Genomic DNA, 99,017 nt, shown 5'->3' with positions numbered 1-99,017 from the left:
TGTAATCTCCATTTAAAAGCTATTAAAAAGACGGGATTAATCCACGCCCAGATTAATCTTAGTAAAAATATGGGGCACTCAAAGCCGATTAGACGAAACAAGCTTCACCTGTGCTGTCAGAGTGAAGTGGGCCGAACCGATAAAGCGCAAGACGGTGCAGGTGAGACGCTTACTTTCATTTCGCTGATGGCCCATTCCAGATGCCCCCAGTTGAACCCCTCGCTGGCGTCGTGGTTGTCTTGGGCAGTCTCCATTGCCGCCGCGATTTCCTCTCGTGTCAGCGTCGGATCAATGCTCAGGAAGTCATCTGCCAGCCAGAAGGTTCCGCAGCACAGTTCGTCATCCCCGATGGCATCGAGACGCACCTTAAATTCACGTACCGTCATTTCTCTCATGTCGTTGTCCGGCGGGGCTTCCCCCGCCGCCTCCTTTCAGCCGCCGTAGTGCCCGACGTTGTTGATAACCCAGTCAGGCCCGGTCACGCAGGTGAAACCGTCCTCATCCTCTTCACCCCACTCCAGCGAGTCCCACGTCCGGCTGCGGAGGCCGGTGGCCAGCCACAGGTTGTGCAGCCGGTCGCAGTTTTCCTCGGTCAGGTTCACGCCGTCACGCAGCTGCGTGAGCCACGCTGTAAACGCGACGTTCTCCGGTGTGTTCTCCCCCGCCCCGCCACCGTCAGCGCCGGAAATGGCGCGTACGTGTCGTCCGTTACCGGACGCAGCACTCCGGCACAGCCCGCCAGTAAAAGCTGAATGCCCTGCTCTTCCGCCCGCGCATAGAGAGGGCGCACCTCTCCCCGCATCAGCGCCCGCACTTTACTCACGTTCTCCGCCAGGCCGGTCACACGCAGCCTGTTTGCACACCAATTCGGCATGATTTGCTCCTCAGTCAGTGGTTGCACGGCCTCACCTGCGCCGTGCCGACACAGCAGCCGGGCGAAAAGCGGAGCAGTCAGGGGCGGACGCGCAAGCCGCACGCGCCGCCGGAGCGGACTGAATGTCCCGCGCACGGCGGGGAACGGGTGAGCGAACGAGCGCCAGCGGCCCTTGACTGCGCAGCGGCTCGGCTAACGTGAAGGCACGGTGCAGCCTAATCATTCGAAGCCCGTCAGTGGACATGAGGATTTTTAACCGGCGTCAGGCGAAGCGATGACGCCGTTAAGCAGCCGAGCGCAGCGACATCCGTCTTAATATGACGGCCATAAGCACACTAAAGATTTAGAAAAAATGCAGAAACAACACATTTTTTGCGTTGTAATGAAAGAAAACGGTGAGGAGAAATGCACATGACGGGATGGCAGCTGAGGCTGTGGCGGAAAGGACTGTTGTGGAGCCGTGAACGGGCCGCGGCTGAACTCGGGGTGAGCCTGCGCACCTATCTGATTTATGAAAATGCCGATACAGTTAAGCGAACGGTGGCCATGGCCACGGTGACCCTGTCGCTCATTAACATCATGCCTGCACTGCGGTCCGATCAGCTGAGCAAAGACCTTCTGCTGAAGATGCTGCAGGATATGACCGGCGAGGTGGCAAAAAATAAAACTGAACAGCTTTCAGGCAGATGAGCCTGTCTGGAAGCTTTTCCTGTTCCACCCTGCTTGTAAGATAAATTCACCTCAATAATACTGTATACATGAACAGTGTTATTCGGAGGGAAATTTAATATGCGTCACGCACTCACAGCCGCCACCGGTCCGGCCGCTATTCGCCCGGAGGCCGTATCATGAAGCCTGCCACCTATGCTCAGGGCCTGATGCCGTTCTGGCCACCTCTCAGTGCGCCCCGGGTTCGCGTACCGCTCTTTGCCGAGCCCTGTGCGGCTGGCTTCCCCTCCCCGGCCGCGGATTACGTTGAAAAGGAGCTGGACCTCAACGAGCTCTGCATCCGCCGGCGCGCCTCGACCTTTTTTGTGCGCGCAAGCGGCAGCAGCATGGAAGGCCTCGGGCTTTATGACGGCGACGTCATGGTGGTTGACCGGGCCGAGGAGGCATCGCACGGGGACATCGTGATTGCCGAGGTTGAAGGGGAATTCACCGTCAAGCGACTGCAGCTGCAGCCGCGGCTCGCGCTGCTGCCGATGAATCCGGCCTACTCCGTAATTTACCCGGAGGAGCTGCAGCTACTCGGCGTGGTCACCTGGTGGTTCAACAGCACGCGCGCGCGCCGGAGGTAAACATGCCCATGTTTGGCCTGGCAGACGTCAACTCTTTCTACGCCAGCTGTGAGGCGCTGTTCCGTCCGGACCTGCGCGGTAAGCCCGTCGTCGTGCTTTCAAATAATGACGGCTGCGTCATCGCTCGTTCGGCCGGCGCCAAAGCGCTGGGAATAAAAATGGGCGCCCCATGGTTTCAGATAAAGACGAAGGATTTCGCTGAGCGCGTGCATGTCTTCAGCAGTAATTATGCGCTTTATCATAGTCTTAGCATGAGGGTAATGACTGCTCTTGAGGAAATGACGCCCCGGGTTGAGCAGTACAGTATTGACGAAATGTTCCTGGATCTGACCGGCATCGATGGCTGCGAAGACTTTGAACACTTTGGTCGGCGCCTGCGCGCGCACGTGCTGGCCACAACCGGCCTGACCGTGGGCGTGGGCATGGGACCGACCAAAACCCTGGCGAAATCCGCGCAGTGGGCAAGCAAGGAGTGGAAGCAGTTCCGCGGCGTACTGGCGCTTACGCCGGGCAACCCGAAACGCACCGAAACGCTGCTGTCCAGACAGCCCGTAGAGGAAGTCTGGGGCGTGGGCCGGCGTATCGGCAAAAGACTGAACGTCATGGGGATCAGCAACGCCCTGCAGCTGGCGCGTGCGCACCCTGCCCTCATCCGTAAAGATTTCAACGTCGTGCTGGAGAGGACCGTACGGGAACTCAACGGCGAGTCCTGCATTCCGATCGAGGAGGTCCCGCCGGCCAAGCAGCAGATTTGCTGCTCCAGGTCCTTTGGCGAGCGCATCACCTCAAAGGTGGCCATGCAGCAGGCGCTGTGTCAGTACGCCACTCGCGCGGCGGAGAAGCTCCGGGGGGAACGACAGTTCTGCCGGCGTATCAGCGTATTTATCCGGACTTCACCCCACGCGGTCAACGAGGTGTTTTACGGCAACACGGCCGGTGAAAAGCTGATGCTGCCCACGCAGGACACGCGCGACATCATTGAGGTGGCCATGCGCAGCCTGGACCGCATCTGGCTGGAAGGCCGCCGGTACATGAAAGCCGGCATTATGCTCGATGACTTTACCCCGAACGGCGTGAGCCAGCTGAACCTCTTTGACGATGCGCAGCCGCGGGCCAACAGCGCACAGCTGATGAAGGTGCTCGACGGCATCAATCAGTCCGGGCTGGGTAACGTGTGGTTTGCAGGTCAGGGAATAAGTACCGAGTGGAAGATGAAGCGTGAGATGCTTTCACCGGCGTGGACGACCCGCTGGGATGATATTCCAGTTGCACACCTCAGATAAAAAAATCTTTTGAAGTATTTGCATATTCATTTGTATATACAAATGCATATATTCTTGCATATACGTTCATTAAATGAATAGTCACTTTTTTCGATAAGATATGTATATACATAAGCATATACATACCTGTCACGACAATCACTTATATGGGCACATAACAATTAATAAATGTATATACATAGGTATATACACATTAGAATGTCACGTGTTTTCAATCAGTAAGTTAGCAAGTTTCTGGAGCATTTTATCATCGTCTAAGTAACAGGCGGCGCGTAACACTCTGGAACGGGTAATATTTTTCTGAGGAAGTAATTCCTGCATTTTCTCAACTAACATAGAAAGAGCATCATCATCGAGACCCGTAAGCCGCAGATTCATCTGTCTGCCCGTTGTAATGTTGCGCTTCTCAGCAACTCGGGTAACCCCTTTGGTTATGCGATCACTTCTTGCCAATTTCGGCCCCCTCAATTTGCTCAAGGAGTTCTTGAGTGAAAGCTTTATAATCCCTGTATGGCCGTTCATTTCTCGCAAAGAACATTACAGGACGATGAACATCGGTCGCCTGTTTAAAAAGCTCGCTCTGACGTATTTCAGTCTTGGCCACAACATATCCAGCTTCTTCAATTAATCCCTCAATTGATTTTTTCATCTTGGAGTGAGATTCGTTTACTTTTGTCTTTACAAGTGTATATACAAAAGGTTCATTTCTTCGCACTTCCTGAACCACTTGGAATAGGTCTTTAATGCCTTTAACTGCACGCTTATCCATGTCGACAGGGATGACAATTTTATCAGTGATCAGCAGGGCGTTTTCAATGCTCAAATCAATAGCAGGACGAAGATCGATGAGGATGAAATCGTAGGAATTTTTTACCTTGTTCAAACCCTCTTCAAGAATGCTTAGTCTATGGCGAAACCTTTCTGCACTTCGGGCTTCAACCGCAAGGGTTATATCAGCAGGGATGATATCTAGGTTATCAATCGTGTCATCACCGTCCATAGCAGAATAAATGAGTTTATTGATATCAAATTTAGGATCTGCAAATAGGTCCGTGATGGTGTAATCCTCATCACCACGTCCCAAATCATCGCTAAGGTTTCCCTGATGATCTAGATCAATCAGCAGGGTTTTATAGCCTGCCAAAGCTAATGAACAACCAACAGACATGCAGCTGGTAGTTTTGGCCACACCGCCTTTACTGTTAGCGAAAGAGATAATGTAAGGCTTTTTCATAATCACCACCGTGTATATACAAAAGTATATGCATATTAACTTATGGATTATCAGTGTCAATGTATATACATAAGTATATGCAAAATTAAAACTTGATATATACCTATGTATATACACACCCCATATAACATTCCTTTATATACAATGTGTTACGAATAAACTCCTTTCAGCAAATTTACAGCCTCGTTTCCCGGCATCTGGAACTGCACCCGGTGCCGGGCGGCCACGTCCAGCGCAAACACCCGTGTATAAATTTCCGTCGACTTCGCGCTTTTGTGGCCGAGCAGACTCTGCAGCGCCTTGAGCGGCGTGCCGGCGTACAGCATGTGCATGGCGTAGCTGTGCCGGAAGGTGTGCAGGGTGACCGGAACGGAGAACCTCACGCCCTCTGACGCGGCCGCCTCAACCGCCTCGTTCAGCCAGGTTCGCGCGGTACGGTCGGTGATGTCCCAGAGCCGCACCTTTTCAACCCGGCCGGTCTTCTCGCTCTTACGCTCCAGCGGAATGCGCAGGGTGGCGATCATCACCTCCAGCTGCGTCACGTACTGCGCGTCAGAGAGCGGCACCAGGCGGTGGGGCACGACGCCGGCGGCGCGGCGGCCTGCCCGGTGCTCCGCCTTATCCTCGCGCTGCTTGAGCGTGGCCAGCTGCACGAACGGGTACAGCTGGCGCAGCAGAAAGTCCCCCCGCGTCAGCGCCAGCGCCTCGCTGATGCGCGCGCCGGTGTTCCACAGCGTGGTGAACAGCATCTTACGCCGCAGGTCGGGCATGAAGTGGAGCAGGGCGCTGACCTCCGGCGCCAGCAGGTACTTCGGCAGGTCGTCGACCAGCGCGGCCATCTGCCGCAGCGCCAGCGCCGCGGGGTAGTCGATGGCCACCGGCAGCGATGGCGCCGCCGGCGCGTAGGAAATCATTCCGTTCATAGATGTGAGTCCGGTTAGAAAGGGGAGGGCGCCAGGCTTCAGAAAAAGCCATCCTCGTGTCCGCGCATCTCGCTCTCAAGATCAAGGATGTAGCGCAGTCCGTTATCGATACCGTCAAGATCGTCAGACGCCGCGGCCATCTGATCCCCGAAACGGCGTGTGTTAATATAGTGGAGACCTTCAAGGCTCCTGCCTCCCTCACGGGTGCGGGCATAGCGGAAGCCGGTTGCACCCAGATCCACCTCGTTCAGGGCCTTAACGACGGCGCTGACCCGCGTGAAATGAGAGGGCTCCAGCGTATCATCGGCCTGAAGGAGCAGCCTGCGGGCGACTTCCCAGAGCGTATTGAGGTTGTGCGTGACCTTGTCACTGCCACGGGGGCCATTATCCCTGAGCAGCCGGCGGGCCAGCCCGGTGACCTGCTTGATCTGCAATTCAATGTGATGGCGGTAGATGTAGCGGCTCGCAATCGAAACTCCCCCGACTCGCAATCAGCGCATATTTCGGCCCACATTAACTGCAAATGAAAAATGCTCCCGGCTCACATTAAGTGATAATGGGCTCGCATTTATCCTGCCCGGCTCGCAATCCATTCCGCCGGGCTCACAATAATTGCAAATCAATATCGTCATATTGGCAAACCGACCGCCAGCATTCTGTCACGTAGTTCAGCTGTGCGGGCCGGGTCCAGTTGATTGTTAAATAAGGCCCTGATTTCAGCTGGTTTTGCATCAAATTGCTCCACCATATCTTTCAGTCGGTAACCATGCCGCGTGAGTGTCGGTTCCAAGTCATCCAGTTGGCGTGACAGCACTGATTCAATCAGCGTGGCGGTAATCGGTTTTTCACCTGTCTGGTATCCTGCTTCCATCGACAGCGTCAGGTGCAACTGGACCTGCAGCGGTGTCCGAAGTTTCATCGCCAGCAGGTCAACTGCTTCGGCCGTCAGAATATCTTCCGGCTTACCCTTGCCGGTGCTGGTCTTCAGCAACCACTGAATATATTCGCGCTGGCTGCCGGTGATCCCGTCCAGCGTAAAAATATCGGTACGATAACCGATTTCCTCCATCGTCGGACGACGCAGGTCATTACGCAGTTTTGGGTGACCAGCCAGAACGACAGACAGCCGTCCACCGCCGTCTTCAACCACTTCCATCAGCCGTTTGAGCCCCGTCAGTGTATTACCGTTCAGGTCATGCGCCTCATCAACAAACAGTGCCACAGGGCGCTTACCTTTTTTGACCAGCTCCTGCAGTTCCCGCTCGCGGCGTTCACCCTGTTTGGGGATCTGCACCTGCTTATCCTGCGCCAGGTCGTAAAACAGGGCGTTAATCAGCGTGGCGAGCCGGACGCTGTGTTTGTCGACCGACAGTGAGCGGGCAACGATGATTTTGTTTTCATCGATCAGTTGTTGCTGCAGACGCCGCAGGGTGACCGTTTTACCACTTCCCACCACGCCACAGACGGCAATCAGCCGTCCTTCGCGTATCGCTCCTTTAATGTCTTTCATCAACTGCTTATGGTGAGCAGTTTCATAATACCCTGTCTGTTCAATAGACTGCGTCAGTCCATAATGTTCCATCACTTCAACCCGCATGGTCTTCTCCTGATTGTCTGTTACGAAAATAGTCTCTGATGCGGGCGAGTACTTCACTACGATTTAGCGTCTCAGCCAGAATACTGTCGATAAACACCCGGTCTTCATCCGACATCCTGGCCAGCGGTATGGCCAGATCGTCGGCAATAGCCAGTTTTGCCGCAATAACGCCAGGAAAGTGGTATTCAAATTTTCGGGTATCGAAGGGCTGATGCGGCAACTCATCAATGCGCTGCTGAGTGTCATCACTGACCACGCGGAGATCGCAGCCGGACAACGCGCTGATGGGGATGTTCAGCTGTCTGGCCAGAGCATGGACACGATCGGCCCGCTCTGCCGCTTTGCCACGCCTGAACGTCCGGTAACGGTGCAACGGCACAGGCCCCGACACCGGATAATAAGGCCCCCATGTTTCACCGGTAAACTCGACATACATCTCGTCATCAAACAGCCCCCACAGCAGGATGACGGTTTCACCCGCCATATCCGGGTCAACTTCCCATGCGGTGCCGTCTATCGTTACCCGCGCATCAACACCCACCTTGCGGGATTCAGGCTCCCGGGCGAACCGACAGTATTGTTCCCAGCTGCACATATCTCTCACGCCGTCCTGGGGGATATTTTCCAGCCAGTCCTCCAGTCGGGAGTGTTTCTCGCTGCGGTGACGCTGCGCATTGTAACGACTCAGATAGTTCCAGAGCCATTCGTTGGCCTGCAGCTCCGTCTCCGGTTTATGGAAATGGTACAGGGTTTCATGCGCCTCTTTGACGGTCCTGAAAGGACGCTCTACTTTACCTTTGGACCGTGCCGTCGTCCGGGTACCATCCTTACCTGCCGGTATATGCGTCAGCCAGTCAACCTTCAGGGACAGCATCACATTCTGGAAGACATGGCTTTTGGCCACCGGTCCGTTATCGAGGTACAGCATTTTTGGGCGGCCCTGAAAAGGAAAATCTGCTCTGACTTTCGGTGCCATAGCGTTGAAGAGAAAACGCAACGCTGACTCCGCATCTTCGCCATACACACACCGGTATTCCTGGTATGCAACACCGCTCCGGTCATCTACTACGCTGAACAGCATCAGCGTGGGTTCGCCCCGGGCAGGATCAACCCAGTCAGGCTGTTCAATATGCTTGAGATCGGACGGTGACATATCAAACTGCCAGCAGTCATTGCTGTTTTCAGCCTGAAATCTTACCGCCGGAGGCTCCCGTAACAGGCGGGGCTGATCGAGACGCCAGCGGGAAAGCCAGCGATTGACGGTCTGCTTACGAAGCAAGCCCCTGGGACTTTTTATCAATCCCTGAGCTGTCTCCACACCGTGCTCTTCCAGTAACTGTATTGCCCGTCCGGTTGACAGATGGCGACCGGATTTATTCGTTGTTCGCAGTTTCAGCGCGGCGATCAGCTCACAGTAATGTTCCAGTTCAGATGGGGGGAGTATCCGTGGCTGACCATGATCGCTTCGGTGAGCTGTGCGAGGTCTGAGGACCAGACGAAGGGCGCGATAGACCGTCGTGACTGAAATACCATACAACTGAGCGGTAGCGGCAATCTGGGTGGCACGTTCAGGGCTTTTTGGCGGCAGGCGATCGAGCCGTTGCCGCAGTTGCAACAGGGAGTCAGCCGGGATGGCGCTACGCCGGCTGCTCATAATTTTCCAGCGCCCGGTACACTGACGCCCTCCCGATCCCGAGATGACGGGCTATGGCTGTGGCCCCCATTTTCTCCGTGGTGTACAGACGCCACACTTCTGCTGGGTCTATTGAGGGTTTTCTTCCCCGGTACACGCCCCGTGCTTTCGCCGCGGCAATCCCTTCCATCTGGCGTTCACGTCGCAGATTGGTTTCAAACTCAGCGAAAACACCCAGCATATCGAGGAAGGCTTTACCTGCTGCTGAGCGCGTGTCCACTGGTTGTTCTGTTGCCCTGAGCGTTACGCCCTGCTGATTCAGGGCATATACAATATCCTGCAGGTCCTTAATGCTGCGGGCCAGGCGATCCACGCGGGTCACCATCAACGTATCGCCGGGACGCAGGAACTCCAGTAACAGCTGCAACTCGCTCCTTCCGGTCCGGCTACTTCCGCTGGCTTTTTCTGCACGAATGATTTCACAACCGGCAGCGCGGAGAATTTGTGTCTGCAGGGTAAGATCCTGATCACTGGTTGAAACGCGGGCATAGCCGTAAAGTGCCATAATGATGAAAACTGTCTCGTTTAAATCTAGATGATGAAAACGTACCACCGGGATGAGACAAAAACAACTCAAATGAGACAGAAAAACTGTCTCAACGGATTGACTGTTTTGGGTTTACCTAAAAAATACACAGTGGTATGTTCAATGACAGAAGACATTCAACAGGCTGATGTTTTCTCTACAAAGCGGTGTTTACACGAAAAATCTCTTCAGGCCTGGATGACCAACAAAAGGACTCGTAATGGCGCAAAGGCATTTGCAGGATTTTCTCAGCACACTTGAGTTACCTCAGGACGATGCAGCACTACGCTGGGTCGCCGAACAAAACCACAGAACGATGGCGAAGTTTGCCCGAAGCGGGCGTTTTCAGGAGATACAGCAAACCATCCTGCAGTCGTTAAATGATCAAGCGAACATTCCCTGGGGCAAGCATTATCACGATACCGTTTATAACTTCTGGCAGGATGATAATCATCCTCGTGGCATCTGGCGCCGCACCCACGAAACATCGTATCTGACAGCAGAGCCTGAATGGGAAACTGTGCTGGATATAGCTCGCCTTAATGAAGAGGAAGGTGCTAACTGGAGCTACCAGGGCGCAGACCTGCTTTATCCTGATTTCACGCGTGCACTGGTTTTTTTATCGGGTGGCGGCGATGCCTGCGAAATTCGCGAGTTCGACCTGATCGAAAAAAACTTTATCAGCGACGGTTTTTTGCTGCCAGAAAGCAAAAGTTCAGTCGCCTGGCTTGACGAAAATCACCTGTTGCTGGCACTTGATGCGGGTGGCGAGACACTCACGACATCAGGTTATCCACGTTGTGTCAGCCGCTGGCAGCGAGGTACTTTACCGCAAGATGCTGCCCTGATTTACGCCGGGGAAACGACCAATATGATGGTTTCCGCCTGGCATGACCCTACTCCGGGGTTTGAAAAAACACTGGTGCATTGCAGCCGGGATTTTTATCACACCCGTACATACCAGCTTACCGGGCAGGGAAAGCTGGAGTCCATAGATATTCCGGAAAATGCCTCTTGCGGTTTTTTTAATGCATGGCTGCTTGTCACGCTCACCACAGCCTGGCGAATAGCGGATAAAACCTATCCGCCCGGTGCTTTGCTGGCCACTGATTTTGCCTCTTTTCAACAGGGTCAGCGCAACTTCACCATCCTGTTCACGCCGGATGAGCATACTAGGCTACAGGGGCACAGTTCGACCCGCGATTATCTCATCCTCAACCTGACCCGGGATGTGGTCGGGAGTGTTGAAATTTTAAAAGCAGAGAGTGGGCTGTGGAATCGCGTTCAGACGCTGACATTACCGGACTTCACTGCGATTTCGGCTTCAGGCATGGATACAGAGAGCAATCGCTATCAGCTGGTGAGTCACGGTTTTCTGCAGTCCTATTGCCTGAGTTATGGCGATCTGGATGACAACACTCTCAGTGTGGTGAAGCAGGACCCGGCATGTTTTGATAAGAGCGATTTTGAAGTGACCCGGTATTTTGCACGGTCACTGGATGGTACGCGTATCCCTTATTTTCAGATCGCCACCAAAGGGCTGGAACTCACGGGTAAGCATCCCACCCTGCTGTATGGCTACGGGGGGTTCGAGGTCTCTTTAACCCCCGAATATCTGGGGGCGAAAGGATCCACATGGCTGCAAAAAGGGGGCGTCTATGTCGTGGCAAATATTCGTGGTGGCGGCGAATATGGTCCGGAGTGGCACCAGGCCGCGCTGCAACAACACCGACACCGCGCTTATGAAGATTTCGCGGCTGTGGCTAGGGATCTGGCGATCCGCAGGGTGACCTGTGCTGCCAGACTGGCGGCACAGGGAGGAAGCAATGGCGGTCTGCTTATTGGCAACATGCTGACAGACTATCCCGAGCTGTTCGGAGCACTGTTATGCGAAGTCCCGCTTCTGGATATGACCAACTACCATCGCTGGCTTGCCGGTGCCTCATGGATTGCTGAATATGGAGATCCGGACATTGCTGAGGAGCTGCAATGGCTGCGAAGCTATTCACCCTTCGATAAAGTATCTTCCGATAACAGCTATCCGCCTGTACTGTTTACCACAGGAACGCAGGATGATCGCGTCAGTCCTGCACATGCACGCAAAATGGTGGCCCGTATGCAGCAGCAGGGCCATAACAATGTCTGGCTGTATGAAGAAACCGACGCAGGCCACGGTAGCGCACCAGAGAATAGCCAGGTAGCGTTTTATCATGCTATGACCGAAGAGTTTCTGTGGCAAATGCTGACAAATCAATAGCAAAGGAAACCTGAACTTGCTGCTCGAGGGAAATTATGCTGATCGGGAAACCTATTGTCCCGGAATCCGGGGCAAAGTGATTACCAGTCAAAGGTCGGCAGACCGTCCAGTTCATCTCCCACGGCAGAAAAATGGATCATGCTGATATTGCCTTGCTTCATTCCCTGCAAGATAAGCCAGCGGGCAGCACCTGACAGCCCTTCTCGTTTCAGTTTCAGCACAGGAAATCTGACGGCATCAAGGCGGATCATAAATCCGACGCCTGTATCGTGGATCCATTCCTGAGTTTCAGTAGCGCGGGATAAATCACCCAGCAAATGGCTATCGATAAGCATCATATGCGCGATGCTGCATTCCAGAACCGGGCGCATTGCCATACTTCCAAGTGTCCGCGTTTTTCCCCAGCTAAGCGCCGCAACGATATCATTCCAGGACCATTCATCATCATCCGGCACTGGCAGGGTAAGCAGACGGAACGGAACACCCAACGTTCCGGCCAGGCGCTCCCCGATACCACTCACGGAATCATCTTTCATCGAAAAATCGGCACATGCCAGGCATTCGCCATGGAGATAAATAGCCTCATCACCATTATCAAGTTGAATCGCGGTAACACCATAAGGGGCATGTTCTGTATATTTTTTCATTGCCTACTCCGTCGCATCAGGCGTTCGTTTCCGGGTGTCAGCGGCTCGATGCCGGTGACTCCCCAACGCCTTCACGTGTGGCGCTATGGTTTCCTCTGCAACGGTGTCACGCTGTACGCGACGGTGCTTTCTTACCTCCGCGCTTTCGCGCTGCTTTACAAAATAGTCCTGACATGCAAGGATAAAGTGGTCTTTCATGATGTAACTCCATCTAAGACTTGAAGTATCCGGCCTGCTTGAACAGACCGGGATGATTAAACAGAGCGCCCGCTCTGCTTTTTTATTGCCGCTTATGCGGCAATTCCTTCCGCGTCGATAAACGCCCTGATCTTCCCGATGATTTCCTCATGCGTGAGCGTCACTTCGTTACGCATCGTGAAAAAGCGCGTGCGGTACTGGGCGAAAATGTCCGTGATGTTGCCGCTGTACATTTCACTCAGCTTGAATGTCTGGCTCTCAGGAGTGCCCTGCCAGTCCAGCGGCGGCAGAACTTCCAGCATGCCGGTGAATTTTTCTTCGCTGATTTCAGTTACTGGCAGGTAGTTGGCCGCTGCAAAACTTGCTTTCGCCTCCTCCACGGTCACCAGTTCCCAGCGATCGCCATTGGCGTTCAGCTCTTCCAGCGTCTTCGACGCGGCACAGGCGGTGGTACGCCAGGCGCCGTCCACAAAGTGCGCTCTGCGCCAGCCGTTAAATGCACTTGATTTGCTCCAGAACGCCATTGCAGTCATCGCGAATTTCCTCATCTGTTGTGCCCTTCGGCTTCTTTCTGGTGTCCCCTTTTTCCGTTTCCGGAAGGCGGGGAGCACGTTGCTGTGACACATGACCGCCCTGTTCCATCGGGGACGAAAACAAGGGGGATGACAAAGCCGCAGCGCAAACGACTGACCAGCGGGAGGGAGTGCGAACGGGTGCAGGCATCAGGCTTCAGCCGACCCTGGTTTTGGGACCGCAACAGGGCAGTGTCAGTCACAGCAAAAGTGAACACCGCTGACAACGGGGGCAAAGTGGGCGCCGAAGAAGCCGGTTCACCGGCTTTCCTTAGCGGCCGCCACCGGCGGCCAGTGAAAGTGGCGCTGCCGGCACGGCAGCTGCTCACGCCGCCCTTCAGGCATCGCTTGCTATCCCAACGGGACGGAGACAGGTTTCCTGGCTCCGCGAAGCGTGGTGGCCGCCCCGGACACCCCGCGTAGAGCAGGCGACGACCCGGCAAGACGGGGAGCCGAAGGGGCCAATAAGGCCTTCAATTTTTTTGAATTTTTCGGTTTTAAACTTCATTCTTTGCTTAAAATGAATGTTAAAATAAGTGCAGTTTTTGCACTTTTTTGAGAGTTGAAAATGACCGGATATGAACTCAGATTATGGCGAAAAAGCCTGGGCTGGAGCCGTGACAGAGCCGCTGAGGAGCTGGGCGTCAGCCTGCGGACATACAAAGATTATGAAAACGCGGACCTGGTCAGGCGCGCCGTCGAGCTGGCCACCATCACGCTGTCGCTTAAAGATCTGATGCCTGTACTGAAACACCGTAAAACCGCGAAAGACCGGGCAATGACCATGCTTCAGAACATGCTGCCTTAATGCAGCTGCCGGAGCTCACAGGCGGGGTTCTGAATATCCCGCGCTCGATGCGCGGGGTATTCAGCAGGGCCGCGGGATCAACGGCCGCACTCATCGCCATGGTGCATAGCAGCCACCGCCAGCACACCATTAAAATCGATGTCCAGACTGTCACACAGATGCATTAAATCTGTCAGCAGGTCCACCATGATGGTATCAACCGGGTCACCGCTGCGGGTCTGGCCCGTTCTGTTGGCAAAATAGCAAAGGATTTCGGCGGCCAGTGCTGATCGTTCAGCATTATCCGGCTCTGTTCCCTGTGCCTGATCGGTCTCAACAATCAGTGCGACCAGCTCAGGGATAGATGCGGTTACTGCCACCTGTTCAGTATTCATTACGTATCCCGGCGATCATCGCGTTCAGATGCATTTCCTGCTGCTGCGTGGACATTTCGCCATTCATCAGCACATGCGCAAACCAGTTATTTTCCTTCAGCAGAACATAGCTGTTTGCCTCCCCCTGGGCGCGGACATGCAATACACTTTCTGGCTGTCCAGCGTTCGCCAGCTTCAGCGCAGCCTCCACGCAGGGCAGCAGCATTTCAGAGTTCGTCCCGGTCTCCGGGTCGTCAAAACATAAATCAGATTCACAATCGATATTGTCCTGAAGCCACAGCGCCAGCTTTTCCAGCCCTTCCACCATCGTTAACGTTTGGGTCATAACATGCTCCTTTTCTGGCCCGGTCAGGATGACCGGGCCTTGTGGTTGTTCAGTCGATTGCGCGGAAAATCTGGCTGCGCTCCGGATGCTCAATAATGCTCACGTAGTCTTTCAGGGCGTCCTGACGATCAACCAGGTTCTGGCAGGTCTGCGCGTACTCCGGTCCCATTTCGGAGACTTTCCAGCTCAGCTGATTCAGTACAAACAGCGTGGCAATGATTCCGGCGGCATCGGCGGAGACCTCTTCATCAAAGTAATTTCCCGGAATACTCAGCTGGTAGGTTCCCTCTGGTGGGGTCATATACCCGGTCGGGCGGGTAGTGATAATGTCTGCATATGGGCCAACATGACCGCTAATCCCGCGCGGCACTTCCCAGAACTGCCACATTCCCCCCTCGTAGTTACTGTGTCGGTCCAGAAACGTCTGCACCATCTGCTCACCCAAAGCGGTGGCAAACAGGCGCGGCACGAACACCATGCGCTGGCGTGGGTGAGTGATTTCAATACGTGTTACCTGCTCAGGCTGGGAAATGGTCGCTGCGGTCGTGGTCATCATGGTCTCCTTCGGCTTCTTTCTGGTGTCTCCCTTTTTCCGTTTCCGGAAGGCGGGGAGCACGTTGCTGTGACACATGACCGCCCTGTTCCAACGGGGACGAAAACAAGGGGGATGACAAAGCCGCAGCGCAAGCGACTGACCAGCGGGAGGGAGTGCGAACGGGTGCAGGCATCAGGCTTCAGCCGACCCTCGTTTTGGGACCGGAACAGGGCAGTGTCAGTCACAGCAAAAGTGAACACCGCTGACAACGGGGGCAAAGTGGGCGCCGAAGAAGCCGGTTCACCGGCTTTCCTTAGCGGCCGCCACCGGCGGCCAGTGAAAGCGGCGCTGCCGGTACTGCAGCTGCAAGCGCAGGGCCGCAGTTTTGCGGCTGGCAGAAAAGTAAAAGGGACTGCCCGATTGCTCAGACAGCCCCTTCAAAAAGGCGCTTCAGGTCTTACCAGACCGCATCATTTTCCCTGAAAAGCGGGGGTCTCCCCCCGCTCCAGGTTGCTACTTACCGGATTCGTAAGCCATGAAAGCCGCCACCTCCCTGCTTCCGTCCCGATAGCGGATTTCGCAAAGCGATTTCCGGGTCAGGAATGTGAATATCAGCAGTGTGAGACACACTATTAATACGCACCAGATCAGAGCGTTTCGCGGTAGTTTCATAGCATACTCTCCTTGCCTTTCGGCAGGTAAGCGGCTAATCTGATGGTGTCTAGTCATACAGATTGAGCCTCGGGTTAATTGAAAAATTACTCGGGGCTTTTCTCTTTCTGCCACACAACATCCAAACCACTGAAACGTCATGAGGCAAAAAGCCTCAAGCGCCACGGTCATTATACCGCCACCTGTACCATTCTGACCAGGAATAACCGTTAAAAATCGCGGTAATTCAGCGGCCTGCATATCCCAGCTTGTTCGGTACATACAGCCGTTCCTGCATTCTGACCACCTCGGGTGTATCCCGGACAATCGCTGCCAGATTCAGCACCAGGGTGAACGGTAAAGCATTGCCATAACTCAGCCATTCCAGCTCAGCAAGCGACGGGAACCGTGGCTGCCAGCGCCAGAACATCGCCAGCCAGTCACTCTGTTTCAGATCCGGGTGTCGCTTATTCCACTGGCTGAACGTATCCGGACTCTGGAAGTTAAGATCAAGGGCGGCCAGCTGCACGATGCGGTGATACTGGATAGCCCCCTGCTCTTCACGCCGTTCCTGCTGCCTGCGGGTTTTCACTGTCCATTTATGTCCGCTCAGTCGGGCGCGCTGGCGGTCCCGCTCCCGGCGCTGAAACTCAACCTCAGGAAACAACCAGTAGCGGCTCGAGCTGCATAATGGAAGCGGGCAGCACTCTGGAAAGCATGCGTCAGGCAATTTGTCAGCACGCCGCGCGCGCGGCGGAAAAGTTGCGTCTGGAGGGCCAATACTGCCGGCATGTTTCGGCCTTTATTAAAACCTCTCCATTTTCTCCTGGCAAACCCTATTACGGGAACGTGGCGGGAGAAAAGCTGACGGTGGCCACGCAGGATACGCGGGACATTATTGTGGTGGCCATGAAATGCCTGGAGCACATCTGGCGCCCCGGCCACCGCTATGCCAAAGCCGGAGTCATGTTGGGTGATTTCAGCCCATCAGCTACGGCACAACTGTCGCTGTTTGACGATCGCCCTCCCCGCCCGGCCAGCGCACAGCTGATGAGCGTGCTGGATAAGGTGAATAACTCCGGACTGGGGAAACTGTGGTTTGCGGGTCAGGGGGTGAACCCTGAATGGCAGATGAAGCGGGAGATGCTGTCACCTGCCTGGACGACTCGCTGGTCTGATATTCCTGTCGCATATGTTATTTGATTTAGTAATCAACACCTTAAACCCGCACACAAGATAATAAGATAACATCTTACTATCTTAATAACACGTTATTTTTCAACTTGTAGCACAGTAAAATTATCTTGTTAAGATAACATCTTAACACTATAATATCATAACAGCTTGTTATCTTACGAGGATGTTATGATAATTGTTCTTGGCAGTCAGAAAGGCGGCGTAGGCAAAAGCACTTTAGCTGTTTCCATTGCGTCATGCCTCAAAGCAAAGGGTAAGTCTGTACTTATAGTGGACGCAGATGATCAGAAATCCGTATTAACCTGGTACAACAACAGGCCGGAATCGCTCCCTCACATCCCTGTCACTGGAGCTACAGGCAATATCAAAGCAATGCTGAAAGAGCATGTTAAGTCTTACGAGTATGTAATTGCTGATTGCGCTGGCCGTGACAGTGCCGAAATGCGAAGCGGGTTAATGTCTGCTGACATATTTATTTCACCGCTCAGGCCTTCACAGATGGATTTGGATGTGGTTCCACACACCTGCGAAGTTTTCTCCGCCGCAAAGGATTTCAACGAGAATGTCAGAGGCTATCTTGTGCTAAACATGGCACCGACGAACATGTTTGTTAATGAGGCACATCAGGCAGCAGAGGTTCTTGCAGATTATCCCCAGATGCAATTAGCTCAGTCTCGCATTTGTGACCGTAAAGCTCACAGAGATGCCTGGGCTGAATCCATGACAATTTTTGAGACTCAGAATGAAAAAGCCCAAGAAGAAATTTCTGCACTTGTTGAGGAAATAATTTGATGAGAAATAGAGCAAATACTCCCCCCAAAGACGAAAATGCATTCATAAACGGCGGCTCGGCCGGGCTGGGTTTGGTTCAAGATAAGTCCATTTCAGATACACCTAAAGGCAAAGCTAAACCTGTGAGTATTTCTTTCGCTACAACACATCTGGACTCCATTGATAATTGTATTCGGGATGAGATGAATAAGTATGGGCACAGGGTGAATCGTTCTGATGTTGTAAGAGCAGCAATCATGGCTTTCGAGAAGCTTAATCAAGCGGAGCGTTCGGAAATGATCCAATCTGCTAAATTACAATAAGATACTATCTTGTTATCTTGTTATCTTGTTATCTTGTTATCAAGGCAAGATAACAATGTAGTTACTCCCCCGACTATTTTATTTCAGGTTTAACAAGATCCCGTACATCTGCCTTTCCAGTGATTTGTCTGTTTCTTCCGGCCACCTAGGAGGATCGGTCTGCAACTCTCCAAGCGTCTTCATGCCCCTGTGCTGACGTGATTTCCGCTCGATATAATCCTCATCCTGATAGCCCATAGTTTCTATGATGAAAGTACGGTTCTCGCCATCAGTCGTGGTGGCCTCAAGCACAAAATCTGGCAGCACCCAGCCCTCTTCGCCGTCGACCGTGACGGCGTAATCAAACAGGGGCTTCTTAAGATGAATATGGCGGACCTGTGCATCCTTTTTCTTCGACAGCCACTCAGCACACCTTGCCAGCGACTCCAGCGTCTTCCGTTCCAGCCCGCTGTCGACCGGCACCGGACAGCTGCGGGAGTGAAGCGCATGGGCGTAGCCATCACTGCAGACGATGCTGCCGTCTGCCGAACGCCTGAATTCCAGGATTACCCAGTACGGCGGCCGGAGCCCGCCCTGAGACTCGCCGTTGATCCGGAGCCCCTTTTCAGGCGTGAAGAACACCTCTTCGTTCCCGAACCTGAACGAGGCCTTCTCCCGCGACACTTCCCCGGAGATGAAAATCTGGTAAAAATGGCGTGCCCGCCCGGCTGGCCAGGGCAATGCGGGATTTTCCAGCTGCCGCATCAGGCGCTGCTGCTCATCCTGGTTCATCAGCGGCCGGAAACGGATGATTTCAGAAAGCTGGCGGCCCCGCACAAATTCATTATTACGGGTGACGGCAGCAAGCCTGTCTATGGCCTCACGTGCAGGGGATGAAGGGAAGGGAGCCAGCCTTTCAATGACGTTCAGCCCGGCATCTTCGATGATAGTGAGCAGGACACGTGCCAGGCGCGGGCGGCGTTTTCTGCGCATGCGGTCATCGACTTGATCCTGACGAGGCCCGGCGATCCGCAGTCGGGCCCCGCTTTCATCGGGTGGCAGAAAGCTCCGGTAACTCACGGGCTGGCTGCCGGCCGTTTTGCGTGTTCCTGAGCGGGTGGTGTTCTCATCTTCCTTCAGTTCCCTGAACATCGGACAGTCGGCATCGTGAGGCGTGCTGAACGACTGCAGATAGAGCCTCCCGGTATCAGACCGCAGGTTGGCGCTGTTCATTGGCGGCGCATCCCCCGCCACACAGCTGCAGGCCAGCCATGCATCCGATCTGCGCATTTCGGTCAGCACGTCTTCCGCCACGGCTTTCGCTTCCGGACAGCCTCCCTCCCGGCGCCCGCAGACTTTTTTGACGGCTGATTCTTCAGCTTCGCTCAGGCTCCGGATGAGGCGTCCCCTTGGGACTTTTTTTCTCACAAGTCTCATGGCCATTTGGTCACTCCTTTGGTCCTTGACGTAGTCAGATAGTTAATGCCGGGATTTGCCGTATCACGCGAAGCGGGGCAGGGCGGTTAAAATTACTGTCGCCATCCCCCGGCCTCATCCCAGCTGCGACCGGTGGCATCATCAGTCAGCGACATGTCATCCACCACGCAGTTACGAATTTCAGCGGTCGTGTAAATCTCGTCAAAAAGTTCTTCAATCTGCTCTTTGAGATCGGCGTCATCTTTGTAGCTGAACGTCAGCCGGTATTCGTTATCGCCCAGTGCGGTGCCGTCAAAGTCAGACTCAATGAGCCATTCGATATCCTCTCTGACCTTTTTTTTGCCCCGGGTGAATTTACTGCCGTTCTGCACGGGAACCCACAGGGTGGTGGTGACGGAAAAAGGCAACGTATTCTCAGGCACGTCAGGAGAAGAGGGGAGGGCAGTAGCTAATCTGGCAAGCCTGACGGCCCGGCTGATTGTGCCGCGACTGCATCTGAGGGTCTTCTGAACCTGACTCCAGGAGCTGCCGCTGGCAATGAGGCGATTAATGGCATCGTGCCGGTGCTGGTTAATGCTTCTCCCTCTGTATTTTCCCTCCGCCCTGGCCTTCTCGATACCCTGCTTCTGACGCTCCCGCCTCTGTTCATAGTCCCGGCGGGCCACGGCGGCCAGCATGTCCAGGAGCATGTCATTGATGGCGCCAAACATCCGGTTGTCAAAATCTGCCAGCGACGGCGAGAGATGCAGCCAGGTTGTGGGCACATTAACGGCCACAATCCTGACGTCCTTTCTGCCAATCATTTTCTTCAGGGCATTCCAGTCATCGCCGGCCAGGCGGGAAAGGCGATCGACATCCTCAACCAGCAGTACGTCACCTCGCCGGGAGTCCCTGAGCAGGCGAAACAGCTCAGGACGGTCGAGCCTGGCACCGGATTCATTTTCCGCGTAATAGTTACATATGGTTATTTTATGCTCACCGGCAAACCTGTCGAGCATGTCGCGGGCACGCTGGGCATCCTGTTCACTGGTGGAGGCCCTAAGGTAGGCCCGAACAAACATGGTCATGGTACTGTTTAGGTCTTTTAACGGAACCGGTTCGGTTAGAGTGGGTTAGCATGGTCTATACAGTACCTCAAAGGGCTGGTTCGGTACAGGGATACTTAAACAGAACTGCCAAACGGGGATATATGCTATTACACTTAATTGATTTATAGTGATAAAGTATGATTAGAAACAAATAAACCAGTATAAGCCGGAATGAATAATGAAGAACGATACGCAGGCAGTAACCCGGGTGCTGACAGCTCATGTGCCATTACCTATAGCTGATAAGGTTGATCAAATTGCAGACAGACTAATCAAAACTAGGAGATCTTTCTTCTTGAAGTAAGCCCTTACTGAAACAGGTAAATCAATTTATGAAGGCTGCCTCTCCTTTCCCCGGCAATCAGCAGGGTCTGACTAAAGTGGAGCTGTAATATGCGAAGCTATTTAGTAGCGTTTTTTAATAGTTAATTGATGCTATTTCCATATAGTTAGACAGCTGCGTTGAATAATAGCTCCCTCTGAGGGAGCTCAGCCCGGATTGTGTGATATGAGTAATAGCCAAATATCCTAAACCACTAACCGGACTGAACGATGCCGATCTCAGCGGCGTAGCCAGAACGCTCTGTTGCGCCCGTTCATCCACCGGACACTGGATAAATGGGGTTACGTTATCGGGTGTCGAAGGCCTGAAATCGTTGCCTGCCGGACGTTCCCGGCGCTGGCCCTTCGGGCATATATGTGTACTGCTACGTGAACTGATAAAGCATTCTCCTGCTGATTTTGGTTATCAGCGTTCACGCTGGAGTACGGAGCTGTTAGCTATAAAAATTAAAGATATCACCGGGTGTCGGTTACATGCCGAAGCTGTTCGTCGCGGGTTACCATCACCCGGACTTATGTGGCGCAGGGATGCCCCGACCCTACGAATCCGTGACCCGCATAGAGATAAAAAAATGGCGGCTATCCATAAAAAACTGGATAAATGCAGTCCAGAAAATGGTGTGTTTTATGAAGATAATATCCATCTCAACCCAAAAATCGGTGCAGTCTGGCAGACATGCGGACAACAAAAACGCGTGGTAACGCCGGGTCAGAATGAAAAATATTATCTGCCTGGCACATTGTACAGTAGAGCGGGAAAAGTGAGCTTTGTTGGTGGTAACTATTTAATAGGTTGATTATAAGGAGTAATGGTATGCCATATGAGTTGAGAGTTTTAAATGCTAAGAATAACGAATGGATAAAAAGACTTGACCAAAAACAGTCTTCCTTGCAAGAAAAGAAAAAATTAAATACATTAATAATTAATCAAGGCGCTAATTCTACAAATTCTGATAAAAAAAATTTTGCTAAAACGATTCTAAGCGTTTTAGCACTAATGAATAATATCACTCCATCGAATGCTTCTCTTGCTGCACCTCAAACCTATAGAGACAGGGAGTATTATAATAATAGCGATGGCAAAAAAAATTTATATAGTGCTGAAGGTGAGGTTTTTCAATCGTATAAAAATCCAACGCAAGTAAAAGATAAAAATCAATTTATATCATCATCTATCACTGATCAGATAATTAATAAAATTGAATCCATAAAATCAAAAGACATTTATTCTGGAGAAAGTCACGCACGTCTGCGTAGGCATGTATTACCTAGTATTACAACTACAACTGAACCAACACCGAAGGATGATTCTGTTGTAGCGGAAAAAATTGATTTATCATGTATTGATCGACGGAATAACCTATCTATTGCTGATATGTTCAGGCAGATAGGCAATACTTTAAAAAATCCAGTAAGTGAGCTAGCAAAAGAATCTCAGGTAATCCATTACTATAATAAATTTAATCGATGTCCTTCTGAAAAAGAATTAAATAGAATTATAAAAGTTACTACTATTGTAGATGGAGTGATATCTACCATTACATCACTAATGCCCGAAAGTGCTCCCCTATTAATTGTCCAAAGAGTAGGGGGGCCATTATTCAAAATGATAGCTGACCAAATTGATAATAAAGACCTTGATATGAATAATTTTGAAGAATTAAATGAGTCGGCTATTAACTTAGGAAAGATGATGGTAGATAAAGTATTAAAGAGTACCCATCTAACCGATGACACAGAGTTAGATATTCCTAAAGGAATAATTTTAGAGAAGAATAAGATCTTTGTTGATATTCATCACGTGAAGAGAGAGGTTAAATATATTGATAATAAAGCTATGGCAAATTATGATGGTAAATATAGAGAGATAGCATATAATCGAGAAAGTAATAAATGGTATAAGGTAATAAAAAGCAAACCAGTTAGCGCCATTTTACCTGGAAAGGAAACTCCAGAATCAGTTTTTTTTATAGGTATTAAAAATGGACTACCAACTTACAAACGAGTAAATTCTGACACTGGGCGTGCTTACGGGAAAGGATACACTTTTTTTGAATCAAACGGACAATGGAGAGTAAACCATAAAAGTAATAAAATTTCTGGGGTAAATAATTTTGAATTAATAAAATCTCAACCTTTAAATAGTAAAGATATTACACTTCACAGATCTGGTCTTTTTACTACACTCGATTCTGGTGGTAAAAAAACAGGTGATTTAATATTGATGCATAATAGAAAGGGATATCCAGTTACTGAGCTAAGCCAAGATAAGTATTACATGATGCAAGAAGGCGATAATGTTTTAATTTTAGAAAATGAAATTAAAAATGATAAATTCAACGTTATTAAGAATGATTTAGTTGATAATATAGAAGAGGAAGACTATTTTGATAATTCATGGTGCCTACCAAAAATTGGTAGAAAAATACTTGTTAATCCGGGAATTTCATGCAGCGATACGCCACAATTACTTAGTGATAGCATAAATTACAGAATTAATGCTCAATTTAGTAAAGACGATATTGTCCGGGATTTTAACGTTCAATATAAAGGATTGAATGGTATGGATACCGAGAGCCGGATGGCTGTAAAAGAGAGAATTGATGATACAATATTTTTTGAACAGCAGAAGATAGTTTTATATCAAGACCCTATAGATGCAACAAATTATGAAAGAATTTTTTCTAATAGTGAAATAGAGATTTCCGAAAACGATAGGTTTTTTTCTGATGACTCTGACCGTAATATTCCTTATACTCCGCTACTCACAAAAAACGAAAAACTTGCCGTAAGACGCTGGACTGCTATTGATGATAATCTGAATGAAGCTTTTAGCGATGGTATGCCTGAAACATATGCTATGGATATAGAATCAAAAAACTATGATTTAAATAAAAAATTAGCTCATGGAGAAAATTTGGGTATTGATGATAGAAATATGGTAAGACTTTTAGACTCGGCATTAAATAAAATTCCTTCACAAAAAGGTGAGTATATCAGAGTTTCTGAATATGATAATCTTGTTACACCTTGGGATAATGAAATAAAGCCTGGAGACATTGTAACTAATTATCCTTGTTTTATGAGCGTATCATCCGACCAGGGCTATCTCAGTCAATCAAATGGGCTTAGCGAAAATACTAAAGTCAGTGTCTATTTAAGGTTTGAAAAAACCGAATCAGCGAAACCCTTATTGAAAGGCGTTGCAAGTCTAACTAATGAAAATGAAAGCCTTTTTAAAAGAAATTCGGCCTTTAAAGTTAAACAAATAGCAATTTCCAATGAAGTGACAGCAGGCAATCGTGACGGATTAATAAACAAAAGAATCGTTGTTACACTTGATGAATCAAACCTCCCTGAATCAAGAGAAGCTAAGAATATACACACCGGTAATATGATAACCGTTCCCTTGTTAAATTGAGTGGGTGTTAGAAATTCCGTGTCATTCCAGTAATATAGAATTAAAAAGGGATGACACATGTCCCAACCCTTTTGTTTCGACAAAGCACGGCTTTGTTGAATAAATCGGTAGTAGAACAGGCCGGAAAAATGTTTTTTGCCACACGTAAACGTGAAGTTGAAAATTATCTTTGCCCGGACCTAATAAAAGATGAGACAGGGGTTCAGATTGTTTTCACTGATACATGTAACGCTAAAAAAATAATAGGAAAGGCAACCAGCACGAAACCTAACGACGTACTGGGCAAGTTCTGGCCCTTAATGACTGCCGAAAAAATCATAAAATGCTCTACTTATAGAGATGGCAATAGTGACAAAATTGAGCTTATAGAAATTCTTGAAGGCATTGTTTCATTAAGTGATCGATCGTGACCTACGTTGCATAGCGGAGTGTGTTAAGCTTCTGTGCAACGTCATTGTGCTCAAAAAAACGAGCTTAACGTACAATAATTTTCGATATCCAAACTGCCCCCTAATGCAAACGATAACTTTGTCATGGCAATATTTGATGATATATCTCGAGTTATAAGCTTTTTAAGCTAAAATGAGTCAAGGCCGAGTAAGTGCCCATTACTTATTATATCGGCCTGTATGTTTTCATTTGGTCAATGGCCTGGAGAATACAATATGTTATGGATTGAGCAGGGATTGTATGTCCGCATCCAGGAGCTGGATAATGGCCCGAGGCCGTTGCCCTTACAGAGCGGGTTCAGTCCTGATTACGCCTACCGAGTACTTGGATGCTTTAATCCCTCAGAAACCTCAGATGCTTATTACATCCTTGCTAATGACCGCAATGAGATATGGTTCATCTGTAACCGGCATGTTCGGGTGGTAAGACTTGATAATAAGCGAAAGGATTTCAGGTATAGAATCACAACATAAGTGCAACCGACTAAAAAGAGTACGGTGTTTTATTTCGTCGACAGAGATCAACTGACATCGAGAAGTTAACATTCATTTTAATTTTGGGACCACTAGTCATTGATTTAGGATTTTAAATCACGCCTACCCCTTTATGTGGTTTTTTTTACTTCTCCATTTTTAAGAATGAACGTCAATTTCCCACGCCAGAACTCGGCGATAAAAACATCATCACTGGCGACAGAAGCCTTTCTCATCTCCTCCTCAAGCCAATGAACATCCTTCTCTATTGCGTCGAGTTCATAGTCTCTTGCTTTACCCTCTTTCATGATAATAACAGAAGGCATCTCCGAGCCCTCACAGATCGCCGTTATCTGACCGCTCGGTTCGATCTGCGCATAGACAATTTCCTGAAAAGAATGAATACCCTGAGCACGAAGTTGTGATGATACGGTTAAAATATCTATCTTATTCTTTTTGTTGAATATGTCTTCGACAAGGAATTTTCCCTTCTTGATTATAGGAATGGGCTGACCTATCGTTATTCTACGAAATAAATGCATATGTTTGCTTATTGTATTCAGTAGAGAAATCAGACATACCCCAATGAGGAGTACGAATATATATTGATAAAGAGGTATGGAGTCACTATAGATGACGCCTCCGATTATTCCACCCAGCACAAAATTTCCGATGAAATCTACCGGGGTCATCTGAGACAACTGCGTTTTTCCTGAAATATTGAGGTGAGTGATAACGATCACAAAACCTAAAATAAACTTTACTAGCACCAGAACATAGTATTCCATCATGCTTGCCTATCAACTTATTTCTACTTGGTAAGGCTCAGATCCATGAGCCCATGATTATTGCCATCAGGCCGGAATTTGACCAGCGATCATCTCTCGTGACCAGACTCTGTGTAACTTCATCGCTTCGATAAAATCAGCTGCCAGTTCTAATGCGGCATTTCCTGTTATCATTCCCTCATCCGCTGCAGGTAATGGTATTGCATCGTAAATACGTTGCGCCTCTCCTTGTAAACCGATGACCTTGAGATGCTTGAACGCCTGAAGCAGATAATATTTTGCATTGCCATCCTTTAAGAGCGTGTCGATACTTTGTTTTCCATCAGGCACAATGACTGCATCGACCAGCACTGAAGGGTTACCTTCAATGGTTCCATTGATATTCAGCTCAGTGCCCTGTAATGTTCTTAACTTCCCAATGTGAGGTGAGAAAATCATTGTGTGTATACTTTTATCGTGGAGTGATTTCATTATAATCGCCAGTGACTTTTCGCATACACCATCTGCAGCAAGAATAGCTACTCGTCGTGATTTCAATACCTGACTATGCCCATCATATATACTCAATGAACGATCCTTAGATATTCCATTGACAGGGCCGGGTAGTGGATGCCTTAGCTGCTCATGACTAAGTTCAATTCCAAGATTCTCCGCGACAGCTTGGGCTAAATTATGATCTATATAAGTTAGCTGATCAACCACACGTTCACGGATCCATGGGCGCACTACACCTGCCGGAGGAGTCTCTCTTGGCCAATTGTTGTTTATGGAGTTAGGTTCATAGTTAGCTGCCCCTGAAATACTAATACGATGCATACCATCACGTTGATGATTATGGAAAGGACACACCGGCCTATTGATAGGAATTTCGTGAAAGTTCGCTCCCCCTAGGCGGCTTATTTGGGTATCAATGTAAGAGAAGAGTCGCCCTTGAAGTAGTGGGTCATCAGAGAAATCTATACCAGAAACAATATTGCCAGGGCAGAAAGCGACCTGCTCTGTTTCATTAAAGTAACTATCAGGATTGCGATTCAATACCATTTTTCCAACGAGATGAACGGGGACTAAGGATTCAGGGATCAGCTTAGTTGGATCAAGTATGTCGAAATCAAAATTATCCGCATCTTCCTCTGGAATTATTTGCAATCCAAGCTCGTACTCCGGATAGTCGCCAGCTTCAATTGACTCCCACAACTCACGACGATGAAAATCTGGATCGCGACCTGCCAACAGCTGGGCTTCATCCCATAACAGGGAAGCGACTCCGTAAACGGGTTTCCAATGAAAACGGACAAAATGGCATCGGCCTTCCGCATTAATAAGTTTATAGGTATGAATGCCAAATCCTTCCATCATACTATAACTGCGAGGAATGCCGCGATCGGACATTGCCCACATGACGTTATGCAGCGTTTCAGGCTGAAGTGATATGTAATCCCAGAAAGTATCATGCGCGCTTTGACCTTGTGGTATTTCATTATGAGGCTCTGGCTTCACTGCATGTACAAAGTCCGGAAACTTTATAGCGTCCTGAATAAAGAATATGGGAGTATTATTACCCACGAGATCAAAATTACCTTCTTTAGTATAAAATTTTGTTGCCCAGCCTCTTATATCTCTGACCGTATCTGCGGATCCTCGGTAAGCGTCACATCCAGACCGTATTGACGCTTATGCAGATGTGAGATCGGTTTTCCACGGCAGCAGGTCGCGCAGCCGGTTCACAGGCCAGTCCTGGATATGTCCCAGGACATAGCGCAGCCACGCCTCCGGCTCCACGCCGTTCAGCCGGCAGGTCCCGATAAGTGAGTACAGGACGGCTGCATGCTCCCCACCCGCGTCTGAACCGGCGAACAGCCAGTTTTTCCTGCCCAGGGCAACGCCACGCAGCGCGTTCTCAGCGATATTGTTGTCGATTTCCGCCCAGCCATTGCTGCAGTACAGGTTCAGCGCGTCCCACTGCTTAAGCAGGTACGCGAACGCCTTCGCCGTATCTGAGTGGCGCGACAGTACCTTCATCTGCCCCTGTATCCAGTCATACAGCGACTGCATCAGGGGGACCGTCTGCTCTTTTCGTACCGCCAGGCGCTCTTCTGCCGGACTGCCGCGTATCTCCGCCTCGATGGCATACAGTTTTCCGATACGCTTCAGCGCCTCTGTTGTTATATCCGTTGGCGTTCTGACGTGAACGTCGTGGATTTTTCGCCGCGCATGCGCCATGCAGGCCGCTTCCGTGATGCGGCCCTCTTCGTACAGCGCGTTGTAGCCACCGTACGCATCCGCCTGCAGGATACCGCCGTACCCGGCAAGGTGCTGTTGTGGATACACGCCTTTCCGGTCCGGCGAGTACGCGAACCACACCGCCGGCGGGAGACGCGACCCCGCGTTACGGTCATCCCGTACGTAGACCCACAGCCGGGCCGTGCGGGTTTTGCCGCTGCCCGGCTCCTGCACCGGAACAGGTATATCGTCGGTGTGCACCTTACCCGGCATCAGCACGTACTGGCGCAGCAGGTCGTACAGCGGCTCCAGCAGTTCGCTGACCGCACCGGACCAGCGCCCCAGCGTGGCACGACTCAGTTCAACTCCCTGGCGACGGTATATTTCCGACTGGCGGTAGTGCGGCGTGTGCTCGGCGAACTTCGCCGTGACGATGCGCGCCAGCAGGCCGGGCCCAGCATAGCTGCGCTCTATGGGTTTGGAGGGCATACCGGCCTGAACGATGTGGTCACAGCTGCAGCAGGCCAGTTTTGGCCGCTGTGTTTCGATAACTTTAAAGGCACTGCTGATAAGCTCCAGCTGCTCCGACACGTCGCAGCCCAGCGCGCTGAGCTCGCCGCCGCATGCCGGACAGGCTGTTTCTGCTGGCTGCAGTATGCGGGTTTCGCGGGGAAGCGAGGCTGGCAGCGGCTTGCGGGCAGAAGACTGGCGTAACGGCTGCGGGAGTACCGGGTCATGCTGCTCGCCCAGCACCTCCGCCATCTCCTCCTGCAGGGCGCTGATGCGCTCCTCTGCTTCGCGCACCTGGCGCTGCGTTTTCTCACGCAGCTTTTCGGAGCTTTTGCCGAACTGCATGCGCTGCAGCTTAGCAACCAGCGCCTTCAGGCGGTTTATTTCGCTGGCGTACGCCGCCACCCGCTGTGAGAGCAGGCGGTTATACTCCGCCATTTTGCGGAGGGTGGTCTGCTGCTCCAGCAGCAGTGCCCTGAGCCGGGCGTTTTCATCAGGGAATGAGGTCTCCATAACCCCACTTTACAGCAGGTTATATGCGTATTCCAGGGCGTTCCGTCCGCTGCGGATGTTTCCAGTTAATGCCTTCCAGCAGCATCGACAGCTGCGCCGGCGTCAGGTGGACTTTACCGTCACGGGTCACCGGCCAGACGAAGCGCCCCCGTTCCAGCCGTTTGGTGAACAGGCACAGGCCGTCCCGGTCCGCCCACAGCACCTTTATCATGTCGCCGCGACGCCCCCGAAAGATAAACAGATGCCCGCTGAACGGGTCATCCCGTAGAGTATTCTGCACCCTGGAGGCAAGGCCATTGAAGCCGTTGCGCATGTCCGTCACGCCGGCAACCAGCCAGATTCGTGAGCCTGCGGGGAGTGATATCACCGGCATTCTCCCTGCATTTCCCGGATAAGCATCTGCAGCAGCTCTGGCGTCAGCTTTCCACTGATACGCAGCGTCCCGGCGGGCAGAACCAGTTCGCAGCAGGGAGAATCTTCCGCAGAGGGTGTCAGCGTGCTCACCGGCCTTTCGGTAGCGGTCAGCGTCACGGGGAGCAGTGCTGGCGTGCTGGCCGGAGTTCCCGACAGCTCCTGCTGATAGCGACGCCGCCAGTTGAACAGGAGATTGTCGTTAATGTTATTTTCACGGGCCAGCTGTGCCACGCTGACGCCGGGCTGCATCGACTGCGCCACCAGTGCGATTTTGAAGTCGCGGGGGAAGTTGGGACGTCGTGGTCGTTTGGGGGCGACAGTGATTTCACAGGGCGCAGGGTCTACGGGAAGACCGGATGATTTTCGGGAGTTCTGCCGGTAAAGGCGTTTATCCAGGTTTTTTGCGTTGAGCCGTGGCGGCAAAGGCCAGGACAGACCGGCCTTCCTGAAGCGAACAAAGAGATCGCAGGCCGTGGTTTTGGGGATGCCGAACCGGCGTCCGGCCTCAATACGCGGCAGTTTTTCTTCAAAGTGGAGGCGAAGTACCTCGAGAAGCCATGTCCGGTGTTTCACGCGATAGTGTCCATTAAAAATGATGGACACTATTTTCCCGTAACCGGAGCCTGCTGCACAGACGGTCTAAATGTGACGCTTACTGACAACTGAATCTGTACTGGCCCTTAATTACACGGCAGAAGCCATTGAACACATCAGTTTTATGGAGAGAGGCCTACGCAACAACGCGCCCTATACATCTTATGTAATGCGGCAGGTGGTGGATATGCTGCATAACAGCATCAAATTTATCCTCCCCAACTGTTGTGAGATCATTGAACCTGAGGAATATCGACAGGCTCACTTCGATCTCGCCAGACTTCCTTATCCGGTTGTCACCTTTGAGATCCCCTGGGTAAAAAAAGAAAAAGTACCTGAAGCAGAAGGCTTTCCGGAACAGCCATCAACCAAACGAATTGCACTGTGCTGGGAAAGCAAAGCAGGTTTCGAGCCAGTGCCAGGATGCAATGACGTCCTCAACCTGTATCCTGAGGGTGGAGTATTCATACTTCCCATCTCGTGGTCCGACACAAGTGCCCGCTGGATTATGGGAAGTGGCGGCGTTTTTTATCCTTATGAAAACGAGATAATAAAAACTGATTTTGACAGAGTTCTCCCTGCATCCAGGATTGCCATGAGTGCTTTACGTGATGCAGGTTTAATCAAAGGCAATGCAGCACAGTTCCGGGCAGAGCCGTTCATTACATGTCCCGACTTTACAGACGAAATGATCAGTCAGGCGGGTAGCCGTGAAAAGTTGTTTGCACAGATTATTATGGATACCCGGGGCGAGTTACAGGCCTTTATACAGGCCTGTTGCGTGCTTAACTGTGAAAATGTCCGGACAGTTTCAATAAGCCACAAACCAGATAAAAAATTCATCAACGGCCGGCGGGTAAAGCAGGCCGGTAAGAAGCCGCTTTCTGCCTATACGTACAAGATACTGCAGCTCTCTGACGAAAAAACTGCCTCTGCAGGAACCGATACTGGTCTGAAAGGTGGTTCCCGGCGCATGCATCTTCGACGGGGCCATATACGGCGACGGAATGAAAAGCTCCACTGGGTTCGCCCTACAATGGTGAATGCGAATAGCACCCATGGTGTGGTTGATAAAGATTATTCAATAAAGGTGAAAGGCTGACTCGATTGATCCGTAGTTGATTATGAAAGGGATCTATCAGCCCTTGATATGGGTCTGAACCTCAGTCTGACTAAATCCCCCGTCAGTCCAGAATAGTGCTTTGAAAAAACGATTTATAGGGAACGAAGCCCGCTTATGCGGGCTTTTTCGTTACAGACGCACAGGGAGCACATGGTCTGTCGGCAGAATTGCCGTAACTAAAGACGTTGAAACAACAAAGTCCCGCTGTATAGCATACAGCGGGACTTTGTTGTATATCTCTTTCAATTGTCCTCGGGGGAAGCATTCCTGCTAACGAGTCCCGTGGCTAGTAACTTCATTATAAGGATCATTGACGATGCCGTCAAACAGCATAAAGGCCAGTTTGTCTGCTGCCAGAATAGGGACGTATGAAAATGCCTTCAATGGGCCCGGGAGCGCTCAGCAAACCGAAAAAGCACTGAAGCTTTACATGTGGAACGCGCAGATATCCGCCGCTTTTTTTGTTCCGTTGCATCTGTGTGAAGTGATCACGCGAAATGCCGTCTCAGAGGTTCTTGAAACGGTATACGGAGCCAGATGGCCCTGGTCTCCTGGTTTTGAGCGTAGCCTGCCGAACCCTTCTTATGGCTATAAACCCAAAGACGACCTTACCAGTAACCGGGGGAGGCAGCCCACGACAGGAAAGGTTATCCCGGAGCTGAAATTTGTTTTCTGGCAGAAGATGCTGACGGGAAGGTTCGACAGTCGCCTCTGGAACAAGCACATACTGACAGCTTTTCCGCACGCAGCTGCACAGGGAGTGAACGCAGCGACGTTGCGGCAGAATCTTTACAACGATCTGGAGACAGTGAGAAAGCTACGCAACCGAATTGCACATCATGAGCCCATTATCAGCCGGAATCTCGAAGATGATTTTGACACGATAAAGCGAATTATCGCATACCGGTGCATGCATTCACTGGAGTGGATGCAGAGCAACCAGATGCTGCTTCCTCTGCTGACACTCAAGCCGTTCTGAGAAAGGCCGATCATTAATTTCTCTCTGCAGGAGTGGTAGCATCGGCCTGACAGTTTACAGGGAGCGTTTCATGCAACAGATGACAATGAGCTACAACGACCTGACAAAAGGCGGCGGCGAGGCAAAGCTGCAGGTTTACGGCGTGGGTACCTTTCCGGTCTTTTCTGGCCAGAAACCCTATACCAACGATCCCGACTGCGCTTACCTGCCGAACAGCGCCATTCCGGTTGGCCGTTACTGGATTGTTCCGCGCCCCGAAGGCAGTATCGCAAACCAGATCAGGGGATGGGTTGTTGATTTCTGGAATCATTCAGACCATTCAGAATGGTTTGCACTGTTCAATTCACAGACCATGACTGACTCGGTTTTTATCAACGGCGTGGCACGAGGCGGTTTTCGCCTGCATCCCCTCCGGCCGGACGGTTCAGGAGAAAGTGAGGGCTGTATTACCTTTGTGCGGCGCACCGACTTTTACACGGTCAGGCAGGCGCTGTTACGCACAAAAAAAATCTGCGTACCCGGTTCGCGGAACGGGCTGATGGCCTATGGCTACGTTGACGTACAGGGAGACAGCAACTTTGCAGACTGCAAAATTCGTTAAAAAAGCAGCGGGGTTCGCGCTGTGCTTCGTCGTGGCGTTCATGATGTCGCGGTACGGGATGCCGCTCTATCCGCTGACGGCGTGGATCGTTGACCATTCTTATCAGGCAATTGGCCACTACCAGGCTGACATTTACGAGGCCGGCACCGATCCTGTGACCTTCTTTTCTCTGCTTGCAGTCATCACACTCTACGCCGTGATACTGTACGGCCTGATACGCGTCATAGTCAGGAAGCTGAAAGGTCCCGCATGACCTCCTCACCGGGGGGATGCCCGCCAGTAAGTGCTGTTTTATGCTTCACCCTGATGCCTCAGTTGTTTTCTTTGTCCGTACGTTCATAACAGACATCATCAATATCCCCATTTTCCGCCCTCATCTGAGGGTGAAAAAAAGGAAAGTCAGCCGGACGGTGCATCCGGCGGTGCCGTTTCTGTGAGCCGCCAGGTGCAGCCGCCCAGGCAGTCATTTCCCCAGCTCTCGCTGACGCACAGCACATCCTGCACCTTCAGGAACATCACCGGGGTGAGCACGATTTCATCCGGAATGAGCCCCCCGTAGTGGCGGACCAGCACCCGGCCCTCGGTGCGCCCGGTGCCCAGCGGGTGGCCCCGGTGGTACCCCCGGATGCAGTTGTCCGGGTGGGCCCGCAGCACGCGCAGGATGTCCTCACGCTCCATGACGCTGCCCCTCCGCCATCAGATAATGCAGCAGCGGGTCGCCGGCGTCCGGTTCCCGCCGCCAGCCCGAGCGCCTCAGCAGGCTGTCCAGCGCACTCAGGTCGCCGGTGATGCGCGCCGGCAGGGGGTTCGCCTGCTGACCGGCAGGGTCAAAGCCGTGGTGCAGGCCGTTTCTGAGCAGGTAAATTCCCGACACGGCCGCGTTCAGCCGCCGCGCCTTCCTTCCCTGCCACTCCCAGTCGCTCAGCAGCATGTACACCCAGCCGGCGGACTGCACAACCTGCAGGGCGTGCTGCAGGCGGTACAGGTCGTTCTGCGCCAGCAGGTCGGCGCTGCCCGACAGCCAGAGGTACTCCAGCTTCCCGGGCAGGTCGGCGCGCACGCCCTTTTCGCGCCCCTCCTTCAGCAGCCAGCGGATGTCGGCGGCCAGCTCCTTACGAAAGCGCCGCTGCTTCTCAGCCGCGGCCAGCCACCGCGTCAGGAACAGGCTTTCCTGGGCGGGCGTGATGACCGAACCGTCCCGTCTGGCCAGCTGCAGGGCAACCAGCCCGCACCAGGCCAGGTGGCCGGTTGAGTTGTTACCGGTGTTCATACGCGTCGGCCTCCTGCGTCACTGCGGGCCGTGGCGGCCGCGCAGAGAAATGTACCGTCCGTCGATGCTGCTCCGGAAGATAGCGTCAGGATCGGCGGCGACGCAGAACGACTGGTACACACGGGCAGGCACCGCCAGCCAGCGGCGGCAGCTGCCGTTGCGGTATTCCAGCTCCAGTACGCCCGACGTCGGGTCAAAACCGGCGCTGCGGAACAGCGTGCTGCTGATGTCATGTCTTTTCATTTCAGGTTCTCCCTTACCGGAACGGCCGGACGTTTACTGTGAGGCGCGCGGCCGGCAAAAAAGTAAGTGTATCACGCGGTCCCGTGCGCACGCAGCCTGCCCCGGATGCCGCGTCAGCGGCATGGAGGCGCCAGCAACCGTTCAGGACGGCTCTTATGCCATCGGGCGCCGTAAGCCCGGCAGAGCCGGTTACAGGCGCATATATGGCGAAATCCCGCCCCCTCCCTGCCAGACGCCGTTTAAGCAGCGGCCTGTCAGGCGCGCATAAGTCAGACGGTCGAAGACGAAAGATACGAACCGCGGGCCTCTGTCATACCGTCACTGAGGATTAAAGTTACAACATCCATCTTTAAAGCGACTCTGTTCCGGCCCTTGGGGCCGGGGCGGCGGCGCTTTTCAGGTGGGTTTCGCCCGGTGTTCAGCTCTGCGTAGTCGTTATGGCCACTCCTGAGTGATGTTTCTGCTCTGTCGATGAAACGGTTTAGTCTGCCCGCCAGGGGCGGGAGCTACCTCTGGTTGCGAAGCGGCCATCACGAACCGGCGCGGACGTCAGTCCGCTGCAAGGGCGGGCGTTATTAACCTGTCCACAGGACGGGTGCTGAATGGGTTTTTTCTTTAAAGGTAAGTAATAACAGTTTTTTAAAAGAAAGGAGATCGGGTTTTTAAAGGGATCATCGCGGTTTGTAAAAATTCCGTTCAGCGGTTAACACACTGTCCGGCCGGAAGATAAAAATCATACCCTCTCGCGGTTAATGTGGATAACTCGGAAACGGGGCGTGACGACGTCAGTGCAGTGAAATAGCGTGCGCTTGATCGCATTCCGGGAGCGTTGCTAAGGGGCTGATGCGGATGAGTTTTGTTCGAATGGCGTTCTGCAGGCGTGGGGAGGCCTCCGGCGCAAACCGGATAGCTGGATTCTGGGCAGGAGAAGTGAAAAGCCGGCTTCAGGTGCCGGGCAGCAGGCAGGGGTCATCCGGCGCGCGGGCGCCAGCGTGTTAAGGAGACTACCGCGACGGCCGTCAGGTCGTGACCAGCAGATCATCTCCGAGTCGCGCGTAATGGCCACGCGACAGCTTCATACGCTCGGTGACGCGACGCTCTATCTCCGCGCGTACCGCATCGAGGCCGCCAAAGAAGCGGCCGTTGCGGATTTCTTTCTGCAGCTGCAGGCGGACCAGCTGCTCGATGTCCTTGCGCGTACGCGGCGCGTCTTTGCGCGCGCGGTGGCGCTTCATGCCGTGCTCGCGGCGCGACTTCTGGTACTCGCGAAAGCGTTCGCGGACGAACGACCAGGCGGCGCTGATGAGCTCGCCGGCGTCAGCGCGCGGCAGGCCTTTCTTCTCGCGTCGGCGGTTTTCCCACTCGATGCGGCTGCGGCGCGCGGCCGCAACGGCCTCCTCGGACACGTCCAGCACCTGCCACATCAGCGGCGTAAAGGTGATGTCCGTCGGGATGTTGCAGCCAATCTCTTTGTCGTATTCGGTGTTGTAAGTGATGAGTTTCAGTTGTTCAAGCGTATGGCACGCACCGGTAAAGCGGGTGATGGAAAGGCGTTTTTTCTCCGTGGCCAGCCCGCAGCGGATGCTCATGGTGGTAAGCGAGGCGCCTACGCGGTTGGCCAGCGGATTAAAGTAGTGGCACAGCGCCTGCAGCGAAGCTTCAAGGGCCCGCATACGGAGTTCCGGCGGACGGCGGCGGCGTTCACCGCGGGCGATCGACATCGCAACCAGCGTCTGGAACTCGATGCGTCGGGTGAAACCCGCCGCTTTCTCACGAATCTTTTCGCAGAACGGCAGGGTTTTCTTTCCTTTTTCAGGAATAAATTCCGGATTAGGATTTTTTACCTGCCGGTAAAATGAAGTGTTTTCAGTTACCTGCTTATTCAAACCATCCTGCGCTTATGTTGCACAGAAGGAGTAAGCACAGAAGGTATTGCAGTTTTCCGGGCATAAAACTATACTCCCCGCATAGAGCAACAGCTTCTATGCAGATTCAGTGAGCCCCGTTAGTCTTCTCTAGGTCGCCAAACTCGGAGGAAGATTATCGGGGTTTTCTTTTTGCTGGTCTTCAGTAATCTGTCAGTACCAGTCTCCTGCCACCTTTAGGCGCGGCAAACCAAAATCCTAAACGATCCGTAATCTATCACCCATTGCTACAGCTAGCAATAACGTGAACCCACTATAATTTCCCTTTCAACTCAGCTTCATGCTTGATCAAACGCTGTAGAATGTCGGCTTGTGTTACGCCTTCATCCTCGCACATACGCATTAAGGCCTTTTTGAGATCAGGCTCAACAAAGATCTTTATCTCTTTAAGTGCTTCTCTTTTACGTGCCACATAAGATAACTGGCGTTCAGAGTCGCTCATAGGGTGCTTGCGATTTCTAGTCTGTTTTTGTTTCGACTGTTCTGTAGCAGGCTGTGTATGTGGCATAACCGCATCCTCAGAAAAGCATTACTTTTTCGCAGGATAGCATAGCTGTAGAATGTTGAGAGTGATTTATATTCAGCGACAACTGCTGGCGACCTAATTGTCGTGCTGTAAACGGGCAATTATATTTCTAAATTAATATGTTGAGTGCCAATCCTGTCCACCTTCCCATCTCGACTGCCAGTGTGCCAGGTAGGTCTGTGCCAGCGCCGGTACGTCACGCACAGCCAGCGCGTTCTCGGAATTCGACTCGGCAGCGGCGCGGGAATAATTAAATGACCCCAGCTCCACGCTTCTGCCATCGGTGATGATGACTTTATCGTGCATTATCGGGTACTGCGCGTTGGTGCGAAGTGGAATGCCTGCATTAACGATGAGGTTCATCGCCGCCTGGCTGGCTTTGCTACGGTTACCTTTGTAGTCCACGACTATCCTGACGTCCACGCCCCGCTTTTTAGCCGCAATCAGCGATTTCACCACTTCTGGTGAGGTGAAGCTGTAGGCCATCAGGCGGAGGCTGTCTTGTGCATCGTCAATGGTTTTCAGCACCACCTTCAGGGCGGTGCCCTCCGGCGAAAAACCGACGTCGAGGGAGGGGGCAGCATACGAGGCGCCCGCAGACAGGGACAGCACTGCCGACAGTGCGGCAGCAGAGAGCATTTTTTTCATTGTTTTTCCTGACTAAGTTCATCGACTTAATGAAATTAAGATAACTGTGGAAAACGGCGGTATCGCCCCGGCTTCGTGACTGAACCGCCACAGATGAACGTATACGCTGTCGCCGGACGTCTTCTTAGGGGGCTGCGTCATAAAAATATCCTCTGACTTTCCGGCCGGATGATGAGGCGCACCTCACCCCTGTAACGGCTCATATTAACGGCCGTTTCGATAGCCAGCCGGCTCTGTGCCTGGCTCAGCCCGTACGTTCCGTCCGGGCAGGCACCGGAACGTGATACTGCGACGCCCGCTCAATCGCCTCGCGGCCCACACCCATCAGGCGGGGTTCACGCAGGCGGACCCTGTAGCCCCTGCCACGCGCCGGCAGGCTTTCCAGTACCATATGCCAGAGAACTGAAGAACGCACTGCGGCAGACGGGGAGCGCTTCCAGCAGTACCCGCATTCGAGGCTGAACTCACCGACCGCAGCCAGCGCCGGGTCGGTCAGCACCAGCCGGCTGGTATCCTGCGCACCCGGCGGTGCGTCCAGCACCTGCAGAATGCGCTGCACACGGTCGGCCCGCACGTAGCTGCGGCGCTGACGGTAAGGCATGGTTGCCAGCAGCCGGGCCTCAGAAGGCGGACTGACCTCCAGAAACCGGTTGATGCGCACCGGCTCCTTCGTAAACTTATCGGCGTCCTTGATGTAAAGCGAGCTGCCGCGGATAACCTCCCCTCTGAAAAGGGTGATGTTTTCCCCCTCCTGCAGCTTCTGCACCTCCTCCACGTCGACCTTTTTCTTTTCGCTGACCTGCAGGCGGGGGTCTTCGCTCAGACCGCTGCCGATGATGCTGCCCTGCTGCACCAGCGCGCTCATGTGCGCGCGGAATTCGGTGCCGGCCATTAGCTGCAGAATTTCCAGCGTGTCTTTCGGATCCATGATTTTGCCGGTGATGCGCGTACCCGTGTTGGCAATCAGCGTCCAGACGGCCTCACCCGCCGCCGTTTTCAGGCGCTGAACCTCCTGCCCGGCCAGCAGCAGGCAGTACCCCAGCGAACGGATCTGCGTGGCCAGTTCGCCGAGTTTTTCGCTGTAGCCGGCGCCCACCTCATCAATAATCCAGAGCAGCGGGAAGCGGTCCTTAAACTTCCGCACCTTCATGTTGTCTTCCGGCCGTCCTTCGAGCTTTTCGCCGAGGTCCTGGCTTAATATCATGGCCAGCTGCGACTGGTAAAGCCGGCCCAGCGTGCTGCTTTCGCTGGCAGACAGTTCCAGTGCCGGCACCAGCACTATCAGGATACGGTCGTTGTGCACCACATCGCGGAGGTCAATGTCGCCCGCGTCGCGCGCAAACACGTGGCCATAGGTGTCGTTAAACAGGCTCAGCATGCGCGTGTACTGCTGCATCAGGTAGCCGTGCTGGCGGTTCGCCTCCGGATCCCATTCGGACGGCGTGGCCACCTTGTCCATGTCAAAACCGGCCAGCGTGCTCAGGTAGTTCTCCAGCGCCACGCAGATTTCCTCGTGCCACTGCTCCTGGACCGCCTGCACATAGAGCCCGGCGATTTTGCGCAGCGGCAGGTGCGACTGAATGGTGCGCTGCGACATCACCGTGCCCTCGCGCCGGCACTTATAGACCAGCGCGGTCACCAGCGCCTGGTTCATGGAGCGGGCCTTTTCCTGCCAGTCCCCGCCGCTGCCGCCGGTTTTCGGCAGCATCGAATCCATCAGGTTAATGGTATAGGTTTCCTGCGCGATGCCGAACACATTGGTGCTGTTGGTCTGCGGGCGGCCCCTGTCATCTTCCAGCAGCTCCTGCGCGCGCGAGCGGCCACCGGTAATGAAGTTCATCACGCGCAGGTCGTCCTCACGGCCAAAGCGGCGGGCCATGGACATCATGGACAGCGCCACGTCGTTCTGCGCCTTGTGGTCGGACAAAATAACCCCCTTGCCCCAGCACAGTGCGTTGAACACCCAGCCCAGCAGCGTCTCCGTTTTCCCGGCGCCGGTGGTGCCGAACATCAGCACGTGCCGCGTCATGTCGTCCATCGAAAGCCAGAGCTCGCGTCCCGCGTCCCTGCCGCGCAGGTAGCCGGCGTAAAGGATACCGGCCGCGCGGCTCGTGTAAATGCGCACGGTGGCCACCGGCAGAAAGCCCATTACCTTTGCCGGTACCTGACGATCCGTTGACGGGTCGTCGCGGTTCATGTCCATCGGCATGCGCATCGGCATTGTCCACCGGCCGGCGGGCGCCACGACCATCGACCAGAACATCAGCACCGGCAGGCTCAGCAACAGCGTGGCAGGCCAGATGATGCCGGCGCCCACTGAGGCCAGCATCCCCCAGGCCAGCGTGCCGGTTTCACAGAGCACGTCGGTAAGCCACGAGCGGCCAGCGTGTCGGTTGACGCGCGAACTGTCTATCGCGGAATTACTGTCCGTCATGGCCCCCTCCGTTTAAAAAGGCCGTCAGCGCCGCCGGCGAGCTCAGCACGCTCTGCGGCACGTAGCGACCGTCGTCTGAAATCGTCCAGGGGGTGCCCGGCAGGCGGTAAGCCCGGAACGCCACCTCGTTGACGCCAATTGCCCCCCGCGCCGTTTCGGCCTGATTCTCGTCCGCTGGCGCCGGCGCGACCTGTGCGCCTCCCGGCACGCCGATGCCGGCGTCGGCCGCAAACAGCTGCTTCCAGGCGGCGGCCCGTTCAGCCTCCGGCAGGGCCATCACGGGCGTCAGCGCCTTCAGTGATGCCTCGCGCCCCTCAATCGTGACCGGGAATATCACCACGTTGACGGTGCCGGCGGCGGTTTCAAAATGGCGCTCCATGCGCTGGCAGTTCGGGCAGGCCGGGTCGGCGAACACATAAATTGTGCGCGCATGACCGGATGACAGCGGCACGGTGAACAGACCGCGTGACGCCGCGCTGTGGAGTTTTGCCGGCAGCGCCGAACGCACGCTCTGCGGCAGGTCCCAGCCGTCGTCAGGCGCAGCATCGGACGGTGCCTGCGCCTGCGGCGGCTTTATCAGCGCAGGTGAGTCCACGCGCCAGCCCTTATGCCAGGACGGCGTCATGTCCGCGGCACCAGGTTCAGCAGGCATCAGGCGGGCGGGTCCCGGCACCGGATGAAACACCTGAGGGGTATCCACTGTAGTGAGCAGGCGGGTGTCCCGCGCCGCCAGCTGAGTCAGCGCCTCGCTGGCGAACCCCAGCAGAAGCCCCGTCAGACAGGCCACCGCAACGGCGAAAAAGAACTGTATGAATCCCCGTCGCCGGCTGCGTTTGCCCTCTACAGTGGTCATCAGGTCAGTAATGCAGCGCAGCAGCTGCGCCGCGTCATCGCCGCGGTAAAGTGCCGTCAGCGCACTGCGTGCGTGCTGCGTATACAGCCCGTCCCCGCGCATCACAAATCCGGGCATTTCCGCCACGGGCAGGATAAAAAGCGGCTCTGACGCCGCCGCGGTGTGGAAGTATGCGCCACCCGCTCCCCGTCCGGCTTCTGAGGTTTCGCGGCGCGCGCTCAGCAGCCCACCGGTGATGTCGGCCACGAACGGGCCTTCTCTGCGTGAAACTGTCATCGTCATATCCTTGTTTCAGCGCACGCCGGCGCCGTCAGAAAATTCGTCTTCGCCCTCACCGGGCAGATAAAGTGCGTCAGGGAACGGCATGTCGCGCGGCTTTTTCGCCCGCTCGGGCCGCGGGTCGCGTGCATATACGAGCCCGAGCGACTCGAGTTCCAGTTGCAGCCCGTCGACAGCCTCACCGGTCATCAGCGGCGGGCACGGCAGACCGAGCCGGGCGGCCAGCTGCTCTGCCCGGGCCTGCGCGACGATGCCCGCCCCCTCAACGAACACCTTGGCGGTGTCGGCGGTGTGCAGCCCGTACCACAGCGTGCGGTCGCAGCCCTTCAGCCAGCGGAACCGGGCTGGCGGCAGACGCAGGTCGCGGCCGTAGAGTCCGGCCAGGGCGGAACGTACCGTCCGGTGCGTTTTCAGCCATTCGCTCACCCCCGGACTGGCCAGTACGCGCGCCACGTGCTTTTCAGAAACCTGCCAGTCGGGTACGCTGCGAAATTCGGGCGCGCGGAACGGCCGGCGAATCAGGCACGAACGGTTCAGGTCGTCCAGCAGCCGGGTGGCCGCCTTACGGTCATCGCTGAACACCTGCAGGCCGAACACGGCCAGCAGCGCGCGCTCAAATGGCTGCCACTGCGCCGGTGGCGTCATCACGCGACCGGCCTGCGCGTCAAATAAGGCCGTCGCCGCCTCGCGGTCGAGCACCCGCCGTTTAACCAGGCCGTGCTGCTCCGCAAACTCCTCAGGCTTCTGCGCCCAGGCGTTTTCCGGCGTGGTGTCGTTCATCAGGCCGTCACTGAGGTGCCCGGAGAGCACCGGGATAACCGAGGGCGCGAAGGTGACCATCACCCGGGGCAGCGAGTGAATGTCGATCGCCCGACGGCTCCGGAAGCCCAGCGCAGGATGACGCGCCAGCGCCCAGCCGGTCACGGCAACCAGCGGTACCATGGGCACAAACAGGATGCCGGCCGTGTGATTCATGACATCGCGCCATTCGCTGAGCCCGACAGACTCCGCCCCGTTGCCGGTCGTGGCCAGCAGGTTGATACGTTCAGCGGCGTAGCGGTGTATATGAGGGAAGTCGGCAAGGCGCCACAGCCAGTAAATAAACCAGCAGCTCCAGCGCACGAAGTCCGAAAAAAAGAGCCAGCAGAGCAGGAGTCCCAGGCAAAAGGTCATCAGCACCATGGCCGGCTCGTTACTGCCGGCGGCGTTCGGGTGATAGGTATTCATGTGAGCGTTTCCGGAAGCGGAGACGGGCGCAGCGGCCCGCCGGACTGCAGATAAGAAAACACCGGCGCGGGGCCGGTGTCAGGAGAAATGCGTCAGGATGTCAGGGGAAATCAGTTGCCGGCCTGAGGCACCACCACGTCGTGTTCAAACTCAACAAAGCGGCTCTGAAGACTCACGTGCAGTGGCCACGGCTCCTGGGGGAAGGATTCCGCGTAGCTGTTGTGGCTCATCGCGCCGAGCGTGTTAAACAGCTCTTTAGACACCGTCGGATGGGCATTAATGCTCAGCACCGGCACTTCAGGCATTTTCGTGTTAATCCGCAGCGTGCTGCCTTCCAGCTCGCGTTCCGTCCAGTCGCGCATGGTCAGACCGATAACGTCAACGATGCCCTTCTTCACCATGTGAACGTACAGAATATTGCCGGACCGGGTATCGATACCCAGATATTTACCCTGCCCCGCATCCATCACCTGATGCTGCTTCAGCGGGCTGAAACGCTCATCACTGGTGAGAAGCGCGACCATCTTTTTGAGCTGGTGACGACGACTAATGATTTTGAAACGGCGAAATCCAAGAGGTATCAGAATAGCTGTCCATATTAGTAACGAGAAGAAATAATATCCTCCGTCAGCACGCACCATGGTGTTACCAAAAATACCCACTAGCGTAGCAAGTGCCAGAATGACCAAGCATGGCAGGGCCAAGAAATAATATAGAACTCGAGTTAAAGCCCAGATAAAATCAAACCAGTTATCATGGCGTTGTACTGTTTTCATGGCATCCTCCTGCCGCAGTCTCTCTGATTAAATTATACGCAGAACTGTAAATAAAGCCAGGTATAATTACTTCACCCCGTCTTTATTATTTGGCCCCTCAGGGTTAGTGACTGTCTGAAGGCCCGGGGTTCTTCGTGTGCCGCCGCCAAACGCACCGAACATCCCTTTGACGTCATCAACCAGCCCGCCCATGATGCCCGCCATACCTGCACCGCCCAGGAACGTAATGACATAGTCAGCCAGCGTGGCCTGCAGGCCGAATACCCGCGTGACCCCGAAAGTCGCGATTCGGGCGTAAATCAGCAGCCACCCCACCATTTTAAATACGCCAATGATCGAATCAGCGTTAGCGTTGGCCAGTGCGGTCCCGAACAGCAGGTTCAGTAATGTTCCGCCTGCCATTACCGCCACAGAGGCAAAGAAGAACCCCAGCACCATCAGCGAGGGGCGCAGCATCATATCAATCAGAAAGATATAGCCGTAGGCGCTGCGGCTGCCCTTATCTTCTTCAGCCCCCAGGTGCGTTGCAGACCACATCGGTCCGGCAGCACAGCCGACCATGACGCTGACCAGCCAGTTAAACACCCCCACCATCCAGTAAAGAAACGGTACGGCAGGTAAAAACACCGCCAGTGAAAACCCGACGGCAAACAGCAGTAACAACAGAAAATAAAAGGGCGGCGAAAGCTCTGTCAGAACATCCTTAGCGGCAGCAGTTACGTTGAATGGGAGTATTCTTCCAACGGTTCCAAGCAACGAATTGTCTGCAGCAGAAGCTGCTGCGTAAACGAGCGTGTAGGTAGTAAGCGCACTTTCAGACGCGAAAAGTGTGTAGTCGCCGACCGTTTGCATTTTTATTAATGGATTTACCTGATTAGAAAAATCAGCTTCATTACCGATCTTCCAAGTAGCTAGGGTAGTCGTAAGCTTTTGCATTGGGCTTTTGAAGATGCCAACAAATATGGCATCCGGATCTGCTGCATTTACCGCGGCCCCATCATCCTTAGCCGTCTGCGTGCCCAGCGGGGCCGTATAGGTGCTGTTCTGCACCTGCGAACGGTAGGCCGTAAACACCTGATGGTACAGGTCACCGGTGCCGGTTTCGCCGTGCAGGCTCGCCCCTGACGTCACCGGTGACGCATTGGCCACCTCGTTCGTTTTGCTGTTGGCCGTCGCAAAGGTGTTGTACCAGGCACCCAGCGAAATCCACCCGTAGGTCTTGAGCTGCGTTGTCAGCTGACTCTGCAGCGAATCCCTGTAGTTCAGCTGGTTCAGCGCGTTGTTGACGGTGGTTTCATAGGCAGCGGCCGCGTTCTGAATGCTCGTTTCAGGATCGACAAGCTGACCGGTGTCTTTATCACGCCGGTTCAGGTAGGCATCGACGTAAGCCTGCGCGGCGGCGTCAAGCGTGGACTGCATGGTGTCCAGAGCCCCACGCGATGCCGTGGTAACGCTGGATGTGTTGACCGCCGAGCCGAACAGGCTGTCCAGCACGCCGGCCGACGGCTCCGGAATGCGGGCGCTGCCGCAAATCGCGCTGCCGTTGCCGGTGGTGTAGTCGCCGTTTCCCCCCTTCGTCTGCATCAGCGCCGTGCGGGCCTGACCGTCCTGATAGAGCGTGGTCAGCTCGCTGTTGGTGGCGTATTTACACAGGTTCATCTCGAATACCGCGCGCGCCGCCGACCGCGTGGAGGGTGCCGTGGGCTGCACGACCAGCGACATGCCGCTGCTTATCATGTCGGCCGCCTTGTCCGTAAACAGGTTCGCGCTGCCGATGCCCATGGTGGACGCCGCCCACAGCATCATCAGCTGCGACAGCGACCAGCCTGACGCGGTGGGGATGAGCGTGATAAAGCCGGCAAAGCTCATCACGGGGTGAAGCCAGGTGCGCCCGGTGCTGAACACCCTGCCGTCCTGGCCGCCTTTGAACAGTGTTTTCAGCGTAACGACAAGAAAATAAAAGAGCGCCACGGCACACAGGACGCCGTTCAGCAGCGCAAACAGCGAGCCGATGAGCGTGACCTGCCCCGGCTGAAAAGGCGTGAGCACCACGTCGCCGAATATCATCACCAGCGCCTGACGGGAAAGGTCACCGGTCTTGCTGGCGGCGTCGCTGATGGTCTGGTAGTCCACGCCGTCGGCAAGCGCCGGGCAGGACGCGGCGCACAGCAGAGCCGCCGCCTGAATTTTTGTCAGTAGCTTCATGGTTTACCTGCGGGTCAGGAGCTGACCGGATAGGAAAGAGTGGGCGCCGCTGTGCGGCCGTGTCAGGTGTGTGTCAGCGGCACAGCAGAGGGCTGTGTCTCGCAGAGATGATGAGGCCTGAAAAATCTTTTATACATCAGCCCTCGGGTAAATCAGGCTGAGGATAAAAGCAGCCATACGTTGCATCAGCGACAGCATGCAGGCGGCGTTCGTTAATGCCAGTCCGGAAAGCACTGTCCATCCCATGACCGGTAAGTTTCCTGTGTGGACAGCTTCCGTCAGGGGTTGCGCCTGTGACCTGCACAGGCACATAAGAAGCACCAGTCCGCCCACCCGGGCGGTAAAACTCAGCGTTGTTTTCAACATGTCAGGGTTCCTGAATGCGCCGGGAGCCGGCGAAGGATTGGCCGCCCGGGCAGGACGGCGTCAGAAGATTACTTCACGTACTGCCAGACGTGCGCGGGGACGCGGTCAAACAGCTTACCGGCGGCGAATTCTGCCTTACGGTGGTCATAAGCCTGCGTCATGGCAAATTCTTCTCCGGGGTCTCCGGTATAGCTCAGGTGTTCATACACTTTTTCCAGCGTCTCGATGTTCCGGCAGCGCCGGAACTTCATAAGCCATTCGGTGCGGGTCATCCCTGCTCCTTTTGTTGATTACGCATCAGCGAATGCGCCGGACAGTATGTGTCAGTCCGGAAGAAATACGGGCAATACGCTGATTCAGATTACTTTTTTGTCAGACGCTGTTTGTACGCTTCGGCAAACCGCCCGGCCTCCCTCGCGGAAAACATCAGCTGGCCGCCCTGGGCTTTCACCGCCACCGGCAGAATCAGCCCCCTGAGCGGTTTACCGCCGCCGACGGCCTGCCAGAGCGCCAGCGGCGCGATGCCGGCCTGGCGGGCGAACGCGTCCAGCGAGACCAGTGCCTCACCGGCCTCCGGAGCAGAAGGAACAGATGAACGCGTCTGCCACTGCTCTGCGAAGGCGATGGCCTCCTCCTGCAGGAACATCACGGCGGCACCGCGTACCTGACGACTGTGTGGAAGGGGAAGACCGTCCAGCATCCCGTCCGTGCGCACCGCCTGCAGCAGGTCGCCCGGCCGGATGCGGAGCATGTCGGCAAAGAGATCCAGTCGGATATACATGTCTTACCTCTTTCTGGTGTGTAAGGCAGTCCGTCGCGGGTCCCGGGCATATCCGCCACGGTGACTGAGATTAATCCTGGGCGGGAAAGTATAGATGCTACAGAAGAAACAGCCAGACCGGCACGTGAACGCAGCGGACGTCATCAGGGTTATCCGTTCCGGCTCCCCAGCTGTCCTCTGTGTGATCCGTTCATGAGTCGTTCAGTTTCATAGTGACCATATAAAGCAATACCAGCCAGAAACAAAACCGCACACACAATGATTAACCCTTTTTTCATGATGATGACTCCGGTAAGAGGGATGAAGGATTTCAAAATTTTGCAGTGGTCATCGCCTGTCCACTCACAGCAGCCCGCCGCTCAGCACCTGCCGGCACCAGCGCGTTTCCTGCAGGTAAGCCTGAAAACTGCCGTTCTCTGACGCCGACACCCGCTTTTCCGTCAGCTGCCACAGGCGGAAGCTCATGGCAAGAGCCTGAACGAAGCCGGTCGCTGACAGCATTATCAGTACGAGCATGACGCAGCCCACGCGCAGCCAGCCGGTTCCGCTGATGCTGCTGCCTGCAGCAGTCAGCGCAAACAGAAAGCCCGTCACCGGCAGGCCGGTGAGCCACATCAGCCCCCACCATATCCAGCGGCTGATACGCAGGTTGCGCGCCAGGCGCTCTGGCGTCAGACCGGTGTCTGTCACCGCCTGCGCCCAGTCCGCAGGGCGGTAGTCGCCGGCCCCGCGTCCGGCCGTGACGTCGCGCAGCCGCTGCCACAGGCGAGTGACGTTGCGCCCGGCGTGGCGGGCCACGCTGGAGACCTCCCACGCCGGCAGCACGATATTCAGGGCTACCCAGCCCGCACGCTTCGCGGTGATGCGGGCGGGTTTCGCGCCGTCCTGCCGGGCGGCGGTGTCGTTATCTTTCACAGGGTGCCTCCTTCCGGGGTCAGGACCGGCTCAACGCGCGAGAACGTCACGTGATGAAGCGACGCCATCGCCTGCAGGCCGCCCGCGAGGAAGCCGTACACGGACGTCAGGTCTTCACTTTCCATGCAGCGGATGTCGGGCGTCAGGAAGATGACCTGTCCCGGCCGCAGCCTGAGCGTGCTGAGGCTGAGCCCCGGTGCGCCCGTGAAGGTCTCCGCCACGTGCGGATGGTGAAAGATTTCCATGCGCCTGCGGATGGCGGCTTCCGATTCGCTGGCGCCCTCAAGCGTGAGCAGCGCCCGGGCTGCCTGCAGCGAGGGATGGTACGGATACTGGCGGCTCCAGCGGGCAAGGGTGCTCCAGAGGTCGCCGGCCCAGAGCTGACCGGCCAGCGCACCGAGCCCGGCCGGGGATCCGCTGAAATGCCCCGTGTCGTCCGCGAACGCCAGGATGCAGGTCATGAGGCGGCGCGTCAGGTCGCTGTGACTGTCCGCGGGAAAAAGTTCGGCGGCCAGGCACTGACTGCCGTCCGCTGCGTTGACGCTGCCCATCGCGGCCAGCACGTCCCAGACGTCGCCCTCCTGCGTCTGCCCGGGCGCCAGGCGCCAGGCCTGCCAGAGTTTTTTCCAGACAGGCGCCTGCCAGAACGCCTCCCACAGTTCACCGCAGGGGTCCAGCACCAGCACCGGGCCGCTGCCCGCGTCCAGCAGGGATGAAAGCGCGCCGGTGTCCGGCGCGAAGGAACCGCTTGTCGTCATGTGATACTCCGGAAAGGTTACTGTGCGCTCACGCCGGCGCTCATCTGCGGGGACAGCGCCTGCAGCTGCGGGGCGTATTCATTTTTTGCCGCCAGCGCCAGAAGCTGGCCGCTGATGATGTTGGCCTGACGCAGCTCATTTTTAATGCCCAGCGCCAGCCAGTTGGCCAGACTCTGCTGACGCGCCATTTCACGCGCCAGGTTGTCGCCGTCCATGGCCTGCAGGTCGGTGACCCACGCGGTGTTGGCGTAGCGGCGACCGACTTCGAACGCCTCAAATTCGCGCTCGCTCATGGTGCCGGTCTGCTTTGCCTGCGCGGATGCGGTCTGCTGGAAGTAACTTTCCGCCGACGGCGCCTGCCGCGCCTCGGTCAGTGCCGCCTGCGTGGCGTCCTGCGGCTGGCTCGCCGCCACCATGTCCAGCTGCGGCTGCATGGCCGCGCTCTGCATGGCCTTGTACTGCGTGAGCAGGCCCTGATACTCCTGCCCGGTCGCGGTCTGAATTTCGCCCTTGCCCGGCGTGCGTCCGGCATCAAGCTTTGCAGAGTTGTTCACGTAAGCCATGGCCGCGTCCGTCTGCGCCTGGGTAAAGGTCAGCTCCGGGTCTTTGCCCGCCGGCCCCGCGCCGTCGTAAAGCGACCGGGCCTCGGTGTCGCCGCCGGGAAGCGCGGAGACGGACGGACACAGCCCGGTCCCCCCGTAGCGGTTTGCCTCCTCCGCCGTGCAGTAGGCGGCGTGAATGAGTGCGCTGCGGTAGCCCCCCTGACGGGGCGACGTCGGGAGGCTAGCCAGCGTTTCGCGCACGGCCGCACTCGACACGCCGCTGCCGCCGGCAAGCCTGGACGCCGCCGCCCGCGTTGCCTGGCTCACCTGCGCGGCCGTGCCGGAGGCCGACTCGCTGCAGATGCTGTCCGGCACCGTATAGGCCGCGCGGGCCTTTTCCAGCCGGTCCGCCTGCCGGTTAAAGTTCTCGGCTTCGCGCTGGGTGCGGGCCGCCTCCGTGACGGCCGTGGTGACTTTGTCGGCACTCTGCACCACGGCCGTACCGGTTTCGGTTTCGGCTGAGAGGATTTCGGCCAGCGTGGTCTGCATGGTGCCGAGCGCAGGCTGGATGACCGTCTGTACCGGGATACTGGTCATCACCTCAACGGGATAGGCCAGGGCTCCGGGGGAAAGCGCCGCCAGCACGCAGGCGGCAAGCCACCGGCGGCCCGCGGGGCGCCGGTATGGGGTTGACTGCATATCAGTACTCCTGAAGGGTCAGAGGTCGTAGCCCTGTTTATCAATAAGCTCGGTGGCAAGCGCCCGGATGAAGCTCTCCCCGCCCTTTTCGCCGGCGGTGCGGCGACGGTGCTCGATGACTTTTTCGGCGCTGCCGTTGGGGAAGAAGCGTCCGAGAATGCGGCGGGCCGTGTCGGCCCCGACGTCGCTTTCAATCGTCCGGCGCAGCGACATGTCCACCGGCGTGGTGCTGTGCCCCCACAGCTCCTCCGGACCCACCGTGTTTTTCATGATGTGGGCGATGGTGCTGCCCCCTTTGATGCGAAAGATGCCGAGGAACGGCACGCCGCTGCCGTCGGCCGACGGTCCGCTGCCCATGCGATCAAAGCGGTCCAGCGTCACGTCCGGCACATTAAAGCGCTCCTGGAGAAGACGGCGGTCCTCCGGGTCGACGCCCACCATGTAGACGTTGTTCGCGGACTGGCGCAGCGCCTCGGGCATGTCGCGGAAGTACTGCGAGGACAGCACGGTACGCACGCCAAACTTGCGTTCCTCGCGGTTGTCGGTCTCGAGCATCGGGAAGATAAAGGGCACGCCTTTCGCGTTGTGCAGCTCGTCGTACTGTTTTGTTTTGACCTCCTCGTCCAGCTGCTGCACGCGCGTGCGGTGTATAGCATGCCAGCGCGTGTGCAGCGCGGGAAAGAGCTCGTCCTGATACTGCGGCAACACGAAGTCGCCGCCTGCGATGTGCCCGGCGAACAGATACATCATGCCGGTCTGCAGGTAGCCCGCCTTCGACTTGTTGCCGGCAACGTACTGAATATCAACCGTGATGACGCGCGCCTTCGGGCTTATCATGAAGCGCGTGCGCCCGGCAAACATGCGGTACTGCCCGCAGGCGTCGCGCAGGCAGCGGGCAATGTATTCAGTTAAGGGTTCACGGCTGCCGTCGCGCTGGATGCTGCCGTACATGTCCTGATAATCGGCCGACGACAGGCGTGGCGCCATGTCGGCAAGCTCAGGCACCGCCTGGAACTGCGCCCGCTGCGCCGCCTCCGTGTGGCCGGCGTCCTGAAGCAGGTCCCGCACCTCGTACCAGGTGGCGTTGTCCCGGTATTCCGGGTGCGCGTCCCAGATGGCGGCAGCCTCGATCGCCGCGTCGACCTCAGGCACGAGACCCGGGCCGTAGCGTCGCGGCTCCTCGCGACAGGCTTTGAACGAATCGCTCACCAGCCGGCGCAGGATAGCCGGCGTGTCGCGCCCGTTCGGCGGCTCACCCGTGCCCGGGTCAATGCACAGCGCGGTGAGCGCGTTCTCCATAAACTCTGACTCGTAGCTGAGCGGCGCGGTCAGGCCCAGCTGGATATCGAACAGGTTACGGCAGTGTTCAGCATCGTTGCGCAGGATAACGCTCAGCACCTCGTCCTGCCGCTCCGGCGGCAGCGCCGCGCGCAGTATCGACACCATGCCCACCGAGCTGAATCCCTTGTCAATTCCCGCGAAAAACGGCAGCTGCTTCTGCGCGGACATCGCCAGCGCTATCGGCTGCCGGTTTATCAGCACTGATTTACCGCCCCCGGACTCGCCCGCCACGATGGTGGTTTTCTTGGTCTGGTTAGACGCCGAAAGCGCCACCGGCATCAGTTTACCGTCAGGCGAGGTAAACGCCGCGTTCCCCTCTTCACTCCACGCCGTCGTCGGGCGGGTGAGCGGCATCAGGTTCAGCGCCTGGGACAGTGGCGGGTACATCAGGCACGGCCCGCTGGCCGCCGAGGATGCGGTGAGCGTGGCGACCCAGGCCCTTACCGGGTCCCCGAAGGTCTGGGTCACGCCGCATATGCCCCACGAGCCCAGCGCCTGCTGCAGCAGCGTGAGGTTACGGGTCACCGTCTCCGGTGAATCTCCCCAGGTGGCGGCGGTAATGGTCATCACGCACACCGGCTCGTGCATTTCGCGCTCTGCCAGCAGTGAAACTGACCGGAAAACCGGCTTCAGGCCGGGCACCCATTCGGTAAAGCTCAGCACCCCCTGCTTAATCCCCAGCCGGCGCATGCCGCCCGGCATCAGGTCCTGACGGATGCGGAACGGCACGCTGCGCGGGATAAGTTCGCGCAGCCTCGCAAAGCTCTGCGGATTCTGCGGCCCGAGGTTCACGGCCACCGTGCCGTGCCATACCCCGTTAATTTTCAGCAGGTTGTTGCGTATCTCGTCGACGTGCGCGCCCATCACCTGAAAGTTCAGCCAGGGTGCCAGCAGCGCGGTGGCATCCGCACCCTGACGTACCCCGCGAGGAATAATATGGTCATCCGGCAGCAACGGCTGCCAGACCGTTCCCGTACCGGGGTCTATCTGCGCGCGCAGGACCCGGCCCGCTTCGTGGGCATCAATGCGACGCATCAGCACCCCTTTGCCACTGTCGCCGAGCGCCCGCTCCACCTGCGAGAGGAAGGCGTCATGGCGGATTTTAAGCCCTGCCAGTTCGGTGAGCAGCGGATTCTGCCCGAATGCGGCGGCGGGGCTGGCCTTTATCAGGTCACTCAGGCGCGCGTTTTCGTCGCGCAACTCGTGCCCGGCCAGCACGCCCCGGCCGGTGTAGCACACAAGCCAGGTACGCTCGCGGTTCACCCAGGGAGAGAGCTTCTCTACCTGCTCGTCCAGCAGGTACTGCAGCTTCAGCCCGGTGCGCTTCAGCGACTGATACTGCGGTGCCAGCAGCTGCCGGATGTCGTCCTTTCCGCCCTCTGGTGAGCACTCGTGCACGATGCTGATGCGGTGCCCCGCGTAGCGATAGTGCGCAGTCAGCGTTTCGGTCATGCGCTGCAGGCGCCCCTGCCACGCGTCGTTCTCCGCGGCCGGCAGCGTTTCGTCCGACTCGCGGTAGCTGCCGGCAATCTCATACACCGACAGGTAGTCGCCGCTGTGCGTGACCATGATGTACGGGGCGGTCAGGTCGGGATGGCGGATGCGGTCATCCTTCGTCAGGCGCACCACGGTTTCCAGGTCGCCGTAATCGGGCAGGTCGCGCGACACGGCAAAGCGCGTCACTGCGGTAATAATATCTTCAGCCCAGCGGATGAGGCGGTTTGGCATACAGGTTGCTCCGGGTATAGGTATTCCAGGACGGGGTGTGCACGGCGCTTTCAGCCGTGCGCCCCAGCGGCAGCAGCAGGGTCAGGTCTGTGAATGCGTCAGAGGGCAGGATGAGCACGCAGCCCTCCAGGCGCTGCTGCAGCGCCTGTCGCTTCAGGGGCGGCAGTCGCCCGAAGGCCGCCGCGAACTCCGGCGCCCGGGAGGTACCCCACTGCCCTTCCACCTCGCGCGCGTGGCGGGCAAGCCAGTTCCAGACCTTCCGTGACGCCTTACGCACGTCTCTGCTGTCGCTGTGCTGCCCGATAAGCGCGCGGCGCTGCAGGTTAATGAGGTCGGCCGCTGGCGCATCCGGCAGCCAGGCCAGGTGCCCGTGGGCGGCCGTCGGGCTGTCCAGGTTCAGGGTCAGCCAGCACAGCGTGCAGAGCGGCTGTGCGTCCGGCCCCTGCCACATGCGCTGCGCACGTGTCCCGCAGCACCGACAGGGCGGACCGGGTTCAGCAGAGACGGGTCTGGGGGGCACGTCTTCGCCGCTGACGTCCGGGATGAGCGGCTGTAGCCCCTCTGCTGATACGGGGGGGTGATTTAAAGACATAAGGAGTCCTTACAGGCCGGGCCTGATGGGGTAAAGTCAGACGGATAAGCGTTGAGGTTCAGGGAGCAGGAAATGATGCGCTGGACGGCGTTATGAGCGCCCGGAAAGTAACGACAGCCTTATGCGCCTGCCGACACTGTTTTTCTCTTCCAGGTTCGGGGGGACAGTCAGTACCCAGGCGTTAACCGGACGGACAGGCGCAGCATTCTGCGCCCTCCCGGAATCTGCCTGTTTATTTCACACTGACATCGTCTTTTTTCCATGCAGGCCAGCCTGTTTTCTCCTGAACGCTGCAGGTCGCGGTGGCAGTGGTACCGGCCATCTCCGTTACGATTTTTGCCCCCTGGCTGAACGATTTACCGCCCAGCCAGCAGACGCCGGTCTGCGCGCTCTGGTTCAGCTGCACGAGGATCTGCTGCAGGCGGGTGTCGATAACCTGCGCGGTGGCATTGAGCTGGTCAAGTTTCTGACTGATGTCCGCGTCGCCCTGCGGCTGGCCGGCAAACGCACCGGCACTGAGGCCGGCCAGTAAGGTGACGGCCGTTGCCGTGCGGAATAAGGTTTTCATCATGGAGCTCCGGATGGACGAAGAAGATAAAGGGGTCAGTGCCGCCCCGGAGGACGGCTCAGGGCATTAACTGACGGTGACGGGTGCCAGGTTAATCTGGGTCATGCCGCGCTTGATGATTTCCGTTATCCCGATAGCCAGCAGGCCGCCGATGATGGCCAACGCAATCATCCAGGGCCTGATCTGCGGGTTGTTCTTCATGGCCTTGATGGACAGAATGCCGCCCGCCACGGCAAAGAAGCCGGCAACCTGAATAATGGTGACTCCGCTGCTCTGGACAGACTTGGCACCTTCGGCCCCGGCCTTAGCCATATCCGCCAGGTCCCCGTCAGCCAGGGCAACCGGTGAGATTAGCGCCATCCAGGCGCACACGCCGCGCAGGGTCAGCCTGCGCAGGGTTTCAGACAGCATGAGCGCGCGGACAAAGGCCGCGCGGTAAAGGCGAGTAAGCATGGTATTTTCCTTTAGAAAATGGCCGGATGGCCGGTTGAGTCCGTCCGCATGGACGTAAGGCTGAACGGCCGCATCAGTGCAGGCCGAGGGTTTTCTGCAGGGCGTCAAGCAGGTAGGGGCTACACACAAACATCACGCCGATAATAAATTTCACGGAGCCCTGGCTGACGTCGTTGCCCGCCGTCAGGCCGGAGTGCCCGTCCTTGCGCGAGCGGCGCCACAGCAGCACGCCGGAGAGCGCGAACCACACGCCGATCATGCGCAGCAGGCTCAGCAGGGCGTTGGCCGCCACCGCCCCCTGTCCGAAGGTGCCCTGGTCAACGTAGCTGATGGCGTCAAACGAGACCTGCCAGCCCACCTGACGCGCACCGGCGCCGATGAGCTGGTCCAGCCCCACCAGGCAGCCGCACAGCAGTATCCAGGCAACCACGCCACCGCCGCTGACCGTCTGCCCGGGCGCCCTGCGGGCAAGCCATGACTGCCGGATGAGGAAGCCGCCGGCGCCGAGCACCCCGAACAGTGACCCCAGCGTCAGGGCAAGGTTAATAAAAGAGCTCTGGAGCCCGGCGGCCAGGTTAGCCAGCATCTGAATGCCGTCGATAGAACCGTTCATGACGCCTCCCTAGCGCAGCACGCCGGCGCTGGTCGTGACGCTGCGCTCCGCCGCGTTGATATCGCGCACCGTCACGCCGCCGAGGCTGTCGCCGGACTGTACCGCCCACGTCCGGCCCTGCCAGCTGATCCACGCCATGCCGTCCTGCAGGCTTTCAAGCCGCATGCCGGCAAGCGCAGAGCGCGTGCTTTTGCGCCCGGTCGCGTGCCCCGGCGCGTCCGGCGCGGGGCGAACGGCCAGCACGGTGACCAGATTGCCCAGACGCGCGTTCTCCTGTGCCACTCCGTCAAGCTGCTGCTGCAGCGCGGTGAGCGCCTTCGTCTGCGCGCGCACCGTGTCCGACAGGCGACTGATGGCTTCCCGGTTGGCCGCCTCAAACTCCCGGCTCTCGTGAATGAGCGAGGCCAGGTCCTCCGGCGCGCTGCCGCCCGTTCCGCCGGCACCCGCCGTAACGGGAACACTGAGCCCGCCGGTCTGCAACGGTATAGTCGCCGCAGGTCGCTGAACGGCCACGAGGCCGGCATCCTGCCCGAAGGCCCGCTGGCTGGCGTCCTGCGATGAGGACGACGGCCAGAAAAGGTACCAGGCGACGACGCTCATCCCCACCAGAATGGCCAGAAGCCAGGGCAGGGAATAGCCAAGCAATACCGGGCGCGTCAGAAAGCTCTGCTGTTGCGGCGCGGGCGGGGGGGCTGCCGGTGACGCCGGTGCAGTTATCTCTGGCTGCGGATCGAATTCAGTCACGGGAAGTACCTCTCTGTTGAGCGGCGCGGATGCGCGCCTGCGTTTCCGCACGCAGGTCCGCGGCGGTCGGGGTCGGATTACTGCTCAGGGCCGCGGGCGCTGCCGTGTACGGGCTGACCGCTGACTGGACTGCCCCCTCCGGCGGGAGTGCATCCGTGCTGTACACCGGACTCATGAACTGAATGGCCACCACATCGCCATTGTGAACATAGACGGTCCGGTCCGGCAGCCGGGCGGCATCGTTCGTCAGCACCTGTCCCGCGCGCTGGGCCATGCCCCCGGCAATAACCCCCGCGACAACCGTGGGGTCAGGGAGTCCGGGACGGGCCGTGACGGTGTTAAAACCGTTGCTCAGCAACTGCGTGTTGGACTGCGCATAAAGCTGTCCCGCCTCCCCGGCTCCGCCGAAGATGGAAGGCAGCACGATGCGGCGAAAGTAGTGATGGTCAACGTCGCTGGCGATGTTGGCCACGAGGGTTTTGTCATCCAGCGCGTAGGCATCCACTTTGTAGGACTGCCCGTTCAGCGTCATGGTGGTGAAGTGAATGATGACGCCGTCGCCGGAGAGCTTCGCCCCTTCAGGGGCCTTGAGTCTCGCGCCCGCATACTGGCCCGTCTCAATGCATCCCAGAACCGGCGTGGTGCCGTTGTCTGAGTCGACACCGGTACAGATTTTCCCCGGACCGCGCCAGTACGGTGCCACCACCATGGTCGCCGGTGGTGTGTTCGCGGCGTCCTGACGGCTGCGCACTGTGGCCTGCTGCACGGCGCTGCCCGGCAGTGAATCACGCCAGCCTGCCCAGCCGGTTTCCTTGCCGCCCAGCAGCTGCGCCGTGGGCAGGTCGTCTGTTTTCGGCTCTGCCTGCATCTTCGCGAGCAGCGCAGTCAGCGACTTTGTTCGCGCCTCAGCCAGCGCCTTCTCCTGTTCCTGCGTGCGCCCGCCGCTCTGGGGTCGCGACGGCGGAGCAGAGGTCGCTGCCGGCACAGCCACCGGCCTCACTGCAGGCGTAATCACATCCTGCTGCAGCGGAATGCTGGCAATAAAGCTTGTATTCCGGGCGCTGGCGGCCTGCGCGCCGAGCGCGTTGCTCTCGCGCAGCCTTTCGCGGTAGTCGGGCTGCTCCGGCGCGCTGACCGGCGTGGTGGCGCTCACCCGGTTCAGGTTGATGCTGGAAACCTCGGGCGGCGGTGCAGCGTAAAAGCTCCACAGCCAGTAGCCGCCACCTGCGAGGATGATGATGCCGCCCGCTATCAGGCTCATCATCAGGCGGACATTGCTGCCGCCGGTATTCTGTTGATCGCTCATGATTACTCCAGGGCAATGCTGAGGGCTTCGGTACGCCCGTCGACAGAGAAGGCCACGCGAGGCGTCAGCGGCAGCTTCCACAGGTGCGTACCGTCGGCCGACGAGAGCGTGGTGTCGAATTCATCGCGGATTTCCGCGCGCGAGCGGATATAAAGGTCATCGCCCTGCTGCCACACCGCCGTGTCCGGCACGCTGCCGGTGGTCTTCAGGCGCTTTGCCCCCGACGGCGGCACGCCGTCAAGGAACGCCTGCAGCACGTCGTCGTGCAGCCCGATGCGCGAGGGACCCGGCGCATCCGGCGCCGCGCCCGGCCCGCGCCGGGGAATACGCAGGTCAAGCCGCGCGTCCACCGTCCAGGTCTTTTTCGCGGTGTCGGCCTCGCCGCTCATCACGCTTATCTGCAGCGGTACCGGCAGGCCCTCGAGCCCCACGGTCACCAGCGTGTTCACGAAGTCACGCTTTGCGGTAATGACCATAAAGGACATGCCCGGGATCCACTTCACGTCGATGTCAGGCGAACCCGGCACCGGATCGCCGAGAATTTTCCAGGGCGCGCCGGTGCTGTCGATAAAGCTCACCGTGGCGGGCCAGTTCACCGCAGTGCGCACCAGCGGCAGGCTCGCGCCCGGCTGCAGGCTCACGGTCTGCGCGCTGATGCGCGGCACTGCCGTGATGCCCGGCGTGGCCAGCGCCCGGTTCTGCTCGGTCTGCTGCGCCCGCAACCGCCGGATTTCATCCGGCGTCAGCGGGGCGATGGTCGCCTCCGCCTGATCGTACGAGACCGACACAGGCGGCGGGAGGGACTGTCCGGGCTGTGGCCCCGCCATCTGACCGGAGGCGGTCTGGCCGGCAGGCGTCGTGCCGCCGGTCGCTTCGGTGGTGCGCCAGCTGCCGTTGTTGCCGGACGCCGGGGCGGTCCCAGCGGAGGTGGCGGCCCCCGCGCTGCCGCACAGCGCCAGCCACAGGGCCAGCGTGCGAAAGTTGCTCATAGCCACTCCTTATCCTGCGTTGTTGGTGATGGTCTGCGTGACCTCGAGGCCGCGCGGCTTGAGCCGCGTGTCCGCCTGCTGGATGCGCAGCGTGAAAACGTAGCGCAGCGGCGGGGTACTGCTGTTCTGGCCCTGCAGGCGTATCGTCACGGGGTACTGGAACTCCCACGTGTAGTGGCCGTCGATAACGCCCCGGCGGGTGATGACGCCCGGCTCCACGGTGTTGGTCAGGTTCATGCGCTTGTCCCGGATGCTCGACAGAATGTTGGAGCCGGTGACCAGCGCCCTGTTGTAGCCGGCAAAGCCTTCCTCAGAAAAGTCTGTCGACACTGCGGTGATCTGGTCGCGGTAGTGCACAAAATCGAGCGTGAAGGCCCGGCTGATGGTGTCCGCGCCGAACTGCCGCACATCGCTTTCGCTCCAGACCGGCTTGTCCGTAGGGTAAAACGGCGTGATGCGTCCTCCCTCGGTGGCCAGGTATTCCCGGGGTACGTGCATCAGCAGGAAAAGCAGCACGCCGATGGTGACGGCCTGTATGACGTTCAGGATGAGGCTCCAGCCCAGCTTCTTCAGGCAACTGCGCGCAAACTCTGCGCCCAGCGAGCGCGCGTGCTGGGCCTGCACGGCGTGTTCAAAGGCTTCCGGGTCGGAGATGACGGCGGCCGTGGGCGTCACCGGTACGGCCGTTTCAGGGTTTTGCATGGGTTCTCCTTACATTCCCCAGGACTGCCACGGGTCAATGCTGGTCGGCAGGTTGCTGTTAATTTTGTCGCTCAGCGCACCGCAGACCTTCTCTGACGCCTTGTTCATGATGTCCTGCAGGCTCGGCAGGTTCGGCAGGCTGATGGATATGTTACGGATGCCGGACAGACAGCTCTGCAGCTGATCTGAGGTCTGGCTTTCGCGGGCAGCCCATGCATCGTTCGCTTTTTTAGCCGCGTTGTAGCCCGCTTCGCTGCCGGTCTGTGCCGCGCTGCCGGCCCGGCAGGTGGCCGCACTGGCCGTAAACGCGGTGCACAAAAAGACCGCCACAAGGGCGGTCGCTGTATGCTTTTTCATGTGATGTCTCCGGAGGGTTCGATTACTGCGCCGGCCGCGGCGGCGTGACCGGTGCTGCCTGTGGTGCTGCTGCCGGCTGTTCCTTTACCCAGCCGGATTCTGCTTTATAGCGCTCGTCAAAGCCGAGGCGGGCGTGCAGCGCCGCGGGTACGTCTGCAGGCGCGTCGAGCTTAGCAACACGCTGTTGCGTATCGCCGGTGAGTCGCACCACCACGTGCTCACGCGGAACCGGCTGGCCGCCAGGGCGGTTTATGCCGTTGCCGCTGCCGATGGGCTGTGCACCCTCAGGAGTCAGCAGGTTCACCACCATCGGCGGCGCTTCCGAATTCCCCGGCAGGCTGACCAGCACATGCTGATAAACCCCATTCTGGCGCACTACACCCTGAAGATAGTCACCGTCGCCCTGCACCAGCAGCAGGTCCGGTCTGCCGTCTTTACCCCACTCTGACATTACCGGCGTGCCAGCGCGTTCGTTGTGAGCCGGACGCGGTGCCGAAAGCGGGTCGCCAGGTTGAACGCTTCCCTGCCCGTCCGGCTTCACCCAGTAGAGCCCGTCGGCGGGTCTGGGGGGCGGGTCAATATCGAGCCCCAGACGGCTCACCAGCGCGTGCTGGATCTGGATGTAGCGGTTCACGTCCACGGCCGCAAGCGGCACCATGTCGGAGTCCCCCGTCTGCACGCGGGTCCCGCGGACGGGAGACAGCGACCACTGGTTACGGTGGGTCTGAACCTGCTCATAGTGTGTGACCACACCCTCATCATTTTTCTTTGGTACCTTAACGGTCACCGGCTGCTCACCCAGCCACTGCAGCGTCACCATGCGGCCGGGCTGCAGGTTCGTCTCACGCAGCAGGCCCGCGAGTTCCTTACCCCAGAATGTCTGCGATCCCTCTCTGGTATGCAGGGTGATGAACGTGCTGTCGCTCTGGCCGGTTTCAAACCGGAACGGCGCCTGGCCGCAGGCGGTGACCTTGCCGGTGACCGGCTCCCGGGCTTTTTCAGCCGGCGTATGGACCGCAGCAGAAATCTTCGGCGCAGCGGACTCCTGTGCCGGTACAGATTTCTGTGGTTGTTGTAGTGGTTGTGACGCTGTCACGGGCTGTGTGTTTTGCACTGGCTGCGTTGCCGGTGCCATCGGCGCTGACGGCGTGACGGGCGGCGTCTCCGTCGCGCGCGGTGCCTGCGGGTCGCCGCGCACGGCATCTGCTGGCGCGACCGGCGTCATCGGCTGGCCGGCTTCTCGCCGTGCAGAATCCAGGTCTGCCTGCTGCATAGCGTCCTTCATGCTCACGTTCAGCTTATTCGACACGATGACGCCGATTGCAAAAGCTTTAAACGCGTCACTGCCGGTGAGCTCGATGCGGCCATGATAGTGATTGGCGGCAGTCAGCAGCGCCGCGAGCACCTTCTCTTCATGGTTGCTGGCACCATCAGCCATGACCAGGCGGGTCCCCCGGTCAATAAAGGCGGGTTCACCATCCAGCCTGTACAGCACGCTTTTATCGTTCGGCTGCTTTTCATGCGTAATACGGCTCAGCAGCTTATCGGCATCGATGCGGGACGCGGTTGCTCCGGAAGAGACCGGGGCATCTTCGTCCTGCGCCACCACCCGAGGCGCACCGACCAGAATGGCGTTTTCCTCTCCGTACGCCGCCAGCGGTGAAGAGGACCAGGCAGGACGCTGCTCCAGCAACGCCTTGAGCTCGGCTTCCAGCACCTCGCTATCATCCGACGGCCAGCGCGCATTTTCGGTGTCATTGCCCATCGCCCACATCTCCGTCAGCCCGATCCGCTCATTGATGAGCGCTCCAATCCGCATGGCCAGTGCGTTTGTATCGAGACTGGCCGCTTCGTCCTTCAGCGCACGCAGGCGCTGATTGATGTCAGCGAAGTCGGCGCTGAAATCATCTGCGGCCTGAGCCATGCTGCCAGCCGTGAAAGCGCCCAGAGTGGCGGCGTCAGAAAGACGTGCCGTTTCCTGCTCCTTGCCGGCCTGAATAAGGCTGAGCGTTTCAGTCATGCCCAGATTCATCTCAGCGGCCACTCTGGCCAGACTCAGCCCCTGTCCGGAGAAGGCCATTGCACGAGCAATATCTTCCGGATTCAGGGTCGCGCCGGGCGCCTTTATTGCCGGTCCTGTAGTTGCTGCCGCTGAGAGTTCAGGCTCAGCGTCGTCAAAGCCAGACTCACTAATAACCGCAGCCGGTAGCTCATCGCTGGTGATGACTGGTGCTGTTGTCCCTGAACTTTGATCAGCGTTGTCTTGCCTGGCCACTAATGATTCTGAGCCTGTCTTGTCAGCCGCTTCAGGCTGTTGCGCCTTCAGGATGCGGTATACGCTGGTCTGCGAAACATTGAATTTCTCCGCAATCTCCGCAGGCTTAAGACCAGCTTCGCGTGCTTTAAGAATCTCACCGGCCTGCTCTTTTGCAGAGCCCGGACGTCCGGCAGTTTTCGGACTTACAGGCTCCGCCTCCTGAAGGGGCTTATCGTCCACTGGAGCGAGAGCCGATGCTGGCCCACTGGCAGGATTTAAAACTGGCTCAACCGCCGCAGCGGGTGTGGCCACTTTTTCTGGAGCAGGTGAATTCTCCGGCGCAGGTTTAGCGTCGTCAGATGTACTCATGTTTTTCTCCGGTAGACTTAGCCGCTCAAGGGCCTGTGAAATCTGGGGCATTAGCGTGGCGCGCAGACTTTCCATACCACGTGAAAGGTGTATGTCGTTGAAGTCTGTATATCCGGCCCTGCGTTCTGCACCGGTGAGGTCGGGAAGTATGAACTCCCCGCCAGTATTGATGGCCGACTGTCTGGCCATAACTAATCCGGTGTTAACCGGTTTAGCGTGGTCATTATCCGCCATGAAAATATGTGGGCTTGCGGGATACCGTTCACTCAGCACTCTTGCAACATTGAGCATGTTTCCGGCATCGATAGTCATGACCACTGGATGACCGGTTAACATGTTTAGGCTCTTTGCCGTCGCGTACCCTTCGGCGTAGAGCACCGGTTCACCGTCTGTGAGACGCCCTCCCACCACGAAGAAATTGCCTACCTTGGGTGCTTTCTCATAAAGCGTTTTTTCGCCATCCGGAGGGATGTACTGCAACGTGCGAAAATTACCGTTTACGTCGTATAAAGGAATAACCAGAGCACCATTATTGGTCTGCCTGAAATCAGGCTCGGCGGCGACACCCTTGCGGACCAAATAGGGATGATTTGGATCGGCTGCTGGCAGTTTGCTGTATAGCCATTTTGCTTTGGCCGTCTGCCGGGCATGTGTTTCGGCCAGTTTCCTTGCTGAATCATCTTTTGATTGCCTTGCCAGTGCCTTCATGTGCAGGCGTGCAACAGGGTCTGCCTCCCCATCGTTTCCGCTCGCTTTCCACTTTGTAATGTCCTTATGAGTGGGAGCGGTCCAGTAATTGATAAACCACCCTCCGGGTTTTCTGCCGTTGAGAAAACCCCGGTAAACACCGTCACCGTTGCCTGCGGGACCGTCAGTAACCGATACGCGATGAATTTCACCGTCCATAACCGGCAAACCTTCAATCATCAGGCCTGCGTTGGTGAGCGCATCCAGAAATTCCTCATGGGGATCGCCCCCGCTGCTGCGTATCGTCGGATCGGGGAGCCAGTCTTTAATACGTTTTACATCCGTGCCTGGCCGGGCATACCAGAGCTCGTCCTCTTTACTCCATTGAATGGCGTTACGTCCGTCGTCTAACTTACCGCCCTGCTCTTTTGCTTCTTCCCGCCTGTCATGCGGGATTGCAAGCCAGATACGTTTTTCTGGAACCGCATCACTCATGATGCCTCCGTCAGTATGTTTAGTGTCTGTTATTCACCGTCAGTAAACCGTCGATACCACCACGGGCGGCCGCTCAGGCTTTTGCCGCGTGCAAGACGAGCAAGACGCGTCAGCAGTGCAGTCAAATCCCAGCCAAACATCTTTAGCACGCGAAATGCCGCGATGATGCCGCTGACAACATAGATGGTGTTCATCGAGGGGAAACGGAACCAGAAGAGATAGAGCAGAAACAGCCACGTGGGGATGCCCACGAAATCCAGTGCGCTGCCGGCTCGCCGCCAGAAGCCCGGCGGATAATCCTCTTTTTTTAATTCACTCACGCGACACCCTCCTCAAATTCACGGCGCTGGCGCGGAGACATCACCACTGCCAGCTCGGACTCCGCGATACGACGCTCCCGGTACAGTTGCCAGGCCTGGTCGACGATGCGGCGCTTACCCAGACGGATAATGTTGTTAATGTGCGCGCCCCACTGCGACCACGGCATGCCGCCCAGCTTCTCGCGCAGGTCGTGATCGATTATGATGTACTCGCGCACCGCCACACGCTTCCCGTCGGTGGTGCGCAGCAGCGTCTGCACCACCACGTACTGCAGCACGCCCAGCAGTGACCACGCCATGGCTTCGCGGCTTTCGTAGGGAAACTCGTTAATGAGTCGGGGGAACACTTCGCCCGGCGAGTTGATGTGCGTGGTAGTAAGCAGCAGATGGCCGAGCTGGCCGGCAAGGATACCCGCACTGATGGTCTCGAGGTCGCGCATCTCACCCACGCCCATCACCGACGGTGCACGGCGTAAATCGGCGCGGATGCCAGTGGCAAAATCGGGAATGTCTTTGCCCACCTGCGACTGCAGTGGCGGCAGCACGTCGCCCTGGCGCCCGAGGATGAACTCTATCGGGTCCTCTTTGGTGGTGACCTTACGGTCAGGGTATTTATCCAGACAGAAGCGATAGGTGGAGGCCAGCGCCGTGCTTTTGCCCGAGCCGGTAATGCCTCCCCACAGCCCCATGCCCCTGGCCGGCAGAATGTTGGCCATCAGCTCCGGCGCAAGCCCCATTCCTTCCAGCGGCGGGATGTCGGACGGTATTACACGCATCGTCCAGGCGATGGTGCTGTCCTGACGCCCCGCGGTACCCTGCAGCAGGTTCACGCGAAAGCGGATGCGCTCGCCGCGGTTAAGCCCCCATCGACCGGACATGTCTCCGTCGAGCTGCATCGCGCGGTCAACTGAAACACCACCGCGCACCTGCGGGCGGAGCTCCGGGCTGAACACCTCATCCATGAGTCTGGACAGGCTGTCATCCGCCACCGCAAACGGGCTTGCCCTGAGCAGGCGGCCGTATCGTCCCACCACGAAGTGGTTGTCGCCCTGCAGATGAATGTCGCTCACGTTGTTACGCGCGCACCACACCATAAAGCCGCGCAGCGTGTCGGCATGAAGTCCCCTGCTAAAGTCATAAGGTTCCAGGTCTGGGGCCGACATCATCGTTTCTCCGTATTGATGACCGGCTTCCACTTCGCCTTATCGGTGACGAACCCGGCGCGGGATTCCAGACGACGTTCGCGGTCACCTGTAGTGAGTTTGTTGCCATCGCCGGTGACCGTCTGCTGACGTTCGGTCACGACCGGTGCAGTGATAAGGTTCTGGCGGCGCAGCAGCACGTACTGGAGCATGCCGTTGTAATCGCGCGTCAGGCGGTTGACGTTGGCCTCCAGCGTCTCATCGGCACTCTGGCGTCCCTCTGCCCATCCTTCATTTACCGCCGCCTGCCAGATGTCGCGCTGCACACCATTTTCCGGAACAAGTCCGCCCGCCGGTTCGTCCGGCGGCACGGTGCTGAGCCCGGCCATCAGCCAGCTGCGCCACGTCGGCGGGTTGCTGACGAAGCGCTCTGGCTGGATGATTTCGTAAACGTGGCTCGCCGTGCGGATCTGATCGGTCGTGACGTGCGCCACGTCCACCGCCTCGGTGATGACCGGTGGCAGCCAGCCGCGGGCGCTGATAAGTGGGCGGAAGTCATAGGTGATATCCAGCTGCTTCGCACGCGCCTCCAGGTCACGGCGCAGCTCCCACGCGCGCTGCGCCTTGCCACCACGGAAACCAGTGGTGCGCCCGCCTTCGGTCAGCATCTGACGGCGGTTGTCAGACACGTCAGACGTGTCGCGCTTTTGCGGAGAGAGGTAGGCTTCCGGCCCCGGAGGCGGTGCCCCGTCAGGGCCGGGCGTCGCGGCCGCTTTGGTAAAGTGTAATCCCGCACAGCCCGCCAGCAGCACGGGCAGCAGCAGGACACAGAGTCGGGCTTTCATCGTCTGCCTCCGCGATGCTCAGGGATGGAGCTCATGAATTCCATAACCATCTGCCCGGGATAGCGGCGCAACGTGGCGCGCCATGCTGTCTGCATTTCGATGATGCGCAGGAGGTTAGCGTAGGTGACGTACTGAACATCTATATTGACCGGCAGTGGAAGACGAACACCGACGTAACTGAATTCATCGCCACGGGCCCATGCCAGCGCACGAAGCAGTTCAATCGCATCCCCGTCCCAGCGTAGAGTTAAGCGATCGCTGTCCGACCGTATTTCTGCAACAGGTACGGGGGCGCCGGTGTCCATGGTCCCCTCCATCCACAACTGCTGCCGCTGCATTGCCACGCGCGAGGCTGACAGAGAAGACGCTGTGTTTGCTGTCTGGGTTTCGGTTCTGGTATTCATGACCGACTGACAGCCGGACAGCATCACGGCTGTCATGCAGACAGCCGGCAGGAAAATTTTCATGGTTTCTCCGGTAAATCGCAGGAAATCGATGGGATAGCTATTGGCTGTAGTGCGGTAGTTCCTGACCTGACAGACGTTGTGTCTCTACAAAATCAAGCGAACTGAAATGGTTAAATTGAATCGGTAATGACAGGAATGTACTATTTAAAAAAAAGGAGAACGAAATGCTTGCTTATTACCTTTCCCGCTATTGCAAGAAAATAAAAACCCTGAAGGCAAGGACTTTAATTAACACAAAAGCACTCAGTACAAAGCGTAACAATGTACTTTTGCGCAAGGCAGGATTTGTTATTAATGGTTCACCTTATATCACTGCGCCCTTTTTTTTCGAGTTCGGGAACATAACAATTGAGGATAATGTTTACATTAACTCCGGATGTGTTTTCCTCGACAATGAGCATATATCAATTGGCCAGGATTCACTTATAGGACCTAACGTAACACTGTCCACCGTCACCCACCCCGTTTCACCTTCGTCACGTAATGATGCTGTCATTAAAAAAACCATTATCCTCGGCAAAAACGTCTGGCTGGGGGCAGGGGTAGTTGTGTTACCGGGTGTCAGCATTGGTGATAACAGCGTCGTTGCCGCAAACAGCGTCGTCAATAAGGATATTCCAGCTAACTGCCTGTATGCTGGCTCTCCTGCTGTTTTCAAACGTAACTTATAGACGAAGATCAGTTTGTTGCACACCACGCAACAGCCTGGATGCAGGAACCGCCAGCGACTCCCCCTCCGGTATAAATCTGCCAGCCACCATCGCCCGTAGGCTGATTAGCGTCCGGAGAGTTCCAGCCATCACCACCCCATCGTGAAAGAAGATACCCCCCGGAGAGCAGGACTTTTCCTGCAGGACAGTACACCCTTGAAAACGAGTATCGTCCGCAGGCATCCGGGCCACTCACTGCCTGGAAATCTCTCAACTTACCTGAACTCGTCCAGACGCCATTTACACATGACAGGGTTTTCCCTGACCAGTCTCGACTTATATTGCCATTAGGACCACAGCCCGCACCTTCACTACTTACTCCATCAAGCTGAAGTTGGTCACCCGTAGACAACCTGCCATTTGATCTGACTGTTCCACCTTGTAACTGTCCTCCGGTGTAAATGCTCTTATCATTTATTGAACGGACCCACTGGTCGTCCGACATATAAAGGCCACCGCCGTAAGTCTCATTGAGCCAGCCTTTACCGCCCCGCGTGATAATCCAGCCACTGTTGCTACGAATATCGTTGTTTGCCGTCATACCGTTACTGGCATTCACGTTATTACCAGCACTGACATCACCGTTTGCCGAAACCGAGCCTTGTGCGGTTATGTTGTTACCTGATGAAACGTTGCCGCTGAATGAACCTGTGACGCCATTGACCTTACCTGCCGCGTTAATGTCATTTCCGTTCATATCAATAGCCGTATGCATGCGGTTCAGGTCCGGCCGACCGTTAACCTGATACCGGTACAGCCTGTCACTTTCATCAGCATCCGTGCCCAGTGCGTCGGCAGAGAGAAATGCGGCCAGGCGTCCCTGCTGACCACTGAGCCCGTAGTCACTGAGCTTTGCCTGCCAACCACCATCGGCACCCACCGCAGTATTAGCTGGCCAGACATAGCCCCCCATGCCGTCGGTGTCCATCGCAATCTGACGCAGCCCCTTAAAGGGGATTTCGCTACCGCCAGTCGTCAGCACAAAGGCAACCAACTGCCCGGCCTGACCGGGGTCTTTTGCCACCGCAAGCTGGTAACTCTGCCCGCTGTCATTGGTCAGTGAAAAACCGGCGGGGAGATAGCCCTGCGTGCGAAGCGTCGCGCCGGTGATCACCACCGGACCGCCGGCAACCTGCGTCACCAGCGTATCGCGGTTGTCGCGCACGTAATGTTTACCCGCCTGAGCCACAAAGCTCAGGTGCGAGGCGGTGCCCGTCCAGATTTTTTCCTGCTGCATGCCGGCATAGCGGTCCATGGCACTTGGCGCGACAAAGAGCACGATGGCCATCACGATGCCGAGCTGAAGCAGCATGTTGCCGCGGTGCACCGGACGCGCCTTCCGTTTAAGTAATTTCATCAGAGCACTCCCACCAGTTGTTGGGGAAATAAAATGCACACGCCGCACAAGTAACCAAACAGTGCGGGCGCAAAAGGTTTTGAGGTCTGTCGCGTCAGCGCAGCGCACAGGCAGAACAGCAGCAGCCCGCCGGCAGCGGCATAACTGGCGCTGCGCCAGGGCAGCCAGGCACAAAGTCCAGCCATCAGGTAAACGTCACCCAGTCCCATGCGCTCTTCAGTCTGACCTCGATTGGCCAGCCAGCGCACGGTACCGGACAGCACGTAGGCACTGAGGCTCGCCGTCAGTGCCTCATCCAGCGTCAATACGGCTTCCGGCAGCGCTGCTGAGGCCAGCCCGGTCAGCCAGAACGCCAATGTGTAGCGCATCGGCAGCCACTGGCAGCGCAGGTCCGTCAGCGTCAGCGGCACCCCCATTATCAGCAGGACGATGCAGCGCAGCACGGTACTGTCCGGCACCGCGGGAGGCAGTGTCAGTAACCAGCCGACGGTGAGCAGGTAAATCAGGGCAACTGGCGTCAGGAGAAACCAGGTCAGGGGCGGTCCGTCGTGCGTGCGCAGAAAGCGTATGGCCTGATGCGCCTGGATCACAAAAAAAAAGGCGCAGCCTGCAAGCCACACAACAAGCGTGTAGCCGGTAGTCAGTGAAGTCATAAAGTTTTCCGGGTGGGATTCAGCGTCGTGCCATGTAGTCGGCATAGACCTTGCGTGCGTAGAGCATGCGGCGGGCCGAATTGTCATCGGCAAAGCCTGCGTTGTAGCTGCCGAGGCACTCCCATGTGACTCCACAGACCTGCAGGTGCCGCGCCAGTATCCAGGCGCCAACCATCACGTTCAGGCAGGGTTTCGTCAGCAGATCCTGCTCGCTCTGCAGCACGCCCATGTTGCGCAACTGCGGCACGTGCGTGGAATTAATCTGCATCAGGCCGAAGTCTCGGCTGGTCACCTGCCCCTTCTTATTGCGGTTATAACCTATGGCACCAGGGTTAAAGCCACTTTCCACCCTGCTGATAGAGCGCAGCAGTTGCGGGTCAACGTGGTAACGAGCCCCCGCCTCGTTGTAGCAGAACGCCAGTGCGGATCGGGAAACGCACAGCATCAGCCCGGTAGCCAGCAGCATGGGGAAAAGTTTCTTCATGATGATTACCGTGAAAGAACTGAAATTACAGGGAAGCCACCGGCCGGGGTTTCCCCCGGCCCTCCCGTCAGGTGTTGCTGGTAAAGACCAGTGTGTTGGTGCCCGATGAGCCGCTGTCTGCTGAGCACTGTGCTGCTGCGACAGAGGCGCTGACGGTACCGCTGGTTGAACTGCCGTTGATACTGGTCGATGCCACGTTATTTGCACTGCTCATCTTCTGTGACATCTGCGTGCAGGCTTCCTGCGGCACCTTCGTATAAGTCAGTTCAAACGAGGTATTCTGCCCTCCGCTGGTACTAACTGGTCCGACTGTGGTGCTGCCGCCCCAGCGGTTGATCAGCGAGGCGGTGCCTGACGATTTTGTGCCGACGACTGCCATACTACCCGGCGCGCCGCCGAACTGTATCAGCGCACCCGTCATGGCCGCTGCAGAAGAGAACAGATACGTACCGCTGGTTTTCAGCATGCCGCGGGTGTTGGTCATGATCTCCCCGGCATTGGACAGCTCCTCAGTGTAGTCAGAACGACTGAACAGACCATTACCGGAGGCCAGCACCCAGACCAGCACGAGCAGCGAGCCGATGCCCACGATGACTGCTTCCTGCAGGTTAAGTGCACCGCGGTGAACGGCAGAACGTTTTAAGGGTTGTGACATGGTAAAGACCTCATTAGGTAAGAAGTTAACGGTTGCCGATAAGCGAACCCAGGTCCTGGGTGCCGATAAACGTGAGCAGGAGATAGCCTGCGGTAATAAGCATCCCGAGCAGCTGCAAAAGCCGGGAGACCCGCCTGATGCGGTTGATAGATTTGGTGAGCCACATGCGCGCGAAGTTTTCGATATTCTCCTCGCCGCCCGGACCTGAGGTCAGCAACAGCAACCTGTCGATGGCCTCACGCGAGGGAAACGCATAGCCGCTGTCGGCCAGCGCCTGCCCGAGGTGCTTGCCGCGCGCCACCTGACGACGGGTCGCGGTGAGTCGCTCATACAGCCAGGGAGTGGCGTTACGACTGAGCATGTCGAGCGCCTCCTCCGTACGTACGTTGGCCCGCAGCAGAGCACTGAGGTTCAGCAGAAACGACACGCCCTGCATCTCACGATACAGGCTCCACGGGAGCAGCCTGTCCAGCACCCGTTGCCTGACCGGACCGGTGAGCCGCGGAAGAGACCAGATAACCCACGCGCTTGCAGCCGCTAGGCCCGCCGCCAGCAGGTAGCGGTTACCGATAAAAAAGTGAGTTATAGCGCCCAGCCACCAGAGCGACCCTGTCCAGCGGTCGGGTGAAGCCATCTGCTCGAGCCGCGGCAGAAAGCGGTCATACACCATCTGCATCATGTAAAACGTCCCGCCCAGCAGCATAACGGGGTAGGTCAGGTTCACCACTGCAGTGGCCTTCATCTCGCCGATGCCCTTCACAACCTCGATTGCCCGCAACAACGCGCCCCGAAGGTCCTTTGCTGCGCGGCCGGCGCGCAGGATGGTCGCCTCCTGCGCGGGGATCCAGCCTGCAAGTCCGACATCCAGCCCACGTCCGCGGTTAAGCGCGTGCCGGACGTCAGCCAGACACAGGGACACGGCGTCGTTCCGCCGGCGTCGGGTTCGCTGCATGCCGGCGATGGCGTCTTCTGTTTTCTGATTGTTCTCCAGCAGAAACGCCAGGTCCTCATACAGCGTCATGCGATCGGAGGTGCTGAAGGTCTTCTGTCCTATCCAGCGACCCAGCCCTTCAGAACGGATGCTGCCTCTGGCAAGCGATTGCCTGAAACGGGCGCGCAGCAGGTTGATGAAGTCAGGCATGGACACCTCCACTGGCAGACTGTACCAGCGCATCGGGCGGCAGCAGGTTCAGGGTGTCCTCATCAAGCGGGCTGAGCTTGTCGGCATCAATGGGGTCTACCTCTCCGGCCGCGATATAGCGCATCAGGTGCGCGCCGCGGGTAATACCGCCCATGTGGTGTACCCAATAGCTACGGGCGGCGAGTTTTCCCTGCTCACGATAAAGCTGCATAAAGCGGGCGTCAGGGCGGATGACCTCGGCAATGACTTTTCGTCCGGTTATGCCTTTCCAGCAGCCAGAGGCACTGCAACCCGCATGGTTGCGGAACGCAACTGTCGCAGTATCACAGTAAGCTTCAACACGCTCACGATCGTCTTCCGCCAGCATTTCCCTGACGTCGTCCCAGCCTTTTTTACAAGCAGGACAGAGCGTCTGGACCAGGCGCTGCGCGATGAGGCCGATAACCACCTGCGGATCCATGACCATTCCAGGCGGGATATCAAGCGTGTCGGTCAGGCGGTCAATAATGCCCGGCGCGTCGTTGGCGTGAAGCGTGGTCATCACCAGACTTCCGCTTTTACCCTCGCTGATGCAGGCCCGGGCAGACCAGCCGTCGCGGATTTCGCCCACTACTTCGGCGTCAGGATCAAGCCGTTTGAAGGCTGACTGGCGGCGCTGCCAGGCACGGGTTACGGACTCAGGATCGTTGCGGTCCGCCAGAATCGTCGTCTGTACCGCACCTTTTGCCTTGCCCTCCACCGGATCTTCCACGGTGATGAGGCGGCGCTTTCCACGGGTCAGCTTTACGTACATGTCGCAGAAGGTGCGCATGGTTTTACTCTTACCCGAACCGGTGGGGCCGGCCGTAATGATGATGCCTTCCGGGCGCTGCAGCATGCGGCGTATCAGCTTCTGCTGCTCGGGCAGGTAGCCCAGCACGTCAAGCGAGGGAATGTCCTCGCTTTCGTCTGTTATAACGCGAAGCACCACATAAAGGCCGGACTCGGTGGGTACAGCCGAATAGCGCGCGGCGTACAACCCTAGCGCCTTAACGAACTCATTTCGCAGGCGGCCGTCCTGCTCATCGCTCTCGCTGAAGGCCTGCGGCGCCACGTCGCACATGGACATCACAATGGTCGACGCGAGGTTCATTCCCTCCTCGACTGAAAGCTCTGACTGCAGCTCAAGATCGCCGTGGATGCGGAACACTACCGCCGTAATATTGTCGGTACCGATAAGGATGTGAATGTCCGACGCGTGCGATTCGCCGGCGCGGCGCAAAAATTTCACTACCTGCGTTTGTTCTGGAGACCAGTTCCCGGATACAGCGGCGCCGGTACGCCCCATTTGCAGGCGGCGCAGCTCGCTCAGGTGGACTGACTGCATGCTCAGTCCTGGACGCTGCCGCATCGCCCGGGCAATTTCAGACTGCACCGCCGGACTCGCGCGGTGCTCGGAGGACACGTACAGACGTCCCTGTTCCGGGTGGCTGTCGTCAAGGTACAGCCAGTTCATACTCTGTTCGCTGAATTCCATACGCCTACCCCGCAAAGGCCAGTGAGACGAGGCCTTTGTCAGGACTGCTGACGGTGACCTCGCTGAACGTGATTTTTGAAACAGTCCACGCGGTGCCCGGAATGCGGCTGCCCGCCTGCACGCGGATCTGATTGGCGCCGTCGAGCTGGAGCGTGGCGGACAGCTGCTGGCCGCCTGAAATCTCGACAATCAGCGGCAGCGCGCGGCTCTCCTGTGCGGGCTTAGCCGCAGTGCTGTCCTTAGCAGGCGCAGTGGGTTGTGGGTTGAAGGGACCGCCCAGCACCGCGTCGTAACCGTTTTTCTGCAGCTCGTTGAGTGCCTTAGCCTGTGCCAGCTGCGCCTCGTAAAGCAGGGTCTTGGCCTGAATATCTTCAAGCCGTCCCATGCTGTTGTCCCTGATACCGGTATCCGTTTGCGGCACTGCCACCACCGCTTTTTCATCAGGCGAATCAGTGGTGGAATGGTCATAAACCTTTACCTGATTCGATGCACCCGGCCTGTCTGGCAACGTCGGGCTGGCTGAAGCCTGCTGGCAGATGACCAGTGCGGGCAACAGCAGGTAACGCCACTTATTTCTCTGCATAAAGCATTCCTTCCAGGGTGTAGGTCAGCCGGCTGCTGTGCAGCTCGACCTTAACGGAACTCAGCCGCAGCCCGTTGCCCGGGAAGCGCGTGGCGTCAAACAGCCGGTCCGGCGGAATATCGGTGATAAAGGTGAAGCGGTAACGCTTCCACGGCAGCGGAACATGGTCCTGCCCGACGGTCTGCGTGAGCAGTTCCGGTTCTGTAAAGCGCAGGCTGGCCCGCAGACGCTGCGCGTAGCTGGTCATGCGTCTCAGCTGCTCGTCACCGGGCAGCAGCGCCTCGGGCGGCGCGGGTGCAAAGCGCACGTGCTCCTTAAAGGACGCGTCATCGGAGGGCCCGGGCATGTTGAACACGACCGGTGTACCAGGACCGTAGAGCTGCGGAAGGCGGGCAGCAAAGTCGCCGACCGTCCCTCCGTCCGGCAGGGCGTAGTGCAGCGTAAGCTGCCCGGTCGCCTCGCACGTGGCCTGGCTGAATACCCATCCGGCAATTGACAGCGGTGCCTCACGCCACTGCATCACGCACGCACTGAGCATGCCCGAAAAGTCCGGCTGTCCGCCCCACGGCTTGCTCAGACTGGCAGGCTTGAGCGCGGCCGCCTCACGCGCCCGGGTCAGTTCAGCCTGAACCCATGCGTCGTGTTCAGCCTTCTTCCGGGCCTCAAACCACTGGCTACCAGACCAGGCCGCAACGGCACAGACCACGCCCAGCAGCAGCAGGCGTGAGAACGTGCGGCTTTCGGTTTTGTGCAGCAGCGCACGCGCTGGTACGGTGACCGGTATCAGATCTGCAAGCGGGTCGCGGCGGGCCTCCGGCTCATCCAGCAGGCTGTCCGGATCGAATACCGTCCAGCCCGATGACGGTACCGGTGCCGTTGCGCGAAACAGTTCGGCGGCGCGCACTGCGCTGGCTGCATCACCGACCACATCGCCGTAGGGTGAAGGATGTCCGCCGGTAACCGCCATAAACCAGTACTTCCCGGCGGGAAGAGGGAATACGCCCCAGCAGTCCGGGGGCACACTACCGAGCACCGTCGCAGCAAGCGATGCCAGGCGCTTACCCTTTTTTATGTCAAGCGCATCGTCAGGAAGACAACCCAGCCAGCTCGCTGGATCATCAATGGTGCCCGCCGACAGAGCCAGCCAGTGGCTGGCCAGCTGATCCCGGGCCTCAATACGCATTCGGCGCCGGCCGCGCGCAGATACCCACTGCCAATGCAGACCGGCCACCAGCGCGGTTTTGCCGGCGGGGACAATACTTATCGCCGGCTCTGAAATCAGTTCAGACGTCATAAGTTTTCCTTAACCCAGCACCACAGGCGTAACGAGGATGATGAACATGCGTCGGCTGTCGTCACCGCGTGCGCCGCCGCCCAGACCAAAGAAGCTGTAGCTACCCGTACCCTGGCGATTGGCCGAGTCGCTCAGTTGCTCATAACCGCTCAGCACCAGCGTCTGGCCTGACTGCATAATGACGCGCTGAACAATCGTCTTGGGAGTGGTCCTGGCGAGTTGAGATTTCTGCGTGCCAGACGTGAAGTCCGTAAAAACGGGGTCTTCTGACATGCTGATGGAAAACTCCAGTTGCATCTTCGGCGAGTTCGGGAACAGCAGCGGCAGCGCCGTCATGTTAAAGCCGGTGGTGATGGTTTCTTTGGTAATGGAGGTGCTGGTTCCGACGTTAGCCGTCTGACTGGTGCTGATGTTTGGCACGTAGTCCTGCTGGATGGCGTTCTGAACGGGAACGGCAGACAGGTTGGTGGTCAGCGCCGAGGCAGTGGTTATCACGCTGAGCTTCGCCTGCTCGTCCAGCGCTTTCAGGAACATCTGAGTACCCTGCCCCTTACCGTCCAGGATGGCCATGCCGCCGCTCAGCGCATCAGAGGCTGCCCCTGTGAAAGGGCTCGTCAGGGACAGGCCGACACTGCCAGTGTTCAGTACCGCGTTCCAGTCGATACCCAGCTGGTTCTGGTGTCGGTTCACTACGCTGTAGACCTTCACCGAAATCATCACCTGACGGTTAAGCTCACGGTTACGATCGTCTATGTAGCGTCCAATGGCGTCCAGTACGCGCGGTGTATCGGTCACCGTCAGCACGCCGGCAGAGAGATTCTGACGCCCGGAGCCCGGCGTCAGCATCGACTTCACCGTGTTATCTACGTCTTTAAAGATGTTGGATTTAATGGTTGCTGTCGTGGTCTGACTGGTGCTGTTATCGCCAGTACTGTTCCCGCCGCTGGCAGTGGAACTCGTGGTGCCACTCACCGTTTTCGATGCGAAGCTTGCGTCACTGTCCATGAAGTTAATGGCGAAGTTTCGGGTATCGAGCCAGAAAATCGCTATGTGGCCATATTCATAACGCCACGACAGCCCGAGACGCGTCGTAACGTTATCTAGCAGCCCACTCAGAGAGCCGTTCCAGTTGACGCCCCGAAGGCCTCCTTCATTCTGGGGGACAGCGACAGGGCGAGTACCGGCCTGTCCCATAGAGGCCAGAGGGACCATTCCACTCGCGTCAGGGGACGGCAACGGGCCGCTTATTTTCTCTGTCTTACCGCCTGTATCACTGCTACCTGCCAGAGTGGCCTGAGCGTCTGGAGTAACAACTACAGGGATACGGCACTGATCGGTTATGAATGAACTGACATAGGCCAGAGACACCATTCCAGGCCTGTTAATCCTGACCACGCACGGTGGAAGTTCTGACCGCTGGCCAGCGACTCCGCCAAGCGGAACCGGATTGATCCACTGTGAGGAGATTTCCCGCACGACCTGGCCGCTGTCCAGTGCGCGCTTGTACGAATCGGCCTGCGCCTCATGAGCAGCTGCTCTTTTTTGAGTTGCATCTACCCGCTCAAGCGTACTGCATCCGCTGACAAGGAAGCACAATGCCACCGTGAGCAACGTGAATTGCTTAAAAGGTTTCATGAATGTTTGGCCCTGAGAGAAGTGAAAACTTAGATTTATTGATAGCGTTCGTCTGAATTGCCTGAATTCGCTTCAGCGCCGCCAGCCCGTCACCGCCAGTATTAGAGGTATCTATAAGATGCCCGGACAGAACTGCCTCCAGATACATGTCGGCGTGTCGAGGCACAGGAGCATCTGCCCTGTTGAGAATTTGATTCATGAGGAACTCCGGAAGCCGCATCGCAGCCTTGAGGAAATTAGTTAACCCATACCACGCTGGATTCGGCTATCGCGTCTGGGACACTGATTTGCATATCGATACCGTTGCTGTCCAGTAACCGACGCGATGCAACGCGTCCGACAAGGGCAGACTGGCGGGTTTGGGTAAGTAGCGCGGACATCAGTCCGGGTTGGCCGGCTCGCCAGACATAAGTCCTGCCGCCGGAAATGAAGTTGTTAAGGCCCGGGACGCTTTTCCAGCCAGTAAGCTGAGCATCGCTGACACTTTGATTGTCTGCGCTGGGATTATCGTAGCGCCAGTCATTGATACGGTTCATATATCGCACCATCTGCGTGGCCTGAATGCTCAGCGTCTGATCCTGAATCTGTCCTGCCTGCTGAACAGCCCGCTGCTCTGTTGACGGACCAAAGGCAAACCACCCCGCAAACAGAACAAGCAGCCAGTACATGATCATCAATGCACCTCCTTATCGTCCACGGACACCACGCACTGCTCTGAACGTGTTCCTGCGTACAGAGGAACTTTTGCGGTGCCATAAAGCATGAAGAGTCCATTCAGCATTTCACGGAAACTTCCGTCAAAACTGAGTGGTGCATCTATCCGGTAATTCACCGGCGTGGCCCATGCAACTGTCCAGTATTTGATACCAGGAACACTGCAGGGCTCACTGGCAGCTTTACTGAAAATCCAGTCCTTCAGAGTGACACCTGGTTCTATCTGCCAGTGACGAACGGGAACAGGTGCTTTGACTGATACCACCGGCGCTTTGACCAACTCGATCGGCGCGCCAGGCTTCGATGCGATGGTTGTTTTTTCCGCAGTCTGATCACCATGATACGGGTTACGTCCTCTTACCGGCAGCCGGACTGGCGTAGCGGATACAGCAACACCCTTTAACTGTGGAGAAGCTGGCGGCACTGCAGGAGAGATAACTTTTCCAGCGGACTGAGCATGCTGCACGGGTTCGATGGTAATGGTTTTATTTTTTGCATTTATCGTCGCTTTCAGTCCGTGTGCAGCCAGCATTTTGTCGACGACGAATGGCCAGCGATCGTTGCCGGTCCATTGCCAGAGCTCTGGTGTATCGGGATTTGCACCCGAATTGAACACCACCTTATTTTCTGACGGTACAATTTTCCTTAGTGCAGCCCGAAGTGTAGGTGCGGCACCGCTCACCCTGACAAAGCCGTCTGACTGAACTGGTGCAGGCTGTTTCTGAGGGCTAGTCTTGAGAAGGATACTGCTTTTCGGAGCTGAAGTTCCGACCAGACTTGAAGGTACCGGAAGCGCAGAAGATAAAGATGACGCAGACTGAGGTCGTATAGCTGTGGGGCCGGTCTGATACACACGATACTGCATCGCCATAATGTCAGCAGAACTACGTGTGAGAAGACCGTCAACCACATTGCCTGATGGAGTGCCGGGAACAATTGTTGGCGATGCACAGCCGGCCAGCAGCAGAGCCGATAGCAGCCCTGCCCGTTCGGTAAATGACATAGTGAAGACTCCGGATAGCAGGGAAGATACGGCTTGCTGGAAATGACAGGTAAACTGGTCGCCACTACCGTAGTGGCCACGCCCATGCCCTTGGGTGCGCGTCGCGTGGTTGCCGCTGATAACCGGTGCGCGTCTGGCCGTCGCGCTGCTTTACCGGCACACCTTCTTCTACTTTATTAACCCTCACCAGCGTGTGGTGCAGTTCGTACCTGCATCTGGCTCCCTCAGGGGACTCGGGGCAGCCTCATGACGGCTGCACTGGCTCATCTGTCCACGGTCTGACCGTATTACTGCTTCATGGTAAGGTTCTCCGCTTAAAGGATGTTATGGTGCCGGGTGCCTCCCGGTGTCCCGTGTAAACCAGCAAACCCGGGACGGTGACCTCAGACTTAACGTAAAGTGAGTTTTCGCTGCTGGTTTTCCCGCGTGCGCTGGCCGCATTCACCACAACGCACAGCCCCCCTTTTTACGGTGGGCTGTGCGTTGCAGTAAGTCATAGAAATTCGTGGCCGGAACAAAATCCGGCCAAGGTTTATCCGAAGTGGCTGGTCTTAATAATCCAGATGATATAACTGCCATCAGATAAGGGCTGCATGTTGAGGATCTCACTCCCATTACCGATCCATACCTGCCCCTTGATGGCCAGACTCTCGAAATTACCATTTACCGGAGCATCAGCATGAAGGGATAAACGAACTAGCCCGGAAAAAGGTTGCGGCCGCCATGGCTGACGCATGTCTATATTAATGGTTAGAACGGCGCTGTAATTCCCGGCTGCAGAACTAATGGCCAACGGCAACGGATGATCGGACAGTGAAACAGCCTTCCATTCAAGTCTCAGTTGAAGAGAACCCAGGTGGTCTATCTTTTCGATAAAGGTATGTCCCGCGCCTGGTGCGATGACAGTCGGACCACCTGTGCTTCCCTGGCCATAGAAAACAGGGGACGGCTGCAGTTTAGAAAGTGAGGTTAGCATATCGATCTGCGCTTTCAGATCAGAAGGCTTGAACTGCCACACGGACACATTCACGTTGATACATTCACTGCAGATAATCGTATCCGGTATGGGTACAGCGCTTTGCTTAACCGGGGCATCACTGGCGAAACTGTTAACTGACAGCAAAAGACTGAATGACAGGAACAGACCAGCCATTAGAAGTGGTTTCATGATGATTTCCTTGAAGGTTATTACTCGCGCTTAATGGAGTTACTGAGGACCGACGGACTGCGTGATATAAGGTCCTCCTGCATCTCTGTTTTTCCTTTGTCAGAACAGGCTGAACGGGAAGCGGGAAATTCCGGATGGCATTTTCGGAGCGCCCGACGAAGGGACGCACGCAGGAACACAGAGCGTTTCATAAGCTGTTACCGACAGTTCCCGTAACAGTCAACACAGGGCAATGCTCTCTTGAATATCGGTTATCGCCAGCGGTGGTCTGTGTCGCCTGCTCCACTTCCGGCTTACGCGACGGGTTACAGCGCTGAAACCAGAATTCAACCTTTTTAGTCTGCTGACTTACCAGGCCGAAGTGCATCGCCGTCCGGAAGTTGATACTGTGGCGCAGCGCCTTTTCTACCTGTTCAGCGAGCAACGCCCTGAATTCTTCAGGTGAGGCATTCCCTTTTATTTTCCGACATAAAGTACAGACAGGAACAACGCCTTCTTCAACAAACTCTTTACCGATTGATTCTGCATGCCAGCCCTGAGCGGGAAGTGATGCCCCGCAGTAAGCGCAGCATCCCTTAAATTGCTGCCGAAGCGCTTTGCGCTTTGTTTTTGAAAGATGCATGTATCACCCCGTTAAATACGCCCGCGTCCCCGGGCACACGCTTAATTAAACGTTTAAGACTTTCCGGGCTGACCCACTCGCGAGAGTGGGCCGGCACAGACTGCTCTGTGTCACTGTGCGTTTTGTGAATTGAAACCGTCAGGGCTGCCCGTTCACGACCGCACACAAGTGCAGGGCTAATCTTCTCCAGATACAGGTTGTGCCCGGCGGAACGCGCCGGGGCCTGATGCAGTAGAACTGCACCGGTCGAACTGGATACATCGAATTTGTACGTAGGGGTATAACGGTTACGCTTCACTGTTCCGACTTTGCGCGGTGCCCGCCAGTAATGCTGTAAATTCGTTTCTCTGCAGCTTTACTGTTTTCCCGACGTAGTGCAGGCCATGACGTAGCCTCCGGACATCTTCCGCGCACCGGTACAGCATGCCGGCAAGAGAGGACCTTGAGGTCGGGAATATAAAAGCGGGCACATTGTTAAAGAGCAGATGATATTCCAGGCAAAACGATGCCCTGCGCATGCGCGCATATATTCAGTCAAAAAAGGAGGCCGGAAATAATACGTACCGGCTGGAAGTTTATTTAATAATGGTTTCGCTGCTGTCAGCGTTGAACCGGCGCCCTGGTGTGGCGAGGTCAGTAAAAGATTTAAGATGGTCCTCAAGGCGCACAAGCGCTTCTTTTGTATTACTGCGACCGGAACGGTCTGCGGCCTGGCACAGAATAGCGGTTGTCTCCGGGGAAAGGCGCAGCAGGACTTTCATTCCCTTTTCTTTGTTAACGTGTGCAGGCATCTGTGTTCTTCCGTTACTGAATGTATAGATTGTGTAAGCAATGGAAGCATTAAATAAGATTGGTCCTAAAAAGAAAACCCCCCCTAAAAAGGGGGTAGTTATTTATGTTATTGTAAAATAAGAAAAAGCATTATTAAAAAATTTCTTTTGAACTTAAAAAACTCCTGTTTATCCACCTTATCCTGCTTTAAGGCAAATTATTTCCATATATAAAAAATGAAATACTCGCCAAAACCCGGAGCATTACTATACCTCGGAGTATTTTCATATTATCTGCCCTGAGACGTTTCTGAGCTGCAACTAGTGAGTCTTTGACAGTGTCAACTGTGATATCACGGTATTTCGCTATTTCCTCAGCTGACCATGATGATATTACGAGCATACAGACATGTGCTGACTGTATTTCAGTCAGTTCGGGAAAAAACTTGCTCAGATGTGAAAATTGACTATGATCCTCGGCAGCCATAGCAGCCTCCAACGCAGGTTGTTAAGGTTAGCTGGTTGTACAGGCCTTCAACCCTGTGCAATCAGCGCTAAATGATTTGGTTTATCAATTATTTAATTTTCTCTGCTCGCCCCCTTATGGACGCTGTAAATCTCTGTTTGAAATGCGCACATTTTCATCGTCTTTGAATTGCGGCTCGGCCTGTTTCAGTTCCGGCTGCACATTCTGATTTCGCAGGCTGTCTTCCGTGGCATGAACGCTGGCCATCAGTCTAGGATCACTGACTTTAAATTCTCGGCCGTCACGTTTAGTGATGTTTCTCACTACCCCGGAATACAGCACGCGGTTCACAGCTTTCTGCTCACCCGTCAGCGCTGTGCTCTCTCCGCTGCGCCAGGCTGTAAGCTCTGCAGCAAGATCATTGTTAAAGCGATCAGACTTGCTGTCAGGCGCTGGGTAAATCTCGACCCTGTCACCAAAGTCGGTTACGGCTGGCTTACCGTCGCGCAGATAGCTGACTGTGCCGTCTCGCAGTACTCGCGTTTCATGTTCGCTGGACTTAAACGAAGGCACATTGTCACCCGGCCCGAAATGAATAACGGCATTCGGTTCTGGCCACGCACTTCCCTGCTTACGGGCAGCACGTTTCTCGCGATAGGCCCAGCCGCGCATCTGACTGAGCGCCGCCGCATCTCCTTTTGTCGCTTCGCGCTCAACCCATGACTTCCAGCTCAGCGGTCTGTTCGCCCCGGTTTCGCTGAGTGCCTGACGCTCCTCACGCAGCTGCAGGCGAAGTTCAGCCATCGCCTTCATCTTTTCGAACTCAGCAACACGGTACATCAGTTTACGCATCAGCGGATCCCTGACGGTATTTCGTACGCTGGCTTTAACTGCCACGCAGTGCGCCGCAATCTGACGGAAACGTTCGCCCGTTCGCAGGTCCGGCTTCTCCCATCCGCTGCGGTAGGCATCATAGCGTGCGCGGAGGATGTCACGAGCGACAGCACGGGCTTCACGTCGTTCGCGACGAGCTTCCTGATCGCGCACATGAAGCTGCGGCATGTAGCAGGTTTGCATATGAAGAATACCGTCCTCGGGACGTTCTGGATTGCTGACTGGCGGCGCAGGCTGAAAGTCCCCGTACTTTCTGACCATCGCCGTCAGGCTGATATCCGGATGCACATCGGATGCCTTCACGCTGACGCTTTCAGGATGAAGCAGATCATAAACAGCAAGTCCGCCGTTCTGCTCCCGCAGGCCCAGCCCTCTGGAATAGAGAATATTATACAGGCGGTCCCAGCTCAGTGCGTCCTGCGCAACTGCGTCAGACAAAGGCTGACGGGTTTCGCGTACGGCATAGCCGTGCAGGCTTTCTTTGTCTGAAAAGATTTCGCGTTTTGCAGCGCCACGCGGAGCAGAAGGCATCTCGCGACGGGTACGGTGAAGCTCACCAGCCTCATCCATATGCCAGCTGCCGTTATCCACTTTGAAACCAAACTCACGCTCAAGCACGCGGCAGCACTTTTGCAGCGTGTCGGCATCGTTCCACATGTTCTGCGCAGTAAACGTGTTGGGGTGTACGCGGTTTGCTGAAACATGGCAGTGAAGGTTATCAGTGTCGCGATGAATAGCAGCAACATACTGATGCTCCTCCATGCCAAGCTGCTTAAGGCAATAGCGGACGGAACTGAACACCGCGTCAGGCGATGGGTCTTCATCGTCCTGCCAGGAAAGAATAAAGTGATATACCGCGTCTTTGCAGTGACGGTTCTGTGATGCTGTCAGATTCATCTCTGACGCGGCAGTGTCTAGCGAGAAGCAGTTTGTTTCACACAGCACTTCACCAGAGAGTACGCGCTGAGTGCCCTCTGGTGAAATGCTGATAATCTGTGGAGCCGCAGCAGCACTTTTGCGCCCGACATAGTCGACCAGCTGACCGAAACCCGGCGTGGAAACGTACTCAGTGCTGGCATCATGAACCACTTCACGTGTTGCGGCTTCCGTTGGTTTTTTTTCCTCACGCGTGCTCACGTAGTCAACCAGCTTCTTAAAGCTGGTCTTCTTGTCGCGACGCTTCGGCGGGATGATAACGTTCATCAGTCTTTCATTTCCTCGACAGGGACAGGCGTCATATCCAGCGCGTTAATGGCATCCCTGATACTGGTCAGCACTTCAGAAAACTGAAGGCTCAGCTCGGTCGTCATGTTCGTTTGCATTTGGGTGTAGAGATGCTTCTGCAGACCGCCGAGGCGTAGCAGTTCGTTCATCATACGAATGTCGGTTCGAACGGTAATGCGGCGGTTGAGCGCGGATCGACGCAGGTATTCAGATGTCGTCAGCCCTGCTGCAATGGCCTTCCTGTTGATGGCCTCGTATTCAGCATCTGTGCAACGGCATTTAACCAGCTTTTCCCTCTGACGCTTTTCACTTTTCGACATAACTCAACCTTGGCACTTAACCCGGGTCTCGGGGCGGAGCCCTGAGCAGGTCGTTTTGGGAATCACTGCCAGCGTGCTGGCGGTGGTCACAAAACATTTCCTGTCCCGTCTTTGAATTTCATTACTGTATTTTGGCACTTTAATCACCAGAAGTAAATTGGCGTCATGGGAGGTGGGAGCTGGAAATTTCCATTATTACGGGGCAGAATCATCTTTTTTGATATTTCCACTGGAGGGTGTTATGGCTACACAGCAGTTTTTCACACAAGAGCAGATTGATGAGGCAAAATCCAGGCTGGAAAATCTGCCAGATTTGTCACCAAAACGTATTACCAGAAATGAAGTGCTGGAAAGTCTCCGTGGCACCATTCTGATGCTGGCAAAAGAAAAAGGCTACAACGCAAAAGACATAAAATCGGCACTGGATGAAATGCAGTTTGGTTTCAGTGAAAGGGCGATTTCCGATGTTCTGAAAGACAACGGGAAAGGAAAAAAACAGGCACGTGACAGAAAGGTAAAAAGTACGGTAACGGGTGCGGGTAATGAGGGCGTGACGCGGTAGCGAAGTGATAAAGGCCGAAAAAAAACGGGGGTTTTCAGTGCCCCCGTTCCACAAATCAGGATTTAAGTTCTTTCATTTTTTCGGCAAGGGACCAGAGAAAACGGTTGTTTTTTATGTCGCCGTCAATGCCGTTTATCGCTCGGGTTTTTGTCACTGATCCCTTCACGGTCCGGCCACGTAATCCACCACGAATGATGTTCTCCTGAGTACGCTGATAAACAGTCCAGAGGTCATTCGGATTGTCTGCCTTTCGGCGCGCCTGCAGAACTGAATCAGCAGTGACCGGAATATGCTGGCCATCATAGCGAAACTCCAGCGCCGTTTCAGCAAAGGCAACCTGTTCACGATGATCAAGCTGGATAAGCTTCATTTCATCGCGTGAATGTTCAATCGCCTCAAAGCGTTTAAGAATGTCATAAGCCCCCTCAACCACCTGACTGATAATGTCGCCTTTATGCGGCACACGGATTTCGCCATACACTTCTCCGCACACCATGCCGTTGGAACAGATGCTGCGAAACTGTCCGGGGATCATCTGGTAGCTGCTGCTGCCGTCATGGCTGTTTAGCAAAATAATTTCCGAGACTTCTGAGGCAATAATCTGATCACGACGACGCAGGCGCAGCAGGTGTTTTGCATGACCGACGCGCCCCTGATCGCGCACGCGCTGCTGGCAGGCATAGAACGGTTCAAAACCTTCTTTACGCAGGCGCGTCAGAATATGGCTTGTAGGGATATAGGTGTAGCGGTCACTGCGTGAATCATGTTTATCTTCAGAAAACACGCTGGGGACAATCTGACGCAGTTCTTCATCAGTAAGTGGGCGGTCGCGACGAATGCTGTTTGCAGAACGAAAACCATTAAATAAACGGGCCATAATTGTCACACTCCGGATTTGAGATTATCGGGTAATGCCGCCCTGTCTCGGGGCGGCAGGCAATCAGTCAGGCAACAGCACGATGGATCTCCAGCGAACGGAGAAACTGGCCCCATTCACTGCTGCTCATGGCTGGGACACGAACGGCTCTGCGCTTGCGGACGCAGTGCGCCACGTGACGGACACGTGCCCGAATTTCATCCGGAATCTCACACAAATCCGGATCGGTGTGACGATGGCGGGTATGAGATGATTTACCCCCGGGCTTTACATACCCGGCAGAGGGTGTGATGATGCTGCGGTCAGCAGTTTTCATGATTTACTCCTTATTGCTGTTGACGTTCCGGACGGTCATTTGGTCGTGTCATCCGGGGTAAACGGGCGGAATTTCCGCCCTTTTTCCTTTCTGCCCGTCAGTACGAGCGGCGGATCACGGTGTAACCGATATCAAACTCGTAAACGGCAACCGGCCAGCCGTCGCGCATGTAAACTTTCCGCGCGTCCGGTTCTTCTGTCGGCTCATCAATCACCTCCAGCCCGTTAAAATCATCACGCGACAGGCCAGACGGCCCCAGGAATTCGCCGTGCGTCCATACGTAGTCACACAGGTCCATAAAGGCATCGAGGGACAAATCCTGCGTGTCCTGGATGCTGGAGGCTGATACGTTTTTCATCATGAAATCCTCATGCTGTGAGATCCGGTTTATGCAGCGCGCTGCGGTGTGACCGGAGGGATGCAGATGCCTAAAAAGACTTCCTCTGACGCGGATTTTTTCTTTTCCGGTCTGGCCTTTCGCGGCGAAGGGCAGAGTTGCGACGACGAAGAGAGGGCATAAAGGGGCGACGACAAAAAGTTTTTGCGGCCCCTGGCGAAAAGTTTTTGGCGGCGTACACTTCACCCCTTTCTGCACGAACCGGCGGTGCTACGACAAGCCCTCCGCGCAAGGCATGACCGGAACAGCGGGAAAGACGTCAGAAGGGGAATTTGCAGCCCGCAACCGCGGGCTGGCCACAGAGCCACGGCGGCTTTTTGCCGGGGCGGTGAAAGCGACGGCGCCAGCCGTCAGCAGCCGTTGACGTTGACCTTCGCCATCAGACTCTACACGAACCCGCCCGCGGGTTCGGCGGAGCTTGGCGGCTCTGCCGCCTTAGCGGAGTGAGGCTGACGACTGCCCGCCAGGGCAGGAGCCGAAGGGGGCCATGGCCCTGCCCGTGAAGTGGCTTTTGAAAAAGAAACAGAAAAGGAAAGTCAGAAGGAACACGGATACCAGGAAACGGATTGCTTTGATGTGCACAAAAACGGATAAGGCCGGTGCGGCAGCACCGGCGCTGTCCGGCCCTTGCGTTTTTTGTTGCGGAGCTGCGCCGCGCAGAATGCAGAAAGTGAAACCGCGCCTTTCAGCGCGGGTCGATTAAATCCACGACCATCGACAGGATCTCGTCCATGATGTGGGGAGCCACCTTTGTGCTGTAAGTGGCCTTACGGGCAGCCAGGTCGAGCGAACGTAACTGATAGCAAAGTGCAACGCCCGTCACCTTACCCGATTCGGTGCTGTCTCCGTCTAACCAGACCGTCACGGACTGCGAACGCGCGGCCCCACCGCCACTCGTTATCGGTACACATACCGCCGTTCCCAGCGCCGCAACAAGCTCCCTGGGAGAAATCACAAGGTAATAGTGCGGCCCTTTAAACTCCTTTCCCTCAACCGGATCGCCGTTAACGTGCCAGATTTCACCTTTCTGCGGGATTCTGCGCGATACCATCAGATAAACTCCCTTCCCTGAGGTCTGTCATTCGCGCCGTCGCTGATTTCGTCGTTGAACTGGCGGATTTCATCCTGGTCAATCCCTGCCAGTAGCTGCGCCACCGTCTTACGACCACGGGCAACGCGACCTGACGGGCGAATACTCACGGCATCCCCGTCTGCGGTAACGTCCAGCAGTGTGCCAACGCTCCAGCCTGCTCTGGCTGCAATGTCGCTTGGAATGGTCAGCACAACCGCCCCGCCCTGCTGCCTCAGTTTTGTTACTGTCATACGCCCTCCGGTGTGTGTAACTTTGTCACACTTATAATAGCACGTTGTGAAACAAAGTCACACTTTATCGGCGATTAAATCTTCTGTTTTTCGTTCAGATATAACGCGTAAGTATCCAGATGATGCACGCATTTCCCTTCTAGGAATCAGACTGAAGCATCATTTTGAGTTCCTTTTTTGCCGACCGGCAGAGATAATCACCGAGGCCATCAGGCTGGGTTCGTACCAGACTGATGGCCTCGGCCCACGCCTGGACGGAAGAAAGGGGCAGCCTGGGCCGGGCCAGTGTCCAGTCAGTCACGGTTCCTGTGATCTCACCGGCTAAGCGCCACAGCGTACCCTGCATCAGTTCCTCACGATTTTCCTCATCCGGCTGGCTCACAAGTTCGCGCAGGAAACTGAGACATGCCTTAATTTCTTTGAATCTTTGTTCTGTGTAGCTCAGTGACGTGATCATGATCGCCTGTCTCCGAAAGCAAGTTTAAAGCTGTGCCTGTCACGCGGTTACTTGGCCCGCGCAGGCTGGTGCGCTACGCGTCCTGTTCATCCTGCCAGTGACGGCTGGCCGTCAGCAGCATTTCGCAGAGCGGCATACCGGTTTCACTGCATAAATGCATAAGGTCAGTCAGGAAATCGACAATAACGGTTTCGGCGGGTTCGCCGTCGGTATTCAGTCCGGTATAGCGGGCGAAGGCGGTCAGAGCGGCAGCGGCTGCGCCTACACGGCTGGCATTGTCTGCATCAAACGGCAGGCGATCCGTCACCAGTTCTGCCAGGCAGCATAAATCGGCAACGTTCAGGGTTTCAGCCGCTCTGAGCGTGTGGCATTCAGGTAATGAAAAACTATGCATGTAACGTACCTCATTCGTGTCAGAACGGGCCGGACGTGTCCGGCCCCGTTTTATCAGATAATGACTTTGCGGTTATAAGTGGCTTTCCAGTCAGTGTATTCTTTGCAGTCACGCAGCGGATCAAGCGCCGTCAGGTTTTCAGCCAGGCCATTCATGACAAGAACCCGCTCAACCGCCGAAAACCAGTCTTCATTCTCACCGACAGGAAACCACAGGTTGCTGTTAACGCCGCTCAGCAGGGGATGAGAGCAGAAATGGATGCCCCTGCCGCCCAGCTTTGTCATACAGCCGGTGACGGTCACTGACGCTCTGACTTTTTCTGTCATGGCACTGCGGGCAAGCGCCTCCGCAACGTCATTCCAGCACCATTCCTCATCCCCCTGGACGGGCAGTGGAAGTTCAAACATCCGGAGCGGCATGCCTCCGGCGCGGGCAGACTGGCGGGCAATATCGACAACGGAGGGTTCGTTACTGCCTGCATCGGAACAGGTAACAAAATGCCCGTGGTGATAAAATGCCTCATCGCCGTTATCGAGCTGGATAAAGCAATACGCCCCCATAACCCGTGCAATATCGGCCTGCGACACAGGCGAACGTAACGTGGAAGCGGTAAGGACGGGCAGCAGTTTTACGCTGTGCTGGCTCTCTGACATGGTGTGATCTCCTGAATAATGATTCGGGTCGGGCCAGGCTGAATAACCGCTCAGCCAGGTTTGTTTTTCAGCGTCTGACGCCGTATTCCCTGATGTAGGTCGTAAGGCCGAATCCGGCCTCAGCTTCAAAATTCCACGCCCGCCAGATCAGCCCGCCCTGCGCATCGCGGATAACTAACTGAAAGTGCGTACCCGCGTCGTTCTCGATGAAAACGTTACGGTATTCGCTCACCAGAGCGCTGGCGGTCTGACGGCCAAACGGGCCGGACGGCAGCCCCACAGAAGGTTTCTGATCGGCTGTGCCGCGGTAAGGGGGGATCGTCGTGTTCACGGGCAGGACTCCTTTTATTTGCCTGAAAATTCCGGCTCCTGAAGCGCTGGCAGACCAGCCGACCGGATGCGGGCCGAAAAAAGGCTTCCTCTGACGCGGCTTTTTTCTTTTCCGGTCTGGCCTTTCGCGGCGAAGGGCAGAGTTGCGACGACGAAGTGAGGGCATAAAGGGGCGACGACAAAAAGTTTTTGCGGCCCCTGGCGAAAAGTTTTTGGCGGCGTACATTTCACCCCTTTCTGCACGAACCGGCGGTGCTACGACAGGCCCTCCGCGCAAGGCATGACCGAAATAGCGGGAAAGACGTCAGAAGGGGAATTTGCAGCCCGCAACCGCGGGCTGGCCACAGAGCCACGGCGGCTTTTTGCCGGGGCGGTTAAAGCACCGGCGACAGCCGGTTGCGGCCGTTGCGTCAGGATGGAAACCCGCTGGACCGGAACCGGAACGGGGCCGGTCCCGGGCAGAGACGGCCTGCCGGCTCTGTGCGAAGCATGACAGCCGCCCGGACGCCCGGGGTAAAAGCATTTGACCTGAGTGTTACGGGAGAAAAGGGCAATTCAGGCCACCTGTTCACCTTAACCAGCCTGAAAAAATGGAGGTGAACGGCATTATGATGAATACCGTTATCAGAAAAGGGTGTGGTGGCCGCGCCGTCAGGCGCGGGGCTTCCCGCACCGCCGCCGCAGGCGGCAGGGTTTCCCGCCGGAGCCAGAAGGTGCGCGGGCTTCCCTGCCCTGCACCCTGCTGTCAGTCGTGTTTAGTGGCGCTTTCGCTGTCGGTATCCGGCAGCGGGGCACTGAGCCATTCAGGCAGCCAGCGGGAATCCGCTAAGGTCTGCGCCGCCAGTTCAGCAGCGTCTCCTTTTTTCATCTTTTCTGCCCCTCTGGCCAGATCGCCGCGCCCTGCGGCCTCCAGAGCATCGGCAGTCTGCGCCTTGCTCATGCGTCCGAAGAACGCCGCATCCGGTTGCCACCAGTCGCGAAGGTGGAAGAACAGCGCCATCTCGGTGGCATCAAGCGCACTGTCGGGTGTATGACCATTTACGCGAACCTGTTCACCGTCGAGTGACGATGCCACGCAGAACGCCAGCAGGCGTTTCAGCGTATCGTGGGGCAGCGCAGCGAGCAGGGTAAAATCGAGTTTCCATCCCTCCGGCAGCAGTTCACGTAACGCCCCTTCTTCGTGTTGCATTTCGCGGTATCCCCGCCCGTCTGTTCCGGTATGAGCCTGAGCTGACATGGCTCCGGTTCGGGTATTCAGCGTAATACTGACGGGGGAATGGCCCAGCCCACTTCCCCCGAAGACCTGTCGGCACAGCGTCCAGGTGAGCAGCGTGAGGGCAGTGTCTGGCTGCTGAAACAGCGCCGCCTGGACGGCAAGAGTGCGCTCACAGGACATTGACCTGACCAGTGCCGCAGAATACGCCTCAACGCCTTTTTCAGGCGGCGAAGCCTGACCTCTGTCTGCTTCACTGTCGTCAGTTCCGTCCTCCTCAGTTTCTGTCTGCTGGTCAGCAACGAGGGCCAGACCCCGCTGGATGACTACCTCACCGTCATCCAGAGAGACAACGATCCAGCTACGGGCCTTATCCTCTGTAAGCCAGCCGCGCGTGATTGCGGTTGCAGTCAGAGCCGCGAGTTCCTCATACGCGGCCTGTTCATCCTCATCAGTATCAAATTCGTAATTTTCAATGACAAACTCAAGCTGCGCCACGCGCTCTGCTTCTTCTGCGGAAAACTGCGGCTGCGGCTCCGGCAGAAAACACCATGTGTCACGATCAGCCCAGGTCTTTACCTGAGACAGCCGCGCTTCGGCAAACCCCCATCCTTCACGTCCGCGCACGTCTTCCGCTACGGCCCTCAGCTTTTCAAGCGCCAGCTTTTCAGTGAGCAGCGCATCGGCCCAGCCGCCCTCATCATCGCTGAATAAGTCCTCCTGCACGGCTCCGCCTGCCGTCTCGTAAGCCTCCCGCCCCACAAAATTAAACAGCGCACTGGTTGTACGGATGTCGGTATCCGTGGCGAGGCGCTTCAGCATGTCAGGAGACGGCAGGTTGCCGCCGTACACCTTTGCGACCGCCGCTTCCCAAATCTGATCCTGCCGCTCAGGGGTTCCGGCAAGCGTGAGCGCCTGACAGTGGGCGACCGTAATGCGATCCTCTCGCAGCAGGCACATCAGCGCGGGAGAGAGGTCGGCAAGTTTGAGGCAGCGTCTGACATGGGCCACGCTGAACCCCAGAAGGTCGGCCACCTGCCCTTCGCTGCGGCCTTCCTCCGTAAGCGCGCGGAAGTTAACAATCTGTTCGGAAACGTGCATGTCGCGGCGTTTGCCGTTCTCGGTCATGGATACCACACGCGCCATGTCCTCCGGCACCATCAGGACGGGCAGAGGCCGGTCGGCTGGCCAGCGCCCTTCGGCTGTCAGTAACATCACCGCTTTCATGCGACCACCGCCTGCACAGATACCGGTTTTGCCGTCAGGCATCGTGTGGCCTGCAAGGTTCTGGAGCAGTCCGACACGGGCAATGGAGTCAGCAAGCTCACGGATTTCGCTGTCTGTATGCGCCATGTTACGGGCCTGATGCGGTGACAGGGTAAGCTGATCCTGTGTGTGCATGACGGTGACGGCATTCTCCAGTACCGCCTCCACGCTGGCGCGGGGGGCTGTGGCTTTTTTACCGCCCTTTTTTACAGCGGGTTTCGTGGTGGTTTCCGGCATAGTTTCGTGTACTGACATGGCATATCCCCTTTTAGGCTTTTAAAAATCATCACCCGGTGAGTTTCTCCGCCGCGGTGTTGACCTGTGAGCTGAACGGCTGTGGTTTCCTGTGGTGTTTCATCACCCGGTTGAGATCCCACGCCGCAGGGGCGTTAACTGGCGCGGTCCAACGCAGACCGACCAGGACAGCGGGACATTTTTTCCGGCTTCATGAAAAAATGTCCACGCTGTTTATTCCATCCTGGACGGCAAGGCGGACCGTGGCTGTATCAGCCCCGGTGTGGGCGTAAACCGGCATGATGAAAGAGGGAATGAGGCGGACAGCACCGCAGTGCCGGCCGCGCGGAGAAACGCAGCGGCAGGGCACTGCGCATAAGAGCCCTGGCGGTATTTTGCCAGGGCGGTGAAAGCACCGGCGACAGCCGGTTGCAGCCGTTGCGTCAGGATGGAAACCCGCTGCCCCGGAACGGGGCCGGGCAGAGACGGCTCGCCGGCTCTGTGCGAAGCATGACAGCCGACAGGACGCCCGGTGTGGCAGCATTTTTTTCGGGTGACACGGGCAGAACCCGCTGAGGCGCTCGCGCATCACGACAGAAAGGCCTGAAAAAATGGCGGTAAACGTCGCGCTGAAGAATACTCTTGTCAGAGGCGGTACGGCGGCTGCGCCGTCAGGCGCGCCCTGCCGTTTCGCCGCCGCAGGCGAAGGGGGGTTCGCCCGCCCAAAACCGGCAGCGGGCCTCCCTGCCCTGCTTGCCGCTGTTACTGATTTAAGGCGTGGTAAGCCCGTCTGAGCGCTTCTTCAATGGCGCTGGGATCGTCATCGCCCCCCGTATTCAGTAAGCGCTCAACGGCCTCGGCCAGAACAGCCAGATCGGACGCGGTGACAGTCACCGGCCGGTTACGCCGTGCGGCAGCGTATCGGATGCCGCTGGCAATCACGCGAAGAGTTTCTGCCCCCACGCCCGCCTCGTGTTGTGCATCCCTGTCCCATGTCGAGAGGTCGCACACGATTTCGGCGGCGGTTTCCTCCGTGATGTGCTCCTCGCTGAGTACCTTCATCACGTCCTCTTTACGCCAGATGATCAGCGTGATTTTTTCCTCGCCCTGAAACTCGGTTTTGAGGCGGTGGCACAACTGGCTTACGGTCCCGTACATGGTTTTTCCTCCGCAAAGGGGCGGCCCCGCCGCCCCGCATGATCAGATGCTGACGGTTTCGCTGCGCTGCTGCTCAAGCGCGGCCCCGACACGACGAAGCGCTTCGGCCTGAGCCGGATACAGACGCGCGGCGGCACCGTCTTCCCCGCTCTGCGCATCGTGAAGCCGCATAAATTCCCACGCCAGACGCACCACGGTTTCCGCTGCGGTGGCGGGCAACGTCACCTCGCGGGCCAGCTCCTTCTCGTCACGCATCATGTCGGCAATCGCCTGTAAGGTGTCCTGGCTCACGCCATATTCGTGCTGCGCGTCCACGCTGGCGATACGACAGAGAATTTCATCGGCGGCCTCCGCCGACACGCTTTCATCGTCAAGGACGGCGATCACATCCTCCTTTGTCCAGATAATCAGCGTCATGAGTTCGTCGGATTTGTAGCGCTGGCGCAGTTGCTCACAAATTTCTTTAACGGTTCCGTACATGTTTCATTCCTCCTGAGAGGGGCGGCCCCGCCGCCCCGTGGGTTATCAGTTCAGTGCGCAGAAAATGGCGGCGGCTTCGGGATGGGTTTTCACAAACTCCATCAGCTGGCGGTGGCGCTGGCAGAAATGCGCACACAGTTCCTCATCGTCGTGACGGTCGTAGAGCCAGCTACGGTGGTTAAGTACCAGCGCCGTGATGATGATCCCCGCTGCGTCGGCGCTGATTTCCAGTTCCGTCCAGTGATAAGGGTTTGAATACATGTAGCGTTCTTCCCTTTCCGGCTTCATGTAGCCCCCGCCGCCTGGCAGCGGTACGAAATCCCAGACCGTGCCGTCATAGTTGGCCAGATAGCGGCTGGCATAGAGGTAAACGTTGTTTTCGGCCTGCGCGTAGTCATGGCCAAACAGGGAAGGCAGAAAACGCAGGTTCACAAAATCTGCCAGGACAGACGCTGGCGGGAAAACGTGGGGTTGTGTGTTCATCAGACATCTCCGCAGTCAAGGGGGGTTACCGTTCCGGCCTGTGCCGTGCCTGAATGACAGCCCGACGAAAAGCGGAGTGATCAGGAGCGACGACGAGGCCGCAGCGCAAGCGAGCGGAGCCGTGATTACGCACGGCGCTGACGCGAATACTGAGCGGAAGTGCGACGGGAGTAAGCGCGGCGGAGGGAGTGCGAACGGGGGAGGAGGCGAGCGAAGCGATCTCTTGATCACGCAGCGGTCGGGCTAAAGTGAAGGCACGGCACCGGCCGCAGACCGCACGGACCGGGTTTTCTGCCCTGTCCCGCCGCAAGGCGGCATAAAGTGGCGCGCAGCAACCTCCTTATTGCCTGTTGTCCACAGCCCGGTGCATAAACCGGCCGGAACCCTGTGGATAAAAGCGCCGCGGCGGCAGTACCCGCGAACAGAAAAGGAGTGGTCATAAAATGACCACTCCGGTATATCAGTTCAGGTGCTTGCGCATCAGGGCGGCCCTTCGGTAAAGCTCCAGGAGCTGCAAATCCATGTCCTCAATCAGGACGCCGGCCATTTTCTGCGCCGGCGAGGCGCCTCGGTAAAGGTTGCGCTTAACCATGTCCCGCAGCCTCAGATGAAACTCGTAAAGCGATTCTTCCAGGTCGTTAACGTCGTCGGCGAGCTGAGTCAGTTCTGTATTCACTGTCTGGTCTGTCATGGTGCTGTCCTTCTGGTCTGGTTAAGGGAAAAAATCAGGCGGCCCGGGCGGCGCGCAGTTCGCCGAGACGACGCAGGCCGGCGGTGTGGTACTGCTCCAGCAGTTCGATCCCAATCCAGCGGCGCCCGCTTTGATCCGCGGCGACGCAGGTCGAGCCTGAGCCGGCAAAGGGGTCCAGGACCAGATCGCCGGGCTTCGTGAAAGTTTCAATGAGCGGCTGTAGCACGTTTACCGGCTTTTCGGTCGGATGGTGGCGGTTGCCCGTGTACTGCCAGGGCATCACGTCGGGTAATGGCTTAGCCGGCAGCGGCGGGCGTCCTTTGGCCAGCAGATAGGCACTCTCGTGCTGATACCCGACAAAGGCCGATTTCGAGGCGTAGGTTTTAGTGAAAACAAGGTGCCCGACGACGCGGAAGCCCGCCGCCTTCCAGGCCTGCATAAAGATGTCCACTCGGTTCCAGCCGTAAAAACTCACCGCCAGGCTGTTGTTTTTGAGTACGCGGAACATCTGCTGGCTCGCCGGCAGCACCCACTCATCGTTAACGTCGTTGGCGATCGAACGGCCGGACCGGTCCTTAAAGCCGACGAGATACGGCGGATCGGTGAGAATGAAATCGATGCTGTTATCCGGAAAGCCGGATATGATCTGTACGCTGTCGCCACGCATGAATCGGGACATAGTTATGCTCCTCAGTTTCAGGGGGCACCCCTGTGGTGCCGTGACCACCACAAAGACGGGCGAAAAGCGGAGCAGGCAGGGGCGACACCGGAAGCCGCAGGCGCCGCCGGAGCGGACTGAATGTCCCGCGCACGGCGGGGAACGGGTGAGGATGGCGGCGAAGCTTCCCTTGCAGGCGAAGCGGCCCGGCTACAGTGAGGGCACGGCACTTTGCATCGGCCGGTTTCCGGCCGGCGGACGGAAACCGGCAAAAAAGCGGAGCGAAGCGACTTCATTATTCCTTACTGAAGAGATGCCGCCGGTCGGGGCGGCATCCGGAGGCAATGTCAGGGCCGGTAATCTTCCCACCGGCAGTCGCTGCGGTCACAGATGACGGGCGCAGCCGGCGTGCCGCTTACCGCCCACTCATCGAGGAACCGCAGGCCGGTCAGGGTGTCGGCCTCCCGGTCATCAAGCAGGACGATGCTTTTGAGCCAGACGCTGCCCCGTTCAAACTGCCAGTAGCAGCCCTGTGAGCAGACGGGCCGCTCCGGTGGCCACCAGTTATCGCCCATCCGTTCGCACGCGGCCTCCGCCAAGGGGAAGTCGCTTCCCCTGAGCAGCATGTGATACTCGTGCGAGGTGCTGCCCACCTCCTCCTGCCAGCTGACAAGCCAGGTATTCATACGTCACCGCCCTGTTTCATTTGTAAGCGTCACATACACACCGTCTTCCATTTCTGCCTGTGTTTCCTACCATGGACACTTTCACGAACATGGACACTACCGTGGACAGAAACACGCCTTACATCAGCAGACCCTGGATCACTACAGCACTCAGCCTGCGGTTTAACGACGCCCGGACCTACCGTGAAATCGCTGAGCAACTGAATATCAGCACTTCCGCTACGCATAAAATGTTCAAGCGTTTTCGCCGTACGGGTATTAACTGGCCGCTGCCCGAAAACTACACGCCGGAACGGCTTGAGGAGGAGCTCTATGCTTTCAATCTGGAAACGAATCTGCCCGTGAAAAAGCGGCGCCCGGACTGGCCGCTGGAGTTCAAAATTCGCATGGCGGAGCTGAGCCTGCTGCCGGGGGCCTGTGTGGCAGAACTGGCCCGGCAACATGGCGTTAACGATAACCTGGTATTTAACTGGCGTAATCTGCATCGTCAGGGCCTGCTGGACCCCGCCACGCGCGCCGGGATGATACCCGTCATGGTTGAGCCTTTTCCTGTCCCGGTCAGGCAGAACAGCGGCACGCCGGATTCGCCCCCCGTTATCAGCTGTAAGCTGACGCTGCCTGGAGGCACCCTGAGCCTTACCGGCCCCGTGACACCGGAGTTGCTGCGGGCGCTGGTCAGTGAGCTCCGTGAGAGTGAGGTATGATTAGCTTTCCGTCAGGCGCACGCATCTGGCTGGTTGCCGGCGTGACAGACATGCGCTGCAGCTTCAACGGGCTGGCGGCGAAGGTACAGAACACGCTGCGGGCAGACCCGTTTGGTGGCCACCTGTTTATCTTCAGGGGCAGGCGCGGCGATATGGTGAAAATCCTCTGGGCCGATGCGGACGGCCTGTGCCTGTTCACAAAACGGCTGGAGCGGGGGCACTTTGTCTGGCCGGTGAACCGGGACGGCAGGGTGCACCTCACGCAGGCCCAGCTGGCCATGCTGCTGGAAGGCATTAACTGGAAGCATCCGCAGCGGATAAATCCTCCTGGCCTGCGCCTCTGAACCGGCGTAATGTGAGCGCATGGAACGCTCACTTTCTGCAGAAAATGCCCGCCTCAGGGCGCTGCTGGACACACAGCAGCGAAGCCTTGAGCAGATGGCCGAAAACAACCGCCTCCTGTCACAGCGGGTGGCGGCGTACGCCAGCGAAATCAGCCGGCTGAAAGCGCTGGTTGCGAAGCTGCAGCGGATGCAGTTCGGCAAAAGCTCCGAAAAGCTGCGGGAGAAAACGCAGCGTCAGGTGCGTCAGGCAGAGGAGCGCATCAGCGCCCTGCAGGAGGAGATGGCAGAGGTCCTGGGTGAACAGCATGACCCGGTACTTCCGCCGCCGCTGCGCCAGTCTTCCGCCCGCAAACCTCTACCGGCCTCGCTTCACCGTGAAATCCGCATGCTGCCACCGACAGAAACCGCCTGTCCGGCCTGCGGCGGCGAGCTCAGCGCGCTGGGCTGCGACGTGTCGGAACAGCTGGAGCTCATCAGCAGCGCCTTTAAGGTCATCGAGACGCAGCGGCCGAAGCTGGCCTGCTGCCGCTGTGACCACATCGTTCAGGCCCCCATGCCATCAAAACCCATTGAGCGCAGCTACGCGGGCCCCGGCCTGCTGGCGCGCATCGTCACGGCGAAGTTCGCGGAGCACACGCCTCACTACCGCCAGTCGGAGATATACCGCCGCCAGGGCGTGGATCTGAGCCGTGCCACGCTGGGGCGCTGGTCCGGCGCGGTCAGCGAACTGCTGGAGCCGCTGTATGACCTGCTGCGCCAGTACGTACTGATGCCGGGTAAGGTGCACACCGACGATATCCCGGTGCCGGTTCAGGAGCCGTGCAGCGGCAAAACCCAGACGGCCCGGCTGTGGGTGTACGTACGGGATGACCACAACGCCGGTTCGCAGCTGCCGGCGGCGGTCTGGTTCGCGTACTCGCCGGACCGTAAGGGCGTTCATCCACAACAGCATCTCGCCGGGTACAGCGGCATCCTGCAGGCGGATGCCTACGGGGGCTACAACGCCTTGTACAAAGACGACCGCATCACGGAAGCGGCCTGCATGGCCCACGCCCGGCGGAAAATCCACGACGTTCATGCCCGCACGCCGACCGGTATCACTACCGAAGCGCTGAAGCGCATCGGCGAGCTGTATGCCATCGAGGCGGAGATACGCGGAAGCCCGGCAGAGGAACGGCTGGCGGTCCGGAAAGCGCAGACCGTGCCGCTGATGCAGTCGCTGTACGACTGGATACAGGCGCAGATGACGGTGCTCTCGCGCCACTCGGATACGGCAAAGGCGTTCGCCTACATGCTGAAACAGTGGGAGGCGCTGAACCTGTACTGCGGTAACGGCTGGGCGGAAATTGACAACAACATCGCGGAGAACGCGCTGCGTGGCGTAGCCCTGGGCCGGAAAAACTGGCTGTTCGCCGGCTCAGACAGCGATGGTGAACGCGCCGCCGTGCTTTACTCGCTGATCGGCACCTGCCGGCTTAACGGCATAGACCCGGAGGTATGGCTGCGTTATGTCCTGAGGCATATTCAGGACTGGCCAGTGAACCGTATACGTGAGCTGCTGCCGTGGAGATTTATTCCAGAAAACCTGAATGATCTGTGAAAGTTCTTTACTGACCGGAACACATCAGCGCCAGTTATAAATAAAGATGCCTCAGGTTATCGTGATAAATGTGCTATTTTTCTTATGCGGTGAATCCCCCTAAGCGGCGGGGCTAAGCCACAAAAGGGGTGAAAGCCCTGGCAGAATAAGCGGGACAGGTTGTGGCTATTCCTGACTCACCGGGAGGCACCCGGCACCGCTCAGTTTTCTACAGGAAATCTGATGGATGTAAACAAACGGACGTGAATCCCCCTCAGCGGCGGGGCCAAGTCAGATACAAACATAATCATCCTGGCAATGAGCAGAAACGGCAGGTCAGGTTCTGGCTTTTCTGACCTATCGGGAGGCACCCGACACGTCCGGGACAGTTGCAGTTTTCAGCAGACAAAAGGGCTGCGGCTTTAGCCGCAGCCCTTTTTATTTATGCTGAATCCAGAGATGAGCTACACATCAGAAAAGGGCACCGGAATGCCTGCGTAATTATTATGCTCTCCGGTTTCTTCAGGCCCTGATTTTCCGGTGGGCAGGGTGAGTATTTACTCCCCACAAACCGGCCAGCGCACTGACAACAGCCCCCGCCAGAAGAGCGATGAATGACCACAGAGCGATTTTTGCAGCTGCGCTGGCGGCTTCGTCAGCTTTCTCTTTTGCCTGCTTTTTGAATTCCGCGTACTGCGCCTTCGCATCGTTCAGATTACTCTGGAGCCGGGCCATACGGTCGCTTACCTCCTGAACGGCTTTGTCACGCGCCTGAATGAAGTTATCGACGGCCCTGTCCGCTTCTTCCGGTGACAGACGGGTATTTTCTGCCAGCGCTTTTTTCACCTCATTCCTGTCGACACCTTTGCTGACCGCATCCGCCCGTGACTTCAGTTTACCGCTCAGCGTATCAATAATGGCGTCACTGTTGCCCGGGTTAACAGCCAAATCTTTGACCGAATCTGCAATATCACTCCCCGCTGCCTGAAGCTGGGACTGCAGAAATTCCGGCTGAAGTTCTTTAATGTTGCTCCTGCGCAGCGCATCCAGTACCTGTTTGTCCGCCTGCGGGGCTGTGAGCTGCGTGTTCAGTCCGAGCCTGTCAGCAATATTCTGAGCGATATCGGCTGTTGCGCCCGATGCTTTTCCTGCGGCACTGCCCAGTCCACTCACAGCAGAACCCGTGGCAGATGCTGCTGCGCCAACGGCGCTTCCCGCCATGTGCAGAATGCCGCCAGCGGCGGCGAAGCCCAGCACGGAAGCAACAAGCAGGGATGTGGCCCATGAGAGAAATCCATGGATGGTTCCATCCGCGCCCGCCAGCCTGCCGGCCACAAAACCGCCGCAGGCCAGACTCAGCACTATCGAGATAACTGACCAGATAATAACAGCCTTGTCAGCACCGTTAATGACATCGTCAGACTGAGGTGAAAGCATTGAAAAACCAAGGCTTGACCCAAGCGTGGTCAGCAGCAGGGACACAGCCATTACCGTTACCACGCCCGCAATGATGCTGCCCCACGAGACGCTTCTGTTCAGTTCCGCTTCTTTTACAAGTTCCAT

The 99,017-nt window shown here is 56.7% G+C and carries 106 protein-coding genes and 7 pseudogenes; 22 read left to right on the top strand and 91 right to left on the bottom strand.

What is annotated here, in order from left to right; genetic code table 11:
* Window positions 1-116 precede the first annotated feature (116 nt).
* Both GC087_RS25630 and GC087_RS25620 read right to left on the bottom strand, forming a co-directional pair.
* The gene (locus GC087_RS25630; protein WP_324030884.1) at window positions 117-395 is read right to left on the bottom strand and encodes a hypothetical protein; all 279 of its coding nucleotides are present in this window, start codon (window positions 393-395) and stop codon (window positions 117-119) included.
* Between the two features lie 122 nt (window positions 396-517).
* Window positions 518-874, bottom strand: a pseudogene (locus tag GC087_RS25620) (DUF1281 domain-containing protein); the annotation flags it as partial.
* A gap of 411 nt (window positions 875-1,285) precedes the next feature.
* On the opposite strand from GC087_RS25620, the gene GC087_RS25615 reads away from it, so the two are divergent.
* The 3 genes from GC087_RS25615 (at window position 1,286) to umuC (ending at window position 3,455) form a co-directional block, all read left to right on the top strand.
* Complete coding sequence (locus tag GC087_RS25615) at window positions 1,286-1,564, top strand: XRE family transcriptional regulator (protein WP_324030882.1); 279 nt, start codon at window positions 1,286-1,288, stop codon at window positions 1,562-1,564.
* 158 nt (window positions 1,565-1,722) lie between these two features.
* Window positions 1,723-2,172: a translesion error-prone DNA polymerase V autoproteolytic subunit gene (umuD, locus tag GC087_RS25610; protein ID WP_324030881.1), complete on the top strand. Its 450-nt coding sequence runs from the start codon at window positions 1,723-1,725 to the stop codon at window positions 2,170-2,172.
* Window positions 2,173-2,180: 8 nt separating this feature from the next.
* A complete protein-coding gene (gene umuC, locus GC087_RS25605; RefSeq protein WP_324030887.1) occupies window positions 2,181-3,455 on the top strand; it encodes a translesion error-prone DNA polymerase V subunit UmuC in 1,275 nt (424 codons plus the stop codon).
* 201 nt (window positions 3,456-3,656) lie between these two features.
* Here umuC and GC087_RS25600 read toward each other — a convergent pair whose 3' ends face one another.
* From GC087_RS25600 to GC087_RS25570, 7 genes are all read right to left on the bottom strand, one after another.
* Complete coding sequence (locus GC087_RS25600; RefSeq protein ID WP_222213825.1) at window positions 3,657-3,908, bottom strand: hypothetical protein; 252 nt, start codon at window positions 3,906-3,908, stop codon at window positions 3,657-3,659.
* Window positions 3,895-4,689, bottom strand: coding sequence for a ParA family protein (locus GC087_RS25595; protein WP_324030880.1), 795 nt, complete (start codon window positions 4,687-4,689; stop codon window positions 3,895-3,897). Before GC087_RS25595 ends, GC087_RS25600 begins: the two co-directional genes overlap by 14 nt.
* 149 nt (window positions 4,690-4,838) lie before the next feature.
* Window positions 4,839-5,612 (bottom strand): site-specific integrase, encoded by a 774-nt coding sequence (locus GC087_RS25590; protein WP_324030879.1) that lies wholly within the window; start codon window positions 5,610-5,612, stop codon window positions 4,839-4,841.
* 38 nt (window positions 5,613-5,650) lie between these two features.
* On the bottom strand, window positions 5,651-6,103 hold the full coding sequence (locus GC087_RS25585) for a hypothetical protein (protein WP_324030878.1): 453 nt from the start codon (window positions 6,101-6,103) through the stop codon (window positions 5,651-5,653).
* A 137-nt stretch (window positions 6,104-6,240) separates the two neighbouring features.
* Window positions 6,241-7,266, bottom strand: a complete 1,026-nt coding sequence (locus GC087_RS25580) for an ExeA family protein (RefSeq protein WP_324030877.1) — start codon at window positions 7,264-7,266, stop codon at window positions 6,241-6,243.
* A complete protein-coding gene (locus GC087_RS25575) occupies window positions 7,199-8,863 on the bottom strand; it encodes an IS481 family transposase (RefSeq protein WP_324030876.1) in 1,665 nt (554 codons plus the stop codon). The genes GC087_RS25580 and GC087_RS25575 overlap by 68 nt, the downstream gene beginning before the upstream one ends.
* Complete coding sequence (locus GC087_RS25570) at window positions 8,847-9,407, bottom strand: recombinase family protein (RefSeq protein WP_248229931.1); 561 nt, start codon at window positions 9,405-9,407, stop codon at window positions 8,847-8,849. Before GC087_RS25570 ends, GC087_RS25575 begins: the two co-directional genes overlap by 17 nt.
* 241 nt (window positions 9,408-9,648) lie before the next feature.
* Here GC087_RS25570 and GC087_RS25565 point away from each other — a divergent pair, with 241 nt between their 5' ends.
* A complete protein-coding gene (locus GC087_RS25565) occupies window positions 9,649-11,685 on the top strand; it encodes a prolyl oligopeptidase family serine peptidase (RefSeq protein ID WP_324030875.1) in 2,037 nt (678 codons plus the stop codon).
* A gap of 80 nt (window positions 11,686-11,765) precedes the next feature.
* Here GC087_RS25565 and GC087_RS25560 read toward each other — a convergent pair whose 3' ends face one another.
* Window positions 11,766-12,332: a DUF5983 family protein gene (locus GC087_RS25560; protein WP_324030874.1), complete on the bottom strand. Its 567-nt coding sequence runs from the start codon at window positions 12,330-12,332 to the stop codon at window positions 11,766-11,768.
* 290 nt (window positions 12,333-12,622) lie between these two features.
* Window positions 12,623-13,063, bottom strand: coding sequence for a hypothetical protein (locus tag GC087_RS25555; RefSeq protein ID WP_324030873.1), 441 nt, complete (start codon window positions 13,061-13,063; stop codon window positions 12,623-12,625).
* Window positions 13,064-13,670: 607 nt separating this feature from the next.
* On the opposite strand from GC087_RS25555, the gene GC087_RS25550 reads away from it, so the two are divergent.
* Complete coding sequence (locus GC087_RS25550) at window positions 13,671-13,910, top strand: helix-turn-helix domain-containing protein (protein WP_324030872.1); 240 nt, start codon at window positions 13,671-13,673, stop codon at window positions 13,908-13,910.
* Window positions 13,911-13,987: 77 nt separating this feature from the next.
* Here GC087_RS25550 and GC087_RS25545 read toward each other — a convergent pair whose 3' ends face one another.
* From GC087_RS25545 to GC087_RS25520, 6 genes and pseudogenes are all read right to left on the bottom strand, one after another.
* The gene (locus GC087_RS25545) at window positions 13,988-14,284 is read right to left on the bottom strand and encodes a hypothetical protein (RefSeq protein WP_324030871.1); all 297 of its coding nucleotides are present in this window, start codon (window positions 14,282-14,284) and stop codon (window positions 13,988-13,990) included.
* Complete coding sequence (locus GC087_RS25540; RefSeq protein ID WP_324030889.1) at window positions 14,274-14,609, bottom strand: hypothetical protein; 336 nt, start codon at window positions 14,607-14,609, stop codon at window positions 14,274-14,276. Before GC087_RS25540 ends, GC087_RS25545 begins: the two co-directional genes overlap by 11 nt.
* Window positions 14,610-14,658: 49 nt before the next feature.
* Entirely contained in the window at window positions 14,659-15,165 is a 507-nt protein-coding gene (locus tag GC087_RS25535; RefSeq protein WP_324030870.1) for an antirestriction protein, read from the bottom strand.
* Between the two features lie 496 nt (window positions 15,166-15,661).
* Window positions 15,662-15,772, bottom strand: a complete 111-nt coding sequence (locus tag GC087_RS25530) for a DUF5431 family protein (protein WP_324030886.1) — start codon at window positions 15,770-15,772, stop codon at window positions 15,662-15,664.
* A pseudogene (locus tag GC087_RS25525) lies at window positions 15,721-15,873 on the bottom strand (Hok/Gef family protein); the annotation flags it as partial. The pseudogene GC087_RS25525 and the gene GC087_RS25530, both read right to left, overlap by 52 nt.
* A gap of 169 nt (window positions 15,874-16,042) precedes the next feature.
* Window positions 16,043-16,462 carry a plasmid SOS inhibition protein A gene (locus GC087_RS25520; protein WP_324030869.1) on the bottom strand — a complete coding sequence of 140 codons (420 nt, stop codon included), beginning with the start codon at window positions 16,460-16,462 and terminating at the stop codon, window positions 16,043-16,045.
* Window positions 16,463-16,506: 44 nt separating this feature from the next.
* Between GC087_RS25520 and GC087_RS25515 the strand changes: the two are divergent.
* From GC087_RS25515 to GC087_RS25505, 3 genes and pseudogenes are all read left to right on the top strand, one after another.
* Window positions 16,507-16,998 (top strand): annotated as a pseudogene (locus GC087_RS25515) (DUF4113 domain-containing protein); the annotation flags it as partial.
* Window positions 16,999-17,160: 162 nt separating this feature from the next.
* Window positions 17,161-17,784, top strand: a complete 624-nt coding sequence (locus tag GC087_RS25510; protein ID WP_324030868.1) for a ParA family plasmid-partitioning AAA ATPase — start codon at window positions 17,161-17,163, stop codon at window positions 17,782-17,784.
* Window positions 17,784-18,086, top strand: coding sequence for a hypothetical protein (locus GC087_RS25505; protein WP_324030867.1), 303 nt, complete (start codon window positions 17,784-17,786; stop codon window positions 18,084-18,086). Before GC087_RS25510 ends, GC087_RS25505 begins: the two co-directional genes overlap by 1 nt.
* Window positions 18,087-18,164: 78 nt before the next feature.
* Here GC087_RS25505 and GC087_RS25500 read toward each other — a convergent pair whose 3' ends face one another.
* Both GC087_RS25500 and GC087_RS25495 read right to left on the bottom strand, forming a co-directional pair.
* Window positions 18,165-19,508 carry a DUF8534 domain-containing protein gene (locus GC087_RS25500; protein WP_324030866.1) on the bottom strand — a complete coding sequence of 448 codons (1,344 nt, stop codon included), beginning with the start codon at window positions 19,506-19,508 and terminating at the stop codon, window positions 18,165-18,167.
* A gap of 86 nt (window positions 19,509-19,594) precedes the next feature.
* Window positions 19,595-20,569 (bottom strand): recombinase family protein, encoded by a 975-nt coding sequence (locus tag GC087_RS25495; protein WP_324030865.1) that lies wholly within the window; start codon window positions 20,567-20,569, stop codon window positions 19,595-19,597.
* Window positions 20,570-20,768: 199 nt separating this feature from the next.
* Between GC087_RS25495 and GC087_RS25945 the strand changes: the two are divergent.
* From GC087_RS25945 to GC087_RS25470, 5 genes and pseudogenes are all read left to right on the top strand, one after another.
* Window positions 20,769-20,873 (top strand): annotated as a pseudogene (locus GC087_RS25945) (CopG family transcriptional regulator); the annotation flags it as partial.
* Between the two features lie 277 nt (window positions 20,874-21,150).
* Window positions 21,151-21,714, top strand: a pseudogene (locus GC087_RS25485) (IS630 family transposase); the annotation flags it as partial.
* A gap of 32 nt (window positions 21,715-21,746) precedes the next feature.
* Complete coding sequence (locus GC087_RS25480) at window positions 21,747-24,353, top strand: hypothetical protein (protein WP_324030864.1); 2,607 nt, start codon at window positions 21,747-21,749, stop codon at window positions 24,351-24,353.
* Between the two features lie 101 nt (window positions 24,354-24,454).
* Window positions 24,455-24,763, top strand: a pseudogene (locus GC087_RS25475) (OLD family endonuclease); the annotation flags it as partial.
* A gap of 255 nt (window positions 24,764-25,018) precedes the next feature.
* Window positions 25,019-25,276: a hypothetical protein gene (locus GC087_RS25470; RefSeq protein ID WP_099707597.1), complete on the top strand. Its 258-nt coding sequence runs from the start codon at window positions 25,019-25,021 to the stop codon at window positions 25,274-25,276.
* Between the two features lie 131 nt (window positions 25,277-25,407).
* Here GC087_RS25470 and GC087_RS25465 read toward each other — a convergent pair whose 3' ends face one another.
* The 5 genes and pseudogenes from GC087_RS25465 to tnpA (GC087_RS25445) all read right to left on the bottom strand — a co-directional run bounded on the left by GC087_RS25465 (window position 25,408) and on the right by tnpA (GC087_RS25445) (window position 30,324).
* Window positions 25,408-26,064: a DUF421 domain-containing protein gene (locus tag GC087_RS25465; protein ID WP_092879758.1), complete on the bottom strand. Its 657-nt coding sequence runs from the start codon at window positions 26,062-26,064 to the stop codon at window positions 25,408-25,410.
* A 66-nt stretch (window positions 26,065-26,130) separates the two neighbouring features.
* Window positions 26,131-27,702, bottom strand: a pseudogene (locus GC087_RS25460) (catalase); the annotation flags it as partial.
* Window positions 27,703-27,735: 33 nt separating this feature from the next.
* Window positions 27,736-29,307, bottom strand: a complete 1,572-nt coding sequence (gene tnpC, locus GC087_RS25455) for an IS66 family transposase (protein ID WP_324030863.1) — start codon at window positions 29,305-29,307, stop codon at window positions 27,736-27,738.
* Between the two features lie 19 nt (window positions 29,308-29,326).
* Entirely contained in the window at window positions 29,327-29,674 is a 348-nt protein-coding gene (tnpB, locus tag GC087_RS25450; RefSeq protein WP_043143335.1) for an IS66 family insertion sequence element accessory protein TnpB, read from the bottom strand.
* Window positions 29,671-30,324, bottom strand: a complete 654-nt coding sequence (gene tnpA / locus GC087_RS25445) for an IS66-like element accessory protein TnpA (RefSeq protein ID WP_324030862.1) — start codon at window positions 30,322-30,324, stop codon at window positions 29,671-29,673. Before tnpA (GC087_RS25445) ends, tnpB (GC087_RS25450) begins: the two co-directional genes overlap by 4 nt.
* A 178-nt stretch (window positions 30,325-30,502) precedes the next feature.
* Here tnpA (GC087_RS25445) and GC087_RS25440 point away from each other — a divergent pair, with 178 nt between their 5' ends.
* From GC087_RS25440 to GC087_RS25425, 4 genes are all read left to right on the top strand, one after another.
* Window positions 30,503-31,417: an AcrVA2 family anti-CRISPR protein gene (locus GC087_RS25440; RefSeq protein WP_324030861.1), complete on the top strand. Its 915-nt coding sequence runs from the start codon at window positions 30,503-30,505 to the stop codon at window positions 31,415-31,417.
* A gap of 379 nt (window positions 31,418-31,796) precedes the next feature.
* Window positions 31,797-32,417 carry a hypothetical protein gene (locus tag GC087_RS25435; RefSeq protein WP_416383451.1) on the top strand — a complete coding sequence of 207 codons (621 nt, stop codon included), beginning with the start codon at window positions 31,797-31,799 and terminating at the stop codon, window positions 32,415-32,417.
* Between the two features lie 70 nt (window positions 32,418-32,487).
* Window positions 32,488-33,018, top strand: a complete 531-nt coding sequence (locus GC087_RS25430) for a DUF2778 domain-containing protein (protein ID WP_324030859.1) — start codon at window positions 32,488-32,490, stop codon at window positions 33,016-33,018.
* Entirely contained in the window at window positions 32,996-33,271 is a 276-nt protein-coding gene (locus GC087_RS25425) for a hypothetical protein (RefSeq protein ID WP_324030858.1), read from the top strand. Before GC087_RS25430 ends, GC087_RS25425 begins: the two co-directional genes overlap by 23 nt.
* Before the next feature lie 146 nt (window positions 33,272-33,417).
* Here GC087_RS25425 and GC087_RS25420 read toward each other — a convergent pair whose 3' ends face one another.
* From GC087_RS25420 to GC087_RS25265, 33 genes are all read right to left on the bottom strand, one after another.
* Window positions 33,418-33,696, bottom strand: coding sequence for a hypothetical protein (locus GC087_RS25420; RefSeq protein WP_324030857.1), 279 nt, complete (start codon window positions 33,694-33,696; stop codon window positions 33,418-33,420).
* Complete coding sequence (locus GC087_RS25415) at window positions 33,686-34,288, bottom strand: DUF2913 family protein (protein ID WP_324030856.1); 603 nt, start codon at window positions 34,286-34,288, stop codon at window positions 33,686-33,688. Before GC087_RS25415 ends, GC087_RS25420 begins: the two co-directional genes overlap by 11 nt.
* An 18-nt stretch (window positions 34,289-34,306) precedes the next feature.
* On the bottom strand, window positions 34,307-34,531 hold the full coding sequence (locus GC087_RS25410; RefSeq protein WP_324030855.1) for a KTSC domain-containing protein: 225 nt from the start codon (window positions 34,529-34,531) through the stop codon (window positions 34,307-34,309).
* 1,019 nt (window positions 34,532-35,550) lie between these two features.
* Window positions 35,551-36,417, bottom strand: a complete 867-nt coding sequence (gene repA / locus GC087_RS25405) for a plasmid replication initiator RepA (protein ID WP_324030854.1) — start codon at window positions 36,415-36,417, stop codon at window positions 35,551-35,553.
* Complete coding sequence (gene tap, locus GC087_RS25940; protein ID WP_128392619.1) at window positions 36,410-36,481, bottom strand: RepA leader peptide Tap; 72 nt, start codon at window positions 36,479-36,481, stop codon at window positions 36,410-36,412. The genes repA and tap overlap by 8 nt, the downstream gene beginning before the upstream one ends.
* Before the next feature lie 228 nt (window positions 36,482-36,709).
* A complete protein-coding gene (locus GC087_RS25400; RefSeq protein WP_128392566.1) occupies window positions 36,710-36,964 on the bottom strand; it encodes a RepB family protein in 255 nt (84 codons plus the stop codon).
* A gap of 132 nt (window positions 36,965-37,096) precedes the next feature.
* Window positions 37,097-37,621 carry a phospholipase D family nuclease gene (locus GC087_RS25395; protein WP_416383450.1) on the bottom strand — a complete coding sequence of 175 codons (525 nt, stop codon included), beginning with the start codon at window positions 37,619-37,621 and terminating at the stop codon, window positions 37,097-37,099.
* A 253-nt stretch (window positions 37,622-37,874) separates the two neighbouring features.
* On the bottom strand, window positions 37,875-40,064 hold the full coding sequence (gene trbC / locus GC087_RS25390; RefSeq protein ID WP_324030853.1) for an F-type conjugative transfer protein TrbC: 2,190 nt from the start codon (window positions 40,062-40,064) through the stop codon (window positions 37,875-37,877).
* Complete coding sequence (locus GC087_RS25385) at window positions 40,051-41,193, bottom strand: thioredoxin fold domain-containing protein (protein WP_324030852.1); 1,143 nt, start codon at window positions 41,191-41,193, stop codon at window positions 40,051-40,053. The genes trbC and GC087_RS25385 overlap by 14 nt, the downstream gene beginning before the upstream one ends.
* 15 nt (window positions 41,194-41,208) lie before the next feature.
* Complete coding sequence (locus tag GC087_RS25380) at window positions 41,209-42,423, bottom strand: secretion/conjugation apparatus DotM-related subunit (RefSeq protein WP_324030851.1); 1,215 nt, start codon at window positions 42,421-42,423, stop codon at window positions 41,209-41,211.
* Window positions 42,424-42,533: 110 nt separating this feature from the next.
* Window positions 42,534-43,199 (bottom strand): plasmid IncI1-type surface exclusion protein ExcA, encoded by a 666-nt coding sequence (gene excA, locus GC087_RS25375; RefSeq protein ID WP_324030850.1) that lies wholly within the window; start codon window positions 43,197-43,199, stop codon window positions 42,534-42,536.
* 66 nt (window positions 43,200-43,265) lie between these two features.
* Window positions 43,266-45,404, bottom strand: a complete 2,139-nt coding sequence (locus tag GC087_RS25370; protein WP_324030849.1) for a DotA/TraY family protein — start codon at window positions 45,402-45,404, stop codon at window positions 43,266-43,268.
* 129 nt (window positions 45,405-45,533) lie between these two features.
* Window positions 45,534-45,770, bottom strand: a complete 237-nt coding sequence (locus GC087_RS25365) for a hypothetical protein (RefSeq protein ID WP_324030848.1) — start codon at window positions 45,768-45,770, stop codon at window positions 45,534-45,536.
* 68 nt (window positions 45,771-45,838) lie between these two features.
* On the bottom strand, window positions 45,839-46,042 hold the full coding sequence (locus GC087_RS25360) for an Hha/YmoA family nucleoid-associated regulatory protein (RefSeq protein ID WP_324030847.1): 204 nt from the start codon (window positions 46,040-46,042) through the stop codon (window positions 45,839-45,841).
* 89 nt (window positions 46,043-46,131) lie between these two features.
* A complete protein-coding gene (locus GC087_RS25355) occupies window positions 46,132-46,521 on the bottom strand; it encodes a hypothetical protein (protein WP_324030846.1) in 390 nt (129 codons plus the stop codon).
* A 372-nt stretch (window positions 46,522-46,893) separates the two neighbouring features.
* Window positions 46,894-47,466 (bottom strand): conjugal transfer protein TraX, encoded by a 573-nt coding sequence (traX, locus tag GC087_RS25350; RefSeq protein WP_324030845.1) that lies wholly within the window; start codon window positions 47,464-47,466, stop codon window positions 46,894-46,896.
* Complete coding sequence (locus tag GC087_RS25345; protein WP_324030844.1) at window positions 47,463-48,224, bottom strand: type IV secretory system conjugative DNA transfer family protein; 762 nt, start codon at window positions 48,222-48,224, stop codon at window positions 47,463-47,465. Before GC087_RS25345 ends, traX begins: the two co-directional genes overlap by 4 nt.
* A gap of 17 nt (window positions 48,225-48,241) precedes the next feature.
* Window positions 48,242-49,465 carry a conjugal transfer protein TraW gene (gene traW / locus GC087_RS25340; protein ID WP_324030843.1) on the bottom strand — a complete coding sequence of 408 codons (1,224 nt, stop codon included), beginning with the start codon at window positions 49,463-49,465 and terminating at the stop codon, window positions 48,242-48,244.
* 18 nt (window positions 49,466-49,483) lie between these two features.
* Window positions 49,484-52,534, bottom strand: a complete 3,051-nt coding sequence (locus GC087_RS25335) for a putative type IV secretion/conjugal transfer ATPase (RefSeq protein ID WP_324030842.1) — start codon at window positions 52,532-52,534, stop codon at window positions 49,484-49,486.
* Entirely contained in the window at window positions 52,506-53,126 is a 621-nt protein-coding gene (locus GC087_RS25330) for a conjugal transfer protein (protein WP_324030841.1), read from the bottom strand. Before GC087_RS25330 ends, GC087_RS25335 begins: the two co-directional genes overlap by 29 nt.
* Before the next feature lie 232 nt (window positions 53,127-53,358).
* On the bottom strand, window positions 53,359-53,697 hold the full coding sequence (locus tag GC087_RS25325) for a hypothetical protein (protein WP_128392580.1): 339 nt from the start codon (window positions 53,695-53,697) through the stop codon (window positions 53,359-53,361).
* Between the two features lie 63 nt (window positions 53,698-53,760).
* Window positions 53,761-54,147, bottom strand: coding sequence for a DUF6750 family protein (locus GC087_RS25320; RefSeq protein ID WP_128392581.1), 387 nt, complete (start codon window positions 54,145-54,147; stop codon window positions 53,761-53,763).
* 73 nt (window positions 54,148-54,220) lie between these two features.
* Window positions 54,221-54,760 carry a conjugal transfer protein TraQ gene (gene traQ, locus GC087_RS25315; protein WP_324030840.1) on the bottom strand — a complete coding sequence of 180 codons (540 nt, stop codon included), beginning with the start codon at window positions 54,758-54,760 and terminating at the stop codon, window positions 54,221-54,223.
* A 9-nt stretch (window positions 54,761-54,769) separates the two neighbouring features.
* Window positions 54,770-55,504, bottom strand: a complete 735-nt coding sequence (gene traP, locus GC087_RS25310) for a conjugal transfer protein TraP (RefSeq protein ID WP_324030839.1) — start codon at window positions 55,502-55,504, stop codon at window positions 54,770-54,772.
* Window positions 55,497-56,810 carry a conjugal transfer protein TraO gene (gene traO, locus GC087_RS25305; RefSeq protein ID WP_324030838.1) on the bottom strand — a complete coding sequence of 438 codons (1,314 nt, stop codon included), beginning with the start codon at window positions 56,808-56,810 and terminating at the stop codon, window positions 55,497-55,499. The genes traP and traO overlap by 8 nt, the downstream gene beginning before the upstream one ends.
* 2 nt (window positions 56,811-56,812) lie before the next feature.
* On the bottom strand, window positions 56,813-57,799 hold the full coding sequence (locus GC087_RS25300; RefSeq protein ID WP_324030837.1) for a DotH/IcmK family type IV secretion protein: 987 nt from the start codon (window positions 57,797-57,799) through the stop codon (window positions 56,813-56,815).
* A gap of 9 nt (window positions 57,800-57,808) precedes the next feature.
* Window positions 57,809-58,501 carry a DotI/IcmL/TraM family protein gene (locus GC087_RS25295; RefSeq protein ID WP_324030836.1) on the bottom strand — a complete coding sequence of 231 codons (693 nt, stop codon included), beginning with the start codon at window positions 58,499-58,501 and terminating at the stop codon, window positions 57,809-57,811.
* A gap of 9 nt (window positions 58,502-58,510) precedes the next feature.
* Window positions 58,511-58,858, bottom strand: a complete 348-nt coding sequence (locus GC087_RS25290; RefSeq protein WP_324030835.1) for a conjugal transfer protein — start codon at window positions 58,856-58,858, stop codon at window positions 58,511-58,513.
* A 22-nt stretch (window positions 58,859-58,880) separates the two neighbouring features.
* Window positions 58,881-62,666: an LPD7 domain-containing protein gene (locus tag GC087_RS25285; protein ID WP_324030834.1), complete on the bottom strand. Its 3,786-nt coding sequence runs from the start codon at window positions 62,664-62,666 to the stop codon at window positions 58,881-58,883.
* Window positions 62,667-62,695: 29 nt separating this feature from the next.
* The gene (locus tag GC087_RS25280; protein ID WP_324030833.1) at window positions 62,696-62,986 is read right to left on the bottom strand and encodes a conjugal transfer protein; all 291 of its coding nucleotides are present in this window, start codon (window positions 62,984-62,986) and stop codon (window positions 62,696-62,698) included.
* A complete protein-coding gene (gene traJ / locus GC087_RS25275; protein ID WP_324030885.1) occupies window positions 62,983-64,149 on the bottom strand; it encodes a plasmid transfer ATPase TraJ in 1,167 nt (388 codons plus the stop codon). Before traJ ends, GC087_RS25280 begins: the two co-directional genes overlap by 4 nt.
* Window positions 64,149-64,973 carry a type IV secretory system conjugative DNA transfer family protein gene (locus tag GC087_RS25270; RefSeq protein WP_324030832.1) on the bottom strand — a complete coding sequence of 275 codons (825 nt, stop codon included), beginning with the start codon at window positions 64,971-64,973 and terminating at the stop codon, window positions 64,149-64,151. Before GC087_RS25270 ends, traJ begins: the two co-directional genes overlap by 1 nt.
* A complete protein-coding gene (locus tag GC087_RS25265) occupies window positions 64,970-65,440 on the bottom strand; it encodes a DotD/TraH family lipoprotein (protein WP_210454616.1) in 471 nt (156 codons plus the stop codon). The genes GC087_RS25270 and GC087_RS25265 overlap by 4 nt, the downstream gene beginning before the upstream one ends.
* 164 nt (window positions 65,441-65,604) lie before the next feature.
* Between GC087_RS25265 and GC087_RS25260 the strand changes: the two genes are divergently transcribed.
* On the top strand, window positions 65,605-66,111 hold the full coding sequence (locus GC087_RS25260) for a DapH/DapD/GlmU-related protein (RefSeq protein WP_210454618.1): 507 nt from the start codon (window positions 65,605-65,607) through the stop codon (window positions 66,109-66,111).
* 7 nt (window positions 66,112-66,118) lie between these two features.
* Here the strand turns inward: GC087_RS25260 and pilV are convergent, their stop codons facing one another.
* From pilV to mobA, 17 genes are all read right to left on the bottom strand, one after another.
* On the bottom strand, window positions 66,119-67,507 hold the full coding sequence (gene pilV, locus GC087_RS25255; protein WP_324030831.1) for a shufflon system plasmid conjugative transfer pilus tip adhesin PilV: 1,389 nt from the start codon (window positions 67,505-67,507) through the stop codon (window positions 66,119-66,121).
* Window positions 67,507-68,160 (bottom strand): prepilin peptidase, encoded by a 654-nt coding sequence (locus GC087_RS25250; RefSeq protein ID WP_324030830.1) that lies wholly within the window; start codon window positions 68,158-68,160, stop codon window positions 67,507-67,509. Before GC087_RS25250 ends, pilV begins: the two co-directional genes overlap by 1 nt.
* Window positions 68,161-68,179: 19 nt before the next feature.
* Window positions 68,180-68,644, bottom strand: coding sequence for a lytic transglycosylase domain-containing protein (locus tag GC087_RS25245; RefSeq protein ID WP_324030829.1), 465 nt, complete (start codon window positions 68,642-68,644; stop codon window positions 68,180-68,182).
* Between the two features lie 67 nt (window positions 68,645-68,711).
* Window positions 68,712-69,299 carry a type 4 pilus major pilin gene (locus GC087_RS25240; RefSeq protein ID WP_324030828.1) on the bottom strand — a complete coding sequence of 196 codons (588 nt, stop codon included), beginning with the start codon at window positions 69,297-69,299 and terminating at the stop codon, window positions 68,712-68,714.
* A gap of 25 nt (window positions 69,300-69,324) precedes the next feature.
* Entirely contained in the window at window positions 69,325-70,440 is a 1,116-nt protein-coding gene (locus tag GC087_RS25235; protein WP_324030827.1) for a type II secretion system F family protein, read from the bottom strand.
* Window positions 70,433-71,956 carry a GspE/PulE family protein gene (locus GC087_RS25230; RefSeq protein WP_324030826.1) on the bottom strand — a complete coding sequence of 508 codons (1,524 nt, stop codon included), beginning with the start codon at window positions 71,954-71,956 and terminating at the stop codon, window positions 70,433-70,435. The genes GC087_RS25235 and GC087_RS25230 overlap by 8 nt, the downstream gene beginning before the upstream one ends.
* A 4-nt stretch (window positions 71,957-71,960) precedes the next feature.
* Window positions 71,961-72,539, bottom strand: coding sequence for a type IV pilus biogenesis protein PilP (pilP, locus tag GC087_RS25225; protein WP_324030825.1), 579 nt, complete (start codon window positions 72,537-72,539; stop codon window positions 71,961-71,963).
* Window positions 72,526-73,833 carry a type 4b pilus protein PilO2 gene (pilO2, locus tag GC087_RS25220; protein ID WP_324030824.1) on the bottom strand — a complete coding sequence of 436 codons (1,308 nt, stop codon included), beginning with the start codon at window positions 73,831-73,833 and terminating at the stop codon, window positions 72,526-72,528. Before pilO2 ends, pilP begins: the two co-directional genes overlap by 14 nt.
* A gap of 9 nt (window positions 73,834-73,842) precedes the next feature.
* Entirely contained in the window at window positions 73,843-75,468 is a 1,626-nt protein-coding gene (locus tag GC087_RS25215; protein WP_324030823.1) for a PilN family type IVB pilus formation outer membrane protein, read from the bottom strand.
* Window positions 75,455-75,667, bottom strand: a complete 213-nt coding sequence (locus GC087_RS25210; RefSeq protein WP_128392601.1) for a hypothetical protein — start codon at window positions 75,665-75,667, stop codon at window positions 75,455-75,457. The genes GC087_RS25215 and GC087_RS25210 overlap by 14 nt, the downstream gene beginning before the upstream one ends.
* Before the next feature lie 37 nt (window positions 75,668-75,704).
* Window positions 75,705-76,142: a type IV pilus biogenesis protein PilM gene (gene pilM, locus GC087_RS25205; RefSeq protein WP_324030822.1), complete on the bottom strand. Its 438-nt coding sequence runs from the start codon at window positions 76,140-76,142 to the stop codon at window positions 75,705-75,707.
* Window positions 76,142-77,185 (bottom strand): TcpQ domain-containing protein, encoded by a 1,044-nt coding sequence (locus tag GC087_RS25200; protein ID WP_324030821.1) that lies wholly within the window; start codon window positions 77,183-77,185, stop codon window positions 76,142-76,144. Before GC087_RS25200 ends, pilM begins: the two co-directional genes overlap by 1 nt.
* Window positions 77,186-77,717: 532 nt before the next feature.
* Window positions 77,718-78,353 carry a hypothetical protein gene (locus GC087_RS25195; RefSeq protein ID WP_324030820.1) on the bottom strand — a complete coding sequence of 212 codons (636 nt, stop codon included), beginning with the start codon at window positions 78,351-78,353 and terminating at the stop codon, window positions 77,718-77,720.
* A 187-nt stretch (window positions 78,354-78,540) separates the two neighbouring features.
* Complete coding sequence (locus GC087_RS25190) at window positions 78,541-78,975, bottom strand: HNH endonuclease (RefSeq protein ID WP_324030819.1); 435 nt, start codon at window positions 78,973-78,975, stop codon at window positions 78,541-78,543.
* Between the two features lie 575 nt (window positions 78,976-79,550).
* Window positions 79,551-79,766, bottom strand: a complete 216-nt coding sequence (locus tag GC087_RS25185; RefSeq protein WP_324030818.1) for a TraY domain-containing protein — start codon at window positions 79,764-79,766, stop codon at window positions 79,551-79,553.
* A 580-nt stretch (window positions 79,767-80,346) separates the two neighbouring features.
* The gene (gene traI / locus GC087_RS25180) at window positions 80,347-82,308 is read right to left on the bottom strand and encodes a TraI/MobA(P) family conjugative relaxase (protein ID WP_324030817.1); all 1,962 of its coding nucleotides are present in this window, start codon (window positions 82,306-82,308) and stop codon (window positions 80,347-80,349) included.
* Window positions 82,308-82,649 carry a plasmid mobilization protein MobA gene (mobA, locus tag GC087_RS25175; protein ID WP_164483424.1) on the bottom strand — a complete coding sequence of 114 codons (342 nt, stop codon included), beginning with the start codon at window positions 82,647-82,649 and terminating at the stop codon, window positions 82,308-82,310. The genes traI and mobA overlap by 1 nt, the downstream gene beginning before the upstream one ends.
* 157 nt (window positions 82,650-82,806) lie before the next feature.
* Here mobA and GC087_RS25170 point away from each other — a divergent pair, with 157 nt between their 5' ends.
* Window positions 82,807-83,211 carry a mobilization protein MobC gene (locus GC087_RS25170; RefSeq protein ID WP_324030816.1) on the top strand — a complete coding sequence of 135 codons (405 nt, stop codon included), beginning with the start codon at window positions 82,807-82,809 and terminating at the stop codon, window positions 83,209-83,211.
* A gap of 55 nt (window positions 83,212-83,266) precedes the next feature.
* Here GC087_RS25170 and GC087_RS25165 read toward each other — a convergent pair whose 3' ends face one another.
* From GC087_RS25165 to GC087_RS25090, 16 genes are all read right to left on the bottom strand, one after another.
* On the bottom strand, window positions 83,267-84,088 hold the full coding sequence (locus GC087_RS25165) for a DUF932 domain-containing protein (RefSeq protein ID WP_324030815.1): 822 nt from the start codon (window positions 84,086-84,088) through the stop codon (window positions 83,267-83,269).
* A 67-nt stretch (window positions 84,089-84,155) separates the two neighbouring features.
* Window positions 84,156-84,404, bottom strand: a complete 249-nt coding sequence (locus tag GC087_RS25160; RefSeq protein ID WP_210512628.1) for a hypothetical protein — start codon at window positions 84,402-84,404, stop codon at window positions 84,156-84,158.
* 97 nt (window positions 84,405-84,501) lie between these two features.
* The gene (locus tag GC087_RS25155; protein ID WP_324030814.1) at window positions 84,502-84,765 is read right to left on the bottom strand and encodes a hypothetical protein; all 264 of its coding nucleotides are present in this window, start codon (window positions 84,763-84,765) and stop codon (window positions 84,502-84,504) included.
* 721 nt (window positions 84,766-85,486) lie between these two features.
* Window positions 85,487-85,852 (bottom strand): type II toxin-antitoxin system PemK/MazF family toxin, encoded by a 366-nt coding sequence (locus tag GC087_RS25150; RefSeq protein ID WP_164483429.1) that lies wholly within the window; start codon window positions 85,850-85,852, stop codon window positions 85,487-85,489.
* The gene (locus GC087_RS25145; RefSeq protein WP_029571206.1) at window positions 85,852-86,124 is read right to left on the bottom strand and encodes an AbrB/MazE/SpoVT family DNA-binding domain-containing protein; all 273 of its coding nucleotides are present in this window, start codon (window positions 86,122-86,124) and stop codon (window positions 85,852-85,854) included. The genes GC087_RS25150 and GC087_RS25145 overlap by 1 nt, the downstream gene beginning before the upstream one ends.
* 139 nt (window positions 86,125-86,263) lie before the next feature.
* Window positions 86,264-86,581, bottom strand: coding sequence for a hypothetical protein (locus tag GC087_RS25140; RefSeq protein WP_324030813.1), 318 nt, complete (start codon window positions 86,579-86,581; stop codon window positions 86,264-86,266).
* Between the two features lie 73 nt (window positions 86,582-86,654).
* A complete protein-coding gene (locus tag GC087_RS25135; protein ID WP_324030812.1) occupies window positions 86,655-86,975 on the bottom strand; it encodes a hypothetical protein in 321 nt (106 codons plus the stop codon).
* 53 nt (window positions 86,976-87,028) lie between these two features.
* The gene (locus tag GC087_RS25130; protein ID WP_324030811.1) at window positions 87,029-87,628 is read right to left on the bottom strand and encodes a hypothetical protein; all 600 of its coding nucleotides are present in this window, start codon (window positions 87,626-87,628) and stop codon (window positions 87,029-87,031) included.
* 67 nt (window positions 87,629-87,695) lie between these two features.
* A complete protein-coding gene (locus GC087_RS25125) occupies window positions 87,696-87,959 on the bottom strand; it encodes a DUF905 family protein (protein WP_324030810.1) in 264 nt (87 codons plus the stop codon).
* Window positions 87,960-88,703: 744 nt separating this feature from the next.
* Window positions 88,704-90,692, bottom strand: coding sequence for a ParB/RepB/Spo0J family partition protein (locus GC087_RS25120; RefSeq protein ID WP_324030809.1), 1,989 nt, complete (start codon window positions 90,690-90,692; stop codon window positions 88,704-88,706).
* Between the two features lie 741 nt (window positions 90,693-91,433).
* On the bottom strand, window positions 91,434-91,829 hold the full coding sequence (locus tag GC087_RS25115; RefSeq protein ID WP_324030808.1) for a DUF1380 family protein: 396 nt from the start codon (window positions 91,827-91,829) through the stop codon (window positions 91,434-91,436).
* 42 nt (window positions 91,830-91,871) lie between these two features.
* Entirely contained in the window at window positions 91,872-92,309 is a 438-nt protein-coding gene (locus GC087_RS25110; protein WP_324030807.1) for a DUF1380 family protein, read from the bottom strand.
* Between the two features lie 45 nt (window positions 92,310-92,354).
* Window positions 92,355-92,792 (bottom strand): antirestriction protein, encoded by a 438-nt coding sequence (locus GC087_RS25105; protein ID WP_324030806.1) that lies wholly within the window; start codon window positions 92,790-92,792, stop codon window positions 92,355-92,357.
* A 460-nt stretch (window positions 92,793-93,252) separates the two neighbouring features.
* Complete coding sequence (locus GC087_RS25100) at window positions 93,253-93,483, bottom strand: YubE family protein (RefSeq protein ID WP_324030805.1); 231 nt, start codon at window positions 93,481-93,483, stop codon at window positions 93,253-93,255.
* A gap of 34 nt (window positions 93,484-93,517) precedes the next feature.
* Complete coding sequence (locus GC087_RS25095) at window positions 93,518-94,162, bottom strand: DNA methyltransferase (protein ID WP_324030804.1); 645 nt, start codon at window positions 94,160-94,162, stop codon at window positions 93,518-93,520.
* Between the two features lie 326 nt (window positions 94,163-94,488).
* Window positions 94,489-94,827, bottom strand: a complete 339-nt coding sequence (locus tag GC087_RS25090; RefSeq protein WP_324030803.1) for a hypothetical protein — start codon at window positions 94,825-94,827, stop codon at window positions 94,489-94,491.
* A gap of 101 nt (window positions 94,828-94,928) precedes the next feature.
* On the opposite strand from GC087_RS25090, the gene tnpA (GC087_RS25085) reads away from it, so the two are divergent.
* Genes tnpA (GC087_RS25085) through tnpC (GC087_RS25075) form a run of 3 tightly spaced genes read left to right on the top strand, consistent with a single transcriptional unit; the run spans window position 94,929 to window position 97,475 of the window.
* Window positions 94,929-95,531, top strand: coding sequence for an IS66-like element accessory protein TnpA (gene tnpA / locus GC087_RS25085; RefSeq protein WP_324030802.1), 603 nt, complete (start codon window positions 94,929-94,931; stop codon window positions 95,529-95,531).
* A complete protein-coding gene (gene tnpB, locus GC087_RS25080; protein WP_088900885.1) occupies window positions 95,528-95,875 on the top strand; it encodes an IS66 family insertion sequence element accessory protein TnpB in 348 nt (115 codons plus the stop codon). Before tnpA (GC087_RS25085) ends, tnpB (GC087_RS25080) begins: the two co-directional genes overlap by 4 nt.
* 19 nt (window positions 95,876-95,894) lie before the next feature.
* Window positions 95,895-97,475 carry an IS66 family transposase gene (gene tnpC, locus GC087_RS25075; RefSeq protein WP_324030801.1) on the top strand — a complete coding sequence of 527 codons (1,581 nt, stop codon included), beginning with the start codon at window positions 95,895-95,897 and terminating at the stop codon, window positions 97,473-97,475.
* Between the two features lie 501 nt (window positions 97,476-97,976).
* Here tnpC (GC087_RS25075) and GC087_RS25070 read toward each other — a convergent pair.
* Window positions 97,977-99,017, bottom strand: a 1,041-nt coding sequence (locus tag GC087_RS25070) for a CAP-Gly protein (protein WP_088900884.1), incomplete at its 5' end; no start/stop codon positions are given.

The sequence above is a fragment of the Pantoea sp. JZ2 genome (assembly GCF_035191405.1).
GTDB classification, from domain to species: Bacteria; Pseudomonadota; Gammaproteobacteria; order Enterobacterales; family Enterobacteriaceae; genus Pantoea; species Pantoea stewartii.
This window is presented reverse-complemented; position numbering and strand designations above follow the sequence as displayed.

Excerpts from the sequence above, each read along its gene's own strand:
- GC087_RS25380 (WP_324030851.1), bottom strand. The coding sequence starts at position 42,423 with ATGAATACCTATCACCCGAACGCCGCCGGCAGTAACGAGCCGGCCATG.
- GC087_RS25135 (WP_324030812.1), bottom strand. The coding sequence starts at position 86,975 with ATGCATAGTTTTTCATTACCTGAATGCCACACGCTCAGAGCGGCTGAA.
- GC087_RS25215 (WP_324030823.1), bottom strand. The coding sequence starts at position 75,468 with ATGAAACCTTTTAAGCAATTCACGTTGCTCACGGTGGCATTGTGCTTC.
- GC087_RS25465 (WP_092879758.1), bottom strand. The coding sequence starts at position 26,064 with ATGGAATACTATGTTCTGGTGCTAGTAAAGTTTATTTTAGGTTTTGTG.
- GC087_RS25545 (WP_324030871.1), bottom strand. The coding sequence starts at position 14,284 with ATGAATACTGAACAGGTGGCAGTAACCGCATCTATCCCTGAGCTGGTC.
- GC087_RS25540 (WP_324030889.1), bottom strand. The coding sequence starts at position 14,609 with ATGACCCAAACGTTAACGATGGTGGAAGGGCTGGAAAAGCTGGCGCTG.
- GC087_RS25295 (WP_324030836.1), bottom strand. The coding sequence starts at position 58,501 with ATGCAAAACCCTGAAACGGCCGTACCGGTGACGCCCACGGCCGCCGTC.
- GC087_RS25150 (WP_164483429.1), bottom strand. The coding sequence starts at position 85,852 with ATGGTATCGCGCAGAATCCCGCAGAAAGGTGAAATCTGGCACGTTAAC.
- pilM (WP_324030822.1), bottom strand. The coding sequence starts at position 76,142 with ATGATCATGTACTGGCTGCTTGTTCTGTTTGCGGGGTGGTTTGCCTTT.
- GC087_RS25185 (WP_324030818.1), bottom strand. The coding sequence starts at position 79,766 with ATGCCTGCACACGTTAACAAAGAAAAGGGAATGAAAGTCCTGCTGCGC.
- GC087_RS25285 (WP_324030834.1), bottom strand. The coding sequence starts at position 62,666 with ATGAGTGATGCGGTTCCAGAAAAACGTATCTGGCTTGCAATCCCGCAT.
- GC087_RS25290 (WP_324030835.1), bottom strand. The coding sequence starts at position 58,858 with ATGAAAAAGCATACAGCGACCGCCCTTGTGGCGGTCTTTTTGTGCACC.
- GC087_RS25365 (WP_324030848.1), bottom strand. The coding sequence starts at position 45,770 with ATGTTGAAAACAACGCTGAGTTTTACCGCCCGGGTGGGCGGACTGGTG.
- GC087_RS25480 (WP_324030864.1), top strand. The coding sequence starts at position 21,747 with ATGCCATATGAGTTGAGAGTTTTAAATGCTAAGAATAACGAATGGATA.
- GC087_RS25505 (WP_324030867.1), top strand. The coding sequence starts at position 17,784 with ATGAGAAATAGAGCAAATACTCCCCCCAAAGACGAAAATGCATTCATA.
- GC087_RS25235 (WP_324030827.1), bottom strand. The coding sequence starts at position 70,440 with ATGCCTGACTTCATCAACCTGCTGCGCGCCCGTTTCAGGCAATCGCTT.
- GC087_RS25195 (WP_324030820.1), bottom strand. The coding sequence starts at position 78,353 with ATGAAACCACTTCTAATGGCTGGTCTGTTCCTGTCATTCAGTCTTTTG.
- GC087_RS25200 (WP_324030821.1), bottom strand. The coding sequence starts at position 77,185 with ATGTCATTTACCGAACGGGCAGGGCTGCTATCGGCTCTGCTGCTGGCC.
- traW (WP_324030843.1), bottom strand. The coding sequence starts at position 49,465 with ATGCAGTCAACCCCATACCGGCGCCCCGCGGGCCGCCGGTGGCTTGCC.
- traQ (WP_324030840.1), bottom strand. The coding sequence starts at position 54,760 with ATGAACGGTTCTATCGACGGCATTCAGATGCTGGCTAACCTGGCCGCC.
- GC087_RS25440 (WP_324030861.1), top strand. The coding sequence starts at position 30,503 with ATGCTGCATAACAGCATCAAATTTATCCTCCCCAACTGTTGTGAGATC.
- traI (WP_324030817.1), bottom strand. The coding sequence starts at position 82,308 with ATGAACGTTATCATCCCGCCGAAGCGTCGCGACAAGAAGACCAGCTTT.
- traJ (WP_324030885.1), bottom strand. The coding sequence starts at position 64,149 with ATGTCGGCCCCAGACCTGGAACCTTATGACTTTAGCAGGGGACTTCAT.
- GC087_RS25500 (WP_324030866.1), bottom strand. The coding sequence starts at position 19,508 with ATGGCCATGAGACTTGTGAGAAAAAAAGTCCCAAGGGGACGCCTCATC.
- GC087_RS25105 (WP_324030806.1), bottom strand. The coding sequence starts at position 92,792 with ATGAACACACAACCCCACGTTTTCCCGCCAGCGTCTGTCCTGGCAGAT.
- GC087_RS25555 (WP_324030873.1), bottom strand. The coding sequence starts at position 13,063 with ATGACTGCAATGGCGTTCTGGAGCAAATCAAGTGCATTTAACGGCTGG.
- GC087_RS25470 (WP_099707597.1), top strand. The coding sequence starts at position 25,019 with ATGTTATGGATTGAGCAGGGATTGTATGTCCGCATCCAGGAGCTGGAT.
- GC087_RS25250 (WP_324030830.1), bottom strand. The coding sequence starts at position 68,160 with ATGACTTCACTGACTACCGGCTACACGCTTGTTGTGTGGCTTGCAGGC.
- pilP (WP_324030825.1), bottom strand. The coding sequence starts at position 72,539 with ATGCAGAGAAATAAGTGGCGTTACCTGCTGTTGCCCGCACTGGTCATC.
- GC087_RS25410 (WP_324030855.1), bottom strand. The coding sequence starts at position 34,531 with ATGAAAAGACATGACATCAGCAGCACGCTGTTCCGCAGCGCCGGTTTT.
- umuC (WP_324030887.1), top strand. The coding sequence starts at position 2,181 with ATGTTTGGCCTGGCAGACGTCAACTCTTTCTACGCCAGCTGTGAGGCG.
- GC087_RS25395 (WP_416383450.1), bottom strand. The coding sequence starts at position 37,621 with ATGCTCTCTGCTGCCGCACTGTCGGCAGTGCTGTCCCTGTCTGCGGGC.
- GC087_RS25355 (WP_324030846.1), bottom strand. The coding sequence starts at position 46,521 with ATGCTCCGCATCCGGCCGGGCGACCTGCTGCAGGCGGTGCGCACGGAC.
- GC087_RS25165 (WP_324030815.1), bottom strand. The coding sequence starts at position 84,088 with ATGGCCCGTTTATTTAATGGTTTTCGTTCTGCAAACAGCATTCGTCGC.
- GC087_RS25140 (WP_324030813.1), bottom strand. The coding sequence starts at position 86,581 with ATGATCACGTCACTGAGCTACACAGAACAAAGATTCAAAGAAATTAAG.
- GC087_RS25335 (WP_324030842.1), bottom strand. The coding sequence starts at position 52,534 with ATGCCAAACCGCCTCATCCGCTGGGCTGAAGATATTATTACCGCAGTG.
- GC087_RS25325 (WP_128392580.1), bottom strand. The coding sequence starts at position 53,697 with ATGATGAAAACCTTATTCCGCACGGCAACGGCCGTCACCTTACTGGCC.
- GC087_RS25565 (WP_324030875.1), top strand. The coding sequence starts at position 9,649 with ATGGCGCAAAGGCATTTGCAGGATTTTCTCAGCACACTTGAGTTACCT.
- GC087_RS25095 (WP_324030804.1), bottom strand. The coding sequence starts at position 94,162 with ATGTCCCGATTCATGCGTGGCGACAGCGTACAGATCATATCCGGCTTT.
- GC087_RS25430 (WP_324030859.1), top strand. The coding sequence starts at position 32,488 with ATGCAACAGATGACAATGAGCTACAACGACCTGACAAAAGGCGGCGGC.
- traO (WP_324030838.1), bottom strand. The coding sequence starts at position 56,810 with ATGAGCGATCAACAGAATACCGGCGGCAGCAATGTCCGCCTGATGATG.
- pilV (WP_324030831.1), bottom strand. The coding sequence starts at position 67,507 with ATGAAATTACTTAAACGGAAGGCGCGTCCGGTGCACCGCGGCAACATG.
- GC087_RS25100 (WP_324030805.1), bottom strand. The coding sequence starts at position 93,483 with ATGACAGACCAGACAGTGAATACAGAACTGACTCAGCTCGCCGACGAC.
- GC087_RS25360 (WP_324030847.1), bottom strand. The coding sequence starts at position 46,042 with ATGACCCGCACCGAATGGCTTATGAAGTTCCGGCGCTGCCGGAACATC.
- GC087_RS25575 (WP_324030876.1), bottom strand. The coding sequence starts at position 8,863 with ATGAGCAGCCGGCGTAGCGCCATCCCGGCTGACTCCCTGTTGCAACTG.
- GC087_RS25385 (WP_324030852.1), bottom strand. The coding sequence starts at position 41,193 with ATGACAGTTTCACGCAGAGAAGGCCCGTTCGTGGCCGACATCACCGGT.
- GC087_RS25345 (WP_324030844.1), bottom strand. The coding sequence starts at position 48,224 with ATGACGACAAGCGGTTCCTTCGCGCCGGACACCGGCGCGCTTTCATCC.
- GC087_RS25155 (WP_324030814.1), bottom strand. The coding sequence starts at position 84,765 with ATGATGAAAAACGTATCAGCCTCCAGCATCCAGGACACGCAGGATTTG.
- GC087_RS25265 (WP_210454616.1), bottom strand. The coding sequence starts at position 65,440 with ATGAAAATTTTCCTGCCGGCTGTCTGCATGACAGCCGTGATGCTGTCC.
- trbC (WP_324030853.1), bottom strand. The coding sequence starts at position 40,064 with ATGACGGACAGTAATTCCGCGATAGACAGTTCGCGCGTCAACCGACAC.
- GC087_RS25320 (WP_128392581.1), bottom strand. The coding sequence starts at position 54,147 with ATGCTTACTCGCCTTTACCGCGCGGCCTTTGTCCGCGCGCTCATGCTG.
- GC087_RS25245 (WP_324030829.1), bottom strand. The coding sequence starts at position 68,644 with ATGAAGAAACTTTTCCCCATGCTGCTGGCTACCGGGCTGATGCTGTGC.
- GC087_RS25110 (WP_324030807.1), bottom strand. The coding sequence starts at position 92,309 with ATGTACGGAACCGTTAAAGAAATTTGTGAGCAACTGCGCCAGCGCTAC.
- GC087_RS25190 (WP_324030819.1), bottom strand. The coding sequence starts at position 78,975 with ATGCATCTTTCAAAAACAAAGCGCAAAGCGCTTCGGCAGCAATTTAAG.
- GC087_RS25115 (WP_324030808.1), bottom strand. The coding sequence starts at position 91,829 with ATGTACGGGACCGTAAGCCAGTTGTGCCACCGCCTCAAAACCGAGTTT.
- GC087_RS25510 (WP_324030868.1), top strand. The coding sequence starts at position 17,161 with ATGATAATTGTTCTTGGCAGTCAGAAAGGCGGCGTAGGCAAAAGCACT.
- GC087_RS25145 (WP_029571206.1), bottom strand. The coding sequence starts at position 86,124 with ATGACAGTAACAAAACTGAGGCAGCAGGGCGGGGCGGTTGTGCTGACC.
- GC087_RS25570 (WP_248229931.1), bottom strand. The coding sequence starts at position 9,407 with ATGGCACTTTACGGCTATGCCCGCGTTTCAACCAGTGATCAGGATCTT.
- GC087_RS25270 (WP_324030832.1), bottom strand. The coding sequence starts at position 64,973 with ATGAAAGCCCGACTCTGTGTCCTGCTGCTGCCCGTGCTGCTGGCGGGC.
- GC087_RS25090 (WP_324030803.1), bottom strand. The coding sequence starts at position 94,827 with ATGAATACCTGGCTTGTCAGCTGGCAGGAGGAGGTGGGCAGCACCTCG.
- tnpB (WP_088900885.1), top strand. The coding sequence starts at position 95,528 with ATGATTAGCTTTCCGTCAGGCGCACGCATCTGGCTGGTTGCCGGCGTG.
- GC087_RS25120 (WP_324030809.1), bottom strand. The coding sequence starts at position 90,692 with ATGTCAGTACACGAAACTATGCCGGAAACCACCACGAAACCCGCTGTA.
- tnpC (WP_324030863.1), bottom strand. The coding sequence starts at position 29,307 with ATGGAGACCTCATTCCCTGATGAAAACGCCCGGCTCAGGGCACTGCTG.
- GC087_RS25230 (WP_324030826.1), bottom strand. The coding sequence starts at position 71,956 with ATGGAATTCAGCGAACAGAGTATGAACTGGCTGTACCTTGACGACAGC.
- GC087_RS25615 (WP_324030882.1), top strand. The coding sequence starts at position 1,286 with ATGACGGGATGGCAGCTGAGGCTGTGGCGGAAAGGACTGTTGTGGAGC.
- GC087_RS25415 (WP_324030856.1), bottom strand. The coding sequence starts at position 34,288 with ATGAACACCGGTAACAACTCAACCGGCCACCTGGCCTGGTGCGGGCTG.
- GC087_RS25420 (WP_324030857.1), bottom strand. The coding sequence starts at position 33,696 with ATGGAGCGTGAGGACATCCTGCGCGTGCTGCGGGCCCACCCGGACAAC.
- GC087_RS25240 (WP_324030828.1), bottom strand. The coding sequence starts at position 69,299 with ATGTCACAACCCTTAAAACGTTCTGCCGTTCACCGCGGTGCACTTAAC.
- GC087_RS25330 (WP_324030841.1), bottom strand. The coding sequence starts at position 53,126 with ATGTCTTTAAATCACCCCCCCGTATCAGCAGAGGGGCTACAGCCGCTC.
- GC087_RS25210 (WP_128392601.1), bottom strand. The coding sequence starts at position 75,667 with ATGAATCAAATTCTCAACAGGGCAGATGCTCCTGTGCCTCGACACGCC.
- GC087_RS25550 (WP_324030872.1), top strand. The coding sequence starts at position 13,671 with ATGACCGGATATGAACTCAGATTATGGCGAAAAAGCCTGGGCTGGAGC.
- GC087_RS25560 (WP_324030874.1), bottom strand. The coding sequence starts at position 12,332 with ATGAAAAAATATACAGAACATGCCCCTTATGGTGTTACCGCGATTCAA.
- GC087_RS25535 (WP_324030870.1), bottom strand. The coding sequence starts at position 15,165 with ATGATGACCACGACCGCAGCGACCATTTCCCAGCCTGAGCAGGTAACA.
- GC087_RS25400 (WP_128392566.1), bottom strand. The coding sequence starts at position 36,964 with ATGCCACATACACAGCCTGCTACAGAACAGTCGAAACAAAAACAGACT.
- umuD (WP_324030881.1), top strand. The coding sequence starts at position 1,723 with ATGAAGCCTGCCACCTATGCTCAGGGCCTGATGCCGTTCTGGCCACCT.
- GC087_RS25630 (WP_324030884.1), bottom strand. The coding sequence starts at position 395 with ATGAGAGAAATGACGGTACGTGAATTTAAGGTGCGTCTCGATGCCATC.
- GC087_RS25260 (WP_210454618.1), top strand. The coding sequence starts at position 65,605 with ATGCTTGCTTATTACCTTTCCCGCTATTGCAAGAAAATAAAAACCCTG.
- mobA (WP_164483424.1), bottom strand. The coding sequence starts at position 82,649 with ATGTCGAAAAGTGAAAAGCGTCAGAGGGAAAAGCTGGTTAAATGCCGT.
- GC087_RS25160 (WP_210512628.1), bottom strand. The coding sequence starts at position 84,404 with ATGAAAACTGCTGACCGCAGCATCATCACACCCTCTGCCGGGTATGTA.
- tnpC (WP_324030801.1), top strand. The coding sequence starts at position 95,895 with ATGGAACGCTCACTTTCTGCAGAAAATGCCCGCCTCAGGGCGCTGCTG.
- GC087_RS25370 (WP_324030849.1), bottom strand. The coding sequence starts at position 45,404 with ATGAAGCTACTGACAAAAATTCAGGCGGCGGCTCTGCTGTGCGCCGCG.
- excA (WP_324030850.1), bottom strand. The coding sequence starts at position 43,199 with ATGAAAACAGTACAACGCCATGATAACTGGTTTGATTTTATCTGGGCT.
- pilO2 (WP_324030824.1), bottom strand. The coding sequence starts at position 73,833 with ATGACGTCTGAACTGATTTCAGAGCCGGCGATAAGTATTGTCCCCGCC.
- GC087_RS25495 (WP_324030865.1), bottom strand. The coding sequence starts at position 20,569 with ATGACCATGTTTGTTCGGGCCTACCTTAGGGCCTCCACCAGTGAACAG.
- GC087_RS25130 (WP_324030811.1), bottom strand. The coding sequence starts at position 87,628 with ATGTCAGAGAGCCAGCACAGCGTAAAACTGCTGCCCGTCCTTACCGCT.
- GC087_RS25300 (WP_324030837.1), bottom strand. The coding sequence starts at position 57,799 with ATGAGCAACTTTCGCACGCTGGCCCTGTGGCTGGCGCTGTGCGGCAGC.
- GC087_RS25595 (WP_324030880.1), bottom strand. The coding sequence starts at position 4,689 with ATGAAAAAGCCTTACATTATCTCTTTCGCTAACAGTAAAGGCGGTGTG.
- GC087_RS25590 (WP_324030879.1), bottom strand. The coding sequence starts at position 5,612 with ATGAACGGAATGATTTCCTACGCGCCGGCGGCGCCATCGCTGCCGGTG.